The organism is Streptacidiphilus neutrinimicus, assembly GCF_000787815.1.
Lineage (GTDB): Bacteria > Actinomycetota > Actinomycetes > Streptomycetales > Streptomycetaceae > Streptacidiphilus > Streptacidiphilus neutrinimicus.
The window spans coordinates 1-88,570 of record NZ_BBPO01000032.1; the positions used below are offsets into that span (position 1 = coordinate 1).

Annotated in this window: 77 protein-coding genes, 1 other RNA gene and 1 pseudogene; 30 read left to right on the top strand and 49 right to left on the bottom strand. The window is 69.8% G+C overall.

Annotated elements, in window-relative coordinates:
• Nucleotides 1-249 precede the first annotated feature (249 nt).
• From TR48_RS20575 to TR48_RS20595, 5 genes are read left to right on the top strand one after another with little or no spacing between them, the layout of a single operon-like run.
• The gene (locus tag TR48_RS20575; protein ID WP_052442826.1) at nt 250-1,158 is read left to right on the top strand and encodes a PrgI family protein; all 909 of its coding nucleotides are present in this window, start codon (nt 250-252) and stop codon (nt 1,156-1,158) included.
• Nucleotides 1,155-2,918, top strand: coding sequence for a VirB4 family type IV secretion system protein (locus tag TR48_RS20580; RefSeq protein WP_042369491.1), 1,764 nt, complete (start codon nt 1,155-1,157; stop codon nt 2,916-2,918). Before TR48_RS20575 ends, TR48_RS20580 begins: the two co-directional genes overlap by 4 nt.
• A complete protein-coding gene (locus TR48_RS20585; RefSeq protein ID WP_042369493.1) occupies nt 2,915-5,314 on the top strand; it encodes a type IV secretion system DNA-binding domain-containing protein in 2,400 nt (799 codons plus the stop codon). The genes TR48_RS20580 and TR48_RS20585 overlap by 4 nt, the downstream gene beginning before the upstream one ends.
• Before the next feature lie 12 nt (nt 5,315-5,326).
• Nucleotides 5,327-6,334, top strand: a complete 1,008-nt coding sequence (locus TR48_RS20590) for a replication-relaxation family protein (RefSeq protein WP_084729594.1) — start codon at nt 5,327-5,329, stop codon at nt 6,332-6,334.
• 6 nt (nt 6,335-6,340) lie between these two features.
• Nucleotides 6,341-7,291 (top strand): C40 family peptidase, encoded by a 951-nt coding sequence (locus TR48_RS20595; protein ID WP_052442828.1) that lies wholly within the window; start codon nt 6,341-6,343, stop codon nt 7,289-7,291.
• 518 nt (nt 7,292-7,809) lie between these two features.
• Here the strand turns inward: TR48_RS20595 and TR48_RS20600 are convergent.
• A complete protein-coding gene (locus TR48_RS20600; RefSeq protein ID WP_052442829.1) occupies nt 7,810-8,325 on the bottom strand; it encodes a hypothetical protein in 516 nt (171 codons plus the stop codon).
• A 96-nt stretch (nt 8,326-8,421) separates the two neighbouring features.
• A complete protein-coding gene (locus tag TR48_RS20605) occupies nt 8,422-9,234 on the bottom strand; it encodes an NAD-dependent epimerase/dehydratase family protein (RefSeq protein WP_439654485.1) in 813 nt (270 codons plus the stop codon).
• Between the two features lie 191 nt (nt 9,235-9,425).
• Here TR48_RS20605 and TR48_RS20610 point away from each other — a divergent pair, with 191 nt between their 5' ends.
• Nucleotides 9,426-10,136 carry a MarR family transcriptional regulator gene (locus tag TR48_RS20610; protein ID WP_042369495.1) on the top strand — a complete coding sequence of 237 codons (711 nt, stop codon included), beginning with the start codon at nt 9,426-9,428 and terminating at the stop codon, nt 10,134-10,136.
• A 130-nt stretch (nt 10,137-10,266) separates the two neighbouring features.
• Nucleotides 10,267-12,462: a DEAD/DEAH box helicase gene (locus tag TR48_RS20615; protein WP_042369497.1), complete on the top strand. Its 2,196-nt coding sequence runs from the start codon at nt 10,267-10,269 to the stop codon at nt 12,460-12,462.
• A gap of 301 nt (nt 12,463-12,763) precedes the next feature.
• On the opposite strand, the gene TR48_RS20620 is transcribed toward TR48_RS20615, so the two are convergent.
• Nucleotides 12,764-13,288 carry a hypothetical protein gene (locus tag TR48_RS20620; RefSeq protein WP_042369498.1) on the bottom strand — a complete coding sequence of 175 codons (525 nt, stop codon included), beginning with the start codon at nt 13,286-13,288 and terminating at the stop codon, nt 12,764-12,766.
• A 36-nt stretch (nt 13,289-13,324) separates the two neighbouring features.
• Nucleotides 13,325-13,861 (bottom strand): DUF4240 domain-containing protein, encoded by a 537-nt coding sequence (locus TR48_RS20625; RefSeq protein WP_042369500.1) that lies wholly within the window; start codon nt 13,859-13,861, stop codon nt 13,325-13,327.
• Between the two features lie 90 nt (nt 13,862-13,951).
• On the opposite strand from TR48_RS20625, the gene TR48_RS20630 reads away from it, so the two are divergent.
• Nucleotides 13,952-14,374 (top strand): hypothetical protein, encoded by a 423-nt coding sequence (locus TR48_RS20630; protein ID WP_042369598.1) that lies wholly within the window; start codon nt 13,952-13,954, stop codon nt 14,372-14,374.
• An 85-nt stretch (nt 14,375-14,459) separates the two neighbouring features.
• Nucleotides 14,460-14,948, top strand: coding sequence for a DUF4265 domain-containing protein (locus tag TR48_RS20635; protein ID WP_042369606.1), 489 nt, complete (start codon nt 14,460-14,462; stop codon nt 14,946-14,948).
• 15 nt (nt 14,949-14,963) lie between these two features.
• On the opposite strand, the gene TR48_RS20640 is transcribed toward TR48_RS20635, so the two are convergent.
• From TR48_RS20640 to TR48_RS20745, 19 genes and pseudogenes are all read right to left on the bottom strand, one after another.
• Nucleotides 14,964-15,809: a barstar family protein gene (locus TR48_RS20640; RefSeq protein WP_236652241.1), complete on the bottom strand. Its 846-nt coding sequence runs from the start codon at nt 15,807-15,809 to the stop codon at nt 14,964-14,966.
• 51 nt (nt 15,810-15,860) lie between these two features.
• Nucleotides 15,861-17,695, bottom strand: a pseudogene (locus tag TR48_RS20645) (hypothetical protein).
• 30 nt (nt 17,696-17,725) lie between these two features.
• Complete coding sequence (locus TR48_RS20650; RefSeq protein WP_042369503.1) at nt 17,726-18,874, bottom strand: AAA family ATPase; 1,149 nt, start codon at nt 18,872-18,874, stop codon at nt 17,726-17,728.
• Between the two features lie 77 nt (nt 18,875-18,951).
• Nucleotides 18,952-19,725, bottom strand: a complete 774-nt coding sequence (locus TR48_RS20655; RefSeq protein WP_042369505.1) for an SPDY domain-containing protein — start codon at nt 19,723-19,725, stop codon at nt 18,952-18,954.
• A gap of 70 nt (nt 19,726-19,795) precedes the next feature.
• A complete protein-coding gene (locus tag TR48_RS39030) occupies nt 19,796-20,206 on the bottom strand; it encodes a hypothetical protein (protein WP_052442830.1) in 411 nt (136 codons plus the stop codon).
• Between the two features lie 81 nt (nt 20,207-20,287).
• Complete coding sequence (locus TR48_RS20665; RefSeq protein WP_042369506.1) at nt 20,288-20,800, bottom strand: hypothetical protein; 513 nt, start codon at nt 20,798-20,800, stop codon at nt 20,288-20,290.
• A 64-nt stretch (nt 20,801-20,864) separates the two neighbouring features.
• Nucleotides 20,865-21,191, bottom strand: a complete 327-nt coding sequence (locus tag TR48_RS20670) for a hypothetical protein (RefSeq protein ID WP_042369508.1) — start codon at nt 21,189-21,191, stop codon at nt 20,865-20,867.
• A gap of 732 nt (nt 21,192-21,923) precedes the next feature.
• Nucleotides 21,924-24,401, bottom strand: a complete 2,478-nt coding sequence (locus tag TR48_RS46370) for a BTAD domain-containing putative transcriptional regulator (protein WP_268873588.1) — start codon at nt 24,399-24,401, stop codon at nt 21,924-21,926.
• Nucleotides 24,402-24,664: 263 nt separating this feature from the next.
• Complete coding sequence (locus TR48_RS20690) at nt 24,665-25,114, bottom strand: hypothetical protein (protein ID WP_201777143.1); 450 nt, start codon at nt 25,112-25,114, stop codon at nt 24,665-24,667.
• Entirely contained in the window at nt 25,115-25,558 is a 444-nt protein-coding gene (locus TR48_RS20695; RefSeq protein ID WP_042369517.1) for a TadE/TadG family type IV pilus assembly protein, read from the bottom strand. It abuts the gene before it with no gap.
• Nucleotides 25,559-25,599: 41 nt separating this feature from the next.
• Entirely contained in the window at nt 25,600-26,034 is a 435-nt protein-coding gene (locus TR48_RS20700) for a TadE/TadG family type IV pilus assembly protein (protein ID WP_052442833.1), read from the bottom strand.
• A 24-nt stretch (nt 26,035-26,058) separates the two neighbouring features.
• Nucleotides 26,059-26,247, bottom strand: a complete 189-nt coding sequence (locus TR48_RS20705; RefSeq protein ID WP_042369519.1) for a hypothetical protein — start codon at nt 26,245-26,247, stop codon at nt 26,059-26,061.
• Nucleotides 26,248-26,293: 46 nt separating this feature from the next.
• Complete coding sequence (locus TR48_RS20710; protein ID WP_042369520.1) at nt 26,294-27,217, bottom strand: type II secretion system F family protein; 924 nt, start codon at nt 27,215-27,217, stop codon at nt 26,294-26,296.
• Nucleotides 27,214-28,119, bottom strand: a complete 906-nt coding sequence (locus TR48_RS20715; RefSeq protein ID WP_084729596.1) for a type II secretion system F family protein — start codon at nt 28,117-28,119, stop codon at nt 27,214-27,216. The genes TR48_RS20710 and TR48_RS20715 overlap by 4 nt, the downstream gene beginning before the upstream one ends.
• Nucleotides 28,120-28,192: 73 nt before the next feature.
• Nucleotides 28,193-29,482: a TadA family conjugal transfer-associated ATPase gene (locus TR48_RS20720; RefSeq protein ID WP_042369522.1), complete on the bottom strand. Its 1,290-nt coding sequence runs from the start codon at nt 29,480-29,482 to the stop codon at nt 28,193-28,195.
• A complete protein-coding gene (locus TR48_RS20725) occupies nt 29,479-30,162 on the bottom strand; it encodes a hypothetical protein (protein WP_152628066.1) in 684 nt (227 codons plus the stop codon). Before TR48_RS20725 ends, TR48_RS20720 begins: the two co-directional genes overlap by 4 nt.
• Before the next feature lie 155 nt (nt 30,163-30,317).
• Entirely contained in the window at nt 30,318-31,010 is a 693-nt protein-coding gene (locus TR48_RS39040) for an SAF domain-containing protein (protein ID WP_052442835.1), read from the bottom strand.
• 890 nt (nt 31,011-31,900) lie between these two features.
• The gene (locus TR48_RS20740; RefSeq protein WP_042369528.1) at nt 31,901-32,278 is read right to left on the bottom strand and encodes a hypothetical protein; all 378 of its coding nucleotides are present in this window, start codon (nt 32,276-32,278) and stop codon (nt 31,901-31,903) included.
• A 429-nt stretch (nt 32,279-32,707) separates the two neighbouring features.
• Nucleotides 32,708-33,265 (bottom strand): A24 family peptidase, encoded by a 558-nt coding sequence (locus TR48_RS20745; RefSeq protein WP_052442837.1) that lies wholly within the window; start codon nt 33,263-33,265, stop codon nt 32,708-32,710.
• A gap of 279 nt (nt 33,266-33,544) precedes the next feature.
• Between TR48_RS20745 and TR48_RS39045 the strand changes: the two genes are divergently transcribed.
• The 3 genes from TR48_RS39045 to TR48_RS20760 all read left to right on the top strand — a co-directional run bounded on the left by TR48_RS39045 (nt 33,545) and on the right by TR48_RS20760 (nt 35,687).
• Nucleotides 33,545-34,006, top strand: a complete 462-nt coding sequence (locus tag TR48_RS39045; protein WP_052442838.1) for an ATP-binding protein — start codon at nt 33,545-33,547, stop codon at nt 34,004-34,006.
• 101 nt (nt 34,007-34,107) lie between these two features.
• Nucleotides 34,108-34,815 carry a hypothetical protein gene (locus TR48_RS39050; protein WP_161789868.1) on the top strand — a complete coding sequence of 236 codons (708 nt, stop codon included), beginning with the start codon at nt 34,108-34,110 and terminating at the stop codon, nt 34,813-34,815.
• 254 nt (nt 34,816-35,069) lie between these two features.
• Nucleotides 35,070-35,687 carry an HD domain-containing protein gene (locus tag TR48_RS20760; RefSeq protein WP_152628068.1) on the top strand — a complete coding sequence of 206 codons (618 nt, stop codon included), beginning with the start codon at nt 35,070-35,072 and terminating at the stop codon, nt 35,685-35,687.
• Nucleotide 35,688: 1 nt separating this feature from the next.
• Here TR48_RS20760 and serS read toward each other — a convergent pair whose 3' ends face one another.
• The 8 genes from serS to TR48_RS46615 all read right to left on the bottom strand — a co-directional run bounded on the left by serS (nt 35,689) and on the right by TR48_RS46615 (nt 45,708).
• Entirely contained in the window at nt 35,689-36,921 is a 1,233-nt protein-coding gene (gene serS / locus TR48_RS20765; RefSeq protein WP_042369625.1) for a serine--tRNA ligase, read from the bottom strand.
• A 67-nt stretch (nt 36,922-36,988) separates the two neighbouring features.
• Nucleotides 36,989-37,813, bottom strand: a complete 825-nt coding sequence (locus tag TR48_RS20770; RefSeq protein WP_042369532.1) for a shikimate dehydrogenase — start codon at nt 37,811-37,813, stop codon at nt 36,989-36,991.
• A 15-nt stretch (nt 37,814-37,828) separates the two neighbouring features.
• A complete protein-coding gene (locus TR48_RS20775; RefSeq protein ID WP_042369534.1) occupies nt 37,829-39,364 on the bottom strand; it encodes a DUF4037 domain-containing protein in 1,536 nt (511 codons plus the stop codon).
• A gap of 11 nt (nt 39,365-39,375) precedes the next feature.
• The gene (locus tag TR48_RS20780) at nt 39,376-41,076 is read right to left on the bottom strand and encodes a radical SAM/SPASM domain-containing protein (RefSeq protein ID WP_042369536.1); all 1,701 of its coding nucleotides are present in this window, start codon (nt 41,074-41,076) and stop codon (nt 39,376-39,378) included.
• Between the two features lie 58 nt (nt 41,077-41,134).
• Nucleotides 41,135-42,850, bottom strand: a complete 1,716-nt coding sequence (locus TR48_RS20785; RefSeq protein WP_052442840.1) for a carbamoyltransferase family protein — start codon at nt 42,848-42,850, stop codon at nt 41,135-41,137.
• Nucleotide 42,851: 1 nt separating this feature from the next.
• A complete protein-coding gene (locus TR48_RS20790; protein ID WP_161789870.1) occupies nt 42,852-43,925 on the bottom strand; it encodes a Gfo/Idh/MocA family protein in 1,074 nt (357 codons plus the stop codon).
• Nucleotides 43,922-44,740 (bottom strand): sugar phosphate isomerase/epimerase family protein, encoded by an 819-nt coding sequence (locus TR48_RS43395; protein WP_042369541.1) that lies wholly within the window; start codon nt 44,738-44,740, stop codon nt 43,922-43,924. Before TR48_RS43395 ends, TR48_RS20790 begins: the two co-directional genes overlap by 4 nt.
• 122 nt (nt 44,741-44,862) lie before the next feature.
• Nucleotides 44,863-45,708 (bottom strand): ATP-binding protein, encoded by an 846-nt coding sequence (locus tag TR48_RS46615; protein ID WP_369405595.1) that lies wholly within the window; start codon nt 45,706-45,708, stop codon nt 44,863-44,865.
• Nucleotides 45,709-45,799: 91 nt separating this feature from the next.
• Between TR48_RS46615 and TR48_RS20805 the strand changes: the two genes are divergently transcribed.
• The gene (locus TR48_RS20805; RefSeq protein ID WP_369405596.1) at nt 45,800-46,312 is read left to right on the top strand and encodes a DUF5919 domain-containing protein; all 513 of its coding nucleotides are present in this window, start codon (nt 45,800-45,802) and stop codon (nt 46,310-46,312) included.
• Nucleotides 46,313-46,319: 7 nt separating this feature from the next.
• Complete coding sequence (locus TR48_RS20810) at nt 46,320-46,802, top strand: NUDIX domain-containing protein (protein ID WP_042369543.1); 483 nt, start codon at nt 46,320-46,322, stop codon at nt 46,800-46,802.
• A 20-nt stretch (nt 46,803-46,822) separates the two neighbouring features.
• Here TR48_RS20810 and TR48_RS20815 read toward each other — a convergent pair whose 3' ends face one another.
• Entirely contained in the window at nt 46,823-47,380 is a 558-nt protein-coding gene (locus TR48_RS20815; protein ID WP_042369544.1) for an HD domain-containing protein, read from the bottom strand.
• Nucleotides 47,381-47,434: 54 nt separating this feature from the next.
• Nucleotides 47,435-48,172, bottom strand: a complete 738-nt coding sequence (locus TR48_RS20820; RefSeq protein ID WP_042369545.1) for an HAD family hydrolase — start codon at nt 48,170-48,172, stop codon at nt 47,435-47,437.
• Nucleotides 48,173-48,271: 99 nt separating this feature from the next.
• Here TR48_RS20820 and TR48_RS20825 point away from each other — a divergent pair, with 99 nt between their 5' ends.
• From TR48_RS20825 to TR48_RS39055, 4 genes are all read left to right on the top strand, one after another.
• A complete protein-coding gene (locus tag TR48_RS20825; RefSeq protein ID WP_174501726.1) occupies nt 48,272-49,033 on the top strand; it encodes a helix-turn-helix domain-containing protein in 762 nt (253 codons plus the stop codon).
• Between the two features lie 6 nt (nt 49,034-49,039).
• Nucleotides 49,040-49,507 carry an NUDIX hydrolase gene (locus TR48_RS20830; protein ID WP_042369548.1) on the top strand — a complete coding sequence of 156 codons (468 nt, stop codon included), beginning with the start codon at nt 49,040-49,042 and terminating at the stop codon, nt 49,505-49,507.
• A gap of 128 nt (nt 49,508-49,635) precedes the next feature.
• Complete coding sequence (locus TR48_RS40685; RefSeq protein ID WP_084729600.1) at nt 49,636-50,097, top strand: very short patch repair endonuclease; 462 nt, start codon at nt 49,636-49,638, stop codon at nt 50,095-50,097.
• The gene (locus TR48_RS39055; protein WP_052442842.1) at nt 50,094-50,963 is read left to right on the top strand and encodes an NgoMIV family type II restriction endonuclease; all 870 of its coding nucleotides are present in this window, start codon (nt 50,094-50,096) and stop codon (nt 50,961-50,963) included. Before TR48_RS40685 ends, TR48_RS39055 begins: the two co-directional genes overlap by 4 nt.
• Before the next feature lie 7 nt (nt 50,964-50,970).
• On the opposite strand, the gene TR48_RS20840 is transcribed toward TR48_RS39055, so the two are convergent.
• Nucleotides 50,971-51,906 carry a NaeI family type II restriction endonuclease gene (locus TR48_RS20840; RefSeq protein WP_052442843.1) on the bottom strand — a complete coding sequence of 312 codons (936 nt, stop codon included), beginning with the start codon at nt 51,904-51,906 and terminating at the stop codon, nt 50,971-50,973.
• Nucleotides 51,907-52,210: 304 nt separating this feature from the next.
• On the opposite strand from TR48_RS20840, the gene TR48_RS20845 reads away from it, so the two are divergent.
• Nucleotides 52,211-52,891, top strand: coding sequence for a hypothetical protein (locus tag TR48_RS20845; protein ID WP_152628069.1), 681 nt, complete (start codon nt 52,211-52,213; stop codon nt 52,889-52,891).
• Nucleotides 52,892-52,970: 79 nt separating this feature from the next.
• Here TR48_RS20845 and TR48_RS20850 read toward each other — a convergent pair whose 3' ends face one another.
• From TR48_RS20850 to TR48_RS20885, 9 genes are all read right to left on the bottom strand, one after another.
• Nucleotides 52,971-54,134, bottom strand: a complete 1,164-nt coding sequence (locus tag TR48_RS20850) for a DNA cytosine methyltransferase (RefSeq protein WP_042369552.1) — start codon at nt 54,132-54,134, stop codon at nt 52,971-52,973.
• A gap of 125 nt (nt 54,135-54,259) precedes the next feature.
• Nucleotides 54,260-54,448, bottom strand: coding sequence for an AbrB/MazE/SpoVT family DNA-binding domain-containing protein (locus TR48_RS20855; RefSeq protein ID WP_042369553.1), 189 nt, complete (start codon nt 54,446-54,448; stop codon nt 54,260-54,262).
• 100 nt (nt 54,449-54,548) lie between these two features.
• Nucleotides 54,549-56,351, bottom strand: coding sequence for a DUF1998 domain-containing protein (gene drmB / locus TR48_RS20860; RefSeq protein ID WP_042369554.1), 1,803 nt, complete (start codon nt 56,349-56,351; stop codon nt 54,549-54,551).
• Nucleotides 56,332-59,526, bottom strand: a complete 3,195-nt coding sequence (locus TR48_RS20865) for a helicase-related protein (protein ID WP_042369556.1) — start codon at nt 59,524-59,526, stop codon at nt 56,332-56,334. Before TR48_RS20865 ends, drmB begins: the two co-directional genes overlap by 20 nt.
• Nucleotides 59,523-61,043 (bottom strand): nuclease-related domain-containing DEAD/DEAH box helicase, encoded by a 1,521-nt coding sequence (locus tag TR48_RS20870; RefSeq protein ID WP_042369558.1) that lies wholly within the window; start codon nt 61,041-61,043, stop codon nt 59,523-59,525. Before TR48_RS20870 ends, TR48_RS20865 begins: the two co-directional genes overlap by 4 nt.
• The gene (locus tag TR48_RS20875; protein ID WP_042369635.1) at nt 61,040-65,773 is read right to left on the bottom strand and encodes a sacsin N-terminal ATP-binding-like domain-containing protein; all 4,734 of its coding nucleotides are present in this window, start codon (nt 65,771-65,773) and stop codon (nt 61,040-61,042) included. The genes TR48_RS20870 and TR48_RS20875 overlap by 4 nt, the downstream gene beginning before the upstream one ends.
• A gap of 691 nt (nt 65,774-66,464) precedes the next feature.
• Nucleotides 66,465-66,866: RNase P RNA component class A (rnpB, locus tag TR48_RS39060), an RNA gene on the bottom strand.
• Nucleotides 66,867-66,913: 47 nt separating this feature from the next.
• Nucleotides 66,914-68,365: an RNB domain-containing ribonuclease gene (locus tag TR48_RS20880; protein ID WP_042369560.1), complete on the bottom strand. Its 1,452-nt coding sequence runs from the start codon at nt 68,363-68,365 to the stop codon at nt 66,914-66,916.
• 67 nt (nt 68,366-68,432) lie between these two features.
• The gene (locus TR48_RS20885; protein ID WP_152628070.1) at nt 68,433-70,328 is read right to left on the bottom strand and encodes a streptophobe family protein; all 1,896 of its coding nucleotides are present in this window, start codon (nt 70,326-70,328) and stop codon (nt 68,433-68,435) included.
• A gap of 215 nt (nt 70,329-70,543) precedes the next feature.
• Between TR48_RS20885 and TR48_RS20890 the strand changes: the two genes are divergently transcribed.
• Nucleotides 70,544-73,171 (top strand): FHA domain-containing protein, encoded by a 2,628-nt coding sequence (locus TR48_RS20890; protein ID WP_042369562.1) that lies wholly within the window; start codon nt 70,544-70,546, stop codon nt 73,169-73,171.
• A gap of 112 nt (nt 73,172-73,283) precedes the next feature.
• Here TR48_RS20890 and TR48_RS20895 read toward each other — a convergent pair whose 3' ends face one another.
• Together TR48_RS20895 and TR48_RS20900 are read right to left on the bottom strand one after the other, a co-directional pair.
• Nucleotides 73,284-74,393 (bottom strand): S-adenosylmethionine:tRNA ribosyltransferase-isomerase, encoded by a 1,110-nt coding sequence (locus tag TR48_RS20895; RefSeq protein WP_174501727.1) that lies wholly within the window; start codon nt 74,391-74,393, stop codon nt 73,284-73,286.
• 32 nt (nt 74,394-74,425) lie between these two features.
• A complete protein-coding gene (locus TR48_RS20900; protein WP_042369564.1) occupies nt 74,426-75,139 on the bottom strand; it encodes an SDR family oxidoreductase in 714 nt (237 codons plus the stop codon).
• Nucleotides 75,140-75,344: 205 nt separating this feature from the next.
• On the opposite strand from TR48_RS20900, the gene TR48_RS20905 reads away from it, so the two are divergent.
• Both TR48_RS20905 and TR48_RS20910 read left to right on the top strand, forming a co-directional pair.
• Nucleotides 75,345-76,544 (top strand): GAF domain-containing sensor histidine kinase, encoded by a 1,200-nt coding sequence (locus tag TR48_RS20905; RefSeq protein ID WP_084729602.1) that lies wholly within the window; start codon nt 75,345-75,347, stop codon nt 76,542-76,544.
• Nucleotides 76,537-77,184 carry a response regulator gene (locus tag TR48_RS20910; protein ID WP_042369566.1) on the top strand — a complete coding sequence of 216 codons (648 nt, stop codon included), beginning with the start codon at nt 76,537-76,539 and terminating at the stop codon, nt 77,182-77,184. Before TR48_RS20905 ends, TR48_RS20910 begins: the two co-directional genes overlap by 8 nt.
• 17 nt (nt 77,185-77,201) lie before the next feature.
• Here the strand turns inward: TR48_RS20910 and TR48_RS20915 are convergent, their stop codons facing one another.
• Nucleotides 77,202-78,002 carry an Rv1486c family protein gene (locus TR48_RS20915; protein WP_042369568.1) on the bottom strand — a complete coding sequence of 267 codons (801 nt, stop codon included), beginning with the start codon at nt 78,000-78,002 and terminating at the stop codon, nt 77,202-77,204.
• A 141-nt stretch (nt 78,003-78,143) separates the two neighbouring features.
• On the opposite strand from TR48_RS20915, the gene TR48_RS20920 reads away from it, so the two are divergent.
• The 5 genes from TR48_RS20920 to TR48_RS46500 all read left to right on the top strand — a co-directional run bounded on the left by TR48_RS20920 (nt 78,144) and on the right by TR48_RS46500 (nt 83,020).
• Nucleotides 78,144-78,938, top strand: coding sequence for an ABC transporter ATP-binding protein (locus tag TR48_RS20920; protein WP_042369570.1), 795 nt, complete (start codon nt 78,144-78,146; stop codon nt 78,936-78,938).
• Between the two features lie 108 nt (nt 78,939-79,046).
• The gene (locus TR48_RS20925) at nt 79,047-79,478 is read left to right on the top strand and encodes an NfeD family protein (protein WP_042369572.1); all 432 of its coding nucleotides are present in this window, start codon (nt 79,047-79,049) and stop codon (nt 79,476-79,478) included.
• A 106-nt stretch (nt 79,479-79,584) separates the two neighbouring features.
• Nucleotides 79,585-80,562, top strand: coding sequence for an SPFH domain-containing protein (locus TR48_RS20930; protein ID WP_042369573.1), 978 nt, complete (start codon nt 79,585-79,587; stop codon nt 80,560-80,562).
• A gap of 35 nt (nt 80,563-80,597) precedes the next feature.
• Entirely contained in the window at nt 80,598-80,897 is a 300-nt protein-coding gene (locus TR48_RS20935) for a 4a-hydroxytetrahydrobiopterin dehydratase (RefSeq protein ID WP_042369576.1), read from the top strand.
• Nucleotides 80,898-80,941: 44 nt separating this feature from the next.
• Nucleotides 80,942-83,020, top strand: coding sequence for an outer membrane protein assembly factor BamB family protein (locus TR48_RS46500; protein WP_042369578.1), 2,079 nt, complete (start codon nt 80,942-80,944; stop codon nt 83,018-83,020).
• A 34-nt stretch (nt 83,021-83,054) separates the two neighbouring features.
• Here TR48_RS46500 and TR48_RS20945 read toward each other — a convergent pair whose 3' ends face one another.
• On the bottom strand, nt 83,055-83,624 hold the full coding sequence (locus TR48_RS20945; RefSeq protein ID WP_084729603.1) for an HNH endonuclease: 570 nt from the start codon (nt 83,622-83,624) through the stop codon (nt 83,055-83,057).
• Between the two features lie 120 nt (nt 83,625-83,744).
• Nucleotides 83,745-84,275, bottom strand: a complete 531-nt coding sequence (locus TR48_RS20950; RefSeq protein ID WP_042369580.1) for a YbhB/YbcL family Raf kinase inhibitor-like protein — start codon at nt 84,273-84,275, stop codon at nt 83,745-83,747.
• A 56-nt stretch (nt 84,276-84,331) separates the two neighbouring features.
• On the opposite strand from TR48_RS20950, the gene TR48_RS20955 reads away from it, so the two are divergent.
• Nucleotides 84,332-84,994 (top strand): DNA-3-methyladenine glycosylase, encoded by a 663-nt coding sequence (locus TR48_RS20955; protein WP_042369582.1) that lies wholly within the window; start codon nt 84,332-84,334, stop codon nt 84,992-84,994.
• A gap of 30 nt (nt 84,995-85,024) precedes the next feature.
• Here TR48_RS20955 and TR48_RS20960 read toward each other — a convergent pair whose 3' ends face one another.
• Nucleotides 85,025-85,864: an SHOCT domain-containing protein gene (locus tag TR48_RS20960; protein WP_236652243.1), complete on the bottom strand. Its 840-nt coding sequence runs from the start codon at nt 85,862-85,864 to the stop codon at nt 85,025-85,027.
• Nucleotides 85,865-86,092: 228 nt separating this feature from the next.
• Here TR48_RS20960 and TR48_RS20965 point away from each other — a divergent pair, with 228 nt between their 5' ends.
• Nucleotides 86,093-86,776 carry a hypothetical protein gene (locus TR48_RS20965; RefSeq protein ID WP_052442845.1) on the top strand — a complete coding sequence of 228 codons (684 nt, stop codon included), beginning with the start codon at nt 86,093-86,095 and terminating at the stop codon, nt 86,774-86,776.
• A 120-nt stretch (nt 86,777-86,896) separates the two neighbouring features.
• A complete protein-coding gene (gene tyrS, locus TR48_RS20970; RefSeq protein WP_042369585.1) occupies nt 86,897-88,159 on the top strand; it encodes a tyrosine--tRNA ligase in 1,263 nt (420 codons plus the stop codon).
• Nucleotides 88,160-88,570 lie beyond the last annotated feature (411 nt).

Genomic DNA, 88,570 nt, shown 5'->3' on the forward strand with positions numbered 1-88,570 from the left:
GGCCCAGGACCTGCCGGCCGACAGCAGCCGGCCGCACCATCCGGCCCGGTCAGACCAGCGCTCCCGCCGCCCCAGAACGTCAGGCCGCCGCATGCCGCTGCGGCCACGCCCCCGGCGGGACCACCGCCCTCCAGCCTGCCGCCTGCTCGCCGGGCGCTGCCGCCCGCGACACCGCGCCCCGCCCTGCCCGCGCCCCCGCTGCCCGGCGGACCGAAACCCCGCCCCAATCGAAAAGGGAGGCCATGACCCGTGAGCCGCCGCGACACGGAACCCGACACACACGACACGCTGCTGAGACTCCCCGCCGACGTCGAACAGAGCGACCGCCTGGTCGCCAACCTGACCGCCCGACAACTCGTGCAACTCGCCGCCGCCGCAATCCTGCTGTGGTTCGGCTGGCAGATCAGCAGGCCCCTGCCGTGGACGGCCTTCGCCGTCTTCGGTCTCCCGGTCACCGGGGTCACGGTCGCGATCGTGCTCGGGCGCAGGGACGGGCTCGGCATGGACCGCTGGCTCGCCGGCGCCGTCCGACACCTGCGCAGGCCGAGGCACCTCCTGCCCGCACCGCTGGCCGCGCCGCCGCCGGGCGTGGCGGAACTCCCGCTGCCGGTCACGGGCATCGACGCCGAGGGAGTTCTCGCCCTGCACGAGGGCTGCGCGGTGCTCACCCGAACCGGGACCGTGAACTTCGCCCTGCGCACCACGGGCGAGCAGCAGGCCCTCGTGGCCGGTGTCGGCAGGTGGCTCAACGCCCTGACCGGACCGGCGCAGATCCTCGTCCGTTCCCGCCGTCTCGACCTCGCCCCGCTGGCCGCCCACCTGCGGGAGCAAGCACCCACCCTGCCCCATCCACTGCTGGAGGACGCCGCACTGGAACACGCCGACTTCCTCGCCTGGTTGGAGGCCGAGCGGGACCTGCTCACCCGCGACGTCCTCGTCGCCCACCGCGAGCCGACGTCGGATGAGGCGGCCCGGCTGCGGGCCCTGCGCCGCGCTCACGAGAGCGGATCCCTCCTCGCCGCCGCCGAGGTCGACGTCCGCGTGCTCGACGCGCACCACTGCTGGTCGGTGCTGGGCGCCGCCTGCGACGGCACCGCCCCGCCCCATCCCCGACCGGCTCTGCCGGGCGACACCGTCACCCACGAAGGAGGGCGATGACCACCGGACTCGTGCAGCTCCTCCGCTCCGGTTCCCCACGCCCGGGGGCGCCAGGACTCGGCCCGGACAGCGTGCAGGTCGAGGCGCGACGCCTCAGCGTCGGCGACCAGGTCGCCGCCACGCTGATCGTGACCGGCTACCCGGCCGAGGTCGCACCAGGATGGCTCGATCCGCTCCTCGCCTATCCCGGCCGCCTCGACGTCTCGCTGCACATCACCCCCGTGCCCCAGCAAGTCGCGGCCGACCGGCTGCGCCGGCAACGCGCCCGCCTGGAGTCCCACCGCCGAACCGCCTTGCGCGACGGCCGCCTGGACGACCCCGACACCGAAGCAGCCGCCATCGACGCCGCAGAGCTCGCATGGCGGATCGCCCGGGGCGAGGGAAAGCTGTTCAGGACCGGCTTGTACCTCACCGTCTATGCACTCGGCCCCGACGAGCTCGCCGACGAGGTCTCGGCCGTCCGCGCGCTCGCCGAGTCCATGCTCCTGCGGGTCCACCCCGCCACCTGGCGCGCCCTGGAGGGCTGGACCACCTGCCTGCCGCTCGGCACCGACCAGTTGCAGGTGACCCGCACCTTCGACACCGCCGCCCTCGCGTCGGCGTTCCCTTTCGCCTCACCCGAACTGCCGACCGCCGCCGAAGGCGACGCGGTGACGGGGGTGCTGTACGGGGTCACGGCCGGCGCCACCGGGGCGCTGGTGTGGGACCGGTGGCGCCAGGACAACCACAACTCCGTCACCCTCGCCCGCTCCGGCGCCGGAAAGTCCTACCTGACCAAACTCGACGTCCTGCGCTCCCTCTACCAAGGCGTCGAGATCCACGTCGTCGATCCGGAAGACGAGTACACGGGCCTGGCCGACGCGGTCGGCGGCACCCTGGTACGGCTCGGCGCGCCAGACGTCCGGCTCAACCCACTCGACCTCGTCGCCGAGGACGGTCCCGAAGCCCTGACCCGCCGAGCACTGTTCACCCACACGTTCCTCCAAGTGCTGCTCGGCACACCCTTCACCGGCGCGGAGAAAGCGCTGCTGGACAAAGCGATCCTCGCCGCCTACCGCCGGCGCGGCATCACCACCGACCCGCGCACCCACACCCGCCCGGCGCCGCTGCTCGCCGACCTGGCCGACGCGCTGGCCGGACTCCCGGATCCGTCCGCCACCGCCCTTGCCGACCGGCTCGCCCCGTACACCACGGGCTCGCACCGTCAGCTCTTCGACGCCCCCACCACCGGCCGACCGGGTGGTCATCTCACCGTCTACAGCCTGCGCGACCTGCCCGACGAGCTCGCCGCCGCGGGCACCCTGCTCGCCCTGGACCGGATCTGGCGGACCGTCAGCACCCCTCAGGGGGTGCGCCGGCGTCTGGTCGTCGTCGACGAGGCGTGGCTGCTCATGCGCGACGGCGAGGGCGCCCGGTTCCTGTTCAAGATGGCGAAGGCCGCCCGCAAGTACCGCGCGGGCCTCGCGGTGGTCACCCAGGACGCCGCGGACCTGTTGTCCACAGACCTGGGGAAGGCGGTTGTGGCCAACGCGGCCACGCAGATCCTGCTTCGGCAGGCTCCGCAGGCGATCGACGTGGTTGCCGAAGCGTTCGGGCTCTCGGCGGGGGAGGCCGCCTACCTGCTCGCAGCCCAGCGCGGTGAAGCGCTGCTGTGCGCGGGGCCCGGCCGTCGGGCCGCGTTCCGCAGCGTCGCCTCCGCGCGGGAAGAGGAACTCATCACCACCGGAATCGACCACAACGACACCAGGGACGGACGATGACCGCTGGAACCGGCGGCGTTCTCGGCCGCTTCCTTCTCGACCCCACTTCCCCGCTCACCACGGTGGCCGGCCTGGCGGCGAGCGACTGGATGCCCGTGCTCGCCGCGGTGACCGGCGCTGTCGGCACGGCCGCGGCGGGAGTCGTGCTGTGGCACCGGGCCGGCCAGCGCAGGCTGACAGGCCGAGGGCACAGCCTGGAGATCCTCGTCCCGGCCGGCGTCGACGCTGCCGGTGCCAACGCGCTGTGGGCGCACCTGCGCGGACTTCTGCGCCCCTGGTGGCGACGGCTGCTCGGTGAGCAGCCGCACCTCGCCTTCGAGTACCTGTTCACCGCGTCCGGACTGAGCCTGCGCCTGTGGGCACCGGGCGTCGTCCCGCTCGCACTGCTGCAACGGGCGGTGGAAGCGGCCTGGCCCGGCGCTCACACCCATCCGGTCCCCGCTCCCTCCGCCGGGCTGGGGCTGGCGCCGGTGGCGAGCGGGGGACGGCTGCGACTCGCCCGTCCGGACATCTGGCCGATCGAGCACCGCCACGACGCCGACCCGCTGCGCGCGCTCCTCGGCGCGGGCCAGAACCTCGACGACGGGGAACAGATCACGGTCCAGATCCTGGCCCGGCCGGCCACCGGGCTCCGCCTCCGGCGAGCGAAGCGCAAACTGCGGGCGCTCCACCAGGGCAGCGACGAACCGGCTCGCCCAGGTCGGGTCTTCGACCTGCTCACCCACCGCGCCCAGCGCGGCACCGCCACCCGGCGCGACCCCGAACGCGCCGACCAGCTCCGCGCGGCCCTCACCAAGACCGCAGCGCCGCTGTGGGACACCGCGGTCCGCTACGCCGTCATCCGCACGTCGGCCGAGGAGACCGAAGCGGCAAGCGAGACGGACCGGCGTGTGCGGGGGCGTGCCCACCAGGTCGCCTCGGCCTTCGCCGTGTACGCGGGCCGCAACTGGTACGCCCGCCACCGCCTCCGCCAGCCGGAGCGTGCACTCGCACGCCGTCACTTCCCGCTGCGCGGCGACCTCCTGTCCGTGCCCGAACTCGCAGCCATCGCCCACCTGCCCCTGGACCCGGCAGCGCCCGGGGTCACCCGGGCAGGCGCCCGCTCCGTCCTCCCGCCGGCCCGCACCCCCGAACCCGGACCGGACAGCAAGCCGCTCGGTCGAGCCGACCTGGGCCCGCCCCGCAGGATCGGACTCCGCGTCTCCGACGGGCGGCACCACCTCCACGTCATGGGCGCCACCGGCTCCGGCAAGTCGACCCTGCTCGCCAACCTCATCCTCGCCGACGCCGAAGCCGGCCGCGGCGCCCTCGTCGTCGACCCCAAAGGCGACCTGGTCCTCGACATCCTCGCCCGGCTCCCCGAACACGCCCTTACCCGCACCGTCGTCCTCGACCCCGCCGACACCGCCAAACCCCCGCGCCTGAACGTCCTGGAGGCCGGCACCGACGACGCGGACGTGGTTGTGGACAACCTGGTCGGCATCTTCCGCCGCATCTTCACCGCGTTCTGGGGCCCGCGCACCGACGACGTCATGCGCGCCGCCTGCCTCACCCTCATCCACACCCGCCTCCCCGGACAACCGGTCACCCTGGCCGACATCCCGCTCCTGCTCACCTCCGCCGCGATGCGCCGCCGCACCGTCGCCCGTCTCGACCCGCACGAGAAGACCCTGCGCGGCTTCTGGAGCTGGTACGAGCAACTGTCCGAACCCACCAGGGCCAGCATCACTGGCCCGCTGATGAACAAGCTCCGCGCGTTCCTCCTTCGCACCTTCGTCTCCGACACCATCGCCGCCGGCGCGTCCACCTTCGACCTGGCGGACGTACTCGACGGCGGCATCGCCCTGGTCCGCCTGCCCAAGGGCGTCCTCGGCGAGGAGACCGCCCGGCTGCTCGGCTCCTTCGTCGTCGCCAAGACCTGGCAGGCCGCCGCCCGCCGCGCCGCGACCGGAGAGCACACCCGCAAAGACGCGACCTTGGTGCTGGACGAGTGCCACAACTTCCTCACCCTGCCCTACCCGCTGGAAGACATGCTCGCCGAGGCACGCGGCTACCGGCTCTCCCTGGTCCTGGCCCACCAGAACCAGGCCCAGCTCCCCGCGGATCTGCGTGAAGGCATCTCCGCCAACGCCCGCAACAAGATCTTCTTCAACTGCTCGCCGGAGGACGCCCGCCAACTCGAGCGGCACGTCACCCCGTTCCTCGCGGCGCACGACCTCGCCCACCTCGGCGCGTTCCAGGCAGCCGCCCGCCTGGTCGTCCACGCCGCCGACCAGCCCGCGTTCACCCTCGCCACGCGCCCGCTGCCCGCCCCGATCGCGGGCCGCGAGTTCCAGGCCCGAGCCGCCTCCCGACGCAACTTCGGACCCAACGCACCCACCAGCCCCCGCCACTGAAGGAGCCGGAACATGACGACGCGGCGCAATCCCGCACCCGCACCCCTGCTCCGAGGGGGACCCCGGCCCGTCCCGGCCTCCGCCCGTGGCGTACGGGCGGGACGCAGGCGGACGGCCCTGGCCGAGCTGATGCCCCGGCTCACCGACCGCGACGTCTGGCTCCTGGAGATGCTCGCCGAGCACACCGTCCTCACCTCCGCCCACGTCAACGCCCTGTGGAACAACAGCCTGCGCAACACCAACCGCCGCCTGCTCACCCTCTACCGCCTCGGACTGCTCGACTCCTTCCGTCCCCGCACCGCCCGCGGCGCCGCCCCCGAGCACTACCTCCTCGCCTGCGACGGCGCCGGCATCCTCGCCGCCCGCCACGCCACCACCCCCGCGGCGCTGGGCTGGAGCCCCGACCTGATCACCCGCACCGGGTACTCACCCACCCTCGCCCACGACCTCGGCGCCACCACCTTCTTCACCACCCTCGCCTCCGCCTCCCGCACCCGCGCCCACCACGGGCTCCTCGACGCCTGGTGGTCCGAGCAACGGTGCGCCCGCGTCTGGGGCGACCTGGTCCGGCCCGACGCCCACGGCCGGCTCACCCGTGGCGACGGCGGCACCGTCGGGTTCTTCCTGGAGTACGACACCGGAACCGAACCCCACGCCCGACTCGCCACCAAGCTCGACGCCTACGCCGACGCCGCCCCGGCCCTCGGCGGCCGCCCCCTCGTGCTCTTCACCCTCCCGAGCAGCCGCCGGGAAGCCCACCTCCACGAACGCCTCGCCGGGTACCCCGCCCTCCACGCCATTGACGTCGCCACCACGGCCCGCGACCACATCCCGCCCGCAGGAACGACCCACGACCCGCTCGGCCCCGTCTGGCTCCTCCTGGGACGCCCAGCCCACCGCCAACTCCTCGCCCAACTCCCCACCGAGCACTTCGAGGCAGCACAGCGCCGCGACGCCGCCGCAGCACTCGCCGGGCCGCCCGCACCCCACCCGCTCACGTACGACCTGCGGGGCCTGTAGGCACCCGTGTCGACCAGCTCCGCACCTGTCCGCGCCGCAGTCGGGGGAACCCTTGGCTGCGGCGCGGGCCTCATCCTGGCCGTCGCAGCAACCGTCACCGCCTGCCTCGTCGCGCTCGCCACGATGGCGACCGGCGGCCTCCTCGCCCCGGACGCCGCCGCACCCGGCCGCACGGCCCTCGCGGACATCCCCTCCGGCATGCTGACGCTCTACCAGCAAGCCGCCGCCTCGTGCCCCGGCCTGCCCTGGAGCGTCCTCGCGGCCATCGGCAAGGTCGAATCCGACCACGGCCGGGCCAAGGACCAGATCTCCAGCGCCGGAGCCCTCGGGCCCATGCAGTTCCTGCCCGCCACCTTCGCCGCCTACGACCACCCGGTCCCATCCGGCGGCGCCAACCCGCCCACGCCCTGGGACCCCACCGACGCCGTCTGGGCCGCAGCCCGGCTGCTCTGCGCGAACGGCGCCCGCGGCGGCAAGGACATCCCCGGTGCGATCTACCAGTACAACCACGACCACACCTACGTGACCCAAGTCCTCGACATCGCCCGCGGCTACGCCGCGGCATCCCCGGCCGCCGGTGCTCCCGGTCCCGCAGCCGCCCGAGCGGTCGCCTACGCCCGCTCCCAACTCGGCGTCCCCTACCAGTGGGGCGCGGAAGCCCCAGGTCGCGCCTTCGACTGCTCCGGCCTCACTCAGGCCGCCTACGCCGCCGCCGGCATCCAACTCCCACGCACCGCACAACAGCAGTACGACCACGGACCCGACCTTCCACGCGGATCCGCCATCCAGCCCGGCGATCTCGTCTTCTTCGGCGCGGACACGGCCCACATCGTCCACGTCGGCATCGCCACCTCACCCACCGACATGATCGATGCTCCGCACACGGGGGCCCTCACCCGTCTCGAACGGATCGGAGTCGACCTGATCGGCGAGACCAGACCGGCGGGCAGACCATGACGACCTGACCGGGAGCTGCACGGAGGAACAACGCTGCCGCGCGTCCAGGTGTCCAGCCAGCTGGCACGCTGATGCGGATGCGTGAAATTGGCTCTGACGGGAATTGCGTGAATGATCAAGGAGCGGTGCCGGTCAGTTTTGCCGAGTGGGCAGGGCTCGTCCGGGTCGGCACAGGTACCGAGTACATCAGGGCGAGGACGACGCACCGTGCATCGCGACGGTTGCATCCGGTCGATGAGCGGATCTCATCGATGGCCGCGATGATCTTTCCCCTGTGGATGAGTTCCTGAGCACGTTCCTGCACCGCCTGCGGCACCGGCAGCTGCAGAGCTCTCACGATGTCGGGATCCCAGCCGCTCCTTCGCAAACGCCACGCGCGGAAGCGCCGTCCAATCGTCCATCCCATCGCTCCCCCGAACCCGCGCCGGTACGTCACTTCAGTGGCCGCAGGTGAGGATACGGATGCGAAGGAGCCGGAAGGAAGCCCGGCCGTGAAGCCTCCGCGGGAGGTCGCGTGGTCAGTCATCAGCCGCGACGAAGAGAGTCAGGACCCGCCGATCGTCGTCGATGGCAACGAACTCGTGAAAGTCGATGTGGACACCGCCCCAGTCGTGGAAGGCGTCACGGCCCAGGTCTCGGAGACGATAGAGGCGGCTGGCCGTGTTCACCGCCGCGAAGAGCGTTGCCTCGAGCGCGTCCTCCAGTGGGCCTGGAAGGCTGCCGTGCTGATTCGCCCACTCCGTAAGCACATGCGTGGCCTCGGCGCGAGTGACCGGCTGGTAGTCGCCGGGCTTGACCGCGCGAAGCCAGTAAGGGCCGTGGCGCGTGCCGTCGGGATCGACGCCACCCCCGGCATAGTCGTCGCGGAACTGTTCGTGGGCGACGACAGCGGGCAGCAAGTCGGAGTCCTTGCTGCCCTGCGGAAAGCGAAAGGACTTCAGGTCGACCCAGCGGAACCCGTGGGCATGACCATCGGGGAAGGGATGGTCTCGAAAGTTCACGAAGGTCAAGCCAATGAAGTCGAGCTCGGTCACCGAATCACGCTACCCCGAGGCCGACGACTCTCTGCGACGGCTTCACGGGCTTCCGGCCAAAGCCGATTTCGGCGGTCGTCATCACCGGCAACTGGCTCAGCTGACGTAGCCGTCCACGGTGGGCGAACAGTACGGCCCTCCGAGGTATCGCTCGTCGTACTCGCTTGTGAGCTGCTCCACTTCGGCTGCGAACACCTCAGCGTCGTCGTGCGGCCGATATCCGATCCGCTCGGCTTCCTCCAGGCTCCACCAGCGCCGGGTGTTGGCCGAGACGCCCCAGGCGACGACGAAGCCCGGCCGCTCGCAGGCGAGCGCGGCTTCCAGCAATCGGGCGCAGTCGTCGGGGGAGAGCCATGTGGAGAGCGCCCGTGCGGTCGAAGGAACTTCGGTGCAGGAGCCGATGCGCAGGCAGACCACGTCGAGTCCGTAGCGGTCGTGGTAGAGGCTCCCCAGGGCCTCGCCCGCCGCCTTGCTGACGCCGTAGAGGGTGTCGGGCCGCGGGTAGAGGTAGTCCCCGACCTGTCCGCCGTTCTTCGGTTCGAAGCCCACCGCGTGGTTGCTGCTCGCGAACACCACCCGGGGCACGCCGGCCCAGCGGGCCGCTTCGAAGACCGTGCGGGTGCCGTGGATGTTCACCTCCAGGATCTGTTCCCAGGGCCGCTCGCAGGCCAAGGCACCCAAGTGGATCACGGCATCTACGGCCGCACAGGCTTCGGTCATGCCGTCCAGGTCCGTCACCGACGCCTGCACGATCTCTACGGCCTCGCCTTGGGTTGCGGCCGGGACGGGAGTCACGTCGAGCAGTCGGAGCACCCGACCCGCCCGTGCCAGGCGAACGCGCATCAGCGTGCCCACTCCACCGGCAGCTCCGGTGATCAGCAACCGTTGGACCGAACGCCCTGTGGTCACGCGGCACTCCCTTCCCGCTTCCTTCGTGCCACCCGGTGCGCGCGGCACGTTGTCGTCGATTATCTCGAACACGCTTGACTTGGACGGGGGTTGAGAGCGATCGATGGACCACGACCCGATCAGCGCGGTGGCCACCGCCCGGGTCGCCCGGCCGGGGACCCACGACAGCACCACTGCGACCGGAGGTCCCGATGACCCTCACTGCCGTTCCCGACGTTCCCGATGGCCTCACCCCCAGCGCTGCCCGGATCCAAGCGGCCCTGCACGCTTCGCCCGGCAGCACCGTGGCCGAGCTGGCCCGCGCAGCTCAGACCGGCAAGTCCACCGCCGCCAACCTGCTCAAGCAGATGGAACAGGATGGTCTCGTCCGGCGAACCCTGGGCGGGAGCGACGGCAACCGCCGCTTCCCCGACCACTGGTACGCCACCGCTACGCTCCCGGCGGAGAGCGAGGTGTCCAACGCTCCGGACCGGGGCGGGGAGGGCGCCGACCTGTCGAGCACCAACGACGACGCCGCCGACAACGATGAAACTGTCGCCCAGACCTCGGCGGCACCCGAGGACGAACTTCCCCGGGACGCCCAGCCCGACCGCCGCGGCGACGAACAGGGACCGGGCGGGGCAATCGGCGCTGAGCCGCGGGTTGTGCCGGTCGCCGCCTCGGGCGAAGCGCCGCCGAACGGGCGACTCGGCCAGGGAGGCCTCAGGGCACTGGTCCTGGGCTTCCTCGCCGATCATGCCGACACGGCCCACTCGCCGACCAAGATCTCCCGACAGCTGGGCCGTAGTTCCGGGGCGGTCGCGAACGCGCTCGTGACGCTGGTCAACCTGCGGCAAGCGGAGATGGTGACGGCAAAGCCCCGTACCTACCGGCTCGCGGCGTCTGCGGCGCAGCTGAAGTGATCGGTCGCCGGGGGCGGGCCGACGCGACTCGTGAGCTCGGCCCGCCCCGGCCGCCGTGATCGGCGCGTCTGCGACGACTGGCAGGATGAGGCGCTGGTCAGGCGCGACCGCGCCCGGGAAGGAGACCGAGGTGGGGCAGGGCAGTCAGCGCAGGGCCGTGTATGGGCGCGCGCAGCGGCTGGCGGAGACGGCACGGCAGACCCTCGGCGAGCGGCGCATCGCAGTGGATCGCGTGCGTGCGGGCGCCCGGCAGTTGCGAGAGCAGCAAGCGGTGGCCGCGCTGGAGGAGATCCCGGTCGCACGGCTCAACGATGTGACCGAGGGACGGCTGCGCGTCGGCGTGCTGGAGGCGGCCGGCTACGGGACCGTCGGCCGGGTCCACCGCGCGGAGCCGTACGACCTGCTGCGCGTGCCGGGCATCGGCCGCGCCACCGCCGCCCAAGCCAAGGCCGCCGCGGCGGCGCTGGCGCAGGCCGCGCTCGACGCCACCGCGGTGCGCATCGACCCGGACGACCGGACCGAGGCCGCGACCGACCTGGTCACCGCGCTGTACCCGTTCGTCCAGGCCGGCCGCGCACTGCCCGCCGCCTGCGAACAGGCCGCGGGACTCGCGGCCGGGCTCGAGCCACTGCTCACCACTGCAGCCCCGGCCCACTCCTTTGCCACCTGGTGGTTCACCAGCGGGCGGCGCCGCTCCGCCGCGAATGACGCGCTCGCCTCGCTGGAGTCGGTGCTCGGCGACGCGTACCGGAACAGCGCGGACGAGGCGTGCGCGCAGGCGCTCACCGATCTGCTGCGCCGTCCCGGATCGGTGGACGAGGCGTGGTGGGAGTTCGTCACCCGGCCGGTCGAGTTCTACACCGTGCTGGGCGAACTCGCAGAGACCGGCCCCGTGGACACCTCCGCGGCCGAGGGGCACATGCCCGACGAGCTGGCCGCGCAGGTCCGCACGCAGCCGCTGGATGTGACCGGGCTCAAGGTCTCCCTGCGTGGCTATCAGGCCTTCGGCGCCCGCTACGCGCTCGCGCGGCGCAAGGTCGTCCTCGGGGACGAGATGGGTCTGGGCAAGACCATCCAGGCGATCGCGACGCTGGCGCATCTGGCCTCCGACGGAGAGCGGCACTTCCTGGTCGTCTGCCCGGCGAGCGTGCTGGTCAACTGGCTGCGCGAGATCGAGACCCGCTCCACGCTGGCCGCGTTCCGACTCCACGGCCCCGAGCGCGTGCTCGCCCACAACGCGTGGCGCGAGCGCGGCGGGGTCGCCGTCACCACCTTCGAGGGCCTGCGCCACCTCGACCATGCTCCCGGAACGGGCGCGGCCGATGTGCCGCAGCTGGCCATGACGGTGGTCGACGAAGCGCACTACGTGAAGAACCCGGCCGCCCAACGCGCCAAGAATGTGGGCGCCCTCGTCGAGTGCAGCGACCGCGCCCTCTACCTGACCGGCACCGTCATGGAGAACCACGTCGGGGAGTTCCGCAACCTGCTCGGCCAACTCCAGCCCGAGCTCGTGGCCGCACTGCGCGACACCGACCAGCTCGCCGGCGCGGCGGCCTTCCGGCGCGCGGTCGCGCCCGCCTACCTGCGGCGTAACCAGCAGGACGTCCTCACCGAGCTCCCCGAGGTCGTGCACACCGACGAGTGGGCCGAGTTCAGCCCGGGCGACGCCGCCGTCTACCACGACGCCGTGCTCGCCGGGAACTTCCAGGCCATGCGCCGCGCCGCCTACGCCGCACCGGGCGAGTCGGCGAAGCTGGACCGCCTCGCCGAGATCGTGCGGGAGGCCGCGGCGGCGGGGGAGAAGGTCCTCGTCTTCTCCTTCTACCGGGACGTCCTGGCCGCGGTCGCACACCGCCTGACCGCCGACCAGGGCACGGGCCCGGCGCTGTTCGGACCGCTGTCCGGCAGCACCGGCGCAGCCGCACGCCAGGACACCGTCGACGCGTTCACCGCTCACGGCGGCCCGGCCGTCCTGCTGTCCCAGATTCAGGCCGGCGGCGTCGGACTCAACCTCCAGGCCGCCAGCGTGGTCATCCTGTGCGAGCCGCAGATCAAGCCCGCACTCGAACAGCAGGCCGTCGCCCGCGCCCACCGCATGGGCCAGACCCGCCGCGTGCGGGTCCACCGGCTCCTCACCCCGGACAGCGTCGACCAGCGCCTCCTGACTCTGCTCAGCCGCAAGGAGCGCTTGTTCGACGCCTACGCCCGCCGCAGCGACGCGGCCGAGCTCAGCCCGGAGGCCCTCGACGTCGCCGACACCAGCCTGGCGCGGCAGATCATCGAGGAGGAACAGCAGCGCCTCGCCAGTCGGCCCGAGCGCGTGTGAGCGCTGCTGGCCGTGCCCTTCCCGTCAGCCTGTGTGGGCACTCCAGCTTCGGCTCTCGTCACGTGACGACAGGACTCCGGTTGCCCCGCGGTCGGAGTCGACTTCGGTGGGCAGCGCGCACTTCGTCAGTCCGCCCGTAGTCCTGCAGCGGCGACCGCGAAGGAGGGGTGTTCACGAGTAGGGCTGACCAGCTGCGGGAATCTCTGGGTGGAGATCACTTCCCATGTCATCTGTGATCGTTTTCCAAGGCGTGCGTCACCAGCTGGGCACTTCGGTGGCGGCGTGTGGCAGCTTTCTTTGGTCAGTTCTTGATCAGCGGTTCGTAGGGTTCGCCCTCCGGCGTGAAGATCAGAACGTAGTCCTCGCCAGCCCCGGTTGCGATCTGGCGCAAGCGAGCCATGACGTCTGCCGTGGCAGGCAGCTCCAGGTCGAGGGCCTGGGCCGCCCGAGTTCGACGAACGGCCAGGTCGGGAATGTCCTCCGTGTACGCGGCTTCCAGCTCCGCGCTCTGCTGCACCGTGAATGCCCGACAGTCGCGCCACCAAGGGACGACGAGGAGCAGCTGGAGCAGTTCGCGCAGGCCGATCGCCACCAGGGCAGCCCTGCCTTCGGAGTCGGCGTAGAGCACCGGCCGGTCCTCGCCACCGTCACCGCAGAAGAAGTACGTGCCCCCGGCGCCGTCGCCGGCGAAGCCCTCCAGCGCCGCGCCGGATGCGAGGTGGACCTCCTCGACGTGATCGCCGCGGTCTAGGTCGAAGTCTCCCGGCCAGGCCAGAAAGCGGGCGGCGGCCTCGTGTTCACGGATGGCGGTGATCAGCGGATTCATGCGGCACACGGTAGCGGCGGCCACCGTCATCCTGAGCTAGGGCCGGTAGAGGGCGGTCAGGCGGGGCAGGCGTCGTGCCAGTTCGTCGCGGTCGTCGAAGTTGAAGTTCCACTCGGGGTCGAGGGCCGGGTAGCGGATGGTGAACGAGTTGCTCGGTGGTTCCTCGCCAGTGGCTGTCTGGTGTGCGTCCCAGGCGATGACCAGGGCTGCTTCGCAGTCGATGTCGATCCCGGCCGCTGCGAAGGCGCGTACGGCGGGCAGGTCGGCGAGTGCATCTGGGTCGGCGACGACTCGCTCGAATGTCTGACTGCCTTGGGTGATCAGCCACCCTCGGAAGTAGTCGAAGCCGTCGTCGGAGCATCCGCCGTTGGTGATGTAGGCGGCTGCCCAGAGCGGGGCTCGGTAGGAGTCGGCCATGAGGTCCCAGAACACCTGCTCCGCGGCGACGATCTCCGAGGCCGGTCGGAGAGCGAGCAGTTCGGTTACCCGCGCAGCAACAGCGTCACCCTGCGTCGGGTCGGGGACCTGCGACCGAGCCTCCTCGATCATGTGCCAGAGTTGCTGCGTGTTCATGGCCGCAGAGCATGCCACCCTCCACTGACAACAGGGGGAGGTGGGTATGAGCCGATCAACATGTCAGCGGCGGAAGGCAGAATGCGGCCCGTGAGCCTCCACTTTGAAGTCGTCTTCACCTGCTTCCTTCGCGACGACACTCCGAACGAGGTCCTGGATGCCCTGCGATGGCACCTCGGCCTCCTTCCTGATCGGCCAGCGGGAATCGACCCCGACGAGCACACCTATCCTGTGCTCGTCCCGGACCCCGATGGCCGCCTCCCCGGCGGTGATGTCGCCTCCTTGCAGCGCCAGAGCCGAGGCTTCGCAGCCGGCAGGGAGCTCCACGCATGGGGGCTGTTCAGCCGCAATCTCTGGCTGGACGACGAGATGGGCGAGCTTGTCACGATCTTGGATCTGGTCGCGCCGCATGTGGACGAACCTGGTTATGGCGGGTTCTTCCGGGAGGAATACGACGCCGAGCCGACCGTCTTCACGTTCAACAACGGCACCTACGGTCCTGTGCAGCTCTGACGATCCTTGGCCACGCCGCCGAGCGCTCGCCTCCAGGCTGTCACCGTCTGCGGTGCGCGTCGAGGGCACCGTGCATGATGACGCCGTGACCAACATCAGCGAGAACCACGTGAAGGTGCACTTCCGGATGGAGGTGGACGAGGACGGCTGGCCGCCGGTGAGCGTGGAGAGCCTGTGGGCCGTGGACCTCGGCGACGGGACGGTGCGCCTGGACAACACCCCGTGGTTCGTGCGCGGGGTTGCCAGCGACGACGTCATTCGGGTCGACATCGACGAGGACGGTCTGCGCTGGGCCGGGGAGACGGTCCGTGTGTCGGAGAACTGCACGATCCGGCTGATCGTCATGAAGGACGGCGGCTCGACGGCCGCCCGGCAGAGCGTGCTTGACGTCTTTCATCGGCTCGGCACGACGGGTGAAGGCATCGAGCAGTTCCGGATGGTGGCGTTGGACGTCCCGCCGGAGGCGGATCTCCCCAGGATTCGGAAGCTCTTGGAGCACGGTGCCGCCAAGGAGTGGTGGCACTGGGAGGAAGGGTGTGTCACGGCCGCCTGGAGAGCCACCGCGCCGGCGTGACCAGCACTCTGTCGGTCAGGGCTGGGTGGTTCCGGGCTGGCGCCGAGCGCTGAGCCATTCAGCTCTGTTCCAAGCGACTGGCGTCGAGCCGACGGGCTCGAAGGTGATGTCCGGGTTGTCGCTGTGGACCAGGCACAGCACGCGCTGGCCGAGTACCGCCGCCATGCGGCCGTGGTCAGCGAGGATGTCCAGGACGATCTGGGCTTCGCGCGGGCAGGCTTGCGCGAAGCGGTCGTAGTGGGTGAAGCCGAGGACGAAGCCGCTGACGTCCGCCGGAATGCCGTATTCGCCTGCGACGACGTCGTGCAGGCAGTCGTTGAGGGCATCGAGGTTGCGGCCGTAGTAGTCCGGGAAGTCCAAGGCCGTCGCGATGTCCCGGTGCATCGCCGCCGCGGTCGTCCACGCGGAGGCGTCGACTTCCACAACTGCGAAGTGTTGCTCCCGCAACTTCTCAGCCGTCCGGTCGAAGATCTCCCGGCGCCAGTAGAGCGTCACGAAGGCGTTGGCTGCCAGTTCTTGGTAAAGGACCTGAGCGGGGGACGTCTCTCGGTTGGCCGCTGCTGTTTCCGTGGTGAGCCTGGCTTTGACCTGGTGGTTGTGATCTGCGTGGTCGACGACCTCGGCGGTCACTCGTGCCCCGACCTCCGGCAGGGCCGCATCCGTGGGCATGGTGGTGACCTCTGCCAGGCCGATTGCGTCGGGATGTCCATCGATCCGGAGGAAGACCCCGAAGGGCTGTCGGCCGATGACTTCACCGGTGATCACGGTGCCGACGGGCAGTTCCTGGCACGCGGCTGGCCATGCAGCTCGAACACGTGCCGCGTGTCCGGGGTCATCGTCGGGCCAGGAGTACTCGCTCATGGGCTGATCATGGCAGGGCGGGTCGCCTCTGGGCGGGTTCGTCCACGGACCTCAACTTGTTCGGGACAGACCCGTGGTGGCCGCGCGGGCGATGGCAGTGACGGCGTCGGTGGGGTTGGCGAGTTCGAGGAGCGTGACTCCGGGCGGTGGAGTGGTGTTCTGGTGGAAGGTGAGCCAGAGGATGGCGCAGCCGGTGGCGTTCAGGTCCTTGATGCGCCTTGTGGCGCGGGTGGTTTCGTCGGGGTTGTAGCGGGCGTCGGAGGCGATGACGAGGAGGCGGGCGGCGCCGGCGCGGGTGAGGTCGAGGCCGGCGGTGAGGGCGTCGATGGCTTCGGCGAGGCTGTGGCCTGCGCCAGTGGCGGTGAACTCGCTGACCTGGGTGGGAGTGCGGCCGGGGGCGGTGACGGCGGTGAGGTGGGCGTCGAAGGCGACGGTGGCGGCGCGCGAGGCGGGGTCGGTCAGTGCGGTGGCCTTGGCGAGGATCCACGCGGCGGACGCGATCGGTGCGGTGGCGGCGCTCATGGATCCGGAGATGTCGACCGCGATGCCGACGCGCAGGGGCGGGTTGGGGGTGTGGCGGCGCTGGACGCTGGTCCAGGGCTGGGCGGTGGGGGTGGCTCCGGCGGCTTGCTGGGCGGCGCGGGCGAGGGCGGCGCGCATGTTGAGGCGTCCGGGTGGGGCGGCGCTGGTGGTGACGGTGTCGGTGCGCTCGCGGTAGGCGGCGGCGCGTAGGGCGCGGGCGAGGTGGGCGGCGGCGCGCTGCTCGACCTGGGTGGGGGTCGGGTGCCGGTGATGGGGGAGCGGGGGCGTCGTCCGGCGCGAGTCGCCGCGCTGGCGGGGGTGTGGGGGCGGGCTCCGGGGGCGAAGACGGCCTTGGCTGTGGCGGCGGCCTCGCGCTGACGTGCCGTCTGCTCGGCCTTGGCGGCGCTGCGTCGGGCGCTGGCGGCCCGGGCGGACTGTTCGGCGGAAGCCTGGGCGCGCTCGTTCACGACGATGCGGCCGGTGACCTGGGTGACCGCGTCGGCCAGCGGCCCGGGCCCGTGCGTCGCGCCGCTGTGGTTGCCGAGCGGGGGCGGCGGGGTGACGGGGTCGGCGCGGAGGGCTTCGCACCAGGCGCGGGCGTGGTCGAGCATGGCGGTGGTGTCGGTGTCGGCAGTGGCGTGGGCGGCCTGCCAGATCCGGGCGAGCTGGTTCAGGAGGTCGGGGCCGAGGATCTGTTCGGCGAGATCCTGGAGGGGCTGGGCTTCGTCCGTGTCGAGGATTCCGGCGTCGCGGCGGGCGAGGACGAGGGCGGCAGCGTGCGCGGTATGCCACCGGGTCGACGGCGGGTTGGTTCCGAGGTCGTCGAGGATCAGCTGGCGGACGACGGCCCGCAGGTAGCGGCGGTCGGCGGGTCGTCGCCCGAGGTGGGCGTGTTCGGCGCGGGACTCCTCTAGGAGTTGGGCGGCGGCGTCGAGGGCGGTGCCGAGGAGATGGGTGGGGGTGGTCCAGACGGAGTGGGCGGCGTGGGCAGCTTCGTGGACGAGCGCTCCCCAGGCGGCGGGGTATCGGTCCTCATCCCCGGGCCGGTCGGGGTGGATGCGGGCGGGGTGCTGTGGGGCGAAGACGCTGGTGGAGACCTCGATGCTGGCGAGGGTGGGGTAGAAGGCGGCGGGGGCTCCGGAGCGGGTGGCGTGTTCGCAGGTGACGATGATGTCGTCGCGTCCGGCCAGGTCGGGCAGGCGGGCGGTGAGGGCGGCGGAGATTCGTAGCCAGTGCCGCTCCAGCTCGGCGGCCCGTGGGGATGGTGTGGGGATCGCGCCGCCGTCGTCGGCCCACCGGGCGAGGTCGGCGTCGGGGCCGGACTGGGCGGGCGGGGTGGGGTGGACGTGCCGGTGGCCGGTCATGCGGGACTCCTTCGGGAACGTCGTGGGTGGTCAGATCTGGCGGCCAAGGGTTAGGGCGGTGACGGGGCGTCCGACAGCCTTGGTGACGATCTCGGCGATGAGGTCTCGGTCTTCCGGGGGCGCGATGCCGACGAGGTTGGCGAAGGCGGTGTCGGCGCCGAGGACATCGGAGATCTTCTGGAAGGCGATGAGTTCGCGCAGTTGCGGTGCCCAGCCGAGGTCGCCCGCCTGTTGGCGGGCGGCGAGGTGGCGGGCGATCCGCACCGCGCGGCCGTCGATGCGGAGCGCTTGGGCAAGGTCGTAATCCGAGCCCACCTGGATCTGCACGCTGAAGCGTGAGCCGAGGGCCTGGGTGAGGATCGCGCCGTGAACGCCGGGGTTATGACCTGCTACCACGTAGAAGCCGGGGGCAGCGGTGATCGTCTCACCCTTGTGTGCCTTGACCTGGATCTGCCGACGGCCGTCCATGGCGGGGTAGAGGGCGGCGAGGACCTTGGGCGAGATGAGGGTGGCGTCGTCGATCAGCAGGGCGCGGCCCTCGGTCATCGCCGTGACGAGCGGCCCGTACTGGAACTCGTAGCCACCGCTCGCGGTTTGGGTGTACTCGCCGATCAGGTCGGCGACGGTGGTGTCGCCGTCTCCGGCGACGGTGATCAGGTCGTCGAAGGCGGCCTCGATCAGGCTGGTCTTCCCGGTGCCGGGCGGCCCGTACAGGAGTACCGGCACCTGGGCGGCGCGGAGTCGGCGCAGGGCTTCGACGTCCGGCAGTCCGGCGAGTGACCTGGGGCGATAGGTCTGCCCGTTGGGGCGCACGATCGCGTTGGGTTGCGCGGGTGCCGCCGACGTCACTGGTCCTCCTGGCGCCGCTTGGGCTGCGGGCGCGGGTTGGTTCGGCACGGTGGCCGTCGGCGAGGTGCCCGGGCGCGGCGGAGGCGGTGTTGTCGCAGCGACGGTGACGGTGGTGGAGGTGGCCTGGTAGCGGCGGGGGTTGGTGGCGGCGAGTTGGGCCTGGCCACGCGAGGTGAGGGCCTGGCAGGCGTTCCCGACGGCTCCTCCGGAGTGGCCGAGCAGCTTGGCGATCTCGGTGACGCTGAAGGCGTGCGGTGCGTTCCGGCAGAGGACTCGGGCGACCTGGGCGCGCAGGTGGCCGGGGCGGGTCTTGGGGTCGGACGGAGCCATCGCGGGTGTTCCTCCGGAGCTGGGTTGGTGCGGGGTGGCGGGGCCGCCGCTCCGGGCGGCCCCGTGCTGGTGGTGGGTCAGGCCGAGACGTTGCTGATGTCGAGGTGGTGGCTCTGCCACAGGCGGCGGTCGAGCTGGTGGGGTTCGCGGATCAGGCCGTCGGGGTCGGCGAGGGCGTCGGCGAAGGCCGCGATGTAGTGGGCGGGGGTCTGGGCGGTGAAGGTGGCGGTCCAGATCGGCTGGCCGTCCAGGCCCGGGGTGGCGGTGGCGGTCCAGGCTCGCTGCCCGGGCGTGCCGTCTTGGTGGGGGCGGTGGGAGAGGCGGGCCTGTCCGTCGCGGGCGAAGGCGTCGCTGCCGTCCGGGCCGCCGCCGATGACGACCCAGCCGCGCTCGTACAGGACCGACCACACCAGGTCGGTGTCTCCGGGCCCGGCGAGGAAGGCGGGTGGCTCGCCGATGGTGGCTTCCGCGTCGGGGCTCGTGCGGTGCCAGTCGTGGGCGAGGGCGGTGCCGAGTGTGCCGACCAGTTCGGCGGGGATGTTGGAGTTGGCGCTGAAGGACCAGGCGAGCGGGGCCTTGCGGTGGGGGCGGGCCCAGATTCGCCACAGCTCGCGACCCGGGCGGATTCCGGGCTCGGGCAGGAATCCGGCGTAGAGGCGCTGGCAGGGGGAGAAGGTGTGGCAGTTCGCGGAGTCGTCGTCGAACCAGGACCACCCGGGGATGTCCAGTCGGTCGAGTGCGGCGTCGGGCTGGCCCGGACCGGCCAGGTAGCGGGGGCGCACGGTGAGCAGGGGGAAGTCGAGGGCCGGTCCGGGCTCGTCGGGCGTGGGCATGGAGGACGTGGCGGTCATGGGATGCGTGCTCCTTCGGCTGCTGCGGGGCGGCTGGCGGAGCCGCCCCGCAGCTGGGTGTGATCGGGCGTCAGAGGCGGAGGTCGGCGGGGGAGGCGGTCCAGGGGAGCCGGTAGGGGGTTTGCCAGCTGGTGCCGCTGGGGTGGGCGGGCAGGATCTGGAGGTGGTCGGGGTGGAGGATGTAGACCGCCTCGTGCCACAGCGGGTCGGCTTCGCGTTCGGTGAGCACCTGGGGTCCGTCGCCGAAGTCGTTGTGGCAGTAGCAGCAGCCGCCCGGGCGGTTGGGGGTGGGCAGGGTGGCCCATCCGGCGTGGTGGGCGTTGATCAGCAGGTCGGCCATCGCCTGCGTGCTGCCCGCGAAGCGGCCTTGGCGCAGGGTGAGGAGGAGGGGGACGCGGGTGCGCGGGTCGCCGCCGTGGTGGACGTAGCGCCCGAAGAAGCCGGACTCGGTCGGGGTCGCGATGATCGATCGGATGCTCACGGGTATCAACTCCAAGGCAGGGAAGGGCTGGGTGGTGGTGCCGCCCGCCCGGCGGGCGGCACCGTGTGAGGCAGGCAGGGATCAGCGGGCGGTGCATCCGGCGTGGCCGCAGCCGCAGGGCCGGGCACAGGCGCAGGGGCAGGGTCCGGCGGTTCGGTGGCCGCGCTGTCCGGGCACCGCCCGCAGCGGCGTGGGCTCAGTGAGCGGAGTCGGCTGGGTGAGGTGCTCGTAGGCGTCGATCAGCTGGTCGAGGTGGTCCAGGGTCTGGTCGAGCTGGGCGGTGAGCTGGTCGATCTCGGCCCCGAGGGTCGTCATGACCGTGGTCCCGCGTCCGGCGGCGAGGCGGCCACCCGAGCTGAGGCGGGCCAGGTTGTCGCGGGCCTGGCCGATCCGTCGGCGCAGGGTGTCGGCGTGGGTGTCGGCGTCGCGGGCGGTGCCGGTGATCAGGCGGGCAACCGCCAGTCGGGCGGGGGAGCCGCTCGCGTGACGGGTCAGCTCGCGGGCGGTGGTGCCGAGGCGTTCGTGCAGGCGGTGCTCGCCCGGGCGTTGGGCCGGGTCGGGGTTGCCGGTGGGGTCGGTCACGGTGGTGGTCATTGCGGGGTCTCCTTCGTCGCGGGTGCGGTTCGGTGTGCTGGGGGGCGGTGACGCCCCGCGCGGGTCAGGCGTTCTGGTGCAGGTCGGGGTGGACCGGGCAGGGCGTCCAGGCGGCGGGCTGGTCGGCGGAGGCGTCCAGGTCGAGGTCGGGGGCGATGTGGACCTGGTAGTGGCAGGCGCGCAGCATCCGGGCGGCGTCGGTGGCCATGCGCTCGGCGGCCCCGTCCGGGAGGTCGTAGGGCAGACGGTGGTAGCGCTGGTGGAAGTACTGCTCGGTGATGAACCCGGCGCGGTGGAGCAGGAGACTCACCAGCGGGTCGTGGCCGTGGGCGGTGGTGCCGGTGCACCCGTGTCGGCAGATGTGGACGACCGGGTCGTCGCGCCGGGCCATCGTTCGGCCGCCTTCAGGGAGGGTTTCCATTCGCATTCCCTTTCTCGCGCCCGGATTTAGGGCGCACTCGTCCCCGGTCGGAGTTCTCCTGGGGAATTCGCTGCGATTCTTTCTTTTGCCGCCGCCCGGTTCTCCCGGGCACATTTCGAAGGTAGCTCTGGTCGGGCGGACAAGTCGAGCCGGAATGGGGCTGGGAAATGCTGGAATTCTCGCGAATTCACGACGCCTTCTGTCGTGGAATTCGGATTCGACGACCGAAGGCGTCGCGCGGCCGCAGCGGTGCGACGCGATCGCAGGCACGCCTGCCGGTCGGCGGACACGGGGCGCATCGATGCCGCCCGCGCGCCCCGGCGCGCGCGGGTGCGCAGGGTGGGACGGACCACCGGCGTCGGCTGCCCCTGCGGTACGGGCGCGGGCGTGCGGGACCCCGGTGCCGGTTGCCAGTGACGCCGGCGTACGGCGGAGAAGTGGGGAGAGGCCGGCCGGGAACGGGCAGGGAAGTTGGCCGACGCGGGAGATGCAGGCCGGACGGGCCGCCCGCGCGCGAAGACCGGGGGTTACAGGCTCCCCGGGTATGGAGTCGGGATACTCAAGCGCGCGGAGAAATGGGCTGCGACCTGCGGCTTTCCACCCGTCGGGGGTATCCCGTCTGTGGGTGGACGGGGTGGTGGACACCCAGTCTGGACGGGGGTGGTTGGACGGGGCGCTGGCCTTTGCCGACTGAGGGGAGCCTCAGCGTGGCGCTCCGGGACGGGCGGCAAGGTGTCCCCGGCCTCGGAGGAGGTCTTCGAAGGCGCGGTTGGTGGCAGGCGTCAGGCGCGTGTCGATTTCGCTGAGCGCGCGTGTCATCAGGTCCCTCGTGCGGCTGATGGCCGCGAGATTGCCTGTGCGCGCGTGGAGCTGAGCCTGCTCGAGGTAGAGCGCCTCGTCCGTCGGCGCGAGTGACACGGCCTGCTGAAGCCGGGACAGGGCTTCATCGATGCCTTCGGCAGTGCGAGCCAGCTCGGTCAGTGCCGCGACGGCTTGGACGCGCGCGTGCTCGCGGTAGGCGTCAATCCAGCCGAACGTGCTGCCGGCGCACAGCTCGCCCCGGTGCAGTGCTGCTGCTCGCTCACGCGCGGTGCGTCGGGCTTCGGGGGTCGAGGCGGCGTCTGCTTCGCGTCGGGCCAGGTGGAAGGCCGCGAGGTCGCTCTTGAAGTGCTGTGGGTCCAGGTGCCAGCGACCGGTGCCGTTGCCGAGGATCAACTGTGCGCCGGGTCCGGCACCGAGGGCTTCGCGCAGGCGAGCGCGGGCGTTGCTGGAGGTGCGATAGAAGGTGTCCCTGGCGCTTGTGCCGTCGCGGTCGGGCCACAGGTCTTGCCAGATGCTGTCGCCGGTCACTCCTTCGTCGTGGACGGCGAGGTAGGCGAGCAGTTCCGCGATCTTGCCTCGCGACAGGCCGGCGTTCTGGGTCCCGTTGACGTGCACGGTGAACGGTCCGAGGAGCGTGAGGGTGATCGGCGCGACGTGGGGCGCAGGCGGGTCGAGGACTTGGCAGAGGCTGACAAGGGAGGCAGGGTGGCGGTCGTCGGCCGGAGCCTGATCCGTTGAATTCGCAGGCGGGCCGGCTGGTTGCGGGATTTCGGTTACCGATGTCGCAGTGGTAGATGAATCATCTGAATCCGCCTCGGTGTCGCTTTCCGGTCTTGGGTCCGATGGAGGGTCATTTTCTGGATCCGGCGGATTCTCTCGGGCTGAGCCATCGCTTTCCGTGCCGTCCGGATCTGAGCCCGCGGGGAGCTCCTCTCCCCGGTGCGCGACGTGTTCTGCGGTCTGGAGCAGCCGGACGAAAGCCTGCGCACCTTCGACGCGCAGGTGGAAGAGGCGTAGCGGGCCGGCCGTCACGCCGTGCAGGCGGGCGGTGCCGTCGTGGTGGACTTCGACGGTCGCGCCTTCGTCGAGTTCCGTGTCCAGGAGGATCGTGCTGACTCCGAGCCCGGCGCCGACGTCGAGCATGGACAGGAGCCGACGCCGCTGGCGATCCGCTAGCTGACCGGTGACCAGATACAGCGGCGGGGACGGAGTGTGCGTGTCCTGGTCTTGCTGGTCGCGCACGCGGCCGATCAGGAGCTCCTCAAGGCGGGCGAGGGCGTCCTCGATGTCGTCCGCGACGGTGATCTGCACGGGCAGAACGGCAGGAGCCTCCATGCCGAGAAGCCGCCGAAGGTCGTCGGCGGTGCTGATGACACTGGCAGGGCTCGTGTGCGGCATGAGGATGTGGAGCAGCAGGGCGCGGACCGCGTCGTGCGCACCGGGGCCGGTGGCCGACAGCGCGCGGACCGGCAGGTCGTGAAGCAGTGCGTCCAGCGTGAGCAGGTCTTTGCCTTGCTCGCCGAGCGGTACTCCAGGGAGGAACTGCTCCTGCGGGGTGAGGTTCTCCTGGACCTGAAGGGCACGGAGGTCTGCGACCAGGGGGTGGTGCTCGGCGCGCTGCTTGATCTGTTCGAGCGTCGGCGGTTCCTCGCCATCCGGTACGCGGACGATGCGGCGACGCTTGATCTGGAGCGCGTTCACGGCCAGCGCTGTGGCGAGGGCGACGGAGACGTACCCGGCCTCGCGGGGGAGTCGGAGCCCGTGAGGTGTCCGGATGGCGGCATGCTGCGGCGCGGGAGAGCTGTGGTGGTCCTCCGCCCCTGATGGCTCCGGCCTCGACACGGATCCACTGCCGTCGGGAGAAGTTGATGACGCGCTACCGGACGTGGTCCGTGGGGTCGGCGCGGAGACCGGAGGCCGCTGCCTGTCCGGCAGGTCCAACGTCCAGCCCGGGTAGATGAGGTTCGGGTCGAGGAATCGTCGGCCGTCGGCTTCGGTGTCGTGCGTGTTGAGTGCGTAGATCTCCGGCCAGCGCAGGGGGTCACCCAGGCGGGAGTCCGCCAGATGCCACAGAGTGTCACCGGGCCGGACGACCAAGCGGGACGGGCCGTTCTCGTCGGGCGTCGTGAGGAGCGGGGCGGTGGCGGCGGTTGGAGCGGCGCCGATCTGGCTGCCCTCCGCCGACGCGTCCGGTGCCGGGGTGCGGGCGGAGGCGAGCAGGGCGACGAGGACGCCGCCGATAAGCAGCGAGCCGAGCGTGCGGCGTGCCGTCACCAGTGCGATGCCCCTCGGCCCGCGTAGGGCGGAGAAGTGCCGCAGCGCCCAGCACACTTCGAGGAGCACGCTGACGGCCAGCACGCCCCAGGTGATCCAGCCGGCGAGCGCGAGGACGGCGAACAGCAGCCGGTCGTCGATCGGCTGCTCCACCGCAGCGATGACCTCCGACGAGCCGGGCAGGTGATCTCCCAGCGCAGCGGACAGCCGCGGCGTGCCGACGAGGAGCAGTGGCAACGCCGTCAGCAGTGCTACGACGAACGCCGCCTGGACGACCCCGGAGAGCGCCGAGCGCAGTTGTCCGGCACGGTGGCTCGCTAGGCGAGAGGTGCGGCGGGTCGGCTGGTTCACGGGGCGCTCTGCTCCGCGTGCGCGGTGGTGCTGGCATGGACGGTGAGGCTGGAGATGCCGACCAGGGTCAGCAGGTGCGTGGGCACGGTTCGGGTGACGGACACCGTGATGTCGTCCGTGCCGACAGTGACCTTCCCGGCGACGCCGACCTGAGCCAGGTAGGCACGTGCGTCCTGTGCCGCGGCGGAGGGGCGCAACCGCACCGTGCCGCTGGAGCGCAGTGCGCTGAGGTCCAGGGCCTGGGCGCCGGCGCGGGCGGCATCCTGGGCTTCGCCCAGAGCCTGCACCTTCGCGGCCAGCGCCTGGCCGAGGTCGACCGTGATCGCCAGGAACAGCAGCACACCGGTCAGCGCGACGACGGTGAACGCGGTCACCGATCCGTCGTCGACTCCACCTGAGCGCAGCGCATGACGCCTGCTCTGGTAGATCACGAACCTCGGGCTCATCTACTGCCTCCCGTCAGCGACGTACTCGTAGGAGTCGACGGGCACTGAGGCCGTCGAACGGGACACGTGACTACCCGGGAGCGGAAGCCCCAGGTCGGACAGCTCGGTGGTGCAGGCGACGGTGACGGCAACGGCGCCGCCTGCCGTGAAGCGGCTGGTGTCGGCCGTGACGTCGATGCTCCGGCAGGCGCGACCGGTTTCCAGAAGAGCGGCACGCGCGGTCTGGTCCGCGACCTGCTGCGCCCGGCCGGGCAGGCGCAGCAACGACGCTGCTCGTGCCGCCTGCTGTGCGGCGGAGGCGACATCGAGGCGGGCGTTGACCAGCCGCCCCAGTGCGACGGCGCAGAGCAGAAGCAGCAGCAGAGCTGGGGCGACCAGCATGACTTCGACGCTCGCGGAGCCGCGGTCGCGCGGGTCTTCGGGAGCACGTTGAGGCTTTGGCACGAAGATTCCTCGAACTGGGGCCGCAGGTACGGAAATGGCGGTCAAGGCGCCGGCGCCGCGACCCGTTCGACCGGACCCGCGGCCCGGGCGGTCACGGGCAGGTGCAGTCCCGGGAACACACTCAGGACCTGGCCGTGGATCACCGCGGTCACCTGGTCGGGCGTCCGGACCACCGTCACTCCCGCGTTCTGGAGTACGTCGCCGCCCAGTTCGCTGAGCGCCTGCGCCCCGGCGCTACGCCCGTCGGCCGCTGAGCCGTCCTCCGTCTGGGCCTGGGCGAGCGCAGCTGTGGCGGCGGCTTTGGCGATGTGCGACGCGTGCTCCAGCAGCGCGAACTGCACGACGCCCATCAGGAGCAGCATCAACAGGACCATCGCCAGGGCGGTCTCGACCGTCGCCGAGCCCTCGTCCCGCGGCGACGCGTCCTCGGCATCCGGTACAGGCGGCAGTTGTCCGCCGCTGGGGTTGCGCTTCATCACGGGTTCCTCGCTTCACCGGGGTCACATGTTGATGCTGTTGACCTTGGCGATGACCTTCGCGCTGATCACGCCGATAACGGTGATGGCGAGGATGACCAGCAGGGCGGTGACGATGACGGCCTCGGTGCTGTAGCCGTCGTCACCGAGGTCCTTGAGCCGCGCGGCGAGAGCGCGGAGACGGGCGGTGGCGTACGCGAGTTCGTGGTGCATGACGGTCCTGGTTCCTTGAATGCCGCAATGGGGAAGGGGAGTTCGGTCAGAGGGACTGCATGGCGTGGGCCAGTGAGGGGTAGGCGAGGAGGCCGAGGAAGCCGGTCATCATCAGGGCGACGGGGATCGCCATCCGCTCCGTCGCCGAGGAGGCCGCCGCTTCGGCGTCCGCGAGCAGGTGGGCGCGCAGCGAGGACGCCTTGGCCATGAGGGTGTTGCGGACACGGGCTCCCTCGCCGCCGGCAAGCGCGATCGAGCAGGCGAGCTCGTCCAGGTCGGCGACTCCCAGGCGCAGTCCGAGGTCGCGGAGCCGGTCCCAGGGCGGGGTGCGCGTGATCTCTGCCTCGCGCAGGACGAGGCGGAAGGCGTCGAAGGCCTCCCCTTCCCCCTCCATGGCGGCGTCGCGCAGCGCCTGCTCGACGCCCGCGCCTCCGGACAACGCGACGCCGGTCATGTCCAGCCAGGCCGAGAGCGCGTGGCGCACCGTGTGCCGCCACTCCGCGGCGGTGGAGCGAAGCGCAAGGTCGGGGGAGAAGAAGCCCGCCGCCGCGAGCAGCAGGGCGAATCCACACGGAGCCGTCCACACCGGTTGGATGCCGAGGACGCTGACCGCCAGACGCAGGGGCCAGGGGGCGATCAACCCGAGGACCGCGGCCAGGGCCTTCTCCGCCAGATGACGCTCGACGGGCTTGCCCAGCGAGGCGAGGTCCGCCCTCGCCTTCGGCCCCGGCAGTCCGCAAGCGGCCAGGGCCGGAGCGAACCGCGAGCCGAGCCGTCCGGCCCAGCCCTCCGCGATCCCCATCACCTCAGGAGTGGGCACCGTCCGCTCACCGCGCGCCGCGGCTGGGGCCGGCGCTGTGAGACGGGCGACCTCGACGGAGAGCGGGACGCGCTGCGGCCGCAGAGCGGCCACGGCCATCCACAAGCCGCCGCCGACGGCAGCGGACAGAAGCAGCACGAGCATCGTCATCGCGAACCTCCTGCGGACGGGACGAGTGCACCGGAGCCCGAGGTCAGCAGGCGCGGACCTTCGCGGAACCGGGCCAGGCGCCGGATCATCGCGAATCCTGCGGCGAAGACCAGCGCGATCCACAGCAGGACCAGTTGTCCGGCCGCGGTGCCGAAGGGGGACATGAAGGACGCGTCCAGCAGCATCAGGCCGACCGGCATGGCCAGGGCGACGCCGGTGATGATCCGCTGCGCCGTGCGGACCCGCGCCTGCGAGGTGTGCACGCGGAGCCGGGCACGGGCCTGCTCGCGCGTGGTGTCGGCGAGTGCGGCGAGCAGCTCGGTCAGCCGGCCGGACTGCCGACGCGACGCCGTCACCAGCGCCACGACCACCAGGTCCGCCAGCGGGTCGGCGAGCTCGTTCGCGAACTCCCGCAGAGCGGTCGCCAGCGGCACGCCTCCGTCCATCCGCGCCACCATGGCTCCCACCTGGGGGCGGATCGGCACGGGGGCCAGCGGGCCGGTGGCGCGGACCGCCTGTGTGAGTCCGGCAGCGGCAGACAGGGTGTCGCGCAGTTGCTCCGTCCAGGCCGCCACGGCCTCGACCTGAGCCAGCCGCTGCCGGTGTTCCCGATCGGGGCCGAGCAGGCCTGGTAGCGCCCACGCCGCCCAGGCGGCGATCAGCCCGAGCACCGGCCACCCTGAAACGGCCGCTGCAGCGACGCCGGTAGCCGCGCAGACCAAGACCCGCAGCCCCGCGGGGTTCCTGCCGAGTCCATGGCTGCGCTTGCGGCCCCCAATCAGGGCTTCTCGTGGAAGCAGCCTGGTGAGCGGGATGCCGGCCACCCCGCAGTACGCGGTGACCACTCCCACACCCAGCAGCGCGCCGCACCCCGTCGCGGCAAAGGTGTCCCAGGAGGACATCAACCCACCGTCCTCGTCGTGGTAGACGTCATCGAAGTTGTCGTTCCTTCTGGTGTGTTGGACAAGAGAGCGGTCAGCGGCCGTAGCCGGGTAGGAGCTGGTCCAGGAGTTCGCGCAGGTGCGGGGACGGTGGAGCTGCGCGGCGGGCGCGTCGGTCGGGGCCTGGTTCCCACAGCTCGTTGGAGATGATCTGCACACCGTCGGCGTCGATGATCTCCCGCACCGAGGAGACCACCCGCGTGCCGTCCGTGGCCCGCGACAGCTGCACCACGACGTGCAGCGAGGACGCGATCAGCTGGTTGGTGGCCTCCACCGTCAGCTTCTCCGGGCCTTGGGCGGCGTAGGCGGCCAGCTTCATGAACGCGCCCCGTGAAGTCGCCGCGTGGATCGAGGACATCGAGCCCTCGTTGCCGACGGAGAACGCGTTGAGCATCGCGACCACTTCGGGTCCGCGGCATTCACCGACGATGACCCGGTCCGGGCTCATCCGCAGTGACCAGCGCACCAGCTCCGCCTGCGTGATCTCGCCGACGCCCTCCAGGTTCGCCTCCCTGGCCTGCAACGGGACCACGTTGCGATGGCGGCCGTTGCGGTGGAGGTTCAGCTCCAGGGTGTCCTCGATCGTGATGATTCGCTCGCTCGGGTCCGTCTCGTTCAGACAGGCGGACATGACCGTGGTCTTGCCCACTCCCGGTCCGCCGGCGAACAGCATGCTCAGCCGGGCGCGGACCATCAGGCGTAGTTCCTCCGCCAGTTCGCGGTTCATCATGCCCAGGCCCACGAGGTCCTCCAGCGTGGCCGTGCGCAACCTGTGTCGGCGGATCGACAGCGTCGGGGTGCCGTGCGCGTCGAACGCGGCGAAGAGGCGGGACCCGTCCGGCAACTGCGCCGAGAGGAACGGGCTGGCGCGGTCGAACCGCCGCTCCTCGGCGCCGCAGGACACGGCCACCTGTCGCACCATCTCCGTCAACGCTTCGACGGAGTCGGCGGCTTGGCGGTCCAGCCGTTCGCGACGGCTTCCGGCGTAGTGGACGAACACGTGCTCAAGGTCATTGACGAGGATGTCCTCCACCTCGCTGTCCGCGAGCAGGTCCCCGAGGGTGCCCAGCACCGTCATCCCCGCGCGGACCTCGTCGCAGACCCTGGCCTCCGTCTCCTCGTCCAGCGGCGACTCGGCCCGCCGAAGTCGTGCGACCGCGTCCTGCCGCAGCTCCTGCTGGAGCAGTTGCTCGGCCAGTGCCCAGCGGGCTTCCGACGTAAGGCCACGCGACCCGGCCTGCTGCTCTGCTGCCACGAGCTGCCGGCCGATCCTCGTGCGGAACTCCGTGGCGAGAGTCCGGGCCGCCTCGTCCGTCACGCTCACGAGCCGCCCCGCAAGGCCGGCGGCCCCACCTCCAGGAGTGCGCGCGGAGCCGTCCCGTCGGTGCCGAGCAGCCGTTCCAGCTCACGGGCCAGGGCCGACGCAGCCGTGACCAACGGATACTCGGGCCGTCGGGGCCGTCCTGTGAGCCAGCCCTCGAAGGGGGCACGCCGCCCTGGCAGGCCACCGGTCCACTGGCCGCGCAGCACCGCCGCGGTGAACGGATCCCACGGCAGGCGGACCACGCCGGCCGCGCCGAGCGCGCGCAGGACCTCCCGGTCGCTCTCCGGACAGTCGCCGACCACGGCGATCACCGTGGGCAGCCCTCGCTCCGACGCCCGCCGCGCGATCAGGGCCCCGTAAAGCAGCGCGTGCCGGTGGCCCCGCGTGACCAGCACGAGGGCGTCAGCGCATCCCCACACTCCGTGCGGCAGGGGGAGGGAAGGGTCGAGCCGGCCGATGTCGACCAACCACGGCAACGGTCCCGTCCGGGCCGACTCCCACTGCGGGGCCAGTTCCTCCAGGGCGGCCTTCGCCTGACCGGGATGCAGCGGCGCGGTGACCACGGGGACGCCACCCACCAGTTGGCCGGCGAACTCCATTACCTTGCCGTGGAGCAGGCCCTCCCGCCGCGCGATGCCCGCGACCGTCACCAGACCGGCCTCACCACCGGGATTGATCACCTGCTGAAGGACTCCGCCCGCCGGATCCGCCTCCCACACCAGTGGTCGTCCCAGATCCGATCGCCAGGCGGCCGACGTCGCACCGACGACAGTCGTCACTCCGGGCGAACCTGTCACGGCGCCGAAGGCGGCGATCCGCCGCATCCCGGGCGCGCTCACTGGTTCGCTCCGGACCGCGCGCCGGTCAGCACCACAGCGGGGGCCGCCATCGACGCCAGCCGCAGCGCCTCCGCGTCGGCAACGGATACCGTGAGCACGATCGACCCCGCTCCACTCGCCGTGTCCGCGGCCTGCTGAACGGACAGCACTGAAGCCTCGACCGCCTGACTCTCCGCCCCGGACACCGTCGGCGAGGACGAACTCCCGGTGTCCTCGATCCGCACCAAGTCGCCGACGCCCAACGCCGGGTAGTGACCCTCCTTGACCACCAGCGACACCGCGTCCTGTCCCGTCGCCAGAGCGGAGGCGTCGACGAGCGCGGCCGTCAGCAGCGTCCCGGCGGGCAACGAGGCCGCAGCCCGGTGCCCGACGACCACGTCGGTCTCCGATGCTGCGAGCGCCGGAACCCCCGGCAGTGAGGACGCGTTCACGACCCGCACGTCCCCCGGACCGATCACCTGCCCGAAGGACACGGAACGCGCCAGCGCCAGCACCTCGGTCCGCTGCTGCGTCGCCGACCACAACGCCATGCCGGCCCCGGCCGCGACGACGACCGTCGCCACGCCGGCGGCTGCGCGAACCAACGACCGTCGACGTTCCTGGCCGGCCTGTTCAAGGCCGGTCGCGACCTGGGCCGCCCAGTCGTCGTTCTCAGGCTGCGGCTTCTGCCGCTGCGCCACGAGGCGCATGCCAACCTCCTGGATCGGTACAAGGGATGTAGAAGAGGGAGGGGGAGGGGTGATGGGTCAGCGCGTCTGGTTGCCCGTCACCAAGGAGTGGACCTCGTCCACCCGGACCTGGCTCGTCGTCGTGGAGGACAGGTCAGGGAACACGCCCTGCTGGCCACCACCGGCCCAGTCCACGCGCCAGTGCACCCGGGCCGTGACCGCATAGGCCCCACCCGGCTGATCCGCCGATGGACGCAGGAAGACGTGCCCGCAGTCGGGAGACGCCGCTGCGGGATTGTCGCCAGGCCGCCAAGGCGTGCCCGGCCCAGCGCATGTGACCTGCGTCCCGTCTCCCAGATCCCACTGCACGGACGTCGGCGTCGCCGTCGCGGTCACGCTCACACCGGGGACCTGCGCCGTGGCCCTGACCGGATCCCACTGGACCGGTGCGATCCACATCCACGTCGGCACCCGGACGACCTGGAATCCGGCCGGGCTGAACGACACCTGCGGAGACGGCAGCACGAGCTGACTCTCGGCCTGCCGGGCCACGACGACCGGGCTCAAAGCTGGAGCGGGTTGTCCTGCCGGAGCCCACAGAGGCAGGGCGGGCCCACCGAGCATGCCCTGATCGAAACCCTTGCCGCAGTCGAGGCGATACCACTGCCCCCTCGACCCGTCGGCCGCCGTCGTGATCCCACCCGCCGGTACGTAAGCGCAGACCGGAGCCGAGCCGGAGGACTTCGAGGAGCCCGAGACCGAGTCCTGTGAGGTGGTGCTCGCCGCCCCGAACGCGCAGCTGTTGGCTTGGCATGCCGCGCTGACGTGGGAGTGCACTCCGCCGTCGGCGGAGGCGGCAGTCGGCACCACGCCCGTCAGCGCAGCAGAGGCAAGGAGGACCGCCGCGAGCCTCAGCACGAGCCGACCTCGCCGATCATCTGCTGACTCACCAACCAACGCTGCCAGCCTGTGTCGTAGGTGACGACGGCCTCACTGCGGTGACGTCCACCGGGGGTGTCGTTGGCCGGCTTGCCCGTCGCAGCCACGTACTGCAGCCAGTCGCCGTCGTCGACGCAGTCGGCGATCTCGACGCGCGTCGGCTGCTCCGCAGGGGACACGGAGACCACCCGAGGTGCGTCCTTCGTCGCACCGCGCAGTACGAGACCTTGGCGCTTGTTCTGGGCCAGGGTCGTGGACCAACTGGAGAGCACGTCGGCCGTCATGTAGCGGCCCAGCTTGGGGTTCTTCCAGTCTGACGTGGCGCCGAGCCGGGCCAGGTCGGTCCACATTCCCTGGTAGGCGGCGAGCGCAGCCTGCGCAGCGGCCTGCTGGGCGGGTGTGCCTTGAGCCGAGGCCCAGGGCGACGGCAGCGCAGGGGCGGGGTGGGCCGATACCCGAGGAGTGGTGCTGCCAACACCACGACTTGCTGACGCAGCGTCGCCGGTGCTTTGCGGCGGCTGCCGGGTGGTACATCCGGTGATGGCTCCCAACGCGGTTGCTGCGACCAGCACCGAAGCCCACAACGGTCGCCTGATCCTCGGCATCATGCGTACGCACCTCCCCAGAGTCGCGGGTCTGCCCGCGTCCGGTTCGCGACTGTCTGTCACGACTGGAGATGCCAGAATGCCCCTGATGTTTCCCGTCTTGTGCGGAAGTCACCCCTGGGTGGTACGGATACGTCTCAATCAACGCTCGTTCAAGGGAAATTCCGGCCCAACTTACGACGGTGGGTTGACGAGGATCACGAGCAGGGCTGCCCCGAACAGGAAGGGACCGAGCGGAATCCGGGCCAACTTCCTGTCGCGGCGCAGAAAGAGAACCGCGACCGTCGCACTGCTGAAGGCGAGCAAGCCAGTCGCCGCCAGCGCCCACCACCCGACGATGCCGAGCACCGGCCCGAGCAGTCCCGCGCACACCTTCACGTCGCCCCAGCCGAGGCCGCCGTGCGAGAGGAGTGCCAGGCCGGCCATGACCAGGCCGGAGGCCAGGCCGGTCGCCAGCGAACGCGAAAGTGGACTCGTGCTCCCGTGAACGGAGCCGGAGGCTGCGAGAAGCGCCAACACGACGGGCGAGGCGGGCAGCACGATGGCGTCGGGGAGGCGGAAGAGCGCCATGTCGAGGACGCTCAGTACGGGGCCGAGCACCGCCAAGACGAGCCATGCTGCTGCCGTCCCCAGCCGAAGCGGGAGTTGTTCCTGCATCAGGGCTGCGATTGCCGCAGTGACCGTCACCACGACCAGCCATCGCCCCCTCAGCACGCTGACGACGGCGCCCATCTCCGCTCGTCGCTGCTTCCGCTGAGCGGGCACAGAAGTCCTTCCGATCAACCACTGGCCCTTATCGCCCTGGTCAGGGTGTCGTGGTGCTCCGCCCAGCGTGGATCGGAGGCCCGAGGTGTTCATGCTCGTCCTGCTCGTCTTGCTCGACACGTTCCGGTACGGCCCGTTCAACGTCACGCTCGTCGCCCGGGACACGCGCTCGTGCCTGCGTCCGGGCCGAGGACGCCATCGACGCCGGCGTCGGCACGCCCGCCCGGTCCTCAACTGGGCTGCGGCATGAACAGCCGCTCGGACTCGAAGAGCGTGACCGTCTGCAACTGGAACGCCGCCACCGCGCAGCCCGCCCGGCTCGCCCGGTCGTGCCTCCGCCCCGAGCTTCTCCGACTGAATCTCAACGAGAGCGTCGTGGACGACGTGCTGCTGGCGGCTTCCGAACTCGTGGCCAACGCGACTGAGCACGCCGCCGGGCCGTACGAACTGCGGCTGCTGAGTGAGGGCAGCGAGTACGTCCTCGAGTGCCACGACAGCAGTCCAGATCTTCCGCCGATCTCGCTGGTCCCGACCGGCCCGCCACCGGATGAGACGACCGGGCAGGCGATGCCCGACTGGGACGAGCTGGGGGAGCGGGGCCGAGGGCTGAGCCTTCTGAGCAGACTGTTCCATGGTTGCCTGTCGGCGAGGCGGACGCCGTCGGGAAAGGCGGTGTTCGTCGCCTTCGGGGCCGGTGTCCCGTGGTGAAGGACCTTGAGCGAGCCGCGTGATCCGGCGCGTGCGTCAGCCGCTTGCCAGGGAGGAGGCCGGGGAACGCGTCGTCCCTTCACCCAGGTCCGGCGCCCCGGTTGTTGATTCCGCCTGCTTCGCCTTCCCGGCGTCGGTGTCAGCGCAGCGTGATACTTCTGGAAGTCGGCATCGTCGACGGCCAGGGGGAGGGCGACGTGGATCTGCGGGAGCGTTACCAGGGGCTCTGTGACGGGGTGCTGTATGCGGCCGAGACGGCGGAGGACATGTACCGGCTCGGCGGGATCGACAACCTCTTGGTTCCCCGGCTGCGCGAGACCGTCGAACGGCTCCGGCCACTGGTGGACAGTGCCGACAGTCGACGTGACCTGGCGGAGGACGCCGCCCGCCTCATCCGTCTCGGCCACGACTACCTGGAGCTGCGCCGCAGCCTTTTCGGTGACATGACCTGGCTCGGTCCTGAGCCACCGTGGCGGATCTTCGGCAAGGGCCCGACGGCGCTCGCGGTGCGGGCCCGGAAGACCGTGATCGCCAGAGACCTGCCTGCCTATCTGCTCGCCCGTGCCACGGCCGACGCGGACGGTCGCGAATCCTGGTCTTTCACGATCTTGGACCGCCCCGCCTGGGCGAACGAGCCGGGCCGCACCTGGACGGTGTCCCTCTTCGGCGAGCCGGACTCCGGCGAGCGCACCCTCCACGCCCCGCCCGACATCGAAGAGCGGCGTACCGAGTACCAGGAGCTGCTGTATGGCTTCCACGCCCTGGGCATCACGGTGCGCCCCGGGATGCTGTTCCAACTCGATCGCTGATCGCTGACCGGTCGCTGCGCGCGGGTGAGCGGCTTCCTAGCGCGGCGCTGCGAGGGAGCGGGGCCGATGCGGTGCTGACGGTCGCCAGGGGTCGGGCACCTCACGGCGGCACGCCCGCCGTCGACAGAGACACGCACCAGCCAGGTTCGCCTGTTCGGCGCAACCCAGCATGCCTGTGCACCGGACAACGGCTCTGATGGAACCGCGGGGGCGGAATGTGCTGCCCGAGATGGATGCTGCTGAGGCGGAGGTGGATGATGACCCCGCCTGCTGCCGGGGAGACGCGCCGTTATCGCCTGTCGTCGTATGCCGACGAGGTACGCCCGCTCTATGAGGCGAAGGACCCGGCCCACGACTTCGTGCACATCGAGCGGATCCTCGCGCGCGTCGAACTGCTGGCCGAGGGGGAGGCCCCGAGATGGGATCTGCTGTACTTCCTGGTCTGCTTCCACGGCCTGGTCCCGAGGATGGCGGACTCCGGCTTCCGTCAGGGGACCGCGCAGTTCTTGGAAGGCCTCGGCTGGAACCCCGCCGAGGCGGATGAGGGCGTTGCGGCGTTGGAGCGCCATCTGACCGGGCCGGTGTCCCTGGAGGAGCAACTGGTGCACGACGCCAACTACTGGGAAGCGATCGGTCCCTTCGGCATCGCCAAGGCGTTCACGACCGGAGGCGCGCGCGGTCAGCGGATCGAGGAGACGCTCCGGCTCGCAAGGGTATTTGTGGACCGTCCGGTGTTCCGGACATCCACGGCCCGGCGCCTCGCCCCTGCTCGTCGGGCATACGCCCACAGCTTCCTGGACGAACTGGAGCGGGAGCTGAACAGCCCGTGGTGCCGAACGGCCGCTGAGGCGTCCGGCACCACGGGGGGCTGAATCAGTCGGTGGCTCCGAGTTGTGCCGGCGCCCCGAACTTCTGGAGGACCTCGGGGACGGCCACGATGCCGTTCTCGTCCTGGAAGTTCTCCATGACCGCGAGCAGGGCACGGGCGGTGATGCCGGTGCCGTTGACGGTGTGGAGGAACTCGCTTCCGTGTTCGCGCCGGACGCGGGTGTTGAGGCGCCGTGCCTGGTAGTCGGTGGTGTTCGAGCAGGAGGTGACTTCCCGGTAGCGTTGCTGGGCCGGGAACCAGGCCTCGATGTCGTACTTCTTCGCGGCCGGGTTGCCCAGGTCTCCGACGGCGATGTTGACCACCTGGTACGGCAGGCCGAGCGCCTGAACGATCTCCTCCTCGATGGCGAGGATCTCGTTGTGGATACGCTCGGAGTCCTCGGGGAGGCAGAAGACGAACATCTCCACCTTGTCGAACTGGTGCACCCGGAACATGCCTCGGGTGTCCTTGCCGGCCGAGCCCGCCTCCCGGCGGAAGTTCGTCGAGAAGGCGGTGTAACGGGCCGGCAGTTCTCCCTCTTCCAAGCGCTCGTCCATGTGGAAGCCACCGAGAGCGACCTCGGAGGTGCCGCTCAGGTACAGCTCGTCCTTGTCGAGCCGGTAGAGGTTGCTCTCCTCGTTCGGCAAGTACCCGGTTCCGTACATGGCCGCTTCGTTGACCAGGACCGGGGGCAGCAGGTAGGTGAAGCCCTTGCTGATCACGTGGTCCAGTACGAAGCGGTAGAGGGCGGTCTCGGCGAGGGCGACGTCGCCGACCCGGTACGCGAAGCGCGAACCGGACAACCGGGCGCCGCGCTTCATGTCGACCCAGCCGGCCCGCGAACCGAGCTCCAGGTGGTCCTTGGGTGCGAAGTCGAACGTGGGGATCGATCCCCAAGTCCGCACGATCTCGCCCTCGTCCTCGCCGCCGTCGGGCGCGGTGGGGTGCGGCAGGTTGGGAAGGCGGTCGAGCAGGTACTGGCGCTTCTCGGCGGCCTGGGCAAGTTCGTCCTCGGCGAGGCGCAGCTGCTCCTTGAGCTGCTTGAGCTGCTCGATCTGCTCGGGAGTCGGGGCTCCCTTCGGCTTGTTCTGAGATCGAAGCCGGTCCACGCGCTCGGTCAGTTCGCGCCAACTCGCGTCCACGGCAAGCAGGGCATCGAAGTCGTCAGCCGCACCTCGTCGGGCGAGGGCGGCACGGTAGGTCTCTGGCTCCAGGCGTGCGGCCTTCAGATCGATCACCTGCCTCATCATAGTGACGCGGCGGCCAGTCTTCGATTCGGTTTGGGATGTCAATGCTCCGCTCCTATTACCTGATTGACGTAGCGTCACTCGTGATCGAATCGACGGCGGCGAGCATCGGGGACAGCGGGGCCCTGTGGCAGCCGGTCTGCAGCTCGACCTGGCGAGCTGCCTGATGGACGAGCATGGAGAGCCCGCCAACGGTCGTCCGCCCGGCGCGATGCGCCGCGACGGCGAGTGGGGTGGGCCAGGGCCGGTAGACCACGTCGAGCAGCACGCCGGACCCGGACCGCCAGCCCGTCGTCAGGCCGTCGGCCGCGCCGGGCGGCACGGTGGAGACGATCAGTGGCGCGTCGAGATGTTCGGGCGCTGCCGTCCAGGGCAGGACACGGAGACGCATCCCGAACCGGCGCGCGGTCTCGTGCACGCCTGAAGCACGGCTGGGGTCCCGAAGCAGCACGGTGGCTGTTCCCGCGCCGAGGCGGTGGGCAGCGGCCAGGGCCGAGCAGGCTGTCGCGCCGCCGCCGAGGACCACGATTTCCTCGGCGGTGGGCAGGACCTCGTTCAGTGCGGCGGTCATCCCGTGGACGTCGGTGTTGTCGCCGATCAGGCGGCCGTCCCGTGCGGTGACGCAGTTGACCGTTCCCGTCTGCCGGGCGGTGTCGCCGATCTCGTCCAGCAAGGGGACGGCCGCTTGTTTGAGGGGCATGGTCAGGGAGAACCCGCTCCAGGCCCCCGCCCGGCACTCGTCCAGCCGACGGCCGAGTTCGCTGAGCGGGCAGTCGATGGCCTCATAGGTCCAGGGCAGTCCGAGCGCGCGGTACGCGGCCCGGTGGAGGGCGGGGGAGAGGGCTCCGGCGGTGGCGGAGCCCAGGAGGGCGAGTCGGGGCATCTTCGGGGTCCGCCTTCAGGTGAAGAGGTTCTCGTACTTCCAGTACTGGACCTCCCACTGGCTCGCCAGGGGATCGGCGACGTCCCGCGGGTCGAGCAGTTGCTGTCGGACCAGGTGCTCCTGCAGCTCGGCGAGGTCCTCCCAGCCCTGCGACAGGAATGCGCTGACGTCCGCGAGGCCGGCGTCCGGGTGAGCTTCGCCCGGCAGTCCGACGAGGCAGGGTCGAGGGAAGCCGTCAAGGGTGGTGGTCAGCCGGTGCAGGGGTCGCGCGTGCGTTCCGGTCAGGAGAGCCTGGGCTTCCAGGAAGTGGTCGACGACCTGCAGTTGGTACCAGCGGCAGGTGAAGATGAGGCCGCGCCGCTCGGCCTTGTCGACCACGCGGAGCTTGCGCCAGAGCACGAAGTTCAGATACCGCCAGCGAAGGTGTCGGACGGTTCGTGTGTCTTCGGCGGGCGCGCCGCCGAGGCCGTGCTCCTGCATCCAGCGCAGCGGCTCGGACACGCGCATCGCGTGGTCGTAGCTCGCGCGCGGCGACAGCAGACCGTCGTATCCGGTCTCGCCAGCGAGGTAGACGGTCTCGCCCGCCTGCGCCGCGGCGCGGGCCGCGCCCAGGACCGGGGCACCGGGGGCACGGCTGCGCAGCAAGCGGATGCGACCGTGGTCGTCGGTGAAGGTTTCTGCCGCACGAGTCAGTACCTGGTGCCAGTCGGAGCAGGGCGCCTGCCCGTCGGTTGCGGGCTGCTGCTGATCCTGGTGCCGTTCGAGCACGTCGGCGAGGACCTCTGTCCGGTAGGGCGGGTGAGCGAGGACCTCGGCGAGTCGCTGCTGGGCGGCGAGCACGCGGCCGGCATTCGGTGAGTGCGCGAGGTGGTGGCGGGCGTAGGACTCGCGCCACTTGGGGTGCGGGGCGAAGCGTCCGGCGCGCAGGTACGCGGCCTCCAGGCCCGCGGTCGCGGCGCGGAACGCGGCTCGGACGGCCGGATAGGTGGTGCCGTCGCGCTTCAGCAGCCGCAGGGCCGTGGCCGTCCACGTGGTGATCCTGGTCCAGGCTTCGTCCTGGCGTGCCGCGAGAACGTCGGGCGGCCACGCGCCCGCGAGTCGGCGCATCCGCGCGTGGACGCCAGCCGGGTCGTGGAGGGGTGAGGAGTCGAGAAACCAGGCGAGAAGCCATTCGCTCTGCTGGTGCCAGGTTTCGGGGTTCTCGGGGTGGTGGTAGAGGCGTGAGAGATCGGCCCGGGGCAGGCTCTCGATCTCGAAGCGCATGCCCTTGTCGCAGATATCTCCGTAAAGCTCGTCGAGGCGGAGGCCGTCGATGAGGGAACCAAGGGCAGCCGCGTGTTCGCGGTAGTCCCGTTCGCGCCGGAAGACCAGGAACACGTCGAGGTCGGAGTGCTGGTCGGCGGCGCCGTAGGCGACGGAGGAGGTGACCGTCGCGGTCAGCAGGTCCTCCACACCCGGCAGGCGTGTGCGGATCGCGGGAAGGACGTGGCGCTGGAAAGCGTCCGCGGCGGCATCGCGAAGGCGCACTGAGTCGGCGGTGGCGGTGGTCATGGACGGGCCTTTCAGTCGAGCGTCTGGTGGCCGATGGAGTACGACAGGGTGCGCGGGCGTGCGGCCACCGCGCCGAGCAGCCGCCTCCGCTCCTCGCCGCTGGGAACGTGCCACCAGGTAGCGGGAACGGGACCGGCCGGTCGCACCTGGTCGAACAGGTCCCGCACGAAGAGCTGGTTGAAGCGCTGGGTGTAGTGGCAGCTGCGCACGTCGATGGCCATCTCGTCCCCGCTGTGGACCAGGGCGTCGTAGGCGCATCCGTTGCCGCACATCCCGCGGGCCGCGCAGCCGTCGCAGTGCTGGTAGTAGATCGGCGAACGCTTGCGCCAGCGAGTGACCACGGTGTCCCGGTAGGCGTCGATGTCCAGGGTGCGCAACGCGAGCTTGTCCATGACCAGGAAGCTCTTGCAGGGGCCGACGTTGCCCTTGGCGTCCACGTTGAGGTTGGTGCCGCCCGCTGCGCCGCAGTCGTGGAAGCGGTAACGCCGCTCCACGAAGGGCTGCAGCTTGCGGTGGACGAGCTCCAGGAACAGGCCCCGGTCGCGGAAGGCCTGGTGGATCGCGTACATGCGGTCGGCGTAGCGGTCGGGGTCGATGAGTTGGGCGTAGTCCTGCTGGTCAGGAGTGGGCGGCTTCATGAAGTTCACCCCGAGACCGGTCGGCTGGTAGGTGTCGAGGAACCAGGCGATGATCTCCTCGGCCCGGTCGAGGTTGTGCTGTCCCAGGACCATGGACAGGGACACCTCCGCGCCGGCGCGCTGGAGCTGTCGGACACCGGCGTCGACCATCCGCCAGGAGCCGTGACCTCCGTGGTTGCGGCGCAGCTGGTCGTGGATCTCGGCGGGTCCGTCCATGGATACGATGCACTTGACGTCGTGCTCGGCCAGGAAGGCGGCGTGCCGTTCGCGGATGAGGACCGCGTTCGTGCCGATGACGAACCAGAAGTTCTCGCCCGGGCGGGCCAGCCGCTCGGCGGTGGTCACGACATGCTGGACCTGGTGGAAGAAGAGCGTCGGTTCGCCGCCCGTGATGTGGATGATCTTCGGACGGGCGGGGTCGGAGTGGGCGAAGAAGAACGCGATGGTCTCGGTGAGCCGGTCGGCGTCGGTCGGCTCGGCCTGCGGGGCGAGCACGTTGGGGATGACCTTGCAGTACTGGCAGGAGAGGTTGCAGACGTCGGTCAGCAGGATGCGCAGGAGCGTGAACGACGGCTCGGTCTCCTTCTTGGAGTCCTCCTGCGCCATCAGCCGACGGTGGAACGTCTCGGGGGCACCACTGGCGTCCACGACGAAGCCCTCCGCGACGAGCCTCGCCACCAGGTCCGGTGCCAGAGGCGTTCGTCCGGCCCGCAGATCCTCGACGGCGTCGCGAAGTAACGTCCCGCCGAAGACCTGCTGCTGGCGCAGCGCGTGGTTGAGACACCAGGCGCCGTCGCCGAGGTCGATCAGCTGGGTGTTGGACTCCAGTTGCGGGCCGTCGTCGCGCCGGGGCACCGCCGGGAGCGCGTCGGCGTCGGCGTGGACCGCGGTCAGGACCGCGTCCGCGCCGGCGGGGAGTGCGGGCAGGCCGTCGCGCGAGTCACCGGCATCGGTGCCCGCTCGCCGCGGTCTGGGTAGGGGCAGTAGCACCGGAGTACTGCTGCCCGCGGGACGGGGGCCGCAGGAACCGCAGCCCCCGTCGTGGACGGAGTGGGGGGAGAAGGGCTCAGTCATCGATTTGCGCTCCTTGTCTGGGGAGTGGCCGTTCGTTGCCGGACCGGCGTGGGCCCGGTCAGTTCGCGGCGCGGGTGACGACGCGGTCCTCGAAGACCAGCGCGTCGAGCCCGAGCTTGAGGAACTCCGCGACAGCGTCGGCGGGGGTTTCGACGATGGGGTTCCCGGCCGCGTTGAACGAGGTGTTGAGCAGGACCGGGACGCCGGTGAAGGCGGCGAACCGCTCGATCAGCGCGTGATAGCGCGGTTGGATCTCCGGCCGCACCACATGGACACGTGCTGTGCCGTCGGCGTGGACGACGGCCGGGATGCGCTCGCGCCGCTCCGGCAAGACCCGGACCGCCTGGAGCATGAACGTGGCCGGGCCGGCGGCAGCCGCCTCCGCCGGGCGGACGTCGAACCAGTCGCCCGCGGCGCCCGCCGTGACGCTCGGGGCGTAGGGACGGAACGCCTCGCGTCTCTTGACCTCCGCGTCCAGCCGCGGCTTGGTGTCGGCCCGGCGAGGGTCGGCGAGGAGGCTGCGCTGGCCCAGCGCTCTGATGCCGTACTCGCTGCCGCCGTCGAACCAGCCGACGACTTGTCCGTCGGCGATCCGGGCGGCCGCTTCGGCGACGGTGTCGTCGGGCCGGGTGACCCGCACCCGGTCGCTCCATGGCGCGAGCGCGGCGTCGATCTCCGCCGTGGTGTAGGCACGGCCAAGGGCGCTGCTGGTCATCGTCCACCGCTCGCCGCCACCGAGCCGCCGGTGGGCCCAGAGGGCGTTGCCCAGCGCCTGGCCCACGTCCGAGGCCGCAGGCTGGACGAAGAGACCGTCGAGGTCGAGCTCGCGGGCGATCCGGTGGTTGGCGACGCAGTTCAGTGCGACCCCGCCGGCCAGGCACACCGAGCGCAGGCCCGTCCGCTCGACGGCGTCGCCGATGAGACGGAGCAGAGCGTTCTCCAGCGCCGCCTGGGCGAGAGCGGCCACTTCGTGGTGCGTCACGTCCAGGGCAGCCCCGGGTGTGCGCGGGGGAACGCTGATGCCCACCTGCTCGTGGAGCCAGTCGGAGACGGCCTCGGTCTTGGCCCGGTGACGCTGCGGCATACGGCACACCAGGCGTCCGTCGCGCCAGGTGAACAGCTCGGCGTCGGTCCACTTGCCGGTCCCGTATGCGGCCAGCGCCATGGTCTGGCCGGCGTCGTGATAGCTGGGGAAGCCCAACCATCGCGTGAAGTAGCCGTACGCCGAGCCAAGGGACAGCTCGTCCGGACCGTCGCCGTGACGCCCTACCGGCTCCAGGCGCAGCCGCCCGTCGTCACGGCAGTCCCACACAGTGGTGCGCTCCAGTGCGTTGCGCCAGTAGTCGCTGTGGAGCCGTGGACCGAGGATGTTCCCCTCGTTGTCCGCCACGACGGTGACGGCCTCGCGGAACGGGCTGGGCAGGAAGGCGCTGGCCGCATGGGACAGGTGGTGGGAGGGCACGACGACGACCTGGTCGTCCCGCACCTGGACACCCTCACGCCGAAGAGCGGAGGCGGCCCATCGCGGCGACGGCGTCAGCTCGCAGCAGATGCTGACTGCGACGGCGTCGACCGCGTCGATCCCGATGCCCGTCTCCACCAGGCAGTAGCCGACGGCCTGCCTGACTCCGCCGCTGTGCTTGCGCCGGGTCAACCGCTCCTCGGCGATGGCAGCCACGGGCACGCCGTCGCGCAGCAGCGCCGCTGCGCCGTCGTCCAGCCCGATGCCGGTGGAGGTACGCGTCAGGTTCACGCCCAGGACGTGTGAAGACACGTCAGACCTCCTCAGTCGCGAACTCGTGGACCCCGGACAGGGGCGACCCGGGAGCCGTGAGCGCAGGCGCGACAGGCGCCAGACGATAGGGAAGGCCGCCCAGAGCCGCGGAGTACTCGGCCGCCTCCAGAACTGCGGTGACCGCCAGCAGGTGATTCGGGCCTGTGAGGGTGGTAACCCCCGTACGGCAGGCGGCCACGAACTCCTCCAACTGCACCCGCAGCGGCTCGCCGTACCCGCCGAGCGCACCGCGGCTGTCGCGTTCACAGCCCGCCGCGAGCGCGGCGTCCGCAGCGGGACCCTCACCGAGGCCGCCGAGCAGCATGACGTCCCCGCCGTCGAGGTGTCCGTGCCGGTATCGCAGCACCCAGTCCTCCCCGAGCAGCCGCAGCGAACGCTTGGCCCCGGCGTGCCGCCACCCGAGGTAGATCTCGCCCCGCACCCCGGAGGAGAAGGTCACGTCTACCGTCACGGTGTCCAGGTGACCGCCTCCGGGGAAGTGGTGTCCTCGCGCGGCCACCTCCACCACTGGGTCACCGACCAGGTGCAGCAGGAGCGACACGTCGTGCGGACCGAAGTTCCACAGCACGCTGCAGTCCCCGCGGCGCTGCCCGCCCAGCCGCTCGCTCCGGATCAGCCACGGCGCGCTGGGTGCTCCCTCGCGTAGCCAGGCCGCCATGTTCCGGACGGGCCGCGAGTAGAGGAACGTGTGCCCGGCGGAGAGTTGCACACCCTTCTCCTGCGCGGCACGGACCAGAGCGGTCGCATCCGCGACGCTCATCGCCGCCGGCTTCTCGACCAGCACGTGCCGTCCGGAGACCAGACCCCGCGCCACCAGATCGCTGTGCGTCGTCGCGGGCGTCGCGATTACCACGGCTTCCACGCGTGGGTCCTCCAGGGCCTGCTCCAGGTGTGACCAGCCCGTCACCGCGTGATCACGCGCCACCCGGTCGCGCTGCGCGCGGTCGGGGTCCACGACGCCGACCAGGGTCACGTTCGTCGCGCTGGCGGCCACTCGGACGTGGTTACGCCCCCAACGCCCGCAGCCCACCACGGCCAGCCCCAGCGGCCTCACGAGGCGACCAGCCGCGTGAGAGCCCGCAGCGACGCCTCGACGCCGTCGAGGTCGCCGCGCAGATGCGACTCCAGCGTCACGGTGCCGCCGTACCCGAGTTGACGCAGACGCTCGAAGATCTGCTGCCACCGGAGCTCGCCGTCGCCCACCGGGACGTAACGCGCACCGGACCGGTCCTTGACGTGCACGTCCGCCGTCGCGGCCAGCAGTTCAGCGGTCATGTGCTCCAGACCGTCGGAGTCGCCGGCGAGGAGGCCGTTGCACGGATCCGCGACGACGCGCCAACCGCTCAGTCGCCCGAACGCCGCGAGTTCGGGGAGGGTCTTCACCTTGCAGACGAACTCGTTCTCGATGACGGGCTCCACCCCGGACGGCCAGTCGGTCACGGCCTCCCGCATCGTGGCGAGCTCCGATGCCCCGACCTGACAGGGCCGCCCGGCCGGAGACGGATCGAGGAACGTGAAGATGCGGACCAGTGGAGTGGAGAGCGCGTCCGCGATCTGCCCGAGCCGGCCCGCGACCGCGACGTGCTGGTCGAAGACCGGCGGGAGCCCGACGAAGTGCGGGTCGACCAGACCCGAGTCGGCCGCGCCAGGGACATGGCACTTGAAGAGCGGGGACATGACGCTGGACACCCCGATGCCGCGGCGGGCGAAGAGCTTCGCCAGCCTGTCGACCGCTGGTCGGTCGAGCAGGGCGACGTTCGTGCCCCAGACCGATCGCACGGCGACCTTCCGAAGGCCGTGACCGAGGGCCAGGTCGATCGCTTCTTCTGGATCCTGACTGACCTCGTCCGTGATGAGGGAAAGTTCCATGGAAACCTCGCAGACTTGTGGCACGGGGCGGGGGTACGGGGCGCCGCCCGTAAAAGGGCATGGTTCTCCAGCGCCTCTGCGGCGCCTGACTGCAGTCCCGGCGGGGCCGTCAAGCGTGATGGCTAGGCCGGAGCGGGTGACCCGTGCTGAGCGTTGGAGATCCGGCAGAGAGCCCAGACGACCTTGCCGGGGTCCTGCGGGTGCCAGCCCCAGTCAGGACACAGCGCGGATACGAGCAGGAGGCCTCGACCTTCCTGGTCCCAGGTGGTCGGCTGCCGCACGCATGGCGGCTGAGGACTCGCGTCGATCACCTCTATGAGGAGGCCCGCCGGCATCTGACGCAGCGCCACACGAACGAGCTCGTGCGTCGGACTCGCAGTCACCGCGTTCGTGACCAGCTCCGTCAGAACCAGTTGCACATCCGACAGGACCTCGTGGTCGAGGAGCTGCCCGAAGCGCTCTCGCAGCCAATCTCTGGCCGTTGGAACAGCATCCGGTCTGGCCGGCATTTCGAAGACCAGGTCGGGGACCCAGCGCGGCGGCTGAGTGGCGGGCGTCGATTCGGCGTGGTGTCCGGGGCCCGCTCGCGACCTCAGTTGCAGCGTCGTGCCGCTCCCAGGCGCGGCAATGTGTCCCACTCGCATCCCTCCTTCGTCCGTGAACGGACCGGAACGTGCCAAGCCCGGGTTTCCGATCGGCCGCACCGGCGTTGACGATGCTCCGGCGGTCCGGGGGACGCCGGAACCGCACGAAGGGACGTTGTCGGGACGTCCTCGGGACGTCCCGACGAGTGAGCCGAGTACCTGCTGGGTACGGCAGTTGACGTGAAGCCGAATGAACGCCTGCGTTCCGCGCTGCAGGGACGCGGACTCACGGCCCAGGATCTGGCACCCGCTGTCGGAGTGGACGCGAAGACCATCGAGCGGTGGATCACCACTGGCCGGTTTCCCTACCCGCGGCACCGTCATGCCGCGGCATCACACCTGGGTCTGGACGTGGAGGAGCTCTGGCCGACCGGCTTCACCCGCAGATTCGACGGACGCCGTGGCCGGAGAGGTCGTGCGTGTCTACCCGCAGCGCTCCGCGGTGCCCGGAGAGCTCTGGCGAAATGTGCTGGACCGGGCTCAGCAGGAGATCGGTGTTCTTGTCTACAGCGGGCTGTTCCTGTCCGAGGACAGGGCGGCGCAGGAGATCATGCGGGTCAAGGCAGAGCAGGGGGTTCGGGTTCGGATCCTGCTCGGAGACCCTGCCGGTGCGCAGATCAGTCGCCGCGGTGAGGACGAAGGCGTCGGCGGGGCGATGGCCGCGAAGATCAATAACGCTCTCGTGATGTACGCCCCGTTACGAGAACTGCTCGGGATCGAGTTCCGCTTCCACGACACGATCCTCTATAACTCGATCTACCGCGCCGACGACGAACTGCTGGTCAACACCCACCTGTACGGGCTCACGGCCGCTCACGCGCCTGTCCTGCATCTGCGCCGGACCGTGGATGGCAGCATGGTCAACACCTACCTGGACAGCTTCGAGCGCGTCTGGGCCTCCGCTGTCCCCCTGTCCCCACCGGAGTGATGCCGACATGACGCGCGCGAGCCGGATCGACTACTTCGACGACCCCAAGGCGCCGACCGCCAACAGCATCGTGCCGGCCGTGAACGTCATCGTCGTCGACGACCAGGAACGGCTGCTGATGATCCGCCGGTCCGACAACGGGAACTGGGCCGTCCCGGGAGGTGCCGTCGACCTGGGGGAGTCCGTGCCAGAGGCCGCGGTGCGCGAGACCCTCGAAGAGACCGGCGTTCACTGTGAGATCACCGGCTTGTCCGGCATCTACACCGATCCCAGGCACGTCATCCACTACACCAGCAACGACGAGGTACGCCAGGAGTTCTCGCTCGTGCTCACCGCCCGACCGACCGGCGGCGAGCCAAGGCCGAGCAGCGAATCCCGCGAGGTCAGGTGGATCGTGCCGGGCGATTTGGCCGACCTGACCATGGACCGGTCCATGCGCCTCCGGATCGATCACCATCTCCACGGAACGGGGCACCCGCACATCGGCTGACGCCGGGATGGCGAGCGACCTCAACGACTTCCGAGCGAGTACTGGAGCTGCCGTACCTTGGCGACCGCGCGAAGGATCTGGGGCCGGGCTTCCGCGATCGACTCGGACACGAGATGTCCTTGGCCGTACCGGGTGAGGATCTCCCCCAGCCGCACTTCGGCCTCGACCGGCAGTCCGTCGGGGGAGGTCGTCATGTCGCAGAAGGTAAGCGCGTCGGACAGGATCCCGTTGACGGGACTGAACTCGGCCGTGAGTCGCTCAGCCAGGCCGCGGTGGGCTGCCTCGACGTGCGCGCTCGAGTGATAGGCGACAAGCGCGCACAGCCGCGGATCGGCGCACGCGACGTCGCGGAGGTAGATGGCGCCGTCGAGGGGGTGGAACCCGGTGTCGACCAGGTCAGGGGAGTAGCCCAGATCGTGAAGCCATCCGGCTGCAGCCAGCAGCGGGGCGTCGGTGCCGACCAGCGCGGCCAGCGACTCGGCCTTCCGGCCGACCCCTTGGGTGTGCGCCCACCTGCGGGGCAGTGGCTGCGCGAGGTGTCGTTCCGCCAGACTGACGGCCCACTCGACCAGGTCCATGCCTGCGACCCTATCCCGATGGCGGCAGGCGCGACCCGTCGCGCGGCGGGACGTTCAGGACGTCCCACCGCGTCCCCGTCCCGGCCGCGCCGGAGCGCCGCGCTGCGCGATCGCGGATAGGTGGGTCAGGAGACCGGCTGTGTCCCGCAGGTCGGGGAGGACGGTGTCGGCTCCTGCGGCCACGAGCTCGTCGGGGTCGTGGCTTCCCGATGCCACCGCGACGACGGCCGCGCCGCCCCGAAGGCCAGCCTCGACATCCCGAGGCGTGTCACCGATCAGCACTACCGGGGTGCCCAAGGGCAGCGCGTAAGCCATGGCGGTGCGACGGCGCGCGACATCGACGAGTTCGAACCGCTCCTTGCCGTCGGCGCCGTAGGCCCCCACACTCAGGTCCAGCATTTCGTCCAGCCCGAAGGCGCGGAGCTTCACGAGAGCGTTCGCCCTGATGTTCCCGGTCAGCACGGACGAGACCGTTGACTCACCCAGCTCCCGCAGCTGCTCCAACGCGTCGCGGACACCAGGAAGCACGTAGCCGCGACGGGCGAGCTCCTGCTCCCTGGCCTCCCCCGCATCCGACAGGGCCTGTTCCACCGCTGCCCACGGGGGCGGCACCAGGCCGTGGCGCTGGAACAGGTCGCCCATGATCGACCGGTCGGTCCGGCCCTCGGTCACCACAGGGTGGACGGGACCATGGCCGATCAGTTCCGCGAATGCTGCGGCGTAGATCTCCTTGCTGACACCGCAGTTCTCGATCAGAGTGTGGTCGACATCCCAGAGCACGATCAAAGGCACTGCCACAGCGTATGTGCGGGATGACCGAGAAAGGATCTGGCTGCGGGACGTTCTGGAACGCACTTGAAGGTCTCGGAAGCAGCCGGTTGACTGTACTCCGTGAACGAGCGACTGCGCTTAGCGATGACCAAGCGCGGCGTCAGCCCCGAAGCCCTGGCGGCCGCATGCGAGGTCGACCCAAAGACGGTCGGACGATGGCTCGCCGGCCGGCTGCCGCACCCGCGCCACCGGTGGACTGCCTCCGAACTGCTCCGCGCCGACGCGACCGAGATCTGGCCACAGTCGACGGCCGCGCCGGCAGTCAGCGCCGGGCCGGATGCGCTGGTGGCCGCGACTTACGCGAACCGAGCGAGCGTCCCGAGGGACCTGTGGCTCCGCCTCCTCGAACACGCTGAGCGGCATGTCGACGTCCTCGTCTACTCGGGCACGTTCTTCGCCCAGAGCAATCCACACGTCGCCGAGATGTTGGCGACGCGGGCTCGCCATGGGGCACAAGTCCGCCTGTGCTTCGCCGACCCGATGGGGCAGGCCGTCGCCCGCCGCGACCAGGAGGAAGAGCTCGATGGCACTATGGCGGCGAAGATCCGCGCCTCGCTCACTTACTACCGACCGCTCCTGGGCCAGGACCGTTGTGAGGTCCGCCTCCATGACGCGACGGTCTACGCGTCGCTGTTCCGGTACGACGACGAGCTGCTCGCCAACCCGCACATCTGGGGCCAGCCCGCCAGCGCCAACCCCCTCCTGCATCTGCGCCGAGCTCCCGCACGGGGATGGTTCGACCACTACGCGGCCAGCTTCGACGCTGTCTGGACCGCCGCCCGGCCCTGGGACGGCACGACCGCACGTACCAGCAAGGAGTAGCCGCCAATGGGCAGGACCGAGTACTACTACGACCCCGAGGCCCCCAAAGCCAACACCTTGATCCCGGCCAGCAATCTCCTCGTCGTCAACGACGCCGGCGAGATCCTGCTCCAGCGCCGCCGCGACACCGGCCAGTGGGCACTTCCCGGTGGTGCCCAGGACATCGGCGAGACTGCGGCTGAGTGTGCCCTCCGCGAGTGTCAGGAGGAGACCGGCATCCTCGCAGAGATCACCGGCTTCCTCGGCGTCTACACCAACCCGCACCACATCGTCGCGTACAGCGACGGAGAGATCCGCCAGCAGTACGAGAACACCTACATCGGCAAGCCGCTCGGCGGAGAGCCCACCATCAACGATGAAGCAGATGGTGTTCGCTGGGTCGCCGTGGACGGCCTCGATACTCTCGACATCCACCCCAGCATGCGCCAGCAGATCGGTGACTACCTCGGTGGGCGCTATCCACACCTGGGCTGAGTGATCTACTCAAGGGAGCTTGCCCCCGGTTGATTGCGGACCGCAGACGATCCGAGCGGCGGCAGGCTCGGCCATAGGACACTTATCCCGTGACCCCCGTTGCATCGTCCCCGGCTGTAGCGGCTCGGATGAGTCGGCAGGCTTCTCGTAACACCTCACAGGAAGTCGCGGTTCGACGACTGCTCTATCACGCCGGCTTCCGGTACCGCGTGAACGTTCCGGTGCCGGGCATGCCTCGGCGAACCGTAGACATCCTGTTCCGGGGGCCGAAGGTTGCGGTCTTCCTCGACGGGTGCTTCTGGCACGGCTGTCCGCAACACGCGACGAGCCCGAAGTCCAACGCGCAGTGGTGGAGGAGCAAGCTCGATCGCAACATCGCCCGCGACCAGGAAACAACAGACCATCTCAGGGGAGAGGGATGGACTGTACTGCGGTTCTGGGAGCATGAGCCGTCCGACCGGATTGCTGCGAGCGTGGCTGGCGCGGTGAGGGGAGCTGTGGCTTCCAAGGCGGCGCCTTCCGGGGCACCTCGGCTGTCAGCGCCGGTTGATAGCGTGCGGTGCTCACGTCGACCGAAGGAGACTGAGTGACAGCACCTTTCACGGCAGGGCTTTGTGGCTTCCGCAATGGCCTCCCGAACACCAGCGACTCGAGCGACAAGTTCTCGATCGAGATCGGGCAGGCATTGTTCTTCGAGCTGGGGGTACCACCGGCGGCTGAGGCTGGCCCCGTGGCGAAGCCCTGGGCTGCCGCCATGGTGGCCGACCTCACTGGTCAGCTCAGCACTGCCGCTCCCCACCTGACCGTGAGCGCAGAGCGACAGCTCTTGCAGTTCGAGCAGTATGCGCACCTCGGCGTGGCCAAGAACCTCGGGGACGACGCCGGGTTCGAGGTCGCCTCCGCCATCAGCGCCCTCGAAGGAGCCCTGGAGGCCGACCCGGGGCTGATCCCGGGGGGAGTCCTTACGGCCGTCGACGGCCTGCGAGCAGCCGTTGCCGGTGCGGAAGAGCGGCGCAGATTGTTGCTCGATCTGATGGCGGACGAGTCACCGCTCAACCTCGACCTTGCGGTGGAGCGGGAGACAATCACGGACCAGCCGAGTGCGGTTCCGCCGCACCTTGTTGCGGGGTTTTCACTCAAGTGGTCGCTCCGGACGGACAGGCTGCAGGATCCTCGCACCCAGGGAGCACAGATGGCTGCGCTCCGCCGGGGCAGGATGCCGCATTTTGCCGCCGTGACCATGGAGCCGCGGCCCTACTTTCTCGGCCGACTTGGCATGGGTACCGGTGATCTGGACTGCGTGTACCACCTGGCCCTCCCGGAACTGGACAAGGCGGTGAACGCCGTCTGCGTCGGTCCCCGGCGAGTCAAGCACCGGGACACGTTCAGGCGGATGGTGGATCAGCGGAGACTACGGGACTACGGCGAGCTCGTCGCGTATCTCTCCTCGCTGTGAGGCCTGGTCAGTAGAGGCTGGGTGCAACGACCCTGTCGTCCCCCTCGCGCCAAGCTACGTACCGTGTGCGACCGATCTCCACGCAGGGTCGGTGAGTATCGGTCGGTGCCGGCGCGAGGCGGACAGCCACGAAGGTGCCCTTGGCGGGCACGGGGAGATCCAGAGCGCGAGCAATCCGAGGGTGATCATTCTGGTGGCCCAGAATGAGGATTCCTTCCTCGCGCAGGACCTTGCGGGCGTCTCTCGCACGCTTGAGCCCGTCCTCCTGACTGGCGACCGTCACAAGGGTGTTGCGATCGACTATCTGTTCCTGGACTTGCCGGAACAGCTCGTTGGTACGGAGCTGCCCGCCGTTGCCACCTCCGCGGTACCCGTCGGACGCACGGAAGATCGCCTCTCGCTTCTCCTGCGGCAGGCCGAGGAGTAGGTTGCGGGGCAGGTCACCCTCGGCGACCAACCAGCGGATTCGGGCCCGCCCGGTGATGTTGAGGGACCGCTTGCCGTCGCGGTTCCGGCCCGCATTGAGCGCATCGTCGGTGATGCGAACGAGCCCGACGCGAAACTTGGAACGCCGGTCGTCCACGGCCATCAGCAGGCACAGATGGCCCATGGCTTCGATCGGAATCGTCCAGTTGACACTCTTGGTGCCGCTCGTGAACTTCGCATCCACTTCGTGGCCCGCGATCGAGTAGTCCATGTCGTCGCCCCGATCGAGTTGGAACGCCGAGCGCGCGACGATCTCGACTTTCGTGCCGAGGTACGTCTTCTCGGTCGACTCGAGCAGGTCGAGGTCGAACCGACCTGTCCGCTGGCCATCGAGGACCTCGTCGATCGACTGTCGCAGCACGGCACCGAAGCGCTGCTCCGTGTGCGCTTGCCGGCGGAACCAACCGAGTACGTCAAGCAGCCCCTCGTCCTCGGCAAGGTCTGGCTCGAGGTGCAAAGGCAGAGGCTCGGCTACGTGCCCTGCGTGTGACGCATGAGTATCCACCGCCGGACCCTATCGGAGCAGAGCCTCCGGCGATGAGTACTTTTGTCAGACCTGCTCCGTAGTCTGATCTATGACTGAGCGTCATGACACTTCGGGGTGGGGGACGATGGCGAACGGCGGGACAGTGACGACCGCGGACGAGGTCCTGGCGCACTTCAGGGTGACTCCCGTTGCCGAAGCGGAGTATCGCCGGTGGGAGGGGGATGAGCGCCGCAAAGAGGTGGTATGCCATGTCCTTCGACACAGGAGCGAGGCTGTGTATCGGCTCGACCGTCGGGACATTGGGACGGCCTGCGAGGCCACGAGTCAGCCCCACGGCCATGCCCTCGGCAACGTGCGGCGGAACGTGGCGGAAAAGGTCACCTTGATTGCCGACTGGAATCCTCCTTTTGCTTTCACCCATGTGCTTCATTACATGCTGGAGCAGAGTGGAAAGATTCCGACTTGGCTGGAATTCATCCACTTCATCCGGGGAACGAATCAGGGTCGGAACATGCTCGGCTGGGCCAGCGAGGCGGCGAGGAGCGAAGCCTTACGGGCGTTGGATCCGCGCGGCCAGCAGCGCTGGAGCCCGAGCGAAGTAGACGATGCGCTTCGGTGGCGTCTCGGGAACGCCTACTACTCCTTTGTGCGAGAGCTGCACGTCCTGGTCCACATGCGCTCCAAAGGGCTTGATGTCCGAGTCCATCCCCTGGCAGACGCACTGTTTCGCACGGATGCCTGGGTGAGCAGAGCCGTTTTCAGTATCTACGTTGGGAATCGCAAGTACAGGAGCAATCACGAGGGGCGCAAGAAGGAAGCTGTGCGCATTCTTGGTGGAGCTCAACCATCGTTCTGCTTCGAGTCCATTCACTTGCCGAGTGCGGCTGAGCGGGGCAAAGTTTACCTCGCCAGCGAAAGTCAATTGGAGGCGCGCTTGAGGAAGCTTCTCCCTTGATGGGCGGATCGATCGCAGTGGTGATGCTCGAAATGCCCCGGCAGCGGTTCCACGGCTGTCCGTGGAACCGGGGCGTGCCTCAAGCCGCGTCCGAGGCGGCCTCTTCCGCCGCCCCGGGGCTTCGCCGGGGCCTGAGGGCCCGCTGGATGTAGGGCTTGATATGCCGGGCAATCGCCTCCGCCAGGATGGGTGGGACTGCGTTGCCGATCTGCTTGGCAATATCGATCTTGCTTCCGCACCATACAAAGTCGTCCGGGAATGTTTGGAGGCGGGCAGCCTCCCGATGAGTAATGGGTCGATTGATCGAATTTTCCTGATTGCTCGGATCCCATTGAGGATGAAGATATTGGCCCTTCTCCGGCTTGAAGAATTCTGTCCTGATGGTCAGGGAAGGGCGATCCCAGCGCATCCGACCCATCACGTCAGTGGTTCCGCTTTTCTTCTCCCGCCAGCATCGGGGGAGTAGGTGATCCGGCAGGTCGAAGCGACCGCCACCCGGTGGAATGTGGTGATAGCGCTCCAGGGAGAGCGCTGTGGGAGTGCGGCCCAGGTGGAGATGGCTGCTGTTGAAGATTCCGGGGACCTGCTTGCCGAAGAACTCTTCGCGGTGGTCGGGTAGCTCGGTTGTTGCGGGCACGGGTGGAAGATCAGCGATGGCGTCTCTCACGGTGCGCCAGGGCTTGAGGCCGAGAAGCTCCGATGGCTCGTGTGTAGCAAAGGGCATCCCGATCCTGCCGATCCGCGAGCCGATGACGATCGCGCGCTTGCGACGCTGAGGGGCGCCGAAGTCCGTGGCAAGAAGCAGCGAGTGAGAAAGGGTGTACTCCTCGAGGAGCCCACCTGGCTGAGTCTCCTGGCGGAGCAGCGCGAACTCGGATGACCCTATGAAGCGGTCGACGTTTTCGATCACGAAGACCATGGGCCTGGCCTGGAGCACGAAGCGGATGTACTGCTTCCACAGCTTGTTGCGGGGGTCGTTCACATCGCGTGACCCAAGGTTTGAGAACCCCTGGCACGGCGGACCACCGATGATCACGTCCGCGTCAGGGATCTCCTCGTCCTTGATCTCGGCAATGTCTCCCCACCGCATGTGCCCCTTGCCGAAGTTCGCCTCATAGGTGGCCGCGGCAGAGAGATCCCATTCGACGGCCATGACGGGCTGGTAGCCCGCGGCATCCTTGAAGCCACGGCTCATGCCGCCACAGCCGGCGAACAGATCGATCACGGTGATTGGTCGCGCCATGCTGGATACGTTAGACGGACTCTGTGACAGTGGATGGCTCTCTATCCATTCCGATGCACAGGCGTCGCACGGGCACGGCTCCGGGAGGGTGACCCGAATTCTGCAGTCGTTCCGGGTATCCCGGGCTACAACGTTCCTTGCTCAAGCAGGTCGCGCACGGCATCGGAGAAGCGGCGCAGCTCGAGCCGTCCATCTCCGTTGCTGAACGCCAGGACGCGGTCGCCCGGGTTGAGCCCTGCTTCGGCAAGAAGACCGAGGGGTAGGGCTACGCGCCCGTGCTCATCGATCACGAGCTCGCTGGGGGTGCGGATCACCGTCGTTGTCCTTGAGGTCTTGTTGGCGATGGCGAAGCGTCCTCCGTAGGAGGGGTGGGACCAGCGTATGTGGTTCGAGCTGCACGAGTCGTCACCAGTACTACGGGCGTTTGCGGACCTCTGGCAGGACTTCATCCAGGAGACCCCGCACCTCGCTCCCACCGAGCACCAGCTGTCGGTCAAGGAGGCGGTTTCCCGTCTCGCACGATGTCTCGCTCACGAGGGCGCAACCGTGGCAGGCCGATAGGTTCAGGTGTGAAGACCCTTGGCGGTCGCTCTCGATGCAGACCGGGTCGTTGGAGCAGAAATCTGCGTCGTCCAAGGCCGAAACGAGGAGCGGGATCAACTTGTCAGGCCCTCCGAGCCTGACAAGTCCCCCAAGGGTTCCTTGCGCATCTCCAGCCGCGGTGTAGATGAGGATGCCCGCGGTCTTATCCGTACGGTCCGAGTTCGCATAGATCCGCTCCTGGAGCGCCGCAGAAGCGTAGCCGCTCGCGAACGCCAAGCGGCGGATCAGCAGATGGGCGAGGGTATGGAGCGCGACGTACCTGGGCTCGGGTACGTCGAGACGGTCGGCCCACGAGGACTCGGCTCGACGCTTGATCAGGAGGCCCGCACGCGCCTGCACCTCTGGTCGGGCCTCCCAGGTTGCCAGCTTCTCTTCCTCGAACTGGAGGAAGATCCCCTCGCCGAACAGCTCGACCGCCGGGTAGGTCGGCCACCGCTTCTGATCTGATCCCAGATCGACACTGATCAAGGCGGCGTCCGCGTGATAGCGGCGGAATCCACGAAGAGCACGGACCTCACGAACCCGCCGCACCTGACCGATGCCATGGATCTTGTCGAGCAGGCTCTGCGGCCCAGCCGCACCCTCCAAGCTGCGTCCATCGACGACAAAGTCGCTACCTGTGCGGTCGCGCCCGCTGTCGAGCTTCTTCAAGAACGCGGCCCACTCGCCGTCCTTCAGGTCCAGCAGCATGTCGTCCGCGCCGGTTTCCTCTCCTCTGGCAACGGCCAGGACGGTCTCGGCCGTGACCCCCAGCTCGTCCGCAATCCATCCGGCCACCATTTCGGCTTGCGGTCCACCGTTGTCCGTCACGACCTTCTCGAAGAAGACGTGGCCACGGATCTCATCCTTCGCCTCGACAGACCGAGGGCGTTCTTCCGGGATGTCGAGGGCCGAGATCTTCTGGGCCATGTAGTTGCCAGTGGCGCCACGTTGTACGGCGACGAGCTCGAACGAGCAAGGGGCTTTTGCCGAGGCGTCCGGTTCCCAGGGTTGCCTTCCCACGCACCGGATCCCGTCCCGCTGCAAGGCACCCTTGGACACGAGCTCCGCGAAGGTACGGGAGTTCCCGCATCCGTGGCATTTGACCACCAGAGACCCAAGGCCCTCCCCGCGGCTTGCCGACTTCTTGAACGTGAGCGACTTGTAGTCACGGCAGAACCGGACTGCCTCATTCAGACTGGCCTCGCGGCCGCGATGCACCCACTGGACCCAGTTGATGTCCTGGATGTGGCTGCCCCGTTCGCAGACAGCAACGTAGCGCATCGGCACCAGGAGACCCCCGCAAGCGCAGGTGTTGCTCCATTTGCCTCTGTTCTTCCCGGTCAACTTGGAGAGCTTGTCGCAGCGCTCACAGAACCGCCAGGCCGGGAACCGCCAATATTGCAACGCGGGCGTGTCTTTGCCTGCATGGCCGGCATGCGTGGGCGGCTGTCGCAGGACACCGGCGCCGAGGCGGGCCAACAGCCTTTCACAGCTGATCTCGTGGGCGAACTTCGTCTTCCACCAGGAGGTGTCCGGCGCCATGAGAGACTCACCTCGGATGTCGACGACGGCACCAACACCGAACGGCGAGATCGTTTCCGACAGCCGCAAATCATGCTTGATCTTCTCCACGATGCACCTCCTCCTGGGGCTCCTGGACCTCGACGGCGACGTTGGGCTCGACGGATCTCATCGAATCTGCGACGAGCCACCCTTCGCCGGATTGACCGAATCTCTTCAGCAGAGCGGCTGGCTCGGACTTCGAACGCTCGTAACGCAGGTTCTCGCCGGACTCACGCGCCTGCGCGGCCCGGCGGTCCCAGTCCTTCAGTTGGCTCCATACGGTGCCCCTCGTCTCGTCCGCTTCGACGGCGTCGGAGCGCGTCACATACCCGAGGAAGCGTTCAACAAGCCGCTCGACCGCGCTGCTCTGGTTGACGTCTGTCAGGTCGAATCTGACCGCGGTGTCGTTGTTGGCGAGCGTAGTGAACGACTGCCTCAGTAGTGCAACTAGAGCACCCGCCAGGGACCGGTCGCGTGAAGCGAGGGACCAGGGCGTGACGCTGGTCGGTTCAACGCTGCGATACAGGGCCTCGTGGTAGCCACGGAACGTCTCGAAATGGGATCTGTCCCTGGCCCGGCTCGACCTGAAGAGGGTGACGACGACGCCGCTCGTGTCTCCGCGGCCGACCCGGCTGGTCGCCTGGATGTACTCCGACGTGGTTTTTGGTTGTCCCACCATGAGCATCAGGGCGAGTCTCGGGATGTCGATGCCGACAGAGAGCATGTTGGACGAGAGGACGACGTCGACCGCCTCCGACGAATTATTGGCGCTGATGCGTAGCGCGCGGAGATCCTGGGGCAGCTCCTCGGCTCCGCGGCGGCTCGTCAGTTCCAGCACCTTCCCTGCCCTCACTGGACGCAGAGGGAGCTCCAGTCGATCGGCTCGGGGCTCAAGTCGGCCGTTCACGTCGTCGACGACGAGGGTCGCGGACCGACCCAGCTCGCGCAGGCTGTTGTGATACATCACTAGCGTCCAATACGCGTCCCGGGACGCGGAGGACGGAGCACGCGAGCCCAGCACTTCAGGGATCTCGAGCATGGGGGTGACAGCAGAGATCACGGCCGATGGCTGAGATACCGATTGCGGCATCAGACCGATGTAGAGGCGTCCTTCTCCACTTTCCACGGGACGGGAGAAGAAGGTGCGGTCGTCCTCCAGTCCTGATGGCGGATACAGGGCCACTGCACGCCCGTAGAGTCCTTGAACCTGTTCCTCGGAGGCACGGATCGTGGCCGTTGACGCGACGATCTTGGGGATAATGCCAAGTTGGCTCGAGAGGAGTTGGATGACTGCGTCGAACACCGCCACCGTGGTGCCGAGCGGCCCCGCCAGCAAGTGCAGCTCATCCTGGATGATCAGGGACGGCTGCTTGAAGCCGGTTCCGATACCGAGCAGCCTGCCGGCTCGGGGATTGAACTGCAGGCGAGCGAACTTGTCGACGGTGGCCAGCAGGATAGTGGGCGGGTCGTCGTAGATAGCCTGATCGACAACTGCGAGCGGCAGCTCGCTGCTGAAGGGACAGGACATGTCGACGCAGTGGAGCACGACCTCCTTCCCGACCAGGCCCATGCCGTAGTCCTCCGGCTTGCTCCTGCCTCTTGGCACCATCGGCGTCCAGCACCACGGACAGCTCTCGACCTGGAACTCGTTGGCCTCCTCAGGAGCAGTCGCTTTGAGCAGACGTTCACGCGCCTTCTCCGCCTCCGTACGTGTGCTGGGCGTGACCTCGTTGCCCACCCAGAGGCCAATCGAGAAGGGGGCCATCCCCTTAGCCCGGCTGTCCGTGGCTCGCAGTATCTCCATGGCGCAGACCAGGGCCGCCGCCCGTTGAAACTGTTGGGACGTCAAAAGGCGCAGTGTGTAACGCGTGATCACGGCGGTGCCACCCCCGGCGATGCCGTGAATGAGCCGACGGTGGAAGATCTCGATCGCTGCGAGAGCGAGATAGGCCTCCGTCTTGCCGCCGCCCGTCGGGAACCAGATCAGGTCGACAAGCTCCCGTTCTTGATGCCTCGTCTCGACCGTGGAGGCCAACGAAACAAGCAGGAAGCCGAGCTGGAAGGGCCGCCATTGCGGTTCCTTCACGGGACAGTCATCGCCATCCCGGTTGATCGACGCCTGCCGGAGCTGGAGTCGCATCGCGGCCATGGCGAGGGAGAAGGCTGTTCGCAAGTCCTGCTGATCGTGCGTCCGAAGAAGGTCCACTCCTTCCCGCATCCGGGTCACCGCATCCACAGACCGCCGGGCGATCCGGATCGCCACCGGCTGAGCTTCCCTGAATGTCTGTGCTCGCTCCAGCTCATCGGAGGCCCAGTTGGCGAAGGCGCTCACAAAGGCGTCCAGAGAGCGAAGCACCGCGTCGGGCTCCGTGTCGATTTCTTGGAGATGCTCGAGTGCCAAGGCCTTCGCCTCCGGCGTCGCCTCGTCGAAGGCTGTCGTCTCGACCGTGGGTACCACGAAAGCCGGCACAGGTTCGAGGAACGCTCTGGTGCAGCGACCTTCCGTGAATTCCCAGCTCGCAGCCATACCGTGGCCGACTGCGTAGACCTTCTTGTTGCGGTAGCGGAGTCGCAGCTCGGCGGTCTCGGGGTCGGTATCGATCGAGCGGGTGGTGTCGTACTCCAGGATTTCCGCACCCGCGGAAGCGGAGACCGACAGGTGGACCTGGAAGAGCATTCGAGCGATGTCGAGTCGGTCGTCGGCGGTCGACTCGGTCAGAACACGGACGTGCACCGTGACCAGCGAGTCACCCTTGAAGTCGCGCCAGCGGGACCCGATCTCGATGGATACATCTCCAACGGACAGAGCGGCAGGTCCTTCACCGCGACGGAGAACAAGTGGGTCGCCGTGGTACGGAGTGCGACGCCACCGGGGCGGTCCTTCCCCGCCGACCGAAGCGTAGGTGCCGCAGGAGAAATCGACCGCGACGGAGTCACTGTTAGTAACGAACGAGATTGCAACCGACGAGGGACGCCAATCTTCGGCCAAGGGGACGCCCGCACCGTCTTCCTCGACGTCACCGTCGGGAACATCGGCAGACAGGACTTCGTCCGGGTGCTCGGCTTCTCCGTCCGGGTCCTCGGCTTCGGGGAGGGAAGCAGAGGGTTCACGCGGGAACAGCATTCCGACGGAGTACTGACGATGGGGCAGATTTGCCGTGAGTTCCTCATCCCCTGCCTCGGGGCCCACGTACGACGCGCGCAGGTGTTTCAACGCCTCCTGCTGGGCACTCGTGAGGTTCACCTGGCGACCTGCTTTCGAACGAGGTCCTGGAGCCGCTTCTTGTCCCCCGCGGACGCAACCACGTGGAGCGTGACGCGGGCTCGGGTGACGGCCACGTAGAACGCAGCCGTTCCCGGGCTGTCGTACTCCTGGGGCAGATCACAGACAATGACGTGCTCTGCTTCCAGTCCCTTGGCGAAACGCGGGCTGGTCACCACGAACCCGGCCTTGGTCTTCCGGGGTTCCTCGTCTGAGGCGACACTGATGATCCAGATGTCTTCGCGGCGCGCACCGTTCGAAACGAGGTCGCGAGCCACAGTCTCGGCAGCCTCGACATCCGCGGCCCTCTCGGTGAACCAGCGCCACTCGACTCTGTCACCATGAACGATGCCCGGGTCTCCGACGTCCGCGCCGAGATACTCCTGGACGACATGGACAATCGCTCGGGTATTTCGCACGTTCCTGTCGAGGTCGTACTGAAGCGCTTCCTGCTGCACAAGCTCGCATACCTCTGGGTCGAACTCGCCGTCCACTCGCGCCTGGTTGTTGGGATCGAGGAACATCCTCCATCTACCACCGGCACGACCCCCGTGGATCACGGAATCCAGCGCATCCATGCCTTCGGCATTCATCAGGTCCTGTGCTTCGTCGACGAAGACGACGTCGTACTGCCTCTCACCGGTCAGCTCGGCGAAGGGAAGCAAGTCGATGTCTCTCCCCGCGATCCGTGGACCGAAGAAGCCGACCAGGGAGGGGGAGTGGAAGGTGATGAGGACCGAGCGCCCCTTGCCGGCCTCCAGCTTGGCGCCCTCCGCCAGGACCAAGGACTTTCCGGTTCCCGCGCCGCCGAAGACGAGCATCCTCGGGTTGCGCGAAAGCGCGGCCAACACGTGGGCCTGGCCGTCAGTGGCCCGGTTCTGCTCCTCGATCACCGCACCGCGCTGGGCATCGATGACGGGCATCCGCGTGAACTCGCCGAACAAGCGCTCGCGCAAATCCTTGTATCGTGCAACTCTGACGCCGGACGGGGCAGTCCGCGCCTTCGAGGCGACGCTTTCAAAGGCCTGCGTCATGGCGGAGATGCTCATCTGGTCCTTGGCCCACCAATGGCTCCCCTTCCACTCGATCGCAGGGGGAGGGGAATCGATGTCAGGCGTGATCGCGACGGCCTCGGTCGCAAACCAGCCGATGCCGTCCTCGTGCAGGATGTTCCGCAACGCATACATGGCAGACTGCGCCTGATCCATCGGGGATTCACGCAGCTTCTTCCAGTCACCGTAGCGGTCGATGCTGTACCAGATGCCGTCGTGCTTCCTGACACCTCCGCCCTTGACCTCGATGAGGATCACGATGCCGTCCCAGAGGACGACGAAGTCTGCCTCGCCTTGCTGCTTGGCTGCGTGGCTTCGAAGCTTGACGGAGTGGAAGGCCACGGCATGCTCTGGCCCGTCGATCGCATGCAGCAGGCGCGCTACGCGACGTTCGGCGTTGCTTGTGGTCGTCGACTCGATATCGGCGAGGTCCGGTACGAGGATCATGATCCCTGCTCCAGCCAGAGGTCTTCGTAGGCGCGGTAGCCGAGGAAGTCGTTGTATGCCCCGAAGTTGTCCGCGACGTCCACGATGAGGCACTCGTCCTTGCCGCCGTTGGCCTTGCCGCGCAGGCCGCGGCCGGCCATCTGGATGTATGCGCTGGGACTGAATGTCGGCCGTGCAATGTAGAGAGCTTGGACCCCAGGTGCGTCGAAGCCCTGGATGAGCAGATCACAGTTGGTCAAAACCCGAATATGTCCCTGCTTGAACTGGTCGATGATGTGGCGGCGCTGTTGCCGCCCAGTCTGGCCGCTGACCGAGGCGGCCTGGACGTTCCTGTAGCTAAGTGTCGCTGCAAGCACCTGGGCAGACAGGACATTCGGCGTGAACACGAGGATCGACCACTCGGGATTGTGTTCCAGCTGCCCCATGATGTGGTTCACAAGAGCCTTCATGCGTGCCTGGTTCCGGCCGATGCGATCGAGCACCTGAGGTTCGAGCTGCCCCATTGACTGGGCGCGCGCAAACTCAGCCGACCCGAGGTTGACATCCATGCCGACCAGCACGTCATGCTTCACCCGTGCGAGGACACCGATTTTCGAGAGTTCCTCGTATGCGTCGAACCCTTCGAACGCCTTCATCTTGCGCTTGCCGAACCGAGAGGCGAGCTCTTTGGTCGGCTCGTTGTCGTACGCCCTGCCTTTGAACGGGGTCGCCGAGAGGCCGACCAATGGCCGCTCCTGGCTGTGGCCGTCGACGCCAAGCCATCTGAGGATCTTGGTGTATCGCTTCGAACCGCCAGCTCGGTGAGCCTCGTCGATGAAGACGGCAGCGGGACGACTCAGCCACTCGTACTCGGCTGTGCCAACCACCTTCTCAAGTTTGGCGTCGGTGGCAACGATCACGCTGAACTCGGTGTCAGGCTGGTGAACGTTGTTGTTCTCCCAGAGCCGGCCGATGGTCAACGGACGCTCGTCGCCGAGCCAACGCCATACAGTTTCGAAGGTCTGCACTGCCTGCTCGCAGAGCTCCATCGACTGCGCGATCCAAAGCACGGTGCCGCTCAACCTGTCGTCGGCGAGGAGCCGGAGCACAGTCTCCGTCGCCACACGGGTCTTGCCCGCCCCTGTGGGCAGTTCGACGAGACCCTTGAGTGCGTCGCCGTTTGCTTCCCGGAGAGTCAGAACGTCCCGCAGTTGTCGACTGATCTGCTTCTGGAATTCGTGCAAGTCGCCGAGGGATACAGCGCCGGGCACAATGAACTCTTCATCCTGACGGTCGTTCCGTCGCCCTGCGTACTTGGTTCCGAAGCCCATCTTCCGAAGCCAGGCTATTGTCGGTGCGCTACCAGCCCAGACTGTAGGGACATCTGTGTACCCTGCTTCACTGAACTGCTCTTTGAGCAGCCGTATTGAGTCGCTACCGTACACAGTGAGGAGGAGATCGCCGACGGAAGTTGAAGCATTCACCAAGCCTTGTGCTTCGAGAGCCTGCCAGAGTCCTTTGGGAAGAACCTCCTTCAGTGTGTCGTCACCAAAGAAGACCTCCAGGCGCTCTGCGTCGTCGGACGCAGAGCGTGCAGCCTGGCGCTGCTCCTCGAGGCGTTGGTCGAGGCCTGCCTGAAGAACGTCGCTCAGGTCGGCATTTGTCAACCTCAGTTCGAAGGCAGCGTTGATGATCTCCAGGATTTGTCTCTCGTCAAGGTCCGCGCGGACCATGAGCGCGAGTCCCTCCAGATGCGATTCGAGCGTCTCGTCCTCGACACCGTCTCCGTCCGCCGTGGTCACGCGCTTTGTGATGTGAACAGCCTTGATCACGGTTGCGTTCAAGACCTTGTCTGCAACGAAGGTCGAACGGAGCCCGGTGTACAGGTCGATGACCGGCTCGGGGTCCCGCTGGCCGTCGATGAGGATGGAGGCAGCGAAGCTGTCTTCGAACCTTCGGCAGCCGATCACCCTTACCAACTGCTCCGTCTGAAGCTCGTTGGAGCGGAGGAATGGCTTCTGCTTTGTGCTGAGGAAGGCGACTTGCTCGTCGGTGGTCGCGAGGTACACCGTGTCAGGCCGCCGCAACTCGATGTTGCGACCGACCCGGGCGGGGATCAGAGGCGGATGCACGTCGGGGAACGCGATCCGGCCAGCCGTGAGGACAAACTTCGTAAGGGTGCCGTCTTTGATCTGCGACGGGATAAGTCCCGACTCGAGGGAACCACGGAGTACGTCAGGGGGCACGTCGTCCAGCTCCTTCGGCAGAGCCAGAGCATCTTCGACGTGCCGCGGCCCGCGGAAGAGCGGGAGCAACGCCTCGAACTCGATCAGCGATGCAGACACGACCTGGCTCGGAGCGCGGAAGCCGCGATTCGACTTGAGTAGACCTGCTCGCTCCACGGCCCACCGAACGGGGGACAGGACATTGCGGCTCTGCCGAGTGTCGATGTCCTCGCAGGCCCAGTAGGCGTCTCCGTCAAACCGGAGAAGCTCAGATGTCCACAACTCACGGATGTGGTCCGGAGCTTGACCCTCCTGCAGCATGAGGAGCACAGAGAACGGCCCAGGGCCTTCGTTCCTGTCGAATTCGATTCGCTCGATGGGACGCTCTCCAGGACCGAGTCTGCGGTTGAGCTCGTCTATAACGTCTCTGGAGTACTCGTGGAAGTAGACCTCGTCCTCGACCGAGTAAGTTGGCACCGCAGCATGAATAACTCCAGCAGCATGTGCGACTTGAGGTACGCAGCGCGTTCGGTCCAGCAGTCGGCCTTCGATGCCGTCACCGAGTCCGTCGATGTCGATCACTTGCCCGGGCCAGGACCAGCCACCATCGCGGGTTGGCACCTTGATGCAGCTCTGAGTGTCGTGTGAGACGACTTTGCTGGCCACGTCCACGCGTACGTCGAGGACAGAGTCCCAGAACTTCGCAAGTTCCTCGTCGCTCGACCCCGCTGAGAGCTTGGCCATCCTGGCTCTGAGGATGGCCAGCGGATCCAGGTCGCGGAATCCCGCCTTCTCGCGGAGCTTCCTTTCGACGCTGGGGATGGCCAGGAACTGTGGGACGACGAATGCGGCTCCCTCGATGTCGACATCGTCGACACGTTCGAGGAACACCTCGTTTCGATCTCCCAGGGTCCTCATCCCGCTCGTGGTCGGGATGATCTTTGCTGATCCAATGTCGTTGATCTTGGGGTTCATCAGGACGAAATCCAAAGCCTGAGCTGCGGACTTCAGATCGGGTCCTTCCGCCCATTCTCGCAACCAGGACAGCAGGCCCCGCTGGGCGACCTTCGCCAGAGCCTTCGTCTCGTCCCTGGTCCGTCGATCCAGGAAGTCGGCCGAGACGCTGTGGACGTAGAGCTGTCGTAGGCGGGCCACACGCTGGTCGGTCGCGTAGCAACGCCAGTGCGGGACGTTGTTGTCCGTGTTGGGGGATTTGATCCAGGCCTCGTGATCGCTCTCGGGTACGTCGTAAGTGAAGTCAAGAGGCAGCAACTCCCGCGGTGCACACATGCCGCCCGTTGCATCAGGGATCAGCCTTGCCTCGGATGCGATTTCGGGGATGTGCGCACAGAGAACCAGGTCGCCGAACGATTGAGTCTCGCGACCACGTGCCGGCATGTAGTCGAGGTGAGCGGCCGGGTCCCGGGTCGATGCGACCTTCGGCAAGATGTCCACGAAGGCGCTGGAGAGGGTGACCAGGATCTCTCGGTTGTACGTATTTTCCTGGAGTGTGGTGCGATCGTCGTTCACGCTCCAGGGTGCGTTGAACAAGGCGGATGCTGACGTCTTGTCCTGAAGTGGGAAGTACGACCAGAACTCGCCCCGCCGCAGCTGGGCGAATCGTGCTGGGATGGCAACCGTGACCTTCACCTGATCACGCGACACCGCCTCGCCGACCTCTGCTCTGGCCTCGGGGGTGGGTGCATGCATTCGATTTTCGACGTACCACTCCTCGTGGTCACCGTCTGGGCGATCTATGCGGAATTTTCCATCGCCCAGATCCCGCGACACGTGGGTCGTAGCGAAGTCTTGTCCGGCTCCGATCACTCGGAGCCGGACTTCACGGACATCATTGACGAAGAGAAGGAAGTCGGACCGGAAATCTTCGATCTCCGCCCTGAGGTGTTCCAGCTTGGACACCCGCGGTAGCTTGACGATCGTGACGGCCCACTCTGCGAGCTCGGTCAGGATCCGATCCGCGGCGAACTCGGCTTCGGCGCCGATCTGTGTCGCGGTCCTCAGCACCGGCAGCCGCCTGGCCGCTGATCCAACCGACGCGATCGCCGCCTTGGCCTTCGGGGAGCCGAACTGGAGCGAGACCGACCGGCTGAAGACCTGGGGAGCGTCAGTGACTGCCAGAACCGACTTGAACCCGAGGCCGAAGCGGCCGATCTCGTCGCCCCTCTTGCCGCTGAGGTATGCGTGAGCAAGCGTGGTCAGGCCGGTGAGCGAGAGCGGGCGGCCGGCGTTCGCGCAGTACAGGGTCTGGTGATCAAGGTCAAGGATGATCTCGATCCGGCCGGCTCCTTCTGCGTGCTCGTCGGCACCCGACATGGCGTCGGCTGCATTCTGCACCAGTTCCAGGAGCGTGCGGTTGGAGTACCCGCCGACGCGGATGGACTCTTCGTGGTTGGCGTGCTCGGTGATCAGGTTCGGATTCGCACGGTAGGCGTCAATCGCCCGTTCGAAGAGGACGTCCACCTCCTGCGCCAACCGCGGGTCGGGGACCCAGTCGCCAGCCTTCATCGCCACGACTGCACCACCTCGTTTGCCGACGCCGCGGTACACCACTGCCAGACCCGCACTTAGGTGGCTCCTGATCGTTGATCGCAGACCTCTGATGGTGCGTCACGTCACGCATCATCAACCCGCCCGGACTGTAGACCTGGTCACCGACAAGCTCGGTCGCAGACATCGCACCGTCAGCCCGGGGCAGGAGATTGGAACCTACACCGAACCTTCGCATTCTGTCTGGCTCGGACGAATCTTCGATCAGGTCGCGTCCTCCGGGGTGGGTGGCAGTTGCCAGTGATCCATTGTCCTCTCGGGGTGCGATGCTCACCAGCGGAGTCCCGGACGGCTGCTGGCGCGAGATGGAGGCCACCGAGACACGAAGACGCGCAGGCAAATCGAAGCGGTGAGTAGACAGACAACGTTGATGCCATCCGGAGCGATGGCGAACTGAGGTAGCGGGCTGGCGTCGATGTAGATGACGGGGGCGTTGCTGTCCGATGGGCGCAGCCGTCACCTGGCCGTGGGATGCGGGTTCGCTCCAGGGGCGAGCAATCCGACCCAAGCGGGTGACCATGGTGGGTCAGTGCACAATCAGTGCACATTCACGAGGGAACTCCCGGGAAACTGCAGGTCAGCGAAGGGCATCGCCAACCGGGCCCAGCGGGCTTCAGCGGCCCATTTTCGCAGGTCAACGGCTAGGCGGCGGACGAGTCGGCCTGTACGCCGGGTTCTGTCTCCGCGGTCCGTTGCCGGGCCGCGGGAGGCGGTCATCCATCTAGGGCGACCGTTGCCGGCCGCCTCAAGCGGTCTACCCGCTGACTCGGGCGAGCAGCCCTCAGACGTCAGCGCAAGGGGTCCGAGGACCCCCATCTTGACCTTGCTCCAGGTGGGGTTTACCGAGCCGTCCAGGTCACCCTGGACGCTGGTGGTCTCTTACACCACCGTTTCACCCTTACCGGGCGCCTAGGCGCCCGGCGGTCTGCTTTCTGTGGCACTGTCCCGCGGGTCACCCCGGGTGGCCGTTAGCCACCACCCTGCCCTGTGGAGCCCGGACGTTCCTCGGCGGGTCCCCTGAGGAACCCGTCGCGACCGCCCGGCCGGCTCGTCCGCCGTGGTGACCATGGTAGCGGCTCCCCCAGGTCCGCCGTCCGCTCACGCCGTGGCGAAGCGGACCGCGGGGAGGGAGAGGTCGACGTCGGTGAGGCGCACGCGGATCTCCTCGCCGAGCGGCAGCGGGCCGCCGCCGTTGGTCAGCGGGGCGCGGACGGCCGGGTCGTGGAGCTGGACGGTGCCGCGGGCCGGGCGGCGTTCGTCCACGTCGATGACGATGCCCTCGAAGAGCTCGCCCTCACGTCCCGTCAGCAGCGCCGCCTCCACGAGGTCGACGCAGGCGTGCTCGACCTCGTGGGCGCGGCGGTCGCCGCCCGCCATCAGGGCGGGCAGGCTGGGCAGCGCGTCGCGGGCCCAGCCCGGGACCTCGGCTCCGGCCGCCAGCGCGAGGCAGACCTCGCCCGCGAAGCGGTCGACCAGGCGGCGCAGCGGCGCGGTGCAGTGCGCGTACGGGGCGGCGACCGCCGCGTGGCCCGGATGAGGCGGGACCACGCCGTCGAAGGCCGTGTAGGCGGCGCCGCGCAGCAGCCCCGTGCACTCGTTGAGGAACGCGGCGTGCGCCGGCCGCTTCGGGTCGAGCGAGCGGATCAGCTGGGCGTAGGGAACGTCCTCGGGCCAGTCGACGCGCAGCGCCCGCGCCACGCGGTGCAGCTTGGCGACGGCGGACGCCGGGGCGCCCGGCAGGGTGCGCAGCACGCCCACCCCGCCCGTGATCATCAGCTGCGCCGCCGCCATGCCCGTCAGCAGCGAGATCTGCGCGTTCCAGCTGTCCGCCGGCAGCGGCGCGCGGTAGGCGAGGGTGTAGCCGTCGCCCGGGATCTCCTCGACCTCCTGCTCCGGGATCGGGAGGCTGATGCCGCCCCGGACGGCCTCGCGCTCCTCCCGCAGCGGGCCGATCACGCCGAGCAGAGCGAGTGCCTCCTCGGCCGTGTCGGTGTCCAGCGCGCGCTGGACGCCCGCGTAGTCGAGCTTGGCGCGGCTGCGGACCAGGGCTCGGCGCAGCCGCGTGGTGCGCAGTTCGCCGTCGGAGTCGAGGTCGAGCTGCCACAGCAGCACGGGGACGTCCTGGCCCGGCAGCAGGCTGGCCGCGCCCTCGGACAACTGCTGCGGGTGGAGCGGGACGCGGATGTCGGGGAAGTACAGCGTCTCCACGCGCCGTCGCGCCTCGGCGTCGATCGCGCCGCCGGGCCGGACCCAGGCGGCGACGTCGGCGATGGCGTAGTGGACGCGGTAGCCGCCGCCCGGGAGGCGCTCCAGGTGCATGGCCTGGTCGAGGTCGCGCGAGTCCGGCGGGTCGATCGTGAACAGCGGCAGGTCGGTCGCGTCCACCCGCTCCCCGGGCGTGACGAGCGGCGTCGCCGAGACCGCCTCGACCTCGGCCAGGACCGCGGGCGAGAACCCCGTGGCCAGGCCCAGCCGGGCGCGGAGCGCGGCCAGCTCGGAGTCGATCCGGGCGGCCCCGGTGGTCCTGACGCTCACAAGTCGACGTGGCACGCGCCCCAGCCTAACGAGCGCCGCGACCCAACCCGCCGGGAGCCGGTCGAGCCCGCCCGGGGGCGGGTCAGCGGTACGGGTTGTCGTCCGGTCGGTCGCCGGGGTTCGCGGGCGGCTGAGGCAGCCCGCCGTACGGGTTCGGGTGCGGCGGCTTCCCCTGCGGGTGCGGGGGAGCGGGCGGGCCGCCGTAGGGGTTGGGCGTCGGCGGCTGCCCCGGCCGGCCACCGCCCGGACCGGGAGGCGTCGACGGCGGCCCGTACGGACCCGGCGGGTACGGCGGAGTGGGCGGTGCGGCCGGACCAGAACGACCCGATGGCCCCCCAGGACCCGATGGCCCCCCAGGACCCGACGGACCCGACGGACCCGACGGACCCGACGGACCCCCCGGCGCGGGCGGCGGCGGGTACGCCCCCGACCCCTGCGGCCCCGTCGCCGGCCCGCCACCGCCCGGCAGCCCGCCACCGAACGCACCGCCACCGTACGCACCGCCGCCGTGCGAGCCGCCGTCGTACGCACCGCCGCCGTACGGGCCGTCGTAGGGGCCGCCGGGCGTCCCGCCCAGCCGCGGCCCCGGGCCGGCGTCCGCCGGGCCGACACGCTTCGCCTCCGCGAAGCGCCGCACCAGCAGCGCGCCCAGCGCGCCCAGGACCGCGCCCTCGACCAGGCCGAGGACCAGCGCCAGCGCCACGTTCCCAGTGATGCTCAGCCCGGCGCCCACCGCGTCGAACCCGAACACCGACAGGTTCGCGTTCACCGTCACGTCCGCGAGCCCCAGCAGCACCGGTGTGACGACCATCAGGGCGACACCCAGCCGCACTGCCGCACCGCCGACCTCCGCGCCCGGCGACTCGGCGGCCGCCGCCCTCCGCGGCGTGCGGACCGCCGCGAACACGCCCGTCGCGAGCAGCATCAGCACCACCGCGACCGGCAGTAGCCAGACCCGGCCGTCCTGGGCCGCCAGCGAGGAGACGGTGATCGTCTTGCCCTGTCCGCCCGCCAGGAAGGTGTTCACCGGCGCGGGCAGAAAGTGGGTGAGCGGGCCGGAGGCCTGGCCCGCGAAGCTGACGCCCATGCCGAGCGGAATCGCGATGAAGACACCGTTCGGGGCGGCGAGCAGCGCGCCGCCGATGGTCTTCGCGCCGCCGTTGCCGCTCAGGCCGACCACGATGCCCGCGATGGCGCCGACGACGCACGCGCCGACGTACACCGTGGCGATCGCCGAGGCCACCGGCCGCACCGTGCGGGCCAGCCCGGACCAGGCGGTGGGCAGCGGCGCGCGGCGGGCCGCGACCACGGCGAAGGCCAGCACGACAACGACCCACAGCAGTCCGATGCCGAGCGTGGGCAGGACGTCGACCTTGAAGCCGACCGTCGGCTTGGTGTTGCCGCCGACCACGCCGCCGATCAGACCGCTCAGTCCGCCGAACGGGTCGCCACCGCCGCCGGAGCTGCCGGAGCCACCGCCGCCGCCCGAGCCGGTCAGTGAGGAGACGTCGATGGACACCGTCCCGTTGCCGGACCACGCCACGATCGCCAGCAGCACCAGGAAGGCGACGACCGCCCCGGCCGCCCGCACGCCCAGTTCGGCGACGGTCAGCGCAGTCACCCGACGGAGTGAACGCGTGAACAGCCAGCCCAGCACCACCGCGCCGACCAGGGTCAGCCCCAGCGGCATGATGTCGATCGACCCCTGAGCTGCCGCAGCGTCAATTCCGAACACCGAGACGTCACCGGTGGGGCTGATCCTTCCGCCGACGGCCATGGCGACCAGGGCCGCCGTCACCGGGCCCAGGTTCGCATGCGCGTCCAGGCCGAGCAGGTGCACCCCGAGCGCGCCGACGGCGCCCATCGCCACGAAAGCCCAACTCGCCGACATGGCAGCGGAGACGACGCCACCCAACAGGCCTGCACCGCCCGCCCGCGGACCGCCGCCGGCTGGGCGGCCGTGCTGGTACACCGTCATCTCGTCCACCATTCCCGCGCGTCACGCGAACGACCGGCAACGTCCGCCCCCAGGCGTCAGGTTGCCACACGGTCACGGTCCGGCGTCAGCAAGACGGTTCCGGTTCTGCGTTCGGTGACCGAGCTGGAATGATTCCCCCAGTCGTTCGGCATCCCTACACTGCCCTGGCAAGGGCGGGGCAACCTCGGGGGAACTACATCGTGGGGCAGGCAACAGTGCCGCAGCTGGTACTTGAACTCAACGGACAGCGGTCCACGCTGGAGCCGGGGCGTACGTACACCGTGGGTCGCAATCCGCAGTGTGATTTCACGATCAGCGACGCGCGGGTGTCATGGCAGCACGCGACGATCTCCTTCGCGGGCAACGCCTGGCTCTTCCAGGACCTGGGCAGCACCAACGGCACCTTCCAGGACGGACGCCGCACCAACCAGGCGTATCTGGGCGACGCGGCGGTGATCACGCTCGGCAACGCGGAGAACGGGCCGCGGCTCAGCTTCACGGGCGTGCCCAGCCAGGTGCCGGCCGCGCAGCCGGGGCAGACGCCCGCCGCCGGATGGCACGACCAGCAGACCGCGCGTGTCCAGCCCGGGCAGGTGCCGCCGCAGGCGACGCCCCAGCAGCCCGGCTACCAGCAGCAGTCCCAGCCCCAGCAGTACCAGCAGCAGGCCGGCTACGCCCAGCAGCAGCGGCAGTACCAGCAGCCCGCGCAGCCGCAGGCGTTCCCGCAGCAGCAGGGCGCTGCCGCCGGCTACCCGGCCGCCGGGCAGGGCTACCCGCCTCCGTCCCAGGTCTCGGCCCAGCAGAGCTCCGTCGACCCGCTCTACGGCGCGCGCAACCCCACGATGGTGCGCAACCTGACGGCGGGTCTGAAGACCATCCGCATCGGCCGTGGCCTCGACAACGACCTGGTCGTCTCCGACCTGCAGGTCTCCCGCCACCACGCCGAGCTGCGCCAGCTCACCGACGGCCGCTACGAGATCGTCGACCTCGAGAGCCACAACGGCACCTACCTCAACGGCCAGCCGATCACCCGTCAGGTGCTGACGGCGCAGGACATCGTCGGCGTCGGGCACTCGACGTTCCGTCTGGTCGGCGACCGACTCGAGGAGTTCGTCGACACCGGTGAGGTCTCCTTCTCCGCCCGCCACCTGACCGTCGAGGTCGAGCACAAGGGCCAGAAGAAGATCCTGCTCAACGACGTCAGCTTCGCCGTCCCCGAGAAGTCGCTCATCGGCGTGATCGGCCCCTCCGGATCCGGCAAGTCGACGCTGCTGCGCGCGCTCACCGGTTACCGCCCGGCCGACCGCGGCGATGTCCTCTACGACGGCCGCAACCTCTACAAGCAGTTCGCCGAGCTGCGCCAGCGCATCGGCCTGGTGCCGCAGGACGACATCCTGCACTCCCAGCTGACCGTCCGCACCGCCCTCGAGTACGCCGCCGAGCTCCGCTTCCCCGGCGACACCGAGAAGGCCGAACGCCAGCGCCGCGTCGACGAGGTGCTCGTCGAGCTGCACCTGGAGAAGCGCGCCGACAACCGCATCACCGCGCTCTCCGGCGGTCAGCGCAAGCGCGTCTCGGTCGCGCTCGAGCTGCTGACCAAGCCGTCGCTGATCTTCCTGGACGAGCCGACCTCGGGCCTCGACCCGGGCATGGACCGCGACGTCATGAAGATGCTGCGCGACCTGGCCGACGAGGGCCGCACCGTCCTGGTCGTCACCCACTCGGTGGCCGAGCTCGCGCTCTGCGACCGCCTGCTGGTGATGGCGCCCGGCGGTTCGGTGGCGTACTTCGGCCCGCCGAAGGAGGCCCTGCACTTCTTCCAGTGCGAGACGTGGGCCGACGTCTTCCAGGCCTTCGAGAACCACGCCGAGCACGACTGGGGCGGCCGGTTCCGCGGCTCGGTGCACTTCCAGATGTACGCGGCCGACGTCGACGCCGTGCAGGCCCAGTCCGCGGGGATACAGCAGCACCAGACGCAGCCGCCCAAGCAGCAGAGCTGGGGCTCGCAGCTGTCCACGCTGGTCCGCCGCTACGTCGCCGTCATCGCGGCCGACCGCGGCTATGTCGCGCTGCTCTTCGCGCTGCCGCTGATCATGGGCGCGATGAGCGCGGCGATCCCGGCCAAGTTCGGCCTCGGCCCTTCCGATCCACCGCAGGCCGGCAACCACGACGCGGCGACGGTCCTGCTGCTCCTCGCTGTCAGCGCCTCCCTCACCGGCGCGGCCAACGCGGTGCGTGAGCTGATCAAGGAGCGGGTGATCTACGAGCGCGAACGCGCCGTCGGCCTCTCCCGCTCCGCCTATGTGGCCTCGAAGATCATCGTGCTGGGCGCGATCACCGCGCTCCAGTCCGTCATGGTCGCCATGATCGGCCTGCTGCCGCGCAAGCTGCCCAGCAGCGGTCTGCTGATCTCCAGCACGGCGCTGCCGGAGCTGGTCCTGGTCGTGATGCTGCTCGGCATCACCTCGATGACGCTGGGTCTGGTCATCTCCGCACTGGTGAAGACGGCCGAGAAGACCATGCCGCTGCTGGTGCTGATCGCCATCATCCAGGTCGTCTTCTGCGGTTCGCTGATCCAGGTCGCCGGCCAGCCCGGCATGGAGCAGCTCGCCTGGTTGGTCCCGTCCCGGTGGGCCGTCGCGGCGCAGGCGGCGTCGATCAACCTGCTGCAGATCCAGGGCCTCGGTGCCGACGGCAAGCCCACCAGCGACTCGCTGTGGACCCACACCGTCGCCCAGTGGGGCATCGACGTCGGCGTGCTCGTGCTGCTCGGCGTGCTGTGCAGCGTGCTGGTCGCCCGCCTGCTGCGCCGTCACGAGCCGGAGGTCATGCGCAGCCGCTGACGCGGACGGACACGAGCAGGACACACGCCGGAGGGCGGGGACGGACGGTCCCCGCCCTCCGGCGTCTCCACCGGGACAGGCCGTACAGGCCGGACAGGCCGGACAGGCCGCGCTAGCGGGACAGGATCAGATGCAGATCCCCGAACTCGTGCCAGAGATACCCCTCCCGCAGCGCCTCCGCGTAGCTGCGGTCCAGCAGCGGACGGCCGCCCACCGCCTCCAGCATCATCAGGTGGGACGCCCGCGGCTCGTGAAAGCCGGTCAGCAGCCCGTCCACCGCCCGCACCCCGCGCTCGGGGGTGATCACCAGCTCGGTCCAGCCCGAGCGCGCCCGGACCGTGCCGTCTGCATCGGCCGCCGACTCCAGCGCCCGCACGGCCGTCGTGCCGACGGCCACGATGCGCGACCCCGCCGCCCGCGCGGCGTTGACCACCCGCGCGGTCGTCTCCGGCACCTCGAACCACTCCGCGTACGGCGGCTCGTGCGACTCCACCGAGGCGACGCCCGTGTGCAGGGTGATCGGCACCACCAGCACGCCCCGGCTCACCAGCCGCGTCACCAGCTCGGCTGTGAACGGCCGCGCCGCGCTCGGCATCTCCGCGCTCCCCGCCCCCGCGGAGGCCACCGGCTCGGCGAAGACGGTCTGGTACGCGGCCAGCGACCGGTCGGCGCTGGTGTACGCGTACCGGATGGGCCGCCCGTAGCGAGCCAGGTAGGCGAGCGGCTCCGCCGCGCCGAAGCACGCCCGCCACAGCCGGCTCGAACCCCCGGCCCGGTCTCCGACCCGCGAGAGGAGCGTCACCCTCGCCCCGCCGGTGAGCCGGACCGTCACCAGCGTTCCGTCGTGCAGCCGCTGACGGGTGCTGCCGTGGCCGTCGGGGGAGCGCAGCTCGACCACCCACTCGCTCTCGCTGCGGCGCGTCGAGAAGTGCACCACCACCGGCTCGCCGGTCTCGGTTATCCGGCCGTCCACCGCCGCGGGAAGCGTGGCGGAGGTGTTGACCACCAGCACGTCGCCCGGCCGCAGCAGGGCGGGCAGCTCGCGGAACGCGTGGTGCCCGATCCGCGGGGCCGCGTTGCGGGGCCCCTCGGCGACCAGCAGCCGCACGTCGTCGCGCCCGCTCGCGCCCCGCTCCTCCGGCGGCGCGGCGGCCTCCAGCTCGGCCGGCAGCTCCCAGTCGCCCAGCCCGTCCACGAACCCCGCGTCGTCCGCTGCCGTCACCTCCGTCGTCCTCGCCCCCGTCCCCGGCGCCGTCACCGCGCCGCCGCCGTACGGTGTTCCGCGACCAGGCCCGCCGCCGTGTACCGGCCGCTCGGCGGCCGGACGTCCAGCAGCGCCAGCAGACCCGGCACCGCGCTCTCCTCCGGGCGCGGCGACCCGGCTGCCGCCGCCGCGTCCGCCGCCCGGTACATCGCGGTGTCCATCTCGCCCGGGTCAACCCACCACACCCGCGGCGCGTCCACCTCCTCCGCGAGCTCGGCGGAGAGCGAGCCCGACAGTGCCTCCAGCGCGGCCTTCGTCGCGCCGTAGCCGCCCCACGTCGGGTAGGCCTCGACGGCCGCGTCGGAGCTGATGTTCAGCACCGCTCCGCCGGAGGCCCGCAGTAGCGGCAACGTCTCCTGGAGCAGCCCCAGCGGCGCCAGCACGTTGACCTCGAACGCCCGGCGCAGCTCCTCCAGCGACAGGTCCGCCACCGCGGCGAGCCCCCGGCCGCCCAACACCCCCGCGTTGTTGACCAGCAGGTCCACGCCACCCAGGTCGGCGGCGGTGGTGATCAGCGCGGTGCGGTGCCAGGTGTCGGTGACGTCGCCCGCCACCGCGTGGATCCGCGGCCGACCGGCGGCGAGCTCGGCGAGCCCCGCCGCGCCGCGCCCGTCGACGACCACCTCCCAGCCGCGCTCGGCCAGCGCCAGCGCCAGCGCCCGGCCCAGTCCGCGCGACGCCCCCGTCACAATGGCGACTGCCATGGCCCTACCTCCCGTGTGATCACCGTGGGTTCCACCGCCGGCCTCCGTTCACCTGCCGACACCGCCGACGCTAGGCCGCCCGCGGTCCCGCCTGCCTCGGCCACGAGCCACCGCGCACCGGGGCCCTTGGACCTAGGTCCGCGGCCCTGCGCCCTCCCTTCCCACGTCCGATGCCTTCGCGATCACCGGGCGGTACGGTGACGGCATGTCGACGAACGCGTGCCCGCCGGACGGGTCGGACGCCGCCAAGGCCGGGCCCGGCGACCCCTGTCTCGGCGGGATCGAGGCGATCAGCGCCGCCGTCCTCGCGATGAGCCGCCATCTGGAGGTGCGCGAGGTGCTGCAGCGCATCGTCACCTCCGCACGCACCCTCGTCGGCGCCGAGTACGCGGCCCTCGGCGTCCCCGACGACCACGGCGGCTTCGCCCAGTTCGTCGTCGACGGCGTCAGCGAGGCGCAGTGGCGCGCCATCGGTCCACTGCCCCGGCAGCACGGCATCCTCTTCGCGATGCTCCACGAGCAGGACCCGACCCGCCTCGACGACGTCCGCGCCGACGAGCGCTTCGGCGGCTGGCCCAGCGCCCACCCGGACATGCACGCCTTCCTCGGCGTCCCGATCCAGGACGGCGACGAGATCCTCGGGGCACTCTTCCTGGCCAACCCGGTCGGTCGGGACCGCTTCTCGGCCCACGACGAGGAGCTGCTGCGCATCCTCGCCGCGCATGCCGCGCTCGCGCTGGTCAACGCCCGTCTGTACGAGCGCAGTCGCGAGCTCACCCTGATCGGCGAGCGCGCCCGGATCGCGCACGAGCTGCACGACGCCGTCTCCCAGAAGCTCTTCTCGCTGCGCCTCACCGCGCAGGCCGCGGCCGCGCTCGTCGACCGCGACCCGGCACGCGCCCGCGCGGAGCTCGCCGAGGTCTCCCGCCTCGCGGCCGAGGCCGCGGAGGAACTGCGCAGCGTCGTCGTCGAACTGCGCCCCGCCGCGCTCGACGAGGACGGTCTGCTGCCCACCCTGGCCTCCCAGGTCGAGGTGCTGAACCGCGCCCACGTCGCGCGCGTCGTCTTCACCCACGACCGCGTCGCCGCGCTGCCCGCCGCCCAGGAGGAGGCCGTGCTGCGCGTCGCCCAGGAGGCCTTGCACAACGCCCTGCGTCACTCCGGAGCGACCTCCGTCTCGGTCGAACTGCGCAGCGCGCCCGGCCCGAAGGGCGCCGGCCGCGGTGCGCGGCTGCGGGTCACCGACGACGGCAAGGGCTTCGACCCCGAGGGCACTCGCCGCGCGGGCCGTCACCTCGGCCTGGTCTCCATGCGCGACCGCGCCACGAGCGTCGGCGGCTCCCTCGACATCGAATCGTCCCCGGGAGCGGGGACCGTGGTGGAACTGGAGGTCCCCGGTGGGTGACGCGACCATCAAGGTGCTGCTCGTCGACGACCATCAGGTCGTCCGTCGCGGGCTGCGCACCTTTCTGGAGATCCAGCCGGACATCGAGGTCGTCGGCGAGGCGGGCGACGGCGCGGCCGGCGTCGAGCTCGCCGAGTCCCTGCGCCCCGACGTGGTCCTGATGGACGTGAAGATGCCCGGCACGGACGGCATCGAGGCCCTGCGACTGCTGAAGGAACGGGGCAACCCCGCGAAGGTGCTGGTGGTCACCAGCTTCACCGAGCACCGCACCGTGGTCCCGGCTCTGAAGGCCGGCGCGGCGGGCTACGTCTACAAGGACGTCGACCCCGAGGCGCTCGCCGGCGCGATCCGCAGCGTCCACGCGGGCCACGTCCTGCTCCAACCCGAGCTGGCCGAGGCCCTCCTCTCCGAGGACGGCACCGGCCGTTCCCCCCAGGGCCGCGGCGGCACGCTCACCGAGCGCGAGCAGGAGGTCCTCGGCCTCATCGCGGACGGCCGCTCCAACCGCGAGATCGCGCGTGCGCTGACCCTCTCCGAGAAGACGGTCAAGACGCACGTGTCCAACATCCTGATGAAGCTGGACCTCCAGGACCGCACCCAGGCCGCCCTCTGGGCGGTCCGCAACGGCATCAAGGGCTGAGAGCCGCAGCCGCGCCCCTAACGAGGCTCGTCCACCGCTGCGTTGTAGGCCGCGACTCTGGCCTTCCGGGCGGCTCTTTCCAAGGGCCGCAAGGCCCCTGCGCGCTGCGCCATCTCGCCGGCGCTCACCGCCGCGCCCTCCGTCACCCAGGCCAGAGCGACCAGCGCGGACACGCGCCGCGCGCTCTGCAGGACCCGGACCGCCCGCGCCGGGTACCCCGGCGCCAGCAGGTCGTCCGGCTCCGCGGAGCGTGACCGCAGGCGGGCCAGGGCCCGCTGGACCTCGGGGCCGGCTCCCGCGACGTCCATACGCACCAGCGCCTCCGTCGCGTCGCGCATGCCCTCCACCAGTTCGCGCTCCGCGTCCCGCAGCGCGGGCACGTCCGCCGGGAAGCCGGGGTTGGCCGGCAGCGCGTGCCAGGTCACGGCCAGCACACCGTCGTCCGCGTGGTCCGCGCCGTGCCACAGGGCCTCCGGGACGAGGCCCCACGGAGCGCCCACCGCGAGCACCGCCTCGCCGGTCTCCAACGCGCGCGCGTTGAACTCCGCCGGGCCGGTCAGGCCCAGCGGGTGGCCGGGTGCGGGCAGCGCCAGCCGCAGGCCCGTCGCGCCCAGCGCGCGCAGCCGCCCCAGCGCCAGCGTCAGACCGACGCCGTCCGCGCCCGGCAGGCCGCGGACCACGTGCGACTCGTCCTCCCCGCGCACCGCGTCCGCGGTGTCGTCGGGGGAGGCGTGGCCTGCGAACCAGGCGTTGCCCCAGGCGACAAGTCGGGCGGACCGGGGCTCTTCGTACGCTTCGTGCGCTTCCGTCTGCGGCATGGGCCAAGCCTACGGAGCGTCCGGCTACCTCGGTGGCGTAGGTTTGGACCGGCTCGGCAGGCCGCGGCCTTGAGCCGGGGCCACGGGCGAGCGCGTGAGGCGAGAGAACAACTCTTCATTTCATTGGGGAAGGCGTACGCAATGAGCGACGTGCTGGAGCTGGTGGACGTATCCGTGATCCGGGACGGCCGCCCGCTGGTGGAGCAGGTGTCGTGGTCCGTCGCGGAGGGCGAGCGCTGGATCGTCCTCGGGCCCAACGGCGCCGGCAAGACCACGCTGCTGCAGGTGGCGTCCAGCTACCTCTTCCCGAGCAACGGCACCGCCTCGATCCTGGGCGACAAGCTCGGCAGCGTCGACGTCTTCGAGCTGCGTCCCCGCATCGGCCTGGCCGGCGCCGCGATGGCGGACAAGCTGCCGAAGCGGCAGACCGTGCTGGAGACGGTGCTCACCGCCGCCTATGGCATGACCGCGCACTGGCGCGAGACCTACGAGCAGGCCGACGAGTCCCGCGCCCGCCTCCTGCTCGACCTGCTCGGCATGGCCGAGTACACCGACCGCAGGTTCGGCACCCTCTCCGAGGGCGAGCGCAAGCGCACCCTGATCGCCCGCGCGCTGATGACCGACCCGGAGCTGCTGCTGCTCGACGAGCCCGCCGCCGGCCTCGACCTCGGCGGCCGCGAGGACCTGGTGCGCCGCCTCGGCGCGCTCGCCCAGGACCCGATCGCCCCGGCCATGATCATGGTGACCCACCACGTCGAGGAGATCGCCCCCGGCTTCACCCACGTGCTGATGATCCGTCAGGGCAAGGTGCTGGCGGCCGGCCCGATCCAGGAAACGCTCACCCCGCGCAACCTCTCGCTCTGCTTCGGTCTCCCGCTCACCCTCGAGCACCAGGACGGCCGTTGGGCCGCCCGCGGCCTCCCGCTGGGCAAGTGAGCGACGCCGAGAGGCGTCGGCGGACGCCAAGAGCGACGCTCGAGTGTTGATGTGCTTGTAATGATCTTTGCGGCTGTTCCCTGACGAGGAGCCACCTGCGCAACTACCATGGCACCCGTGGAGAGTTGGGCATGGTGGCTACTGGTCGCGGTGCTGCTGTGCGCCCCTGTGGTGCACACGGCGCTGCTGGAGTTCGTCATGTTCGGTATCGGAGCAGGCGCCGCGGCGCTGACGGCCGGGCTGGGCGGCGGGATCGTGCTGCAGTTCGTCGTGTTCCTCGCCACGACGCTCGCGCTCCTCGCGCTCGTCCGTCCGATCACCAGACGCCAACGCCGTGAGGCCGCGTCGGTCCGGCACGGGATCGAAGCGCTCAAGGGGGTGGAGGCCGTGGTCCTGGAACGCGTCGACGAGCACGACGGCCGGATCAAGCTCAAGGGGGAGATCTGGTCGGCCCGCGCGCTGGGCGCCGGGCAGGTCTTCGAACCGGGTGAGAAGGTCAGCGTCGCCGAGATCGACGGCGCGACGGCCGTGGTTCTCTGAGTCGTTCCGTCAGGCGTTCTCCCGGGCGCCCCGAGTTGTCGGCTCGGGCCCGGGGTAGCAAGTCAACACAGCATCAAAAACGTGCGGGTCTGTCGAGGGAGTCCCTGTGGAAACCGTCATCATCGTCCTCGTCCTGGTGGCGGTGTTCGTCTTCGTCATGCTGCTGCGGACGATCCAGGTGATCCCGCAGGCGCAGGCGGCGATCGTGGAGCGCTTCGGCCGCTACACCCGCACGCTCAACGCGGGCCTCAACATCGTGGTGCCGTTCATCGACACCATTCGCAACCGGCTCGACCTGCGCGAGCAGGTGCAGCCTTTCCCACCGCAGCCGGTGATCACCCAGGACAACCTGGTGGTCAACATCGACACCGTCATCTACTTCCAGGTCACCGACCCGCGCGCGGCCACCTACGAGGTGCAGAGCTACCTCCAGGCGATCGAGCAGCTGACCATCACCACGCTGCGCAACATCATCGGCTCCATGGACCTGGAGTCGACCCTCACCTCCCGCGAGACCATCAACGCCGGCCTGCGCGGCGTGCTGGACGAGGCCACCGGCAAGTGGGGCATCCGCGTCAACCGCGTCGAGCTGAAGGCGATCGAGCCGCCGACCTCCATCCAGGACTCGATGGAGAAGCAGATGCGCGCCGACCGTGACAAGCGCGCGGCGATCCTCCAGGCCGAGGGTGAGCGGCAGTCCGCGATCCTCAAGGCCGAGGGCCAGAAGCAGGCCGACGTGCTGAAGGCCGAGGGTGAGGCCCAGGCCGCGGTGCTGCGCGCCGACGGTGAGGCGGCCGCGATCCGCACCGTCTTCGAGGCCATCCACTCCGGTGACGCCGACCAGAAGGTGCTCGCCTACAAGTACCTGGAGACCCTGCCGCAGATGGCCCAGGGCGACGCCAACAAGCTCTGGATCATCCCGAGCGAGGTCAGCGACGCGATCAAGGGCGTCGGCGGCGCGTTCCAGGGCCTGGCCCCGAAGATCCCTGGCTCGCCGTCCCCGGCCGACGCCGGCGTCAGGGCCGCCAATGGCAGCCCCGGCGTGGACCGCCGCACCGAGCGCCCCGAACTCGACCCGGAATGACGGGTCCGCGTCGCCTCGCGGGGTAGCGTGCTGCCATGGGCACTCGCGACCTCCTCAGCGACGAGCAGATCACGGCCGGCCTCCTCGCCCTGCCCGAGTGGCAGCGCGAGGGCGGCTCGATCCGGCGCACCGTACAGGCCAAGGACTTCCCGGCGGCGATCCGCATCGTCGACGCCGTCGCGGAACAGGCGGAGGCGATGGACCACCACCCGGACATCGACATCCGGTGGCGCACGCTCCACTTCACCCTGTCGACCCACTCGGCGGGCGGACTCACCGCGCTCGACCTCAAACTCGCCGCCCTCATCGATGCCGCCGCGACGGCGGAGGCATGAGATGCTGACTCGCGCATCGGGCAGGCGGGAGTGGTTCGACAGCCATGGAACGAGCAGACGAGACCGGTAACGGTCAGGAGCAGCAGTACTGGCAGCAGCCGCAGCAGCAGCCGTACGAGTCCTACGGCCAGCACGGTGAGCAGTCGTACGACTACACCTCCCACGGCGACTACTCCGGCCAGGGCCATGACCCCTCCGCCTACCAGGCCGCCTACGACCCCGCCGCCTACCAGCAGCAGTACCAGCACTCCTACGACCCCTCGTCCGGCTACGGCCAGCAGGCGTACGCGCAGCCGTACCAGCAGCAGACTGGCTACGAGCAGCAGCCCGGCTACGAGCAGCAGCCCGGCTACGAGCCCCAGTACGGCTTCGAACAGCAGACGTACGGCTACGACCAGAGCGGACAGACGGCCCAGCAGCCGTACTACGACCCGCAGTACGCGAACCCCCAGTACGCGGACGCGCAGTACGCCGACCCGCAGTACGCCGACCCGCAGTACGCGCAGCAGTACCAGCAGGCCTACTACGCCGACCCCTCGGCCGCCGAGACGGCCGCGCCCTCCTGGGCGACCCCGGCGCATGCGCCCGCCGCCGAGCCGGTCGTGCCCGCGCAGGCGTCCGCTCCCGAGCAGGAGTCGATGCCGGCCGAGGAGACCCTCCCGGCCGGGTCGACCGCCGTCGGGCGCGGCGGGGAAGCGCCTGCGGGCGGCCTGAAGGACCGGGTCGTCGACGCGGCGCTCGGGCGCGGTCCCGGCGTCAACCGCAAGAGCTACCTCACCCGTCTCGCCGTCGGCGGCGGCGCGCTGCTGATCCTGGCGGGCGGGGGTTACTTCGTCGCGAGCGGCGGCTCCGGCAGCGCACCTTCGGGCAACGCCGCCGCCGCGCAGAGCCAGGCCGACATCGGCGTCAACCACAGCAAGGCGTGGGCGGCCCCGGCGGCCCCGGGCGCCACTACCACGGGCACCAGCGCGGCCGGCGGCAGCAGCGGCGCGGGCAACGACGGGCTGCTCGGCGCCTGGGTCACCGCCGCCGCCGTCGTGCGCGGCGACGGCGAGGGCGTCTCCGCCTACTCCGCCACCGACGGCCACAAGCTGTGGAGCGTCACCCCGCCCAGCTCCGGCGCCGTGCCCTGCGCCATGTCCCCGAGCGTCGACTCGTCGGGAGTCGGCGCCGTGCTCTTCCAGTCCCAGCCCGGCACCAGCCAGGCCTGCAACCTGCTCTCCGCCGTGGACACCGGCTCAGGCCACACCAAGTGGAAGGCGCAGCTGCCCTCCGGCGGAGGAAACGCCTTCGGCGCCTCGGTCATGGTGAGCGACACCCGCGTCGTCGCCGTCTCCGACAGCGCCGTCGTCGGCTTCGACCTGGCAGCGGGCAAGCAGCAGTGGAACTACGCCGGTCCCGGCAAGTACTGCTCCCTGTCCGGCAACGGCGGCGGCACCTCGCTGCTGCTCCAGAGCACCTGTGCCGACACCAGCCCCAAGCAGCAGGTCATCTCGCTCGACCCGGGCACCGGCAAGCTGCGCTGGTGGCGCGGGCTGCCGCAGACCGCCTCCTCCTACACGGTGCTCTCAGCCGAGCCGGCCGTCGTCAGCGTCCACATGACCGATCCGACCCAGGACACCATCCTGTCCTTCTCGGACAAGGGCGACAGCCAGGCGACCATCCCGGTCGCCCAGACCGGCGGCGCCCTCGACTCCACACACGGCAGCTTCGACCCCGACCCGGCGCTGTTCTTCTCCGGCACGACCATGGTCGCCGCCGTCAACCCGCCGCCGCAGTCCGCGAGCGCGGCCGCCGGGCCCACCACCCTCGCCGCCTACAGCCTCCTCAACGGCAAGGAGCTGTGGCGGACCACCGCCCACGAGAAGGGCGTCGCCGTGCCGGTCGGCATCGACGGCTCCGCCGCGGTGGTCGCCACCGACGAGCGCGTCGGCCAGCCGGCCCGGCTCAGCAACTTCGACCTCACCTCCGGCACCGAGACCGTCGGCGGCACCTTCCCGCAGGGCACCGGCTCGCTGCTCGGCTCCGGACGCGTCCTGCTGCGCGGCAGCCTGGTGGTGGCGCTGCCGGAGTTCACCGGCAGCTACAACACCTCGGCGACCGCCTGGACCGCGGCCCACTGAACCGGCACTCGGCTCGGCTGAGCCGGCACACGGCTCAGCCCGCCGCGGCCAGGTCGTAGGAGCGCGGGTCGTAGGAGCCCGGGTCGGCGTTCCGGGTCTCGAGGCCCACGGAGTTCGGGTAGCCGGCGTTCAGATCCGCGCTGTCCAGCCCCAGCGCGGCCACCAGCGCGGCGTCCGGTGTCGGCTCGAACGGGCGGCGCAGCAGCCGCATCCCGGCCTGTTCGGGCGTCCGGTTCGCCTTGCGGTGGTTGTCCGCCGCACAGGCCGCGACCGTGTTGAGCCACGTGTCCTGGCCACCGTGCGAACGCGGCACCACGTGGTCGACGGTCGTCGCACGCTTGCCGCAGTACGCGCAACGGAAGCCGTCCCGCGCCAGCACCCCGCGCCGCGACCAGGTCGCCCGTTGTCGGAACGGCACCCGCACGTACCGCTTCAGTCTGACCACGCGCGGCAACGGTATCTCCACCGAGCTGCCGCGCACCCTGCGCTCGGGATGCGACCGCTCGACCACGGCCTTGTCCTGGAGGACGAGCACCACAGCGCGCTGCAGCGTCACCGCCGCCAGCGGCTCGTAGGTCGCGTTGAGCACCAGCGTCTTACGCATTCCAGCCACCTGCCTCCGGCTCCCGGCCCGCCCCTGCTGGACGGTGCGTCCACTGTGCGGGGCGGCCGGATGCCGGGACAACGTAATTTCGGTGGCCTCGGGGTTAAGCCTGCTCAGCCGTTACGGGTGCTCGTAGGTCGCGATCAGCTGCGCTCGTCCGAGGGCGTGGAAGCGGAGGTTGAAGCCGACCACGGCGGGCGTGGCGTCCGCGTCCGGGCCCAGCTTCTCCTGGTCCACGGCGTAGACGGTGAAGACGTAGCGGTGCGGGCCGTCGCCGGGCGGCGGGGCCGCGCCGCCGAAGTCGCGGGTGCCGTAGTCGTTGCGCACGTGGATCGCGCCCGCGGGCAGGCCCTTGAACGCGCCGGTGCCGGCACCGGCGGGCAGCTCGGTGACATCGACCGGGATGTCGAAGACCGACCAGTGCCAGAACCCGCTGCCGGTCGGCGCGTCCGGGTCGTAGCAGCTCACCGCGAAGCTCTTGGTCCCGTCGGGGAAACCGGACCAGCTCAGCTGCGGCGAGGTGTTCCCGGACGCGAACACGTGCGCGTCGGGCAGCACGCCGCCGTTGGTGAAGTCGTCGCTGGTGACCGTGAACTCGGCCACCGGCGGGTGGAAGTCGTGCGGGAGCGGGCGCCGCTTGGGCTCCGACATGTCGTCACTCTCCTTGGGACGCTGCAGAACTCTGGCGATCAGCCTAATCTCGCCGTGTGACCCAGCCGCACCCCGCCACACAGGATCCGCTCGGCCCCGCCGACCCTCGCTTCCTCGACCGCCCCTCGCCTACGGTCGCGCCCGACCTGCTCGGCAGGATCCTGGTGAGCGAGCGACCCGACGGTCGCGTCGCGGTACGGATCACCGAGGTCGAGGCGTACACCGGCCTGGAGGACCCGGCCTCCCACGCCTACCGTGGGCGCACCGCCCGCAACGCCGTGATGTTCGGGCCGCCCGGCTTCGTCTACGTCTACTTCACCTACGGCATGCACTACTGCATGAACCTGGTCACCGGCCCCGGCGACACCGCCGGGGCTGTGCTGCTGCGCGCCGGCGAGGTCGTCGAGGGCCTCGAACTGGCCCGGTACCGGCGTCCCTCCGCCCGTAGCGACACCGAGCTCGCCCAGGGCCCGGCCCGGCTCACCCAGGCCCTCGGCGTCGGTCGCGAGCAGAACGGCGAACCCGTGCCGGGGCCCGTCTTCCAACTGCTGCCGGGCGCCCCGGCCGCCGCCCCCGAGCTGATCCGCCAGGGCCCGCGCACCGGCGTCGCCCAGGGCGCGGACACCCCGTACCGGTTCTGGCTCGACGGCGAGCCGACGGTCAGCCCCTACCGCCGCCACGTCCCGCGCCGGGCCAGGACCAGTGGCGGCAAGGGCTGAGGCACGTCAGGGGAAACCTCAGCAGGAGCGTCAGGAACTGAAGCCGAGGATCCGCGCCTTCTCGGAGGCGAACTCCTCGTCGCTCAGCACGCCCTCCTTGTGCAGTCGCCCCAGCTCGGACAGTTGCCGCAGGCGCTCGCCCTCGTCACCGTGCCGGGCGTTTCCGTGCCCGGATCCCCCGTGTTCGGCCTGACGCGGCACCGCATCATGCGGCACGGCGTCCTGGGGGACCGCGTCCTGCGGGACGTAGGGGTTCGGAAGCGTGCGCTGGGGAGCCTGGTGCTGCTGCGCCTTGCGCTGCTGGGCCTTGCGTTGCTGGGCCAGGCGTTGCTGGGCCAGGCGGTGTTCCGCCTTGCGCTGCGGATCCGTGTACTGCGCGCCCGCCTGCCACCCAGCGCCCAAGCGCTGCTGGGCACTGGCGGCCGCGTCGATCGCCACCCGCTTGTGGTTGTGCCGTGAGGCCGCCACCTGGACCGTCTGGCCCTCCTGGAACTGGTGGCTGGCCACGCTGACGTACGTCTCGTACGGCTCCCGGCCCGGCAGTTCCACGTGGACCGTGTAGCGGTACACCCGGCGGCCCGCGTAGCCGAGGTCCGGCTGCCCGTTGATGTAGGTGTTGGTCCCCTTCACGGCGAGGATCCGGGCCGTCCCGCGGATGCCGCGCTTCAGCAGCCGCTTGTCGCCGCCGCCCATACCGGCCATCGACAGGTACATCCCGTACCCGAAGGAGCCCCACCACAGCACGCCGATGATGAACACATAGAGCACGATGTGCACGGCGTTCGGACCTGGCACCTGGCTCGCCAGCAGGCACAGGGGCATGAATGCCGCGCTCATCAGTCCGAACCAGATCCAGACCAACAAGTTCAACTTGCCTAGAGTCACGTGAGGACGCCTTTCTCGCGCCGGGGGACCGCTCGGGCCCGCTCGTGCGGGCGAGACCGGTGTACCGAAGCACCAGGCCCGCGACCAGCGAAAGTCCTGCATTGTGACAGGTTCGGTGCGGATGGAGTCGTCCATCACATTGGTTCGCATTTGAACTGTTCGTTCCCTTATCGTCGGCAACAGCAGACCTCGACGAAACGGGAGCCAGCCCCCATGGCCCGACAGTCCAAGAAGCAGGCGGCCGACGACCGCCGCGCCCGCATAGCCGAGATGCAGGCCGCCGAGCGCGCCCGCGAGCGCCGCACCAAGCTCCTGCTCGGCGCCGGCGCGCTCGTCGTCGTCGCCGGAGCCGTGGCCGGCATCGTCGCCGCGGTGAGCGGCAGCGACCACAAGAGCACCAGCGCCAACCCCGGCTCCTCGGTGAGCTGGGCCGCGCCCGCGGACACAGACGCCGCCGTCAAGGCGGCCGGACTGACCATGCTCGACGCCGAGGGAACCGCCGAGCACATCCACATTCACCTGGACGTCTGGGCGAACGGCCAGAAGGTGACCGTCCCGGCCCTGGTCGGCATCAACGAGGGCGCGCAGACGATCAGCCCGCTGCACACGCACGACACCACCGGCGTCGTGCACATCGAGTCGCCGGTGGTGAAGGACTACGACCTCGGCCAGTTCATGACCGAATGGGGCGTCCCGCTCAACACCGGCCAGGTCGGCAACGACAAGGCCGACGCGACCCACACCCTCAAGGTCTACGTCAACGGCAAGCAGACCGGCAGCGACCCGTCCCGGCTCGTCTTCCACGCCCACGACGAGATCGCGATCGTCTACGGCACCGCCGCCCAGGACGCCTCCGTCCACGTACCGAGTGGCTACGCCTGGCCCAGCGGCCTGTAGTTCCGCGGCTTGCAGTTCTGCATCTGGACCGGATTGGCCAAGAAGGGGCCCGGTCGGGGAGGCTGTAGCCGACCAGGCCCTCGGGCGACCGACGGAACGACCCAAGGAAGAGACGAGACCGTGACCGACATCGTCGACGAACTGAAGTGGCGCGGCCTGCTGGCCCTGTCCACCGACGAGGACGCACTGCGCAAGGCTTTCGCGGACGGTCCGGTCACCTTCTATTGCGGCTTCGACCCGACCGCGGTCAGCCTGCACCTCGGCAACCTGGTGCAGATCCTCACCATGAAGCGCATCCAGCTCGCCGGCAACAAGCCGCTGGGCCTCGTCGGCGGCGCCACCGGCCTGATCGGCGACCCGAAGCCGACCGCCGAGCGCGTGCTGAACGACCCCGCGACGGTCGCCGACTGGGTCGGCCGCTTGCGTGGCCAGATCGAGCGCTACCTCGACTTCGACGGCCCGAACGCCGCCGAGATGGTGAACAACCTCGACTGGACCTCGGGCATGTCGGCGATCAACCTGCTGCGTGACGTCGGCAAGTACTTCCGCGTCAACAACATGATCGCCAAGGAGGCCGTCGCCCGACGCCTCAACTCCGAGGCCGGCATCAGCTACACCGAGTTCAGCTACCAGGTCCTGCAGGGTATGGACTTCCTGGAGCTCTACCGCCGCCATGGCTGCATGCTGCAGACCGGCGGCAGCGACCAGTGGGGCAACCTCACCGCCGGCACCGACCTGATCCGCAAGGCCGAGGGCGTCGCCGCCCACGCGCTCGCCACCCCGCTGATCACCAAGGCGGACGGCACCAAGTTCGGCAAGACCGAGTCCGGCACGGTCTGGCTCGACCCCGAGCTGACCACCCCGTACGCGTTCTACCAGTTCTGGCTGAACGCCGACGACCGCGACATCTCCAAGTTCCTGCGTATCTTCAGCTTCAAGTCCCACGAGGAGATCGAGGAGCTGGAGCGCATGACGGAGGAGGCGCCCTTCAAGCGCGCCGCTCAGCGTGCGCTCGCCGAGGAGCTGACCGTCCTGGTCCACGGCCAGGACCAGCTCGACCGCGCGGTCGCCGCGTCGAAGGCCCTTTTCGGCCAGGGCGACCTCGGCGAGCTCGACGCGCCCACTCTCGCGGCCGCCGTCGCCGAGCTTCCGAACGCCCAAGTGAGTGAACTCGGCGAGTTCGTCGACCTGTTCGTGGCAACCGGTCTTTCGGCCAGCCGCTCGGCCGCCCGCCGCACGATCAGCGAGGGCGGCGCCTACGTCAACAACACGAAGGTCGAGGACGAGGCCGCAGTCGCCACGCCGGCCGACCTCCTGCACGGCCGCTGGTTGGTCCTGCGCCGCGGCAAGCGCAACCTCGCCGCGGTCGAGCTGATGCGCTGACCAGCGGTTCTGACCTGCAGATTCGCCCGAATGGGGGAGATGTGACCCGCATCTCCCCCATTCGCGTTTGACGAGGCCCCTGGCAGGGGCTAATGTTGGTCGAGTCGCCTGAATCGGACAGATGCGTCGTACGGAGCGTCGCTCCGCCGCACCAGTCCACACGTGACCACCCGTAGTTGATTCACTCACTTGATCGATCTCGTAGGCATCGGTGTCTGCCGAAGCCAAGCGGGTTCTATTTGGCGTGCGAATTGACGAGCGGCGGTGGATTTCTCGGTTTCCGGGAAATGCGCTAACGTAGCGGAGGTCGCGAACGAGTGACTCCCCACTTTCTGGCGGGGAAGCGGAAAAGCCGCCCGGCGGATCTGCTAAGCTAGAAAACGAAGGAAGCGCCCGGAGGGCCTGGTGAAG

Excerpts from the sequence above, each read along its gene's own strand:
- TR48_RS20580 (WP_042369491.1), top strand. The coding sequence starts at position 1,155 with ATGACCACCGGACTCGTGCAGCTCCTCCGCTCCGGTTCCCCACGCCCG.
- TR48_RS20585 (WP_042369493.1), top strand. The coding sequence starts at position 2,915 with ATGACCGCTGGAACCGGCGGCGTTCTCGGCCGCTTCCTTCTCGACCCC.
- TR48_RS20590 (WP_084729594.1), top strand. The coding sequence starts at position 5,327 with ATGACGACGCGGCGCAATCCCGCACCCGCACCCCTGCTCCGAGGGGGA.
- TR48_RS20610 (WP_042369495.1), top strand. The coding sequence starts at position 9,426 with ATGACCCTCACTGCCGTTCCCGACGTTCCCGATGGCCTCACCCCCAGC.
- TR48_RS20620 (WP_042369498.1), bottom strand. The coding sequence starts at position 13,288 with ATGAATCCGCTGATCACCGCCATCCGTGAACACGAGGCCGCCGCCCGC.
- TR48_RS20625 (WP_042369500.1), bottom strand. The coding sequence starts at position 13,861 with ATGAACACGCAGCAACTCTGGCACATGATCGAGGAGGCTCGGTCGCAG.
- TR48_RS20640 (WP_236652241.1), bottom strand. The coding sequence starts at position 15,809 with ATGAGCGAGTACTCCTGGCCCGACGATGACCCCGGACACGCGGCACGT.
- TR48_RS20650 (WP_042369503.1), bottom strand. The coding sequence starts at position 18,874 with ATGGCTCCGTCCGACCCCAAGACCCGCCCCGGCCACCTGCGCGCCCAG.
- TR48_RS20655 (WP_042369505.1), bottom strand. The coding sequence starts at position 19,725 with ATGACCGCCACGTCCTCCATGCCCACGCCCGACGAGCCCGGACCGGCC.
- TR48_RS20665 (WP_042369506.1), bottom strand. The coding sequence starts at position 20,800 with ATGACCACCACCGTGACCGACCCCACCGGCAACCCCGACCCGGCCCAA.
- TR48_RS20670 (WP_042369508.1), bottom strand. The coding sequence starts at position 21,191 with ATGGCCCGGCGCGACGACCCGGTCGTCCACATCTGCCGACACGGGTGC.
- TR48_RS20690 (WP_201777143.1), bottom strand. The coding sequence starts at position 25,114 with ATGAGCCCGAGGTTCGTGATCTACCAGAGCAGGCGTCATGCGCTGCGC.
- TR48_RS20700 (WP_052442833.1), bottom strand. The coding sequence starts at position 26,034 with ATGAAGCGCAACCCCAGCGGCGGACAACTGCCGCCTGTACCGGATGCC.
- TR48_RS20705 (WP_042369519.1), bottom strand. The coding sequence starts at position 26,247 with ATGCACCACGAACTCGCGTACGCCACCGCCCGTCTCCGCGCTCTCGCC.
- TR48_RS20710 (WP_042369520.1), bottom strand. The coding sequence starts at position 27,217 with ATGACGATGCTCGTGCTGCTTCTGTCCGCTGCCGTCGGCGGCGGCTTG.
- TR48_RS20715 (WP_084729596.1), bottom strand. The coding sequence starts at position 28,119 with ATGTCCTCCTGGGACACCTTTGCCGCGACGGGGTGCGGCGCGCTGCTG.
- TR48_RS39040 (WP_052442835.1), bottom strand. The coding sequence starts at position 31,010 with ATGCGCCTCGTGGCGCAGCGGCAGAAGCCGCAGCCTGAGAACGACGAC.
- TR48_RS20740 (WP_042369528.1), bottom strand. The coding sequence starts at position 32,278 with ATGTGGACCGACCTGGCCCGGCTCGGCGCCACGTCAGACTGGAAGAAC.
- TR48_RS20745 (WP_052442837.1), bottom strand. The coding sequence starts at position 33,265 with ATGGGCGCCGTCGTCAGCGTGCTGAGGGGGCGATGGCTGGTCGTGGTG.
- TR48_RS39045 (WP_052442838.1), top strand. The coding sequence starts at position 33,545 with ATGAACAGCCGCTCGGACTCGAAGAGCGTGACCGTCTGCAACTGGAAC.
- TR48_RS20760 (WP_152628068.1), top strand. The coding sequence starts at position 35,070 with ATGATGACCCCGCCTGCTGCCGGGGAGACGCGCCGTTATCGCCTGTCG.
- TR48_RS20770 (WP_042369532.1), bottom strand. The coding sequence starts at position 37,813 with ATGCCCCGACTCGCCCTCCTGGGCTCCGCCACCGCCGGAGCCCTCTCC.
- TR48_RS20775 (WP_042369534.1), bottom strand. The coding sequence starts at position 39,364 with ATGACCACCGCCACCGCCGACTCAGTGCGCCTTCGCGATGCCGCCGCG.
- TR48_RS20780 (WP_042369536.1), bottom strand. The coding sequence starts at position 41,076 with ATGACTGAGCCCTTCTCCCCCCACTCCGTCCACGACGGGGGCTGCGGT.
- TR48_RS43395 (WP_042369541.1), bottom strand. The coding sequence starts at position 44,740 with ATGGAACTTTCCCTCATCACGGACGAGGTCAGTCAGGATCCAGAAGAA.
- TR48_RS46615 (WP_369405595.1), bottom strand. The coding sequence starts at position 45,708 with ATGACGGTGCCGCGGGTAGGGAAACCGGCCAGTGGTGATCCACCGCTC.
- TR48_RS20810 (WP_042369543.1), top strand. The coding sequence starts at position 46,320 with ATGACGCGCGCGAGCCGGATCGACTACTTCGACGACCCCAAGGCGCCG.
- TR48_RS20815 (WP_042369544.1), bottom strand. The coding sequence starts at position 47,380 with ATGGACCTGGTCGAGTGGGCCGTCAGTCTGGCGGAACGACACCTCGCG.
- TR48_RS20830 (WP_042369548.1), top strand. The coding sequence starts at position 49,040 with ATGGGCAGGACCGAGTACTACTACGACCCCGAGGCCCCCAAAGCCAAC.
- TR48_RS40685 (WP_084729600.1), top strand. The coding sequence starts at position 49,636 with ATGAGTCGGCAGGCTTCTCGTAACACCTCACAGGAAGTCGCGGTTCGA.
- TR48_RS20850 (WP_042369552.1), bottom strand. The coding sequence starts at position 54,134 with ATGGCGCGACCAATCACCGTGATCGATCTGTTCGCCGGCTGTGGCGGC.
- TR48_RS20870 (WP_042369558.1), bottom strand. The coding sequence starts at position 61,043 with ATGATCCTCGTACCGGACCTCGCCGATATCGAGTCGACGACCACAAGC.
- TR48_RS20875 (WP_042369635.1), bottom strand. The coding sequence starts at position 65,773 with ATGAAGGCTGGCGACTGGGTCCCCGACCCGCGGTTGGCGCAGGAGGTG.
- TR48_RS20885 (WP_152628070.1), bottom strand. The coding sequence starts at position 70,328 with ATGACGGTGTACCAGCACGGCCGCCCAGCCGGCGGCGGTCCGCGGGCG.
- TR48_RS20900 (WP_042369564.1), bottom strand. The coding sequence starts at position 75,139 with ATGGCAGTCGCCATTGTGACGGGGGCGTCGCGCGGACTGGGCCGGGCG.
- TR48_RS20905 (WP_084729602.1), top strand. The coding sequence starts at position 75,345 with ATGTCGACGAACGCGTGCCCGCCGGACGGGTCGGACGCCGCCAAGGCC.
- TR48_RS20915 (WP_042369568.1), bottom strand. The coding sequence starts at position 78,002 with ATGCCGCAGACGGAAGCGCACGAAGCGTACGAAGAGCCCCGGTCCGCC.
- TR48_RS20920 (WP_042369570.1), top strand. The coding sequence starts at position 78,144 with ATGAGCGACGTGCTGGAGCTGGTGGACGTATCCGTGATCCGGGACGGC.
- TR48_RS20925 (WP_042369572.1), top strand. The coding sequence starts at position 79,047 with ATGGCACCCGTGGAGAGTTGGGCATGGTGGCTACTGGTCGCGGTGCTG.
- TR48_RS20935 (WP_042369576.1), top strand. The coding sequence starts at position 80,598 with ATGGGCACTCGCGACCTCCTCAGCGACGAGCAGATCACGGCCGGCCTC.
- TR48_RS46500 (WP_042369578.1), top strand. The coding sequence starts at position 80,942 with ATGGAACGAGCAGACGAGACCGGTAACGGTCAGGAGCAGCAGTACTGG.
- TR48_RS20945 (WP_084729603.1), bottom strand. The coding sequence starts at position 83,624 with ATGCGTAAGACGCTGGTGCTCAACGCGACCTACGAGCCGCTGGCGGCG.
- TR48_RS20950 (WP_042369580.1), bottom strand. The coding sequence starts at position 84,275 with ATGTCGGAGCCCAAGCGGCGCCCGCTCCCGCACGACTTCCACCCGCCG.
- TR48_RS20965 (WP_052442845.1), top strand. The coding sequence starts at position 86,093 with ATGGCCCGACAGTCCAAGAAGCAGGCGGCCGACGACCGCCGCGCCCGC.